We start from the raw sequence: 115343 nt of genomic DNA on the forward strand, positions 1-115343 counted from the left end.
TTGTCACGCTCACCCTGATCCAACAGCCCCATCATACAATGCAAGTTGCCACCATTTATTAGCCGAACAATACCTGTATCAAATGCGTTTTGAGGATTTTATAAAATTACATAATCCACGAGATACCAGTAGTTACGGATTACAGCTATGGGGTGCGTACAGCTTTTTGAGCGGCGAAAACCAGCAGGCACTCAGTTATTTTGAACAAGCTATTAAAGCCAAAAACAAGCTTACTAAACGTAAAAAACAATATTTAAATGAAGTGTTAGGGTGTTTTTACAAACTAGCATTAATGGTTGAGGCTAATCAAAACGATGCAAGTTATTTTGCAACAGCCATACAACAAGTCGAATTTGAAGAAAGTGACCGTAAAGTTAATAGTGATTTTTATGCAGTTGGGCGCGTTTATATTCGACCCATTAAAAGTTTATCTAATGCTGAGAAGTATTCTGTGCAAATCGAGTACAGTGCGGTTGATGAAGAAATTGACTTCTTTTGTCATCAGCTTTGCTACCTGACGTACTTCATAGGACAGGTGTGGTGTAACCAAGCGAAAGATAAGCAGCTTGCCAATTTAGCTCAGAAATACCAAATCCATTTTATTCAGCTTGGCTACCCCTTGTTTGCCGAGCTATGTGGACAAATAGTCGCCAATTTTGGCCAGACAGCTTATATTCCTACCGCCAATTCCTCTGACTCAAAGCTAGTGGATATATGTTCACTGGTTACCACCAAAGAACAATGGGACTTAGCCCTAGATAAACTGATTGCCTTAAATCCCAAAGCTCCAAACAACACGACAAATGACAAACCTAAAGTCGTCAAGCCTGTGCGGTTAATTTGGGAGCTTGAACAAGGATATGAAGATTGTTTAAAAGCCCGAGAACAAAAGTTAACTAAATCCGGTTGGAGCAAAGGACGCACTATTTCATTAAAACGCCTAAAAGAAGAAACAGAAACCTTTGAGTACTTGAGCGACAGCGACAAGTTACTATGTCGTACTATTAGAGTGTATCAATCTTGGGGATATTATGGAAAAACCGAATATGTGCTGCAAGGTTTATCAGCATTAAATGCGGCTGTGGGTATTGATAACTTATATTCGGTAGATGACTTAAGCCAAGCCATAGAAATAGTTAAGTGTGAACCAGAGTTGTTAGTCAGTGAACAAGGTAATCAACTTTGCTTGAGCATTGCTAACTTTGATAGTGGTCTCGAAGACTCAGAAGAACAAACAGTTTATGACCTGAGAGCTGTGTCTGAAAGTCGACTACAACTCACTGAGTTTTCAGCTGATCACGTTAAAGTGGCGCAAATTATTGGTGAAAGTGGTTTGTTAATTCCTATTAGTGCGAAACAAAAAGCGCTAGATGGTATCGCTGCTATCGCGCCATTTTTAAATATTCAGTCAGATATGTCTGAGCTGGATACTGGCTTAGACACAATAGAATGTGAGCATAATTTAGTCATTAATATTGAACCTGTGGAAACAGGTTTAGCTTTTACTTGTGTGGTGATGCCTTTTGGTGACCAAGGTCCGGCTTTTAAGCCTGGCATTGGCAATGCTAGTTTAACTAGCGATATAAAGGGTAAGCGCCTAGCCACCCAAAGAGACTTAGTGCGAGAAGAGGCTTTATTAGACGAACTGGATAAAGCATGCCCGGCTTTTTTAGCTATGTCTGACAACGTATTAATACAAGACGATTTACAAACTGCTTTAGCGACTCTAGAACAACTAGAAGTAGCTGCATCTCTAGCAAAATTTGAATTAATTTTACGCTGGCCAAAAGGCAAAAAAATAAGCTTAAGCAAAAAATTAGAAAGTCAGCACCTTCAGCTCAAAATGGGTAAAAAAAGCGAATGGTTTGATATAACTGGTGACTTGCAAGTAGACAACGAACAAGTAATTGAACTTCGCAAACTACTCGAATTAGTTAAAACCAGTAATGGTCGATTTGTGTCATTAGGTAGTGAACAAATACTCGCCCTGTCTGAAGATTTACGTCACAAGCTAGAGCAAATTAACCAAGTCACAGATGATGGTAAGTTTCACCCTTTAGCTAGCTTACAGCTTGAAGAAGCCACCACAGGTATGCGTATGAAAACCATACACGCTTGGGATGAGCAAACTAAAAGGATGCATCAAGCTAATGCCATAGAGCCGCAAATTCCGTCTACTTTTCAAGCTCAACTGAGAGATTACCAGCTAGTAGGTTTTGACTGGGCATCACGGTTAGCACATTGGGGCGCAGGCGCTTGTTTAGCCGATGATATGGGCTTAGGTAAAACCTTACAAGCCTTGGCTGTGTTGTTAGCCCGCGCAAGCGACGGCCCGAGTTTAGTGATTGCCCCCACATCTGTATGTTTTAACTGGCAACAAGAAGCCTTAAAATTTGCGCCAACATTAAATTTAAAATTATTTGCCGATTCTAGTAGTAGTTTGCAGCGCCAAGACTTGTTAAATGAGTTAAATCCTTTTGATTGCGTGATCATTAGTTATGGCTTGTTGCAAAGAGAAAGTGAATTACTCAAAAACGTACATTGGCACACGATTGTGGCTGACGAAGCCCAAGCATTAAAAAATCCGTTAGCCAAACGAACTAAAGCTGCTTTTGCTTTAAAAGGTGATTTTAAAATGATCACCACAGGCACACCCATAGAAAACGACTTAACTGAGTTGTGGAGCTTGTTCCGTTTTATCAATCCTGGATTATTGGGTAATGTTAAACGTTTTGCTGAGCGTTTCTCGTTACCTATTGAAAATGCAAAAGAAGATAAACTGGCTGCTCATAAAGCTAGGCAAGGCTTAAAAACCTTGATCCAACCTTTTATTTTACGGCGTATGAAAAATCAAGTGTTAACCGAGTTACCGCCCCGAACCGAGATTAATATTCAAGTAGAAATGAGCGCCAAAGAGCGTGATTTTTACGAAGCCCTTAGACTTAATGCTATAGACAATATCAGTCAAAGTGGTCAACAAGGCCATGTGGGTGAACAGCGGATAAAAATGCTGGCCGAGCTAGTCAAGCTTCGCCAAGCTTGTTGTCACCCCAAATTAGTCATGGCAGAAAGTGAGCTGCCCAGTGCTAAACTGACAGCTCTTGATGAACTATTAGAAGAACTTAAAGTAAATAATCATAAAGCGTTGATTTTTAGCCAGTTTGTAGGCCACTTACAAATCATCAAACAACATCTAGAAAACAAAGGTTTTAGCTATCAATACCTAGATGGTTCTACTCCACAAAAAGAACGACAAAAAAGAGTTAACGCCTTTCAAAGTGGTGAAGGTGATATCTTTTTAATCAGCTTAAAAGCTGGTGGCTCAGGACTAAATTTAACCGCCGCAGACTATGTAATTCACATGGATCCATGGTGGAACCCAGCAGTAGAAGAACAAGCTTCTGATCGCGCCCATCGCATAGGCCAAAAACGGCCAGTGACCATTTACCGCTTGATCACCCAAAACACCATAGAAGAAAAAATAGTGGCGTTACATCAACATAAACGAGACTTAGCCGACAAACTCTTATCCGGCAACGAAGCCGCCACTAAGCTTTCGGTAGAAGATATGTTGAATTTACTTAAAGAGAATTTTTGAGGTTAGAGAATATTGATAGAAAACTTTGTGTCCCGTCCTAGAATAAGTTGACGGGACATTGATGCGTTCGTAATTCGGTTGATACTTTGTATGATACAAAATAAATTTTTCAAAATTTAGGTTATTTGTTGATTTTTCATTATCGAAAATTGAATGCTTAGTAAAGAATAATTCAGTAATTTCATCAAATATTGAGTGCTAAATTAGTAAGGAGCAGCAATATCATTCATCTCTATAAAATTGTGTATTTAATAAACGTGATTTTTGATCTAACCTAGCATTTAAGTTTCAGCTGAAACACAGTTTGTGTGTCTTATTTGTAGGATAAACTTTAAAAGGAAATTAATTGAAAGGTTCAGATACACATTCATTATTTTCACAGAAAGAACGCTTTACGCTTATCGTGCTAGGCGGGCTTGCGTTTCTCTTTGGTGTTATTGGTTATCACCAGCACTTGTCTGCTATTAAGCAGGCCGCGACATTTAGTGATCTTGCATATTTATCGGTTAATCTTTTCTTTATGCAATTTACTGAAAAAGGTCCTTTACCTATTTCGTTGGATATTGCACGTTGGCTTGCACCCGCAACGCTAAGTTATACTTTGATCAAGACTGCGATGGGGTTAATGACAAGTCGCTTACAAAAACTAAAGTTCAGACACCTAAAAGATCATGCAGTTATTGTTGGCGTCGACGAGCACAGCGCTCAAGTGGCTTTATCATTTCGTGAGAAAGGTTTGGTAACATTAGCTGTAGATAAAAATGAACAAAACAAATATTGGGGTCACTTAAGAAAAAATGGTGTGTTTACATTTGTTGTAAACCCATCTGATCAATCACTGTTGCAAGCAGTGAATATAAAACAAGCCAAATACTTATTTGTGGCAACTCAGTCTGATGCAACAAACTTAAAAGTAACCTACGACACCCATCATATTAAGCAAAGTTCGAGCAGTAAAAGTTTATTAGAGACAGTTTGCCAAATTCACAACCGTTCTCTGCGTTACGCGCTATATAACAGGCCTCTATTTACAACCAATCACCCAAACCATAATACGCGCTTAGTAGATTACAACGCTATTGCCGCTAGATGGTTATTGAATGAGTATGGCCCTCATAAGCTTATCGATAGTTTTGCTACAGCAAGTTCGTTAAAAATCGTTATTCTAGGTTCGGATAAAATATACATTGACCTTATTATTAAACTTGCTTCCCTAGGTCTTTATCAATCAGCTGAACATTTACATGTAGCGCTTATACATAAAGATGCGCTTTCCTTACGCAAACTGTTAGTGAGTCAAGCTTCTGCTGTCAATGAGCTTATTACATTCGAAGCCATTGAAGTCGATGGTTACGAAGATTTATCTTATGCGGCAAGAGTGCAAAATATTTGCCCTGATCTTATCTATTTGTGTGAACAACAGACGGACCAAAAAGTGTTAGCTATTCAACAATTAATAGATAATTCTTTTCAAGGCCAAATCGTGGTGTGTGAGCTTGAAAACCAAAGCACGTTCAAATGGTTAGAAGATGAATTTAAACATCAGCAAAATATTAAATTTGCGAAAATAAATACCGCAACATGTGACTACAACAATGTATTTGAAAATAAGCTTGATGCCTTAGCAAAAGCCATTCATGACGATTACGTTCACCAGCAGTTAGCAAATGGTGATTCACCATCGCAAAACTCGTCTTTGGTAGATTGGTCCGCATTGCCCGAAATATTAAAAGACGCCAACCGAAATCAAGCCGATCACGTATTGATTAAATGCCAATATTTAACAAACTCAAGCTCCCCATCAGTTGAGGAGGTGCAGTCTGCTCTGACTCAAGATAAAAAATTAGTATTGGCTCAAATGGAGCATCGCCGCTGGCTGGCCGAGAAAAAACTTGCAGGTTGGCGCTATACCGAAGGGAGCAAAAACCCAGCTAAAAAGTTGTCACCTAGCTTAATAGAATGGGATGCACTATCCGAAGCAGAAAAACAAAAAGACATAGCAACAATAGACCAGTTGCCCGAGCTTATTAAGCTAATGTATTAGAACACGTAAAGGTTACGCAGATGACGACAATACTAGATGACACAACATTAGCCCTATACCAAGACATAGCGCAAAACCCTAAAGTACCGATGACTTTGCGAGTAGGGGTTGCTGGCCCACGATACCTTAGTTCAGACGACATAAATACAGCCACCCAAGCGCTAAGTAACATATCTACTGCTATTGCAAAAACACTCAAAGGCTATATTAACGAAAGCCCCATTGCTAAAGCATTTTATGACGTAGCCAATTACACCCAGCCCACCCTAAGATTTACCAGTTCATTGGCAATTGGTGCTGACCGCCTTAGCATGTCATCAGAGGTTTCAGATAGTTTAAAAAACACAGCGAATTGTGAATACGCTGGTATTCTGCCTTTTTTACTCGAGCAGTGTGAAATGGGGTTTAGCGACGAGCAAAGAAGTACCGAACAAAAGCAAAACGACTGGCAAGAATTAAACTCGCTGGCCAATCAAATCAAACAACAAGATAAAGCACGGCTAATAGAATTAGATGGTGATATAAGCACGCCTGAATCACGAGACCAAGCACATTACCGGTGTGCTGAGTACTTAGTTGAAAACATAGACTTACTCATTGTTATTACTAAAGATAAAACCGCAATAGCGCCTTTGCATCACAAAGCGGGCACTGCAACCACAATGCAATTGGCACATGACGCTGGCAGACCAGTCATTGAAATGGTTTTAAGACAAGACAATCAGTCCCCTGAAATACGCCTGCATCAAGCCAAACGATTTGGCCGTGACGAAGCACCAGAAAAAAATACCGACGAAAATCTAGAGCGCATGCTTTCTCGCATAGTACTATTTGGTAGTTTGTTTAAATTAGATGAATCTCGCGAGAGCAGTAATACAAATGCGCCAGCAAGCATTACAGACAAACAGAAACAGCTAACACTCATATCTGCTGGATTACAAACACATATATCCGACAAATCTAAATTAACTGTCACCAACACAAAAAGTGCCGAAGTAGATTTTGATTATCAAGGGCCCATTAGATCTGAATTTTCGATTACTGACCGATTACGGGGAGGCAGATTTTTTAAATCATTTACAAGTTTGATGTCAAACAAAAAGCAAATCAGTGATAACAAAGAAGAAATGCAAAAACTTGACGAATGTGAAGATTTTAAAAGTGATTCTTCAGCAAATAATGCCAAAGAGGCCCATACTTGGTTCAGCTATTTTCTTCGAGCAGACTCCCTGGCCATAAGGTATGCATCAATTCATCGTAGTACCTATTTATTGATATATTTATTTGCTGCTGCCGCTCTTATTACAGCGGCGAGTGCTATGAATTTTCAAAACTCAAAGGGGCTTGTATCTGTATTAATAGGAATTGAGTCTGTCATTCTTGCGCTTATTTTTATTTTGTATAAACAAGATCATCACAACCACCATAGATGGTTGCAAAATCGTTGTTTAGCAGAGGCGATTAGGCCCAACATATACTTAAGCCAATTTGGAAGATGTTTCTCGTTTTTTACTAATCGTAGTAGTGATGAATTCATGCATCGTGAGGTAATGGGGCACAACCAAAGCGGCGCTCAGTGGGTATGTATACAGGCTGAGTTGGTTAACCGTCACATAGGGTTTGGGCATTGCAGGTATTCTCAAGATGCCATTAAACAGTCAACTCAGTTTCTTAAATCAAAATGGTTAGAGGGGCAAATTGCTTATCACAGGTCTAATGCAGCTAGTATGCAGAGCATAGGTAAAAGATTTACAACAATCACCCACGTGCTATTTTGGCTAACCGTTGGTGCGTTAGCCATAAAAGCAATATTATTTATTACCGGTAATAAAGGCTTAGATGCAAATGACGAAGTAGCAATAACTTGGTTGAATAATCTGTATATGTTTTCCACATTAGGTACTGCTGTATTTCCAATATTAGGTACTGCTATTTTTGCCATACGTAATCATTCTGAATTTGATATCTCTTCTCAACGTTCGTTAACCATGCGGGCTTTTTTTAAGAGCATACGAAATGCAATTTTCGTAAAACAAGGCAAGCCGAGCCAACTGCTGGATAAAGAATTAAACAGGCTGACAGAAGTAAGTGCTAAAGAGGTATCAGACTGGCTAGAAATATACGAAGTTAAAGAATCAGAGCCGGGTTAAATAGATGGTTGATATCTCCCCAGTCAACAAGGCTACTTACTGTGCGATTGATAGATATTCTAAAAAGTTATTAATCACCGCGTCAGGAAAAGCCCGGATACAACATATGGTTTATGGCCAAAAATCAGTATTGATATAAATAGAAATCAAAGGCTTTATTGAGATTCCTTTTTTTATATGTTGCTAACGCTTAAGTGAACTAAAGTGCCCTAAGTCACGAACAAAGCAGACTTTCTTGATTTAATCACAATATTAGTCCTAGATTATCAACCTTTGGGGACTGGTAAATCAGGACATATGACTTGGTATGGGATATCGGGGGAGACCCATTCACTCCATTCACTCTGGCTTATATTCCGCGTCAGTTTATTACAAATTAAATCTGGCCAGGCTGCGGGGCCAGGCCAAAGTCGTAATGTGTTATCCTGACTACCTGAGATTACCTGTTTACCATCAGGGCTAAATGCCACACTCGTTACACCGTCAGTGTGACCACGCAGGGGCTCACCCATAGCTTTGCCCTTAGTGGCATCCCACAGTCGTAGTGTTTTATCCATACTACCTGATACTATCCGTTTACCATCAGGGCTAAATGCCACGCTACTTACCTGCCCAGTGTGGCCACGCAGCGGCTCACTGATAGGTTTTCCTATAGCGACATCCCATAGTCGTAGTGTTTTATCCATACTACCTGATACTATCCGTTTGCCATCAGGACTAAATGCCACACTAGCTACCATCGAAGTGTGACCACGCAGTGGCTCACCGATAGCTTTGCCCGTAGTGGTATCCCACAGTAGTAATGTTTTATCCCAACTACCTGAGGCTATTCGTTTGCCATCTGTGCTAAATGCCACACTCGTTACACCACCAATGTGACCACGCAGCGGCTTGCCAATAGCTTTTCCTGTAGTAGCGTCCCAGAGTTGCAGAGTGTTATCGTCACTAGCTGAGACTACCCGTTTGCCATTTGGGCTAAATGCTACACTCGTTACATCATCAATGTGACCACGCAGCGGCTCACCTATAGGTTTTCCTGAAGCGACATCCCACAGTCGTAGTGTTCTATCCAAACGACCTATGACTACTCGTTTGCCATCTGGGCTAAATGCCAAACTACCTACCGGCGTAGAGTTTCCGCGCAGCGACTCACCTATAGGTTTTCCTATAGCTGCATCCCACAGTTGGAGTGTGAAATCCAAACTACCTGATACTATCCGTTTGCCATCAGGGCTAAATGCCACACTAGCTACCATCGAAGTGTGACCACGCAGTGGCTCGCCAATAGGTTTTCCTGTGGTGGCATCCCACAGCCGTAGTGTGGCATCTCCACTACCGGAGACAATCCGTTTACCATCAGGGCTAAATGCCACACTATATACACTCTCAGTGTGACCACGCAGAGGCTCACCAATAGCTTGTCCTGTGGTGGCATCCCACAGTCGTAGTGTTTTATCCGAACTACCTGATACTATCCGTTTGCCATCAGGGCTAAATGCCACACTAACTACCAGGTTATTGTGGCCACGCAGCGGCTCACCGATAGGTTTTCCTGAAGTGGCATCCCACAGTCGTAGTGTTTTATCCAAACTACCGGATACTATCCGTTTGCCATCAGGGCTAAATGCCACACTAGCTACCATCGAAGTGTGACCACGCAGTGGCTCACCAATAGGTTTTCCTGATGCGGCATCCCAAAGTCGTAGTGTTTTATCCGAACTACCTGATACTATCCGTTTGCCATCAGGGCTAAATGCCACACTAGCTACCCGGTTATTATGGCCACGCAGGGGCTCACCTATAGATTTTCCTGAAGTGGCATCCCACAATCGGAGTGTGATATCCCAACTACCTGATACTACCCGTTTGCCATTAGGGCTAAATGCTACACTAGTTACCCGATTATTGTGGCCACGCAATGGTTCGCCAATTATTCTGATATGTCGAAGCTTCTGCACAGCAAAAAACAAAGCATCGTTCACCTCATATCCTGAATCTAGTTTATGTGCAGCCAGAGTTTTCATTAATCCTTGTAAAACATTGTAATCATTTTGCTTTACTGTAGCTTTCCCGTCCACGGCTAATTTAACCGCCGTTGCCTCAACAAATGCTCGCTGTGCCTTATCTTTTTCAGTATTTGCTTCTCGCTCTTTAATCTGTGCAATTTCTTGTTGCGCTATCGCTTCTTGCTGCTGGAACCATGAATAGATGGAAAGCATAGACAACAAAATAATGATCGCGCTAACTATGCCCACACGCTGCTGTGCTTGGCTTTTTGACTTTTCAATACTGGCATCAATGTAGGTCAATGTTTGGGGGCCTAAATCATCCTGTCTTTGCGTCAGCCAACTTTGCGCATCGGTAAGCGGTTTGCCTTTATTCAACAGTCGAGATTTAGCTTTACCCTCCTGAGTCCAAGTAGCCACATCTCTTTCAATACGCGCTTTAAACGTTTGAAACTCTTTATCCATTGCTAACCATTGTTGTATACGTTGCCAGTTATGGATAAGCGTTTCATGCGCTATGCGTAGCTTTTTGCCAGATACAATGAGTAAACGTGATTTGATTAACGCTTCAATAATGGGTTGTATAGCTTGGTTGTCGGCAAAGTGATCAGTATTTATATTACGAGCGGTGGCAGCTTCATGTTGATTGTCTGGATTCACTTTGACTAAGGCGTTAAACAGTGCTGGTAGGTGTTTATCAACATCTATTCCCTGCTGTTTAAGGCTGACAATAACAGATTCTGCCCTTTGGGTGATAGAGCCTGCAAGCCCTCCTAATACCTGAGTGTAAGCATGAAAAGTCAGTAAAGGTTGAGCGTTTTCTGTTGCTTCTGTTATGCGAAACAACTCATCTAAACAAAATTCAACCAGTGGTAGTGCGCCGGGTTGGGCTGCACTATCTTCTCTTATCACTGTTGCGAGTGAGGTACCGTCATTGTTTACTTCAAAGGTAAGGCCTGCCGCTTTGGCTGGTTTTTCAATGATTTGTTGATATTCGCTGATACTCGGTGGTTGCAGTTTATAGTCACCATCACCGCGCATTAATTCGTAAAGTTCAGAGCCTTGACCTTGGCCAACAAAATCACTGCGCATACTGCCCAAGCACCAAACAGACCCTGTATCTATTAATCTGCTAATGCCTAACCAAAATGCTTGCTGTTGCTTAATACTAAAGGCTTTAGTGGTAAACACTTCTTCTGCTTGGTCGATGACTATTTGTATTTTTGCTTCAACTTTTTCATGCAGGGACTGCTCTGACGCTAAAGACTGGCAAATTTGATTGAGAGTGGCTTTAAGGCTTTTAGGTGATTGGGCTATTTGTTCACATAATGTCTCTGCATCAATACCTAAATTCGCGAATGCAGGTACCTGATTAATTAACACATCACATAAGCCAGTTAGCGGGCCTAGAGCATGCTGAAACTGTTGGGGGCGAGTGTGAATGACTTCGATATGACCCACGCCATAGCTAATCACTCGTGGAGTACGAATCAAAGGTAAAACCCCTGCATTGACAAGCGAGGACTTGCCACAGCCGCTCATGCCCGTAACCATCACAAAACCTTTTTGCTGCACAACCTGCCTTTTATACTGAGTCATTAACTCGCCTAGGGCTTTGGTTCTGCCAAAAAAGATAGCGTGATGTTTTTCGTGAAAAGCTGATAACCCTAAAAACGGCGAACCTTCAAACCAAGTGGGGGTGTTTATTTCAGTTGCTGCATCTTGATTTAAGTGTTTTTCCAATAATGGAGCTAGATGGGTTTCAAGCAGTTGCTCGAATTCATTGGTGGCATCAAACGGGAAATAAGCACGTTTGAAGGTATTATCAGTATCTTGATTGTGAAAATGTGTTTGAAAAAACTGTTCAACCGAAAGTTTTTGCTCAATAGCTTTTTCTGCAGATGCCTTATCATCTAGTTTTATTTGGATATCAGTTGTTTTACGATAAACAAGCAGTTCGGGACTCCCTGACTTTTCAAACGCTTTTAACCCGTATTCAAATTCCCATTCACTCCCAGTGAGTCCAGACCTACCATCTACCCCAGTAAAGTTTTCAGGTAAGGGCGAGCCCAACCTTGACCAAAGCATACACACCATAATATCGGCAGTGCTGGGGTCAAGGGCATCTTGAAAATGCCCACTGGCTAATAATGGCTCACGCTCCCACAATACAGGCTTTAGTATTAAATGATTTTGATACTTGGATTCAAGCCTACGAATAACTTGTAAGGCTATTTGTCTTTCTACTTCCAAGTCACTTGGTGATGAAATAAAAATCCGTAGTGTTTTTTTCATAGAATCATTCCTTTATCTGTGAAACAAAATTCCACACCACAATAGTGACCTAAAGCTTTTAATCTTTGATCAACTGGTTGGTACTTGAACGACCTTTGACGCATTGCCATCTATGGTAATGAATTTAAAAAACAAATTATCAGTAGGCTTATCTGTAATTAGAAATGTTGGATTACTTTTGTCACTATCACCGTTAAAAACATCCCTATAATGCGGATTAAAATTCCTTTTATAACTTGTAACTTCTCTCGTTAGTTTGTCATTAATCTTACGTATACTATTGTACTCTTCTCGTTCATCTGAATTTTTGGAAGTTTTTTGTTTAAGAAATTCGAACCTATCTTTATCAAATTCTTTAAAAACCTTTTCTTCAAATCGAGCTATAAAATAATCTCTGTCCTTATTATTTAATTTTATACTTGTTAATTCTGTAGGTGAACTTCCCCACAATATATCCTTAAACAATAAACGAATTGGCTCTGAATTGTTAATAGAACAGGAGGTGCTTAATTCACTACTATATTTAGTAGAAATACGACAGTTTACTAAACGATCAAAATCAATATTATTTATAGCTGCTTTCATATTCCATTCCTTCCATTTTGGAAAATATGAATGAACTTCTTTAGCCCCATTCTTATATTGATACGTAAACTTGATTGACTTATATTTCTCATTATCAGAATTTATATTAAAGCCCAACAATTGTGACTCAGCTTCAATATACTTAAACCCCTGCCTAGAACTCTCCATATTTCTATTTTCGTTAGTAAATATTTTCCATGTTATGCTTTCAACTTCATTGCCAACAATTGGGACTAAACGCCACCTATTATTGCGAGTCAAATAACGCCTACCATTGTCCACAGTAACTAAAACTTTTGGCGCATCTGGAGTATTACTGGGTACTTCAAAAATGCTATCGGTTTTTTTATCATTTATTGGGGCTGGATAGACTGCGCTTTTTGATGAATCAGTGAAAACAATTTGAGAGTAGATAGAGCTAGGATTTATTCCTAAAAGTAAGTGCCAGTTATCATACTTACCTTTAATAACACCAACCGTTTTGGTGCTACTTAGTTTATCCATTTCAAGAACAATAGGTAAATTTGTTGATGTATTTCCAATTAAAAGTTGACTTACTGCTTGAGTGTATAAGTTCATATCCTCATGCGTACTAAAGTCACAAATAACAGGGCCAATTCTGAGGTCATGGCAGTTTAACGGGTGACGTTGTTGGATCCGTTCTCTAATTCTTATTATATCTCTAGACGTTTGCTCTTCATCTCGTTGCCTTTGAGTCTCTTTTAATTCTGAGCGATGTTTTTGCATATCGTTTACAAGATAAGAAAGGTCATATTCGAATGGGCCAGCTACCCCATCATCTTTAGTTTCATAACTAAAGGTTAGCGCTGTTGGTATTTCTGTCATTTTCAACACTTTATAAAAAGAAGACATGCTGGCATTAGGGTTTAATTCTGTCCCCTCACTAAACTTTAAATGATAGCTTGATCCGTTGAGATTATTTTTCATTGCAGTGTTGGGAGAGTTGCTCATTGAAATACCAAAACTAAATTCCTTCGTATCTAGTTCTCTGCCAGCAGGCTTCATAATAACGGTAAAATGTTTAAGTTCTAGATCTTCAACACTATCAGGCCCCATGTCAGGGATGTCAGGCATATCATTGCCACCAAACATTAATATACCGAGTACTACAACAACTGAAATAGTTATAACTGCGTTTAAATTTCTTTGTGCAAACCTGAGTAATTTGTCTACTAGCGGTAAATCTTTAATGTTGTGAACAAAAAGCTCATCACTCACTTGTTTCAGTTCTTCAACTAGCTTATCGATATGCTCAATCAAATTTCCTTGCCACGCTTCAATCCAATGCGCACTAGAAATAAAAAGCTCTAACGATAACGAAGGTTTAACGTCCTCTATTCTGAACGGATATATGGGTTTTCCATTGCTAACCGCCCTTTCAACTTCACGTTTAACAAATTTAGAGTTATTAGCTGATTCTGACAGTACGACTAACAAACTCTTCGAAACTTCTATTCCCTTAATTATTTCTTCAGAATATTCCTTACCTGCTCTGATGTTTCTTGGTGCAATCCAACATTTAAGACCACGCATTTCTATTGATTCACAAATTTCAAAAGCTTTATCTTTATCATTTGATGCATAGCTAATAAAAATATCAAATTGTGTTTTTTCATTATCGTTTGAATTAGATTGATTAGTCATCCATATCCCTTAGATTATTAGCTTTTAAATATGTAGTTGACACTTGAACAAATAAAACAGTGTATAACTGAAATAGTCCAAACACTTAATACATCACAGTTTTCACCTACATCGGTTAATTTCATAAACTAACTAAAAATTATTTAGTTGTATATTAAAAATTGTCTAAAAAACAGTCGCAACCAACTACGTTGGACATTAAATTGCAACTTAAAATATGCAGCCGGTGAAAATTGGGAAGCCGTGATCGAAGAAGTTGGCGGCTATGGTAAATTGTCAGCCAGTCAAAAAAGCAGCTATAACGATAATAGAAAAAGTATTAGCGCTTGCGTTGCAGAAGAAAATTATGAAAAGCAGCGAGGTACAGCTAAAAAGGAACAAGATAGGTTAGTCGAATTACAACAAGAAAATCAAAAAATTAAATTAGAATTGACTAAACAACAGATGTAAGTCAGCTCTTTGTTATTGGGAACACAGGTTCCGGATTTAACGTGCAGACTTAAATGTGCCCCTATAACAGAAAGTGTTATAGGGGATTTTTTAATCACCGCGGCTCGGATTCTTTAACCTCCAATCACTCCGAGAGCTCTTTGGCCACTTAAAAATGCCAACTTACGTTATACCAATTCATATTGATATGTGAACACTCAGAATGCTTCCAGCGGATTTTGCACAAGGCATTGGTGTGCAGTAATGGTTGCTTTCCTTTCAAATATCAAGAACCCACTCTTTTTAAAAAGAAATGGGCAAAACTCGCTGGGGCATTCCCCTTGGGCGAATTTTAAAAGGACTTACTCTACGTTAGTCGAACTTGAAAGAGCACCACTATTACTTCATTTAAGTGTCTTGATTAAGTCTTTTTAAATTTTCGTTGAGTCATTAATTATTTTCTGTAATCGGTATTTGAAAATATTGATAGAGCTCAAAAAAATAAGAAAGCATGGATATTGGCCTTGTAAATAAATCTGTATAACTATTTTTCTGGTTTAGAGCTAAACCAATCATCAAATGTCTCAGAAAAATACAAAGTATCCTTTTCAATTATCTGCAAATATTCACTTGCAGAAAGTTCTGAGCACCTATCTTTTCGCTCTTCTGCCATTAGTTGTTTTACAACATTTGCTTCATCCATGAACTCCACCATATAGCTGATGTGATCTTTAGCGCTTAGATATAAACGACTTCTTTGAGTTGGGTCTATTTTACTTGGAGCCCAGTCCTGTTCAGCATAAACAAGATCAGCAATAGAAAAAGGAGCTGGCAATTTTTTTCTGCTGTAATTATCGAGTGAAACTTCAAATACATCATCCTGTTTTGTGTACTCAATATTCTTAAAATATTCAGCTAACCCTTCGTTTAGCCATCTCGCATGAAACCCCAAAAGAGCGTGATTAATAGCATGCACAAGTTCATGCGCTACCGTTTTTCCTATTTGTTTTTCATCTCTATAAGCAACAAAAGAAAAATTACTATTACTAAGGTATTTTCCTTGGCTATCACTGCTATCAATCGACAAGCTAGCTAGTACATCATGATAACTTTCAATATCAGGCAGTATGACTAAGTAAATGACCAGAGCTTCAGTTAGTTTAAGGTCGAATAATTCATTGTAGACCGACAAAATAATGTTAACTTTCTCAAGCCACTTATCGATAGTCGCCTTTTTAAAGTTAGCTGAAATTACATTCACTTTTAGCTTGTTACCAAGCGTATGAGTCGAGGATTGTAACGCCATCTCTTGTGCAAAACTGCTTAGGGTATATCGAATATTGTTGATAACCTCTGCATCAACTTTGATTTCACATTGATGAATTTGACTTACCTGAAATTGGCCTTGAGGTGATAATAGTTTTTTTGGGAGGCCTTGCTTAGTTTTAGCTTTAGTCGATTCTTGAATTTCCTGAACTGGGGTTAATTTAACTAGATCGGGTGCTTCTATATCGCTATTTTCCTCAATGATATTTTCACCATCTAAGTTGAAGGTTAAAAATATAAACATCAGCAAACAAAGGCGCTTTTTTAGCTTCATTAGGTAAAACAAACTTAGGTGATAGTGAGCATATCTATGTTCTTAAAGTAACATGGCCTAATTTACATTCAAACAGGACTAAAGCTGGTTTACGTTAAAAAGTGATTGTTTCAAATTTTGAATTGTGAATAACCATGGAATAAATCAAAGGTTTTAGTTGGGTCATAAACGTCATCCAAAGGCAGCCAGTAGATAACTTTCTATTTGTCCGGCATTACAAAACTTGTAGCCTTTAATTCAGCTGTAAACCGCTTACGCATTTCAGAATTCAATAACATTTTAACTTTACTATATATAGTTGATAAGCAATTATGCTGATGTTTTGCTGAAAGTAATATGATCACAAACGGACTATTGAGTAGTAGATTTTTTAAGTTAAGCCTACGTCTTAGTATGTCAATTATTAACCCAGTATTTTCATCTGTAAAGTTAGCGCAAAGAGCTCTCAATAAGTTTTTGTTACAGTTATGCTCACGCAAACCTTCAACGATAAATTCTACAGATTGAATTGGCTTGTTTTGTGTTTGTAATGCTTTAGCACACAGTACATATAAATCGGGATGCTTTTGTACTTCAAGGGCTTTTTTACAAACACTTTCAACATGTTCATATTGTTGCTGTTGATACAATTTATTGGCGAAATATAGATAATTAGTATCTTCTAATACCTTCTTCTTTGTTTTCAAAATCGTTTGCACACATAAATCGTATTGTTGAGCTTCATAGTGTAATGAAAACCGTTCAGCGACTAAATATGCATCATCGTGTTTGCCATACTTGTTTAATATTTCATGGGCTCGTTCAAACTTTCGAAGATACCTCAATACTTTAGCGGTAATGGCAATGTGATGAGCAGTAGGGTTAAACTTTAAGCCTTCTTCACATAGGGCTTCAGCAATCTTCAATTTATTTCTGTTACAGAAGTGGTTAGCAATTACTGCATAAATACCGCTTTCAGGCACAATATTAGCTTTTGCTTCATCAAACACATCTAAAGCGAGTTGATCTTTTTTAAGCTTTAACAAGGTTTTTATCCAAGCCGTGTAGAGTTGGGTGTCGGGTTTACCGAGTGAACCTTGTTGAAAAACGGATAAGGCTTCTTCAGTTCTATTTTGGCTATAAAGTAGCATTGCATAAGAAGTAAAAATCCCGGGATCATCTGGAAATTCATTAATTGTTTTTTTGTATAATTTTATTGCTTTATTTATTGAGCCGACCTCAACTAATTGTCTGCAATATTCAGTAATAACAATGACATTAGTGCTTTTTTTTATGCAACTTTTTAAGTATTTAAGTGCTTTTTCTTCATCATTTTTCTCGAGTAAATAAAAGCGAGCTAACTGCATATAAAAGTGTTCCGATTCCACATTTTTTATGCCTAAGTGATAAATATCAATACCTTGTTTCTCTTTGCCATTTTTAATTAAAAAAGTAGCGACTGTATTGTAAAGCATTGCCCTAAAATCTCGGACATTAATAAATTTTTCTATTGTGTGAAAAATATCATTGATATATTCCACTACAATCTCTGCGTTTTCTGTATTTGCCATGAGTTTATAGGCAATTTCAGCTAACATCCGGCTCATGTGCGCTTTCGTATGATCGACTTTTACGTTTGCTAAGTTATGTTTTAAATAATCTCGTATAAAGCGAATTTCCTCCTCAACTAGTGTAAATATTTGAGAGGAAGATATTTGGGCAATAGATATATCTCTTACATACAAAGCATTTTTGGCGGAACATAATAATCCCGCAAGATCTTGGTTCACGACTTTTCGATACTCTAATACATCATAAATTGAGGTGTAAAATTCGTCACTTATCCAAATTCCAAACTTGCTAAGAAGCAGGGTAAATTGAAATATCTCTTTTGCCGTATCTGATCTGATATCACTAAATTCAGAGATTAGTTTTTGTGTAAGTAGTTTGCTGTTAGTTAACTCATAAGCCATGACCAAAGGTATTTTTACTTTTTTGCTGGTTAGCTGTTCCTTGTACTCTTCAATGGTTTGAGTTTCACTAAGTATGGGGATATCGAACATTTCTAATGAGATTAATTTTTCACAATATAAATCAAGCAAGCTTTCATCGTAATACCTCTCATCCATATGGTAAGTATAGGTATTAAGGTTTATGGAGTTGAAAGTTTGGTTTTCTGCGTTTTTTTCAGAATCGAAAATCGCTATCGTTAAATTATCAATATAGGTTTTGTTAACCTCATTTAACAAGGTATTTAATTCCGAGTAGTGTGTTTGGCTAGGTGAGTCGTAGAATAAAAACAGTCTTTGTTCACGAGCTTGTAAATTATGACACCATGCTGTGATGGTTTTAACGTTCAGTAAATCTTGCGACGAGTTTCTCAGTAAGCATGTTTCGCCTTTTTTACTCAATTCGTAGGACAACTCATAGGCGCGGGTAGTTTTTCCAGAGCCCGCAGGACCATATATTTTGAGTACTGTAGTGAGTTTTTCTTTTACTAACAAACGTATCTGGTTTTTTAATTTGAGAGCATAAGGATAATTGTGATAGCGCTCAATACTATATATGCTGGCTGGAATAGGGACTTTTGCTCGAATAGGTACCCAACTGCTTAACATTCCTTTGTAATATTGGGTAATGGCATGTTTATCACTTAGTGTTAACTCGTTTAAATATAGAGGCTCGCTAGGTGCTTTCTGAAAATACAGATTCAAGCTCTCTAATTCTTCAGCGTTTTCTTTTTCACATACTTCTGTGGGAAGAGGTGCTAGCTTGGCCGCTTGGCTGATTTCGTTTTGGCCGTACAAATTAATGTAAAATTTAACTTTTTTGTCGTCAAATCTAGTATCAGCCATTTCTTGACTCAGGCCTAAAACGAGTTCACTAATTGTTTGAGCTTTTAATATGGTATTTAGGGAAATTCCAAAGTTATCTTTTAATTTAACCTCATAATTATGAAGACGGGGACTATCTGCTTTTTGATTTGTCCAGCGATGAATTGACTTATAAGAGGTCCCTAAATCGTTACCTAAGAGTTCGTCTGAATAAACTAAATCCCCACTTTTATTAAGATCTTTAATAATTTTTAAAGTTACGGCCCACTTAAATGCTACATCTATATTCGACATTTAATTTCCTTTAAAAATTGAAAAACCTAATTAATTCAATATTTTGTCCTGTTTTTTAGATGTTTGTCCAGTAAATGTCTCATATTTTCTGCTCGGATTGTCCATTATGTCCAAATTGTCTCGTTATATTTACTCGGCGATTGAGTCAGTCTCTACAAACTGCTTAACGCATAATTTAATCCTATTAATGACAAGGTAAATACCATGAAAAAAATGACAATGAATGCACTGGCTATCGCTGTCGCGTTAGGAGTTGTAGGTGTTTGTGAAGCATCCAAGCTTGACGCTGCCAAAGGAGTATTAAAGTTTTCTAAAGAGTCGTTGAGTGTTGCTGCTGATTTAAAGGAAGTGTTCGGAGGAGACAACGAAGACGATAGTTCAGGCTCAGGAGGAAAAAAAGGGTCAAATTCTATTGTATTTTCAGTCGCTCAAGCTGCTGAATTGAATGGGGTAAGGTTCGTCGACTCTCTGGCAGAAATTAATACCGTGGCGGTTCAAGATACCACTGTGTTTGTGATGATAGCTGATCAAGTGGCGGTTATAAACGGTGCAGAAGTTAACGATTCAAACCTGCATGTGAACCAAATTGATCTTAACGACAATTTAATCGGTTTTCTTGGGGTTGACCAAAAGTTTACCGCTACCACGCTTAACATCTCAGAAGGCTCTACATTAGCTGCAAATCAGGTATTTATTGATGGCAGTAATCTAGGTTTTGCTGATATCACGCAAATGATCAGTGCATATAATTTGACACTGGAAAATAGCCAAATGTGTCTTAATTGTATTTCGTTTCAGTAATAGAATCTGAGTAAGTAAGTGAATATCTCACTCAAATCCATGTTGGCCCTACTTATTATTTCGAGTAGTGCTGACATTTTGGCTAAACCAAATTTTATATATTTGGACGCAACTAAAAAGAAATGGAAGGCCATACGTGCGTATCAAGATGCGATTCAAGATTACAGTGGGGCAAAACTTAGCTTACGAGTGTACCTAAAAGTTGACGCTAGAAAAGGTTTCGATGCGGGTTACCTCCGTTTAGATCCCAGTGTTAAAAAAGCAGATATTCAAATCACAATTCGTATTGTTGGTGGCCATCGTATGCGTAAACCCATTGTTGTTAATGCTATCGAGCTTGGCGATAGCTATGCACTGTATTCCATAAATCAACAAATTAATATTTTCTAGGAGTTAATTATGAAAGATCAGGTAATGAAAGCTTGGACTAAGAATGTTCTGCTCATACTACTCACTGCTATTTCATTTAATAGTTTGGCGGCAGAGCGTGCAAGAAGTGAGATTGTTGATCGCTATACAGGAAAGCCCAAGTTTGAATTAGGGTTCAAACAAGCTAATTTTCTTCCTAAAATGGCGGCAACTATAGCTGCTGATCCAGAATGGCGTAGTGACGGAAATGCCTCACTCGAGCTAGTTATAATGGATTCAGTTAACCTGGTAGACGGCAGAAATGCTATTTCTAAATTGTTTGGTGAGCCATCGCCACTTTTAAGACTAAAAGCATTGGATGTATTTCGTGGTACTAAGGTGCGAGTATTAACACCTATGCATGGTTCCATGGCTCGACTGTGTTCCGATCCAATGACTGGTAAGCCAGCTAAACGAAGAATGCTCCTCAGGGCTGCCGTAACCAACTTTGATCGAGCAATAGAAGTGAATCAAAAAGGATGGCAACCATTTTATGAAGGCACTAAGTCATTCTTGGGAGGAGATAGGGGCAGTGGTTACGTTAAAGATCAATTTCAATTATCTTTAGAATTAACCAACTGTTTAAATGGTCAAACATTAGTAGGAGCATCAGAGCTGATCCCATTAACTACAGTGAGTAGTGATAAGAGTTTTGACTTTTTTGCCTCGCATATTGGTATGTTTTACGCAAACTTCAAATCGCGTAGCATGGGGCTGAATTATGTGAAGGAGATGGGTTATGAGTTTCTTTTAACCGTAATGATAATGAAGCTATTAGATATACCTGAAGAGGAACAGCAAGACTTTTTTGCTGAAGAAAACGCACAAGTTGAACCCACGGAAGTGATAGAAATACGCGGTTCTTATAAACCTAGAAGAAAGCCTAAATACTATTTTTCCCGAGCGACTTTACGTAATTCAAAGTGTGTGGTTGAAGATTTCCTCAAGTGTAAAATCGAATTTAAGGGGCGAAATTTATATGACGTTAAGTACTACTTACAACGTGCTATAAGATTTGCGCTTCCGTCTCAAAACGCCAAAGTGACATGTAGTGTTAATAAAAGACGAGAAACAATAGCTTGTCAGGCATCTGGTGATTTAAATGGTTTTTCATCTGAGAAAATGTTTGAACATTTACGAGCTTAAATCTTTATAGAGTCATTTTTTCAGATTTTGAATAGGTAAAAAGCCCGAGTATTGCTACTCGGGCTTTTATATTCATCAGGGGGTACATGACCAAGATGGCTATGTAGTCTTGTTCTATTGTAAAACACTTCAATGTAATCAAACAAATCAGCTTTTGCATTACTTCGGCTTGCGTAGATTTTTTCGCTTTACCCGTTCAGCTTTGAGTGAGTTAAAAAAGCTTTCTGAAAAAGTAATATTCAGACAATGGCCTCTGAGGCTTATATTTAGGATCAAGTTATGGGTGGCTGAGAAATCTAGATAGTCACTACTGGCATATTAGCTACCTTAATCACTTGTCGTTTAATTTTGAGCTTTGAAAGGATAATCTTTATAAGGTTGTTTGAGGCTAAACCAAAAATTTACTACCTTCGAATCATTTTACTTCCAAGTTTGAACATTTAATAGGAAACTTAACGCATCGATAATGACGTCGTTTTGATGAGTAATTAAATTTTTGTATGGCCATGTCTGCGAATGTAAGTATCCACTCTTTGTTATTATTTTTAGCCGCAGGGCAAGGCATTGTTTTTGCTATTTTATTGTGTTTTCGAAGTCGGATAAACCGACTGGTTAACATGCATTTAGCTTTTATTCTGCTCGCTTTTAGTGTGGAAATATTACAAAAGTTTTTATTGGATACTGGATATATATTCCAGTTTCCTTATTTAGTTGGAATTAATCTACCTTTTGACGCGACAGTCGGTATTGCACTGTATTGGTATGTCAGGTCTATCACTTACCCAGAAAAAGACAACAGCCCTTACGATTTTTTGAAGCATTATAGTGTGCTTTTCGTTTGTATTGTTTTGTCGATACCGTATTGGTCACTGGATTTCGAAAGTAAACTTTTAATGATGGAAACAGGGGCTGTTCCCTCAGAATGGCCAGCTTATATATCCTATAGTATTGGAGGACAAGTTTTATTAAAGATAGTGAGTTTTAGCGCTTATTTATTTTTAAGTATTAAAATGTTGTTGGAGCATAAAAATAGAATTAAAGATATTTTTTCTTACCAAGAAAAAATAACCCTGATGTGGCTTACCAATATGTTGTGGTTGTTCCTATTTGGTTTACTACAAGGAATTTCTATTTTACTTTTTTTCCAAGAATACGAAGAGCTCACTCAGATAATGGGGTTTATGGAGTACTTTTCTATTATTGTCATTTTCTATATTGGCGTAATGGGGTTGTTGCAACCAGAAATTTATAGGCAAAGTGAGCAAGTATATATAACTGAATTAAAGCGAGCATTAAATAATCCTGCCGCTAGCCTACCCGAAGAAAAGAATGACGATAATATTAAATATCGTAAGTCTGCGTTAACAGATCAAGATATGCAGCGTATTGCTAATAAACTTAATACACTGATGCAAGAGCAACGTACTTTTTTAGAACCAGATTTGAGTATGCCTCAACTTGCTGCGCATCTAACAGTGTCACCTAATTATTTGTCACAAACTCTAAGCTCAAAATTTGATAGCAACTTTTTTGATTATATCAATAGACTACGAATCGACTATGCAAAAATTCAATTATTAGATCCGCAGCTAAGCAAAAAAAGTGTAGTGGATATAGCGATCGATTCGGCATTTAATTCTCGCTCAGCTTTCTATACTGCGTTTAAAAAACATGTAGGAATGACACCGTCTGAATTTAAAAAAAACGGTTAATCCCCCTTGATTAAAATAAACACCTAGTACCACTTTTTCACGTTTTATTGTCCTTCCCTGTTTACCTGTACACCTAAACATCCGGTTTTATTCATACTCCTGCCGTCTTCAAACGTTAAGCCCATTAAGGGCTTCGACTAATGTGAGGACATATTTACTCTAACTAAGGAAAGGACTATGAAACTTAAATCTCTGGCAACATCAATAGCTACAGCATTTTTATTAAGCGCCTGTGGCAGTTCAAACGACTCGACTGTAACCAGCCCTAGCGACGCTATCGCAGCTAAATATCAAGGTAATTGGCAAGCACCAGGCTATGCACTTAGTATGGAAATAGGTACTCACAGTGTCAATGTGTACCGGCATACCAGTGACTATTGCCTTCATATTACTGAAGAAATGGATGTAAACACGCAAGATCTTGAGCGACTCATTCGAGAAGCCGATGAAACGCAACAACTTGAATGGTACTCAGGCTTTGGCACAGCAGACAGCAAAGTACCAGGTATTCACTTTGATCAAGTAGTTGAGCTACCCGAGTCTTGCCAAAATAATGTGATATCGATGTTGGATGACACAGCTGCTTCATTAGACATACTTGAGTTATGGGATTTATACGGGCAAATATTTTCTGAATATTATGTCGACTTTGGCCTTAATAACGTAAATTGGAATCAAGTGCTCAATGATGCGGGTTCGGAATTACATAACGATTCTGACGCTTTCTCCTTGTTTTTAGCTATGGAACAAACGCTTGTGCCGTTATCTGATGGGCACAACTACATCCAAGCTCAACAAGGTTGGTCTGCCAAAACCTTAACTAAACCCACGTTAATTGAGCGTTTAGTTGAAGAGTTTGCTGATACAAACGGTTTACCTTTCCCTATTCCTGACCATTTAGTTACCCAAGATCTAGTCGATGACGCAAATGCGTACATAATGGCTCATTTAGAAAACCAATGGGAACTAGTTGCTGATTATGCCGAAGATCCTAGCGATATCCAAATAGCTGCAAATGGGTATATTCGCTGGTTTGAAAATCAAGGTTTAGGCTACTTATACATCGGTAGTATGGCAGGTTATGCGGATCCGGCCGATTTTGATGAGCTTGGTTATGCTGTGCAAACCATAAGCGTAGTTAATTCAGCACTTGATCAAGCTTTAAATGACTTACAGCATGTTAACGGTTTAATCATTGATGTACGTACAAACGATGGCGGACACGACTTCGTTAGCCTTGCTATTGCGAATCGCTTTACCGATTCGAACGTTCATGCTTATAGCAAGCAAGCTAGAAATGGTAATAGCCGTACGCCATTACTAGACGTTTATTTAGAGCCCCATTCTGGAATTCGCTTTACCGGACCAACTGTATTGCTTACTAGCTCAAGCACAGTATCAGCCGCAGAAGCTTTTTCACTCAGCATGGCGCAACTACCTCAAGTCACACTTGCAGGTGAAAGCAGCCATGGCGCGTTTTCTGATGTTATGGAATGGGACTTACCCAATGCATTTCGAATAGGTTTATCTAACGAATTTTATTTGAGTCCGCAAGGTGATTGGTTTGAAGGTCAAGGTGTGCCTGTGGATGTCTTTGTACCTTTCTACACGGTCTCTCAACGAGAAGCTGAAGTTGACTTAGGTATTGAAACCGCATTTGCAGTCTTAACGAACTAAGGAAAAATTCATGCCCTCTTTTTTTAATAAATTACAAAATAGAAAGTTAACTTTTTATTTAATACTTAATGCTTTGTTATTGATTTCGTTAATCCCAGGTGGGCCGATAGAAAATAGAGACTTTTCACATATACCGGCAATTTACCTTATCGCATTTAATGGTGTGTTAACTGCCTTAGGTATGAGTTCTTTGCTGGTGGCTCCTTTAGCAAGCCAAAATTATACCGTGGTCGCTAAAGTATCCAAGATTATTGCTTTAGCTTATCTGGCGGTATATGTATTGGATTTATTCGCAATTTTCCCACAAACCCCGTCTCCTATGCCGTGGCCGCTGTTATGTATCGAATTATTAGGCTGTCTTGCAGCTGGATTATTGTACATAGAAGGCTGTTGTTATGAAAAACGCATCATGGCGATGAGTGCGACTAAAAAGAAAACTCTTTTCAAAAGTTTATCACCATTATCTATTTTGTTGATGGTGTTAGTTGCCAACGGGATCGTCATATTTTCCACTTATTCGGCCATACATTCTGGCACATAATTTTTAAACTAATTTAATTATTTTGTAGGAACAAAAAATGAAATTTAACTCTGTTACAACACTTTTAATCATACTCTTTATTGCCAACTTTTTGGCAAACAAAAGCGCTTTAGCTAGCGAGGAGTGGCAGAATCGCGCGACTTTGTACTTTGGTCAAAAACACTTAGATAAAGACGATTTTGAAGATAAAACTCATGGGGCTTTTGGGATTTCTTTCGACCTTAAGCGTAAAGGCTGGCCGGTGAGCATTGCCATGGATCTTATGGCTGCTGGAAAAAAAATAGAAGGAGAACAAGTAAACATAGAAAGGGTGACTGGGGGATTTCATCTAGGGGTTAGAAAATACTGGATGTTAAATGAAAATTTAGAACCTTATTTAGGAGGAGGTATAAATTTTTCGGGAGCTGAGCGGGAAAAAATACAAGGCGCTACGACAGTGACGTTTTCTGATCGTGATACTGGGTATTGGTTAGCAACGGGGATCAATTGGAAATTTAAAAACCGCCTAACTCTTGGTGCTGAAATACGCTACAGCAAGGCTAATGTGAATTTAGATAACATAGACGTTAATATAGGTGGTGTATATTCTATTTTATCTGTTGGCTATCGTTTTTAAATAATCGTTTGAAACATAAAAAAGGCGCTTGTGATTAAACAAGCGCCTTTTTATGTTTAAAGTTAGGCCTTTTAAGCAGCAGAGAGTCTTGCGACTACATCATGCCGCCCATTCCGCCCATGCCACCCATACCGCCCATATCAGGCATGCCACCTGCTGGAGCTGCATCGTCTGCAGGTGCATCGGCAATCATAGCTTCGGTTGTGATCATCAAGCTTGCGATTGATGCAGCAAACTGAAGTGCTGAGCGAGTTACTTTAGTTGGGTCAAGAATACCCATTTCTAACATGTCGCCGTATGTGTCGTTACCGGCGTTGTAACCGTAGTTACCTTCACCGTTTTTCACTGCGTTAGTGACCACAGATGCTTCAGCACCGGCGTTAGCTGCGATTTGACGTAGCGGAGCTTCCATCGCACGTAGAGCTAATTTAATACCGTGAGTTTGGTCTTCATTTTCGCCAACTAGGTCAACGATTTTAGAAGCGGCGCGTACTAGAGCTACACCACCACCGGCAACTACGCCTTCTTCTACCGCTGCGCGAGTAGCGTGAAGTGCATCTTCAACACGGTCTTTTTTCTCTTTCATTTCAACTTCAGTGGCTGCGCCAACTTTGATTACTGCAACACCGCCAGCTAGTTTAGCTAGACGTTCTTGAAGTTTTTCTTTGTCGTAGTCAGAAGATGATTCTTCGATTTGAGCACGGATTTGAGCCACACGGCCTTGGATCATCTCTTCTTCACCAGCACCGTCAACTACAGTGGTGTTGTCTTTGTTGATCACAACACGTTTAGCTGTACCTAGGTCTTCTAGGGTTACTTTTTCAAGCTCAAGACCGATTTCTTCAGAAATCACAGTGCCGCCAGTTAGTGTAGCGATGTCTTGTAACATAGCTTTACGACGGTCACCAAAACCAGGTGCTTTAACCGCAGCAACTTTAACTATGCCACGCATGTTGTTCACTACTAATGTAGCTAGTGCTTCACCTTCAACGTCTTCAGCAATGATTAACAAAGGCTTAGAGGCTTTTGCTACTGCTTCTAGAGTAGAAAGTAATTCACGAATGTTTGATATTTTTTTGTCTACCAAAAGGATATAAGGACTTTCTAATTCAACTGTACCGTTTTCTTGGTTGTTCATGAAGTATGGAGATAGGTAACCACGGTCGAATTGCATACCTTCAACGACATCTAGTTCGTTTTGTAAAGATTGGCCTTCTTCAACAGTGATAACACCTTCTTTACCTACTTTGTCCATTGCTTCAGCGATTAAATCACCTACTTCTGAATCAGAGTTAGCAGAGATAGTACCTACTTGAGCAATTGCTTTGCTGTCTGCACAAGGTACAGATAAAGCTTTTAATTCTTCAACCGCAACAACAACCGCTTTGTCGATACCACGTTTAAGGTCCATTGGGTTCATGCCAGCAGCAACTGATTTTAAACCTTCAGTTACGATAGCTTGGGCTAAAACTGTAGCAGTTGTGGTTCCGTCACCGGCTTCGTCATTCGCTTTAGACGCCACTTCTTTAACCATTTGTGCGCCCATGTTTTCGAATTTATCTTCTAATTCGATTTCTTTGGCTACTGATACACCATCTTTAGTGATAGTCGGTGCACCAAATGATTTGTCTAAAACAACGTTACGTCCTTTAGGACCTAGGGTTACTTTTACTGCGTTAGCTAGGATATTTACACCCGCTAACATTTTTACGCGAGCGTCGTCAGAAAAACGTACTTCTTTAGCTGCCATGATAATTATTCCTCTAAAATTCTGTTAATGGGTTGGGTTTATTCAACTACTGCTAAGATGTCGCTTTCACTAAGGATAAGCACTTCTTCGCCGTCTAACTTTTCAGTTTTAACCCCATAACCGTCATTAAAAATAACGATGTCGCCGATTTTTACGTCAACAGCTTTTACGTCGCCATTGTCTAATACGCGGCCATTACCTACAGCGATAACTTCGCCGCGAGTTGATTTTTCTGCAGCTGAGCCAGTTAATACTATGCCGCCGGCTGATTTACTTTCTTGCTCTTGACGCTTAACGATAACGCGATCGTTTAAAGGACGAATTGCCATTTTCAAATCTCCTGAAAATTCCAATGTTAATATTATTTAGCCTAATACCCTTAGGCAACGAGTGGATTGCTGACCTAGCAGCCGTCCAGAATTCTGTTAATAGAACTTTGTTCTGCGTGCAGAGATGGGGTTGTCGCCATTGAACTCAAGGTTTTTTTTGCAAATTAGTCAAAAAAAGATCTTTTTGTAATTAAAACTCGTAAATCATGGAGATTTAATTATTGTTATCAGAACCTAAACTCAAGATAGGAAATGAAGTTTGCATAAAATTAGCCTTGTTTTTTTCAGCGCGATATTTAGTTTGCAGGTGTGTTCTCAAGAAGATATTCATTTAGAAAGCGATCTACGACCAGTATGGGAGGTAGGAGCCTTTGCCGCCGTATTTAATACTCCTGAATATCCAGCAGCTGACCAAAACAAAACCAATGTTATTGCTTCTCCATATGTGGTTTATCGTGGAGAGGTATTGCGAATTGGTGATGGTGCAATCGCTCGTGCTGTGGCTGTGGATAAAAGTTGGTATGAGTTAGATTTGTCTTTGGCCGCTTCTTTTGGAGCAAATTCTGAAGATAACCTAGCAAGAGAAAACATGCCTGACTTAGACTTTATGTTTGAAGTCGGGCCACAACTTAAGATGCGCATAGCTGAATTTGAGTTTGCGGCGCATGGTCGGTCAGAGTTGTTTTTAAATTTGCAGGCGAGAGCGGCATTTTCTACTGACTTTTCTGGACTAGAGCATAGAGGTTATGTTTTTCAACCCCAACTGGCATATCGTCAAAGAGGTTGGTTAAGTGAAAAAACAGCTTTGTCGATTCGGATCTCGCCATCTTGGGCAACAGAAGATTTGCAAGACTATTTTTATCAAGTGGATAACAATTTTGTTTCCCCTCAACGTGCTTATTTTGATGCTAAATCTGGATACATGGGCACTAATATTGGAATGAGTGTGTCTTTTGATGCCACACGAGATATTCGTATGTTTGTAGGTGGAAGTATGTCAATTCATTCTGGCGCAGCCAATATTGATAGCCCTTTATTTAAAGACAAAAGCACATACTCGTTAGGTGTCGGTATGGTTTGGCGACTATGGCAAAGTGAGCAAAAAGTTTCAGGTAGATAATTTATTGTTGCTAATAAATAAATAAATAAATAAATGATTAGTGCTTAGTGGAATTTAATAATTTGCCCATATATATTCATTAGGAAATTAGTCGACCTTTTTTAAAGTTAGAACTAATCTTAATTTAAGCCGTTAATTTTTTTAATTATAAGTTTGAGATAATTCAATTTATGCATTATTTAAGAGAATTTTTATCCATATCAAAAGCGCTATGCAGCGTTTTAATGATGTGTATGATTTTTCTTTTTTCGTCGCAAAGTGTTGCGAAAAGTGATTCTCAATCGAGCTTACTTGCTAGCAATGTAAATATTGAATTCAATAATACTGAACTCAAATTAGACGATGGCGATTCTTGTAACCCAGCTTTATTATGTAAAAATAATATTGAGTCTATCGTTATTACCCTGAATTCAGCTGTTCTAGCTTCTAGTTACATTCCAGTAGTAAACAGTTATTCCATATATGTGCGTGCCCCCCCTCTGATTTTTTAAATTAATATTTTTGTATTCAATTCAATTCAATTTAATTTAAAAAAGGCCTCATTATGTCTACCTATAAAAACTTACCTTTATGTGATTTAGAGGGGTATGAAATTAGCCGTCAATCTATGACAACTCCGTTACACTTGGATAGCCCTGCTATCGAAATTATGGCTAATTTTTCACGTCATACCGCTCTAATGTTAATGGATGATATGTCTATTGAACAAGCTACTAATTTGTTGATAAATGCCCATATGAGTAAAGCTCTAGTGCGAAACGAGCATGACCAATTTATTGGTATGGTGACGTTAGCGGATTTACAAAGTTCGAGGGTTTTAAGTATTGCTAATCAATTGGGGGTCAACCGCAGGGATTTAACCATTACAAATTTAATGAAACCGAAAGACCAGTGTACTGGGGTGCAATTGCAATTTGTATTAACTTCTACAATTGGAGATGTATTACAAACCTTGAAAACAGAAGGGGTGCAATATTTGTTGGTAGTTGCACAAAACAATATGGAAATTGTGGGGATGATTTCAGCGTTAGATATCGCTAAAAGTTTACATATTCCGATTCAGATATCACCAAAACCGAGAAACTTTCAAGAGGTTATGTTAGCGGTAGTACACCCTTAATTAATCTTAAATAAAGCGTTGTATTCGTTTGTTGGGTACAACGCTTTTTAATTGGTTATTTTCTAGTTTTGTTTCTAATCTCAAAATCTAATTCTGCAGCAGAGATGACTAAACCTTCTTGGTCTTCACTCGGAAAAACAGCAATAGCTACTTCGTCATCTTCTAAGCCACTGGTCCACTTGGCGTGCCAGGTTTTTAGATCAATTGCTTTGGGCTCACAGTCTGCCCATTCACCGGTCGCCCAGGCTTGGGCAAACTCTTGACTGGGCCAAACAGGAGCGCAATCTTCGTCCTCAGTATTTAACATCACGCAGCCGTGTTGGTCAGTTAAAATCCAAATTTGTTGCTGTTCAATGACTTGATTGACTAAATAATTAAGGCGTTGCTCTGGAGTGAATTGAGCAATTTGTTTTAAGTGGCTTTGATCGACTGAGTCTGTCATTTGGTTTCCAAGGGTAGAATATAGCAATGACGGTCAGCATAAAACAAAGTGCAGACTAGGTAAATAAACCTCTATGGTTTATTGCTAGAAGTATTATGCCGCCATACAAAATAAATTATTAGATAATGTCTTTTCGCTGTATACCTAGCTTTATCTGCAATACGAAGATATTCAACAATTTGTACTCAGTTTGAACTAAATGACTATACATTTGGTAATTGCTTGGGTTTAATTTAATTGCTAAGCCTATTTTTGGAGAAAAACTTGTCACAAATTGAATTTTCACTTGAGCAAAAATCACTAATGCTCGAAAAACTACAAAAATATATGGCTGCTGAATTGGATGTGGAATTAGCTCAGTTTGATGCCGATTTTATGTTGGATTTTATTTCTAAGGAAATGGGAAAATTTTACTATAATCAAGGTTTATACGATGCCCAAGCGGTATTGACCGACAAACTTGACTCTTTGACAGATGCTATCTATCAATTAGAAAAATTTTAATTTGTTGGTACTAACTCATTTAAACTTACCAAGGAAGATCCATGCATAACTCGCAAGCTGAGTCACCTACCGCCTTGTTACAGCAATTGTTTGGGTTTGAACAGTTTCGAGATGGCCAGTTACAAGTTGTCGAGCAATTGTTAAATCAGCAGTCAAGCTTAGCTATATTTCCTACCGGTTCAGGTAAATCTTTGTGTTACCAATTTGTCGCCACACAATTGTCAAATTTAACTTTGGTAGTATCACCATTGCTCGCGTTGATGAAAGATCAATTAGAGTTTTTGCACTCTAAAAATATCGCCGCGGCTAGCATTGATTCGTCACTTACTCCCGAGCAAAACCAGCAAGTGATGCAAGATGTACGCTCTGGACAATGTAAAATTTTAATGGTGTCGGTTGAACGGTTTAAAAATGAACGTTTTAGACAGTTTATAGAGTCTGTGAAGTTGTCTATGTTGGTGGTGGATGAAGCTCACTGTATTTCAGAATGGGGCCATAATTTTAGGCCAGATTATTTAAAGCTACCTTCATATCAACAAGATTTGAAAATTCCACTGGTGTTGTTGCTCACTGCTACCGCGACAAAAAAAGTCAAGCAGGATATGGCCCAGCGTTTTTCAATTGCACCTACCGATATTGTACAAACAGGCTTTTATCGCTCTAACCTTAATCTAAACGTATTACCTATAGTTGAATCAAAACGGGATCAACAGCTATTACAATTGCTCAAACAACAAAATGCTGCAGGGACTATTAACGCAGGAATTGTGTATGTCACTTTGCAACAAACCGCCGAACAAGTGGCCAGCTTTTTACAACAGCAAGGCCTCAATGCTAAAGCCTATCATGCAGGATTAGATGATGAGATCAGGCAAGGAATTCAACAGGACTTCATGCAGCAAAAGCTACAGATTGTGGTGGCTACCATTGCCTTTGGTATGGGCATAGATAAGTCTGATATTCGATTTGTGGTGCATTATGACTTACCTAAATCCATTGAAAATTACAGTCAAGAAATAGGCCGTGGTGGGCGAGACGGCCAAGTCGCTAGTTGCACTGTGTTAGCTAACCTAGATGGTTTGGTGACAATCGAAAATTTTGTATACGGTGATACGCCAGATTTGCAGTCTATTCAAAGGGTGATCGATGACATCGCCTCTCAAGGCCATGATTGTGCGGTAAATGGTCAATATCAATGGGAGACACAAATTAATACCTTGTCTACCCAAAGTAATATTCGTCAATTAGCCCTAAAAACATTGTTGGTACAACTAGAATTAGCCGCTGTTATTAAACCTTTGTATGCTTATTTTGCTGAATTTAAATACAAATTTCTCTCGGAAAAAAGCCACATACTCAGCCAGTTTAATCAAGAAAGAGCAGACTTTTTAAATACTGTGTTTGAGCACACAAACATGAAAAAGATCTGGGGAGTAGTGGACTTTGATGAAATTTATCAAGCCTATGGTGCTGATCGACATAGAGTGATTGCAGCCCTTGATTATTTACATGAACAAAATCAAATTCAATTAGAGTCTCGGTTAATTACAGATGTATACCAAGTTAATAAAGCCCCTTTGTTAGCCGATGATTTAGCCAAAAAACTAGCTAGTTACTTTGCCGAAAATGAACAAAAAGAAGTCAAACGAATAGCAACACTAGTACGATTTTTTGAGTTAGACAAATGTTTAAATCATAACTTGTCACGGTATTTTGATGACCAACAAGCCCCAGAACATTGCGGCCATTGCAGTGTCTGCCAAGGCCGAGTCGCTAAACTCGAATATTCACAACCGATAGAAGTCCCTCTGCAAACTGCAGTGGCTGAAGCCATGCAAAATTTACAAAACCACTTAGTAGGCAAAGTGGATATTGAGATAACAGAATCCATTTACTGCCGCTTTTTAACAGCTATGACTATGCCAATGTTTAGTCGATTAAAAATACGGCAAGTAAATGGTTTTGGTTGCTGTGAGGCTTGTCGTTATGCAGATGTGAAAGCGGTTGTTGCTTCAATATTGGATTGAAGATACAAGCATAAAGGGTATTTGCTGCGCACATAGGGCATTGGTTTGCGACAAAGAGTTAAGAGATAACAGCATTCGCTCTGCTCACCGTCATCCTGACGTATTTTCAAGCCGCGTCTCTGCGGCTCGATTTACTTTTGTTATGAAATACATCCCTATATTTCACCCTACGGGCCAGCTAAATCTGTTCCCTTTTTATCCCGTAAAAATTGGTCAACAGCAGCAAAAAGTAAACAAAAAAGCGCCGCACTCCAACCAAGTTCTAATGCCTGTGCGACTTGTCAAATAGAAGTCGCAATGATCTGTTCCCTACAGGCATTGCTCAAATTACGTCCTGTAATTTGTCCTCTATTCGCCTGCGTTGCTCAGCGAAATTGGATTCGCGGGGGAAATCAAAAGCATCGGTGTTGTTAGTTTTTATGTGACAGTTACATTGGGTATTTTATTTTTATATAGAATATATTTTACGTATATTCTTTAATCGCGTAGATAATTTATGAATTGGTTTAAATGAATGTTTGAAGTGACCTACAAGTTAAGTAGCTGTATTAATAGAAAAAAATATAAAACTGAGAATGGTGCATTAAGGGCCATTTGGCGCTGGCTTATCAAGAACGAGCATGAATCTTATAAGTTAGCGCTTTTGTATGCTCCACATGAAGATGTCAGAGATTACCAAACTGCCGAAGAGCTTCCCTTTGAAAAGGTAGAAGATAAAGTTGTTGATTTTTATGCAAGCAATGATTGGCTGAAACTTAGGTATTTAGCTTTTGAAAAGTTCGGTAATCAGTGTTCATGTTGCGGTAATTCACCAGTCAATGGGGCTGTTTTACATGTTGATCATATTAAGCCTAGATCGCAATTTCCTGAGCTTGCGTTCGATATCAATAACCTTCAAGTTTTATGTGGTTTTTGTAATCTTGGAAAATCTAATAAGTTCGATACACAGTGGCGATAGGTTAGCCATAATTTTTTTACATGAACTTTTCTTTACAAAAAATGGTGTCGTTTGTAGTCAGGCAAGCTTGTATGGCTGACATTAAGTTGAATTTTTACTAAATAACTGTTCAAGCAACTCTGCTGCTTTTGCCGCTCCTTCTTCGGTAAACACTATGGACTTGTTTTTATTGACGGGATTTTGAATGTAACCTTTTTCATACAGACTATTGGTGATACTCCAATCCAGTTGTTTTCAAGCACTATTGTATTTGTCCATAGTCATTGAAAGTAAAGCAAGGGAGGCATCGTCAATTTTATCTTGATCAATGTCCATAATTATTCCTGATGTTAAATTGAAGTCTTAATGAATAATGTAGGAAAAAGGCTCTGATATTCAAGTGTTTAACATCTATAGTGAAATAAACCAATCACTTGTTGTGTCTACATTTACCTTGTTATTAAAAATTGTTTAAAGGAATTTTATGAAAGGTTACTGGGTAGTACGTGCGGATGTGAGCGATATGGAAAAATTTAAACAATATGCTGCTATAGCTCCAACGATTATAGACAATTTTTCAGGGCGGTATTTAGCCAGAGCAGGAGAATTTTCTGCGGTTGAAGGTAGCGCTCGTTCGCGCAATACAATTATTGAATTTCCTTCTTACCAACAGGCTTTAGATTGCTGGCATTCTGTCGAATATCAAGGGGCCAGAAAGATTCGATTAGGCGTTGCAGAACTAGACATATTGATAGTACAAGGACTACTCTAATTCAGCCTTTATTAAGTTAATTCACAGTTTTCTTATTTCGTAACATTTATGCACAGTTAAGGTGCTATTTTTCCAACTAAATTTAAGTATTATAGTGAGGCTAACTTCTCTAAGGAACCTCAATGCCGTCTCTTATTAATAAATTAAGACAACAACCTGCTTGGATTGCTTTAATTATATTTACCTTGCTGTGCCTGTGGGTTGCATCGGGTATGTCTCAAGCCAAAGATACTAAAGCACCTAAATCTTCTCAGACTAAATCTGCTCCTTTGGTTAAAGTGACGGTACAGAATGTAAAAGCTGATCAAGTTACTCGAGAAATCACTCTTTATGGGCGTACTGAGCCGGACCGTGTGGCCACTATCCGTGCTGAAGTGAAGGGTTTAGTGACTGCCATTCATGCCCAAGAAGGCCAAAGAGTGAGTAAAGGTCAAAAGTTAATTAGTTTAGAAAAAAACGATTATGTTAGCCGCTTAGCTTCAGCTAAGGCCACCTTGAAACAAAGAGAAGTCGAGTTAAAAGGGGCTGAGTCTTTAGGCCAACAAGGTTATCAATCGCAAACTGCTTTAGCTCAAGCTAAAGCCTATTTGGAAGCAGCTAAAGCTGACGTTGTGGCAATGCAATTAGCCATTAAACGTTCCGAAATTACCGCCCCATTCGATGGCATAGTGAATAAACGGTATGTCGAAGAAGGGGATTTACTAAAAGACGGCGATACTATCGCAATGCTGGTGGATCTAGACCCTCTAGTGATCACCGCCAATGTGACGGAATCTAACGTTAAATATTTACAAAACGGGCAACAGGCCAGTGGCCGTTTAGTGTCAGGTGACGTGTTGAGTGGCAATATTCGATATATATCGAGTGTATCTGAAGTAGGCACCAATACTTTTATGATTGAAGTGGCTGTACCAAATCCAGATTTTAAAAAAGCCGCAGGCATGAGCACTGAACTATCCTTACCGTTAGAGCAAGCATGGGCCGTACGCATTACTCCTTCTGTAATGGCCCTTGATGAACAAGGCAATCTTGGGGTGAAAACTGTAGTGAATGAACATGTAAAATTTACTCCCATAGACATAGTCAAAAGTGATAGCCAAGGCGTGTGGTTATCAGGTTTGGGTAAAGAAGCTGATGTGATTACCTTAGGTCACGGGTTTGTGCGAGATGGCGATAAAGTACAAGTAGTGCGCGACACCAGCTCGTCAGCTTTGTAGGGCTATAAATAATGAACAATTTAATCTTTGCCGCCTTAAGCCGAACCCGTACAGCGTTAATGATATTTTTCTTGTTAATCGTGACAGGGGCTGTGACCTATTCGAATATTCCCAAGGAATCGAATCCAGATGTCCCCATCCCGTTTATCTACGTGTCGATTATTCATGATGGGATTTCGCCAGAAGATGCCGAACGTATGTTGGTTAAACCTATGGAGCGTGAATTACGTTCAATCGACGGTTTAAAAGAAATGCGCGCCACGGCCGGTGAAGGTTACGCCAATATCAATTTAGAATTTATTGCTGGTTTTGATTCAAGTGACGCCTTGGCTGATGTGCGCGACAAAGTGACAGTTGCTAGAGCAAAACTCCCTTCAGAAACTGAAGAACCGACTATTCACGAAGTGACCATGGCTGGGCAACAAGCAGCCATTACGGCTGTTTTGTCTGGACCTGTGTCTGAGCGGGCTTTGATAACAGTAGCTCGCGAATTAAAAAATAGACTCGAAGGCCTTAGCGAAGTATTAGAAGTATCAGTAGGTGGCGATAGAGAAGACATAGTCGAAATCATAGTGGATCCTCTGTTGATGGAATCTTACGGTTTAGATCAAGGTGATATTTTCAATTTGTTAGATCGTAACAACCGGCTGGTACCGGCCGGAACTATGGATAATGGCAAAGGCAGTTTTGCGATAAAAGTACCGTCTGTATTTGAGTCAGTCAAAGATGTAATGGAACAGCCGGTAAAAGTCCAAGGTGACAGTGTAATTACCTTCCAAGATGTCGCTCAAGTTAGGCGTTCATATAAAGACCCTAGTAGTTTTGCTCGCTTAAATGGTGAGACTTCAGTTTCGTTAGAGGTGAAGAAACGCCCTGGCGAAAACATGATCGAATCTGTGGATAAGGTCAAAGCATTAATCGGTGCGGCGCAAGAGTCAGCAATTTGGCCAGACAGTGTATCTGTGACCTATACCGGTGACCAAACTAAAGAAGTCAACATGATGCTTAATGATCTACAAAATAACGTATCTAGTGCGATTATTTTGGTAGCCATTGTCATAGTGGCGATTTTAGGTGTGCGCACTGCCTTTTTAGTTGGGGTGTCAATTCCGGGCTCGTTTTTAACCGGAATTTTGGTATTGGCGATGTTTGGGTACACCTTAAATTCGGTGGTGTTGTTTTCCTTAATTATGGCTGTGGGTATGCTGGTGGATGGTGCCATAGTGGTCACTGAATATGCCGACCGATGTATGAGTGAAGGATTAGATAAAAAACAAGCTTACGGAAAAGCCGCCCAACGTATGGCTTGGCCAATTATCGCCTCTACGGCTACTACCCTTGCTGCTTTTGCACCGTTAATATTTTGGCCGGGCATTATGGGTGAATTTATGAAATATTTACCTTTCACCTTAATCGCCGTTTTATCATCGTCTTTGGTCATGGCATTGATTTTTGTGCCTGTATTAGGAGGAGTGATAGGTAAACCAAGGTATATAACTGAACAAGCCAAACAACAGATGATTCAAGCTGAAGACGGTGACATTTTAAGTTTACAAGGCTTTGCCGGTAAGTATGTGAATGTGTTGGCTAAAGCAATTCAGCATCCGTGGAAAATTTTGTTAGGTGCCATAGTGATAGCTATTTTGTCGATTATGGCTTATGCCAGTTCTGGTTTAGGCTCGCAGTTTTTTCCAATCGTCGATAGTTCAGGGGTCAATATTACCGTGCGCTCAGTGGGTGATATGTCCATTTATGAAAAAGACACAGTAATACGTAAAGTAGAAAGTAAGCTGCTAGATATGGAAGAGGTAGAAACCCTTTACGTGAGAACCGGTGGCCAAGACCAAATTGGATACTTACGGTTAAACTTGGTGGATTGGCAATACCGACCACATTCAGATGAAGTGTTAAAAGAAACCAAGATGCGTTTAAAAGACTTGGCTGGAGTCGATCTAGAAATAGCGCCTGATCAAAACAACCCACAATCGGGTAAAGATTTACAAATTCAGCTTTCATCTCGGTTTCCTGAGTTATTAGATGAGGCAGCACATAAAATACGTCATGTATTAGATGCTAACGAGCAATTTACCTCGGTGAGTGACACAGCCTCTAAACCTGGTATTGAATGGCAATTAAAAGTCAATCGTAGCGATGCTGCGAGATTTGGTGCTGATGCCAGTTTAGTGGGTAGCACAGTTCAGTTTGTGACGAATGGTTTGAAAATTGGTGAATACCGCCCTGATGATGTCGATGATGAGTTAGATATTCGCGTACGTTACCCAGTGGAATCACGGTTTATCGGTAAGTTAGATGAGTTGCGTATGAAAACAGCCAACGGCATGGTGCCCATTTCAAATTTTGTAGAACGTACGGCCCAACCTAAAACAGATTTAATTCGTCATATAGATAGTGAACGTGTGTTAACAGTAGAAGCCAATATGGTGCCTGGTGCGTTACTCAGTTTGGAGTTGCCAAAGTTACAAGAGCAATTACCAGATTTGAATTTAGACCCAAGAGTGAACATAACAGTCAAAGGTCAAAATGAACAACAGGCTGAGTCTGAAGACTTCTTAGTGAATTCTTTTATGATTGCCCTGTTTGTAATGGCGATTATTTTGGTCACTCAGTTCAACAGTTTTTACCAAGCATTTTTAATTCTGAGCGCAGTATTGTTTTCTACAGTAGGGGTGTTTTTAGGTTTACTGATTTTCCAAAAACCTTTTGGCATTGTGATGTCAGGCATAGGGGTCATTGCCCTAGCTGGCATAGTGGTAAACAATAATATTGTACTCATCGACACCTATAATATTTTACGTAAAGAAGGTGTGCCGGCCATGGACGCAATCTTGCGTACTGGTGCACAAAGGTTACGCCCGGTACTTATGACTACGGTGACTACAATCTTAGGGTTACTACCAATGGTAATGGAGGTGAATATAGACTTCATAGGCCGTTTGGTTGAAGTAGGCGCACCCTCTACCCAATGGTGGTCACAATTAGCCACAGCCATTGCTGGCGGATTAGCTTTTGCTACAGTATTAACCTTAGTACTCACACCTTGTATGCTGGCTTTAAAAGCTAGACGAGATGAAAGAAAAGCCGCACGTATGACGACTAACAAGGTGATTACAGCAAACTAAACTTTTGATTGATATTACTAACCAAGTTCTACTCTTGGTCAGCGGTTTTAGAAGTGTTTTGTATTGTCCATATTTTTGTGGAGTACTCTGATCACAGTAATATTTCCTGCGTTTATAACGTAATATATAATATGGCTGGCATAGGGAAAGCTTAATAAGCCGTCATAAAAGGCGTTGCGCTGTTTACCTATAGTAGGCGTTTGAACTAACCGATTTAGCAGGATATTGAGGCCAGTTACATAGTTTTTAGCTTGGGACTTTCCCCATTGCTCAACAGTGTATAAAACAATGTTATTAAGATCGTCTTGCGCCTCTGGGGTTAATCTAAAATTAGCCATTATCTATGGTTTGCATCAGGCTATTAATCGCTTCTTGGCCATCAATAACCCGTCCTGCTTTTAGGCTGTCTAAGCCTTTATTCAATTCCAGCTGTAATACTTTTTCTCTTAACGCCTGGATTTCTTGAAACTCTTTAGCCGACATAACCACAGCAACAGGTTTGTCATGACGAGTGATCCAAACCGGTGCCTGTTGAACTTTTAAAACCACATCACTAAATGACTTTTTAGCATCAGTTGAATTAATAGAATCCATAAAAACCTCATTTTTCAAAATGTACGTTAAGTACATAATAGCCGTTTTATACATTTTAACTATATTATTTTAATAATGGTTCGATATAAAGTCTGCGTAAATAAAAAGCATCGGCTGTGCCGATAACTAGGTTAAAATTACCTTCCCCTCATTACCTTTCTTATGTTGTAATAATTGATACACACATGTAAGTGCTTAAGGCACCAACTGCTCGTTTCATTGAGTAGACAAAGTTTAATAAGTATCTTTAGGAATGAAATATGGATGTTGTTTTACTTGTATTCTTAATCTTTTTTGTATTGATTCTACTTTATGTCATTTATCAAAAATATCAGGCAAACCAACGCATAAAATTTATAGCGAACTATGAATTTCCAATCTCACTAAAAAATAAAGTCGCAAAGGTGTATCCACACATTAGCTCTAAAGATCTAGAACGGGTTATTCGAGGATTAAGAGACTACTTCTATATTATTAATTTGTCTCAAAACCAAATAGTTGCCATGCCATCTCAAGTGGTAGATGTTGCATGGCATGAGTTTATTCTTTTTACTCGAGAATACGCTCAGTTTTGCTCAAAAGGTTTAGGGCGATTTCTACATCACACTCCAGCAGAAGCAATGAAGTCTAAAGACCGTGCCCAATCAGGCATAAAAAGGGCTTGGAGAATTGCTTGCCATAAAGAACAAATAAATCCCCATAAACCTAAACGCTTACCCATTATTTTTGCTCTAGATGCCAGTCTTAATATTGAAGACGGTTTTCACTATGAACTAAATTGTATGAAATCAAACTCTACGACTTCAGGAGGTGGAAATATAAGCGGAGGTCATTGTGGTAGTCATATTGGCTGCTCTTCTGGTTGCGCAGGATCTGCAGGTGACGGAGGCTGCGCTGGTGATAGCGGAGGAGGCGGAGGTTGTGGTGGCGATTAACTTACCCATGAATCAAAAGCTTCAGAGTAGCCACCGCAAAAATTTGAATGCCTTGGCGAAGTCCTATATTTCAACGAACCCGACCTCGCAGACATTTGTTTGACACTCCACGAATGCATTATTAGGACTTCATGAAAAACGCAATTAACCTTTTATATATAGCGGTATTAATGAGCATATTTATGGGAATGGCTTTCTATTACTATGAAGTTCACCGATATGATGAAAAATGTAAAACCTATGAAGGGGCATTCGTAAATGGATTTGAGTACGTAATGTTCGTTTCGTGCGTCGAAATTGAAGAAATAGACAATACCGTAAAAGATAAATATACAACGGACATCTATGTTGATGGTATTGCTGGTTTTAGCGAACGATATAGTAAATATTTTCTAAATGAATACTAACCAGTGTATTTAAAAGTAAGAGCTGAAATATCTAAAAATGATGGTCACACCTGGATGGGTTTTAGTCATAATTTAATTGTAAAAGAAGTCATCGACATACAACTATACGATAAAAGAAAATGCGAGCCGCCTTATAAACCTGGAGTTACAAAAATTAAATCTGAATACTCGCGCTAGCTTTTTCTCTTCATTTCAGTGGCGAAGCCATGCTTTTAATTTACCCGCGACTACAAATTTCCCATCAATGAATTGGCTTGTCGAATGTCCGAACATGGACGTTCGGACAAGGCAATCTTTTATAGCTGGGAGCGGCTTATTGCCGTTTCGATATTAAAGACAATTATTTGATGGATTAGGAATTTGTCTGGAGCAGAGACTTTCATGGTTACTTATTTTGTCGTTTGAAAAGAAGTAACTGGTGCGGCATGGATGCCGTATCAAAAACGCAATGGATTGCGGTGAACGAAGTGAATGCTTGGTGTGCGAAGCACATGCTCTTATCCAACAAAAACCAACTACTCATCTTCATTAAATCGCCCAACAATTAAACTTTCAACCGCTTCCATGGCTTCGATGGCATCTGGCCCTTCACTCACTACTCTCACTTCTTTGCCTTGGTGACTTTCAAGCATCATTAAACCTAATACACTATTGGCTGAGGCTTGTTTATCACCTTGATACAAAGTGATCTCGGCATCGAATTTATTGGTCAGTTGAACAAGTTGTGTAGCCGCCCGAGCATGTAAACCGAGCTTATTAACAATAAGTAATGTTTTTTCGATAGATGCCATAACTTACCTATTTAGTTCGCGATGGCGGATCTGTACATCTGGGTGAGAATCACTGAATGCCTTAGCTAGTGTTTCTACTGCATAAACCGACCTATGCTGACCGCCAGTACATCCAATGGCAATAGTGACGTAACTGCGGTTGTTTCTTTCTAAGTGAGGCAACCAGGTAGAAATGAGATTTTGAATTTGCCAGATAAATTTGGTGACTATGGGCTGTGAACCTAAAAATATTTGTACTGGACTGTCTAACCCTGTGAGGGGTTTTAAGTCTGGTTCCCAATGTGGGTTAGGTAAAAAGCGGCCATCAAATACATAGTCTGCATCTTTGGGAATACCGTGTTTAAAACCGAAAGATTCAAATACTAAAACTAGTCTAGAGCTTTTTTTACCTAAGATCCTTTCACGTACTATCTCTGCTAATTGATGGACTGATAATTGGTCGGTATCTAAATATAAGTCTGCACGTTCGGCAATAGGTGCTAACAATTCACCTTCAGCTTGGATAGCAGCGGATAAGGATTTATTTTGTTTGGATAGGGGGTGTAAACGCCTTGTTTCGCTAAAACGTTTAATCAGTATGTCGTCACTGGCATCTAAATACAAAATAGTTAGATTCCAAGTCGAAGGCAAATAATCTAAAATTTCGACTAACTCATTGGTGTCTTTAGGTAAGTTTCGAACGTCTATACTTACAGCCACTTGGTCATATTCGTCTACTACAGTATGAGTTAAAGTCGGCAATAAATTGACTGGGATGTTATCTACACAGTAATAACCTAGATCTTCTAAGGACCTCAGCACAACTGACTTACCTGAGCCTGATCTTCCACTGATTATGATAAGTTTCATTTAGTTGACGGCCTCAAATAATTCCTGGTTAGTTTTAGCATTACGTATACGAATAAGTGTCGCTTTGTCATTTAATTTTTGCGCTATGGCCGACAAGGTACCTAGGTGCTCAGAGGCTTTTTCTTCTGGTACTAAAATGGCAAAAAATATATCTACTGGGGCATTATCTATAGCTTCAAATTGGATCGGTGTTTCGCTGGTAATCAACAATGCCATAACGTTTTCTAGCGATTGAATTCTACCATGAGGTAGTGCTATGCCGCCGCCTATTCCAGTACTGCCCATTTTTTCACGACACATTAAACTACTGAGAATAGTCGCTTGGTCTATATCGGTTAATTGTTGCGTAGCTGTGTGACTAATGAGTTCAAGTATTTTCTTTTTACTTGTGCCCTGAACTGCACATAAAGTGCAGTCAGGGTGAAGAATGTCTTTGATTTCCATTCTAGTTGCTGGGCCTTTTATTTAATGGCGTTTAACTTTTTCTTTATGCTTAATCACTTGTCGATCAAGTTTGTCGATAAGTGAATCTATAGCTGCGTACATATCTGAATGTTCTGATGTAGCAAACACCTCGGTACCGCTAAGGTGTAATGTGGCTTCGGCTTTTTGATTCAGCTTTTCCACATTTAGAATAACATGCACATTATTAATGTGATCGTAATGTCGTTCTAACTTGGTGAACTTTGTATCTACGTAGTCTCGTAACGAATCTGTAATGTCTACATGATGACCGGTTAAGTTTATTTGCATATCGCCTTCCTTCTTTAATTCGCCTATAACAGGCTCTTACGTTGGTTCGACGGGGGTATCATTAATGATTCCCGATATTTTGCTATTGTCCGCCGCGCCACCTGAATACCTTGGTCGGCCAACAATTGAGCAATCTTGCTATCGCTTAGCGGTTTACTGGGCATTTCTGCCGCTACTAACTTTTTAATCAAGGCCCTAATGGCCGTGGACGAACACTCTCCGCCTGCGTCTGTGGCTACATGGCTAGAGAAGAAATATTTAAGTTCAAATATGCCTCTTGGTGTATGCATATATTTTTGTGTCGTGACTCGAGAAATAGTGGATTCGTGCATATCTACCATTTCGGCCACATCATTTAGAACCATAGGTTTCATCATTTCTGGGCCATGTTCAAAAAAGCCCATTTGTTGCTGAACAATACAGTTAGATACTTTTAATAAGGTTTCGTTCCGGCTTTCAACACTTTTTATAAACCATTTAGCTTCTTGCATATGTGAACGAATAAATTGGCTGTCTGCAGTATTTTTGACACTTTTACTCATAGCTGCATATTGCTGGTTTACATTCAGTTTAGGCAAACTGTCTGGATTAAGCTCTACTGTCCAACGTCCGTTCTTTTTGGCTACTGACACATCTGGGATCACGTATTCAGGTTCCCCTGTCACTATGGCTGTACCCGGACGAGGATTTAAGGTTTGTAACAAACGCATGGCCTCGCGCAACTCTTCTTCTTTTAAGCGAGTTTTGCGCATTAAGGTGCGGTAGTCTTTACTGCCAATTAAATCACAATAATCGGTTATCAATAATTTAGCTTCAGTTAACCAAGGGGTTTCAGGTGCAAACTGTTTGAGTTGGATGAGTAAACATTCTTGTGCGCTTCTTGCGCCCGAACCAATTGGGTCAAACATTTGAATGCGTTTAAGCACCACTTCCACTTCATCTAATTCAATTTCTTCGTCATCCATGCTTTCCATGACTTCTTCGGTGCTTATGGTTAGATAACCGGCATCGTCGATGGAGTCAATAATTGCGATAGCGATAGCTTGGTCAGTATCACTGAAGTGAGTTAGGCGTACTTGCCATAATAAATGGTCTTGAATGTTATCTGTGGTTTCACCTTGGAAAATTTGGTCATCGTCTTGTGATCCTCCTGAGCTACTTACTGGAGAAGGAGCAGGCGCTGATGAGGCGCTTAAATATTCATCCCAAGTACTGTCTAATGGTAAGTCTTCTGGAATGTCATTGTTTTGTAAGGCATCGCCAGATTCAACGTTATCGACGTTAACCTCGTGATTTTCATTTGAACCATCAGCGCTGTGATTGGTTTCTAATGCTTTGTCGCCACCACTATTGTCAATTTGCTCGTCGACTTCAAGTAAAGGATTAGAATCGAGCGCCTCTTGGATTTCAGTTTGTAAATCCAAGGTCGACAGCTGAAGCAATTTAATTGCTTGCTGCAACTGTGGGGTCATTGTTAGTTGTTGGCTAAATTTTAGCTGTAAAGAGGGTTTCATTTACTTCTTTTGTCTAATCCGTAGTTTATTATTTGCAAAGCTCTCTTGGGTATAACTATAGCTTGAATTGCTCACCTAGGTATACATCTCTTACACGTTGATCACTTAAAACTTCTTCAGCAGTGCCAGATGCGATTAATTCACCATGACTTACAATATAAGCTTTCTCGCAAACATCTAAAGTTTCACGTACGTTATGGTCGGTAATTAATACACCTATTCCGCGATCACGTAAATGTTGAATTATCTTTTTTATGTCATTTACTGAAATAGGGTCAACACCGGCAAAGGGTTCATCTAATAAAATAAACTCTGGATCTGCCGCCAAAGCTCGAGCAATCTCTACTCGTCTACGTTCTCCGCCCGAAAGACTCATGCCTAAGCTGTTGCGAATATGGTTAATGCTAAATTCATCCAGCAATGAGTCAGCTTGTTGTTCTTTTTGCTCTTTTGATAACTCTTTTCGAGTTTGCAAAATAGCCATTAAATTTTGATATACAGTTAATTTTCTGAATATAGAGGCTTCTTGGGGCAAATAGCCAATGCCTTGCCTGGCGCGAACATGCATAGGTTGTAAGGTTAAGGCTTGCTGATCTATGTAAATTTCACCTTTATCGAGAGGCACTAAGCCCACTATCATATAAAATGTGGTGGTTTTACCTGCGCCGTTTGGACCTAATAAGCCAACAATTTGCCCAGTGGAGACTTCAAGACTTACATCCCTAACAACCTGTCTAGACTTATAAGACTTGGCTAAATGTGTAGCTTTTAATAGGGCCATTAAGGATTTTCATCCTGTGTGACTGGCGCTTTTTTTGGGGTGTTTTGAGTTTTAGCCTCTGGTTGGAATATGGTGATAACACGACCACTTTCCTGATTATTACCTTGGGCAATAATTTGTTCAAGCTCCATATTAAACATAATAGAGTTACCTTTTACACTACTGGCATTTTGTTCAATTTCAGCATTGCCATCCAATGATAATGAGCGAGTGTTTCTTTGATATAAGATCCGATTCGCTTTAGCTGTTACCATGCTGCCATCTTCTTGTTGTTGTGAATATTCGGCTGGATTACCTGTTGCAGTAAACACTTCGTTACCTTCGCCTTGACTGGCATCCACTTCTAACTCGTCTGCTTTGACCACTAAAGTACCTTGGCTAATTTGTACATTGCCTCGGTATAGAGCTTTCTTATTAATGCCATCACCTTCTTGATAATTAGAAGCGACTTTTATGGTTTTAGTAAAATCTTCTTTTCCGGCAATAACCGGAGTCGAAGCCAACACACCTAAAACTAAACTAGTTTTGAGTAGCTGGGTGGTAAACAGTTTTAACATGGTCTAATAACTCATATCGTTGCGTTTCAAGGCTGGCGGTAAATCCGTTACTATTAATAACATAATTTGGGCCAATAATTTCTACTGCTTGATCGGATGACATTGTTTTATTCGCTAAGTTTACTTCTACATAACTAGTACGAATAGTTTGTACGTAGCCATTAGAACTTAAGCTAGTAATCTCGACATCTGTTTCAAATTGTAAACGTTGATCTTCATACAAAGTACCTTCTAAGGCATTCACTTTCCATGGATGTGGTGTTTGAGCAAATAATAAATATTCAGGTTGTTTGAATAAAGTAAATCCTAATAAATCATAGTTTTCCATATGTTCGGCATAAACCTGATGATTTACTTTGCCAGTTTTATCATGCAGTGTGCTGCGCATTTTTTTAGCTTGATAATTAGGGATCCAAGCTTCTTCGGTTTTTGCAATCGGAATGACTTCTTCTTTGCTTAACCAACCAGGTAGGCTTAAGCCTAAAGCTAATAAAAATAGGAAGCTAATGCAGGCGGTAACGCGATTCATACACTCGCGCCGTGGATCAAGCTCAACTTATTATTAGCTAACAAAATTAAATCACATAATTCCCGTACGGCTCCATAACCACCGTTTATATGGGTAATATAGTCAGCTTTTTGTTGTACAATTGGATGTCCGTCAGCCACACACACTTTTATATTTGAGGCTTGAAACATACCTAAGTCGGGCATATCGTCACCAATTGAGGCGGTAGAATTAGCTGAAATACCTAATTGAGTTTGTAAGGCTTGAAGTGCAGGTTGTTTGTTTTCACAACCTTGTAAAACATATTTAACCCCCAAGGAGGTCATTCTTTTCTCAACCATATTTGAGCTACGGCCGGTAATAACTGCTACCTGAACGCCTATGTTTTGCAGGGCTTTAATGCCGTATCCATCGCGAGTATGAAAGGCCTTTAATTCTTCGCCGTCTTGTCCCATATAGATGCGACCATCTGAAAATACACCGTCTACATCACAGGCGAGTAATTTAATTTTGGCTAATTTTTGTAAAAACGTGGCGCTAATTGGGCCATATGGTGTATTAATGTCAGGCATTAAATAATTCCTGCTTGAAGTAGAATGTGCATATTAATTGCGCCTACCGGGCGTTCGTTTTCATCTACCACAAATAACGAGTTGATCTTATGCTGTTGCATAATTTTAAGTACTTCTGCGGCTAACATATGACTTTTTGCGGTGATCCCTTGTTTGGTCATTATATGCTGAATTTCGGTGAGATGAACATCAATTCTATCGTCTAATACTCGACGTAAATCACCATCAGTAAATATACCTATTAAGGTACCTTGTTCGTTTACCACTCCTGTCATGCCTAATGCCTTATGAGACATCTCGACTAATGCCTGTCTTAAGGTATGGGTGGGTGAAATAAGCGGTAATGCTGAATCTTTAACCATGATATCTTGTAGCGATAACAGTAGCTTTTTACCTAAAGAACCACCTGGGTGAGATAAGGCAAAATCTTCTGAAGTGAACCCTCGCGCGTCTAATAAAGCCACAGCTAAGGCATCACCCATTACCAAAGTAGCAGTGGTACTTGAAGTGGGGGCTAAGCCTAAAGAACAGGCTTCTTTCTCTACTTTTATACAAATATTAATATCGGCAAATTTACCTAAGGTCGAATTACTATCTGAGGTCATGGCAATAAGGGGGACACCCAAACGTTTTACCACAGGAATTAAGGCTAATAATTCTGCGGTTTCACCTGAGTTTGAAATGGCTAATAATATATCTTGATCGGTCAACATACCCAAGTCACCGTGATTCGCTTCTGCAGGATGCATAAAAAAAGCGGGTGTGCCTGTGCTGGCTAAGGTTGCAGATATTTTGTTACCTATGTGCCCTGATTTTCCCATACCAGAAACTATCACCTTGCCTTTACAAGACAGTAATAACTCGCAGGTTTTTTCAAAGGATTCATCAACATATTGAGCCAATTGCTCAATAGCTTGTCTTTCAATTTCAAGTACTTTTAGTGCCGATTGTTTAAACATATTAATTATCGCCTAGGCAAACAATAAAAATTGATAGCCAATAAAGCAGCTAAATAAACAAAATGCTTCATAGCGATTAATACGCCTTGTCCCTCTAAAATTGAAACAAAATACAATGAGCAAGACAGTTAATCCTAACATTACATAACCATCACGATTGGCTGCATTAATATCTATTTCGCCTGGGGCAATTAAACCAGGCATGGCTAATACAGCTAAAATATTAAATATGTTAGAACCAATAATATTACCTAAAGCTAAATCATCTTCATTTTTTAATACACCTGCAATACAGGCTGCTAGCTCAGGTAAACTAGTACCTATGGCTATTATGGTTAAACCAATAACTAACTCACTCATACCAAAATGTCGGGCGATGATTTCTGCGGAATTCACCATAAAGTGAGCGCTAAGTGGTAAAACTATTATGCCCACGATTAACCACAAAATAGCTTTGGAGGTAGGCACACCAGAAGGGATTTCGTCTTCAGTCTCGGATTTTAATGGGTCGCCTTTTTCCATATGCAACGACATCCAAGTCAGGCCACCAATAACAGAGAAGAACAAAATGATCAGAATTATGCCTTCTGTTTTGCCTAATGTCTGATCAGATAAAAAGTAGACGGCTAAAGCAGATACCAATAATAAAATAGGCATTTCTTTTTTTAGGGTGCTAGATGCCACGGTTAATGGCTTGAGCAAAGCAGTAATGCCTAAAACCAAAGCAATATTGGTAATGTTGGAGCCCAATGCGTTACCGACTGCTGTGTCTGTACTACCATTCAATGAGGCTGTGGCGGCCACCATGATCTCAGGTGCAGAGGACCCCATAGCCACTATGGTTAACCCAATAATCATAGGGGATACACCAATATTTTTGGCGAGTGCTGAGGCGCCAAACACAAATCTGTCTGCGGCCCAACTTAAAATGACTAACCACACCAGAAAATAACCAGCTTCTAAAATCACAAACGTTCACTTCTATTATTCATAAGAACCTAAGGGTAATTGTCGCAAAAAGTGGCGAGATTGCATATGCATGACAGATAAAATATCGAGAATATGTTTGAAACTTTTTTATTGCCGCTGCGGTCAATTTACTGCATTCATGCACATAGGCTGAGAATATATGCACCAAGACTATAAAAACAAGGGTGTATAATGACATCAAATTATCTTGATTAAATATTGTTACAGTATGAATTGAGCACAAAACGTACATTAAGTTTGTATTCAGCTAAAATTGGTTTTAATTGAATATACCTTGTTACTTTTTCCTTTTGTTATTTAGTCGCGAAAACGAATACAATGTGCAACATATCAAAGGCGTATTTTTTTAACCTTTCAGTTAACTTTTTTTTGGAACAATCCAGACTTAAATGGAAAATTTGATAGAAATAGACAATTTAACCTTTAGCCGCAGTGGCCGAATTATCTACGACGATATTTCACTGCGGATCCAAAAAGGTAAGACAACCGCGATTATGGGACCCAGTGGCATAGGAAAAACCACTATGCTGCGCTTAATGGGTGGTCAACTCACCCCTGATTCAGGCGAAATTAAATATAAAGGTGAATCTATTCCTAAAATGAGGCGGAATAGATTATTTGAAGTACGCCGGCAAATGAGTATGTTGTTTCAAAGTGGTGCGCTTTTTACCGACATGACGGTATTTGACAATGTAGCATTCCCGTTGCGTGAACATACAAAATTACCTGAATCAGTTATTCACACAGTGGTAATGTTGAAATTACAGGCTGTTGGGTTGAGAGGCGCTGCTGAACTAATGCCTGCAGAATTATCTGGCGGCATGGCCCGCCGAGCTGCTTTGGCCAGAGCGATTGCCTTAGATCCTGAATTAATCATGTACGACGAACCATTTGCTGGACAGGATCCAATCTCAATGGGGGTGTTAGTTAAGTTAATTAAAGCGCTAAATGATGCGCTCCAGTTAACTAGTGTTGTGGTCACTCATGATGTCACTGAGGTGTTAACAATAGCTGACTATATTTATATTTTGGCTGAGAAAAAAGTGATTGGCAGTGGTACCCCAGAACAAATAAAAAATAGTGATTCGGAGTTAGTCCAACAGTTTTTACAAGGTAAGGCTGATGGGCCGGTGCCTTTTCATTTTCCTGCATCAAGCACAGCACAAGCTTTCTTGGGTGGTGACTTATGAACTGGTTAGCGAATATTGGGGCAAGTACTATTGAAAGAGTGGTGATGTTTGGTCGCGCTACTTTGATGTTATTTGGTGCGCTTGTGGCTAAACCTCAACCATTAAAAATGCTGCCACTAACTATCAAGCAATTATATGTAGTGGGTGTGCAGTCATTATTAATTATTGTGGTGTCAGGCTTGTTTATTGGCATGGTGATGGCGTTACAAGGCTACACAATATTAGTGGGATACGGTGCTGAAGGCAGTTTAGGGCCTATGGTTGCACTGTCATTATTGCGTGAATTAGGCCCAGTGGTGACAGCTTTACTTTTTGCAGGACGAGCAGGCTCAGCACTAACGGCTGAAATTGGTTTAATGAAAGCGACCGAGCAATTAAGTAGTTTAGAAATGATGGCGGTTGACCCATTACGCAGAGTTATAGCACCTCGATTATGGGCTGGCGTTATATCTATGCCTATGTTGGCTATAATCTTTAGTGCGGTTGGCATTATTGGTGGACATTTAGTTGGCGTAGATTGGCTAGGTGTGGACGAAGGCAGTTATTGGTCTATCATGCAAGCAACCGTTGAGTGGGATAAAGACGTGATGAACGGTGTGATTAAAAGTATTGTTTTTGCTTTTGTCATTACCTGGATTGCGACGTTTAAAGGGTATGATTCAATACCCACATCTGAAGGTATCAGTAAAGCTACGACAGAAACCGTAGTGTTTTCTTCGCTAGCTGTTTTAGGGTTAGATTTTATTTTAACTGCATTAATGTTTGGAATTGAGTAAAGGAAATGGGAATGAAATCCAGAAAGGCGGAATTGTTAGTAGGTTTATTTGTGGTGTTAACCATAGCAGCCGGTTTGATATTGGCTTTAAAAGTAGCGAATCAAAGTATCTCAAGCTCAGCAGACACTTATACTTTATACGCTAAGTTTGACAATATTGGCGGCTTAAAAGCTCGCTCGGCTGTTAAGGTGGGGGGAGTAACAGTGGGCAGAGTAGATAGTATTACGTTAGATAATGAAGACTTTACCCCTATAGTGGCCATGAGTATTTCAAAAGAATTTCAAAAGTTTCCAGAGACAAGTTCAGTTGCCATTCTAACTTCTGGACTATTAGGCGAGCAATATATTGGATTTCAACCAGGTTTTGCCATTGATGGTATTGAAAACTTGGTTGACGGTAACTACATACAGGACACTAAATCAGCATTGGTGTTGGAAGATCTTATTGGCCAATTTTTATTTGGCAATAACGACTAAGTTATAGTGGAGAATTTAAACGTGTTAAAACAATTTACTCAAATTATGGTTAGCGGTTTGTTATTGCTTTCCTCAAATCTGCTTCAGGCAGAAGAAGTCAATCCTTATGTGATGATCCAAGATGTAGCAAATAAAACCTTTGAGCGGATGAAAAAGCAACGTCCTGAAATTGAAAAAAATCCAGAAATTCTGCGGGATATTATGGAAACAGAGTTGTTACCTTATATTGATTACAATTTTTCAGCGTTAAAGGTTTTGGGCAAATATTATAAAAAAGTGCCTAAAGAGTTGATCCCTGAGTATATCGGCGTATTTCGTTCTTATTTGATTACCACTTATTCCATTGCCTTGTCTTATTATAAAGATCAAGAAGTAGAGTTTCAGCCCACTAAAGAGTTGGATGATGATGAATCAGCTATTACGGTTCGAACCATAATTAAAGATCAAAACCGTCCTGACATTAATCTTTCTTTTAAATTGCGTAAAAACAAAAGAACTAATGAATGGAAAGCTTATGACATGGTAGCGGAGGGCATTAGTATGTTGTCTAGCAAACAAAGTGAGTTTGAATCGATATTACGTAAAGACGGTCTGCAAGAAGTGATCGATTTAATGAAAAGCGCGATTGAAAAACCACTGGTTTTAGAATCAAAATAAAGGATTGTAGATGGAAGCCTTAACACTGGTTACGCAAAAGCCAGGACACTTTGTTTTGCAAGGCGATTTAAATCGTGATTCAGTGCCTTTGTGTAAACAACAAACATTTCTAGCTTTAAAGAAGTTTGGTCAAACATCTAAAACTGAAAGTGCAATATTGGATATGTCTGGTATTGCCCATGCTGATACCGCGGGGTTAGCTTGGTTAATTAATCTGCTAAAGAACTGCAAGCAGCAGAATATATTGTTAGAACTAAAAAATATTCCAGAAACCCTAGTGAATCTGGCAAAAATTAGCGACGTTGACGGCTTTTTATCGGTACAATAGCAGATTAATTTCAAAACATTGGGCTTGTTATGGAACACCAACAAATAGAAATATTATTAAAAGATAAACTTGGTTTAGCTGAAGTGCATGTGAGTGGTGAAGGCTCTCATTTTCAAGTTATTGCTGTGAGCGACCAATTCGCTGATATGAGCAGAGTAAAAAAACAACAATTTGTGTATGCTCCCTTAGCTGAAAAAATAGCTGAAGGCGTGATGCATGCAGTCTCGATTAAAACCTTTACTGAATCTCAATGGCAACGAGAGAAATTATTTAATCTGCCTCAATAAGTCTTATTTCTTTATACCCCCTGCTTAAATTATCAAACTAGAGTACTCACATGGAAAAATTAATTATTGAGGCTTGTCCCCCTCTAAAAGGTAGTGTCACTATTTCAGGCGCCAAAAACGCAGCCTTACCCATTTTGATGACCAGTATATTAGCCGACTCAACTTGTACTTTTGATAATGTGCCAGAGCTTAGAGATATCCGCACCACTTTAGCCTTGCTAAGTGAACTAGGTGCTCATGCCATTCGCTTAGATGCTCAATCGGTTGAAATAGATCCTAGACAGATTAATAATTTTAACGCTTCTTATGAGTTAGTTAAAACCATGCGCGCTTCCATTTTAGTGCTTGGACCGCTGCTGGCTAAGTTTGGTCAAGCGTCAGTATCTTTGCCTGGAGGGTGTGCGATTGGTGCTAGACCGGTTGATTTGCACTTGCAAGGGTTAGAGCAAATGGGAGCCATCATAGATGTTGATGCTGGTTACATACAGGCAAAAGTAAATGGTCGATTACAAGGCGCGCACATATTCATGGACGTAGTGAGTGTGGGAGCCACTGAAAACCTAATGATGGCAGCATGTTTGGCAGAGGGAGAAACTATTCTAGAAAATGCAGCTAGAGAGCCTGAAATTGTTGATTTAGCTAACTGTTTAAATGCCATGGGCGCTAAAGTCGAACATGCTGGTACAGACAAAATAGTGATCCAAGGCGTTAAAGCGCTTAATGGTTGTCGTTACAAAGTATTGCCCGACAGAATTGAAACTGGCACCTTCTTGATAGCAGCTGCTGTTACAGGCGGTAAAATTCGTTGTGAAAACGCGGCGCCTGAAACCTTGAAAGTGGTGTTAGATAAATTAATAAAAGCAGGAGCCAAGCTTGATATAGGTGAGGATTGGATTGAGTTAGATATGACAGATCGCACCTTAACCAGTGTTGATATTCAAACTGCGCCGCACCCTGGTTTTCCAACCGACATGCAAGCTCAGTTTGTGGCCTTAAATTGTTTAGCAGTGGGCACAGGCGTGGTAACAGAAAATATTTTTGAAAATCGTTTTATGCATGTTCCTGAATTACAACGTATGGGTGCTGAAATATCACTGCAAGGCAATAGTGCTGTGTGTGATGGAGTCTCCAAGTTAAAAGGCGCACAAGTTATGGCCACAGACTTGCGTGCTTCAGCTAGTTTGGTTATTGCAGGCTTGGTTGCGCAAGGGCAAACAAAAGTGGATCGAATTTATCATTTAGATCGTGGTTACGAACATATAGAGAAGAAGCTAAATGGCTTAGGCGCCAACATTAAACGCATTAATGAATAGGCAAGTTTACTAATAGTCAGATTGAGCTAGCTTGGTTTAATTAGGCTGAATTTAACTCAGATTAAGCTAGCCCCTAGTTTAATTCAGCTACTTCCATAGTCAGTTCAATATTTTGGCTGTTCCGAGTTACTTCTAGTTTCACCGAAGTTCCTGGAGCTGTGTTGGTGATATAGTTTAATGTGTCACGTATGCTAGTAGTAGCAAGGCCGTCCACTGACAAAATAATATCATTCACCTGTAAGCCACCTAATTCAGCGGGTTTTCCTCTTACTACCCCAGTCACCAGAATGCCACTACCGACTTGCCCTCCGGCAATTTGTTCCCCATTAAAACCTAAGGCGCCACGGGTAACCTTGCCACTAGCAATAATTTCATCCATGACTTTTTTAGCAAGTGAATAAGGGATGGCAAATGAAAGGCCTTCAACGTTTTCAATTCTGTTACCAATTCTGGTTTTAAAGTTAGCACTGGCTATGCCAATTAAATATCCTTCACTGTCCACTATGGCACCACCTGAGTTGCCTTCATATAATTCAGCGTCTGTTTGAATATAATCGAAGTAGTAATTCAAACCGTTGTTATTAATACGACTGACAATACCTTGGGTCACGGTTTGGCCCAAATTGTAGGGATTGCCTATGGCTAACACTACATCGCCCACTAGGTTGCTGGCTTGTTCTTTTTGTGGAACGACATGTAGGTTATCTTGAGAAATACTTAATACGGCTAAATCGGTTACTGGGTCAAATCCAACAATTTGTGCTTCTGCTAGCCGACCATCTTGTAAACCCACCACTATAATATTATTTTTTGTAGTGACTGCATTTTCAATCACATGCAAGCAGGTCAATACGTACCCTTCGGCACTCATTATTACCCCTGAACCAAGGTTGCTTCTGGTTAAAGGCTGGCGACGGTAACTATTGGCTGAGTCTAAACTTTGGCTATAAACATTAACTATGGCCGGCCCTGCTAAATTGACGGCTTGGCTGTAAGTTAATTTTTTACCCGTTTTATCTTGTGATTGGAAAAAAGTTAAGGGTAATCCACTACCTTGGCGTAAATCAGGAACTAGAATAAGAATAATGGATGAAATTATTATCCCAATTAGAATGGATTTAAGTATAGATGTTAATAGTCTTGGCACGTGTGAGTAGGCAGGTAGCTATATCAATTGTTAAAGATAATAGCATTCAAATCAGTAAGTTGATAGCGGCTAAAGCGTTAAGCAAAAGCCGCTATTTTGGTGAAACTAACGGATCACTAAATACAATGAGGTTAATCCACGTTTGATATTTAGCGCTATTACCCCTTTAGCATCATCTAACTCACTACGTAATTGCACAACAGTATCAATCTTTTTACGATTAACACCGATAATCACATCACCGTCTTGTAAACCAATACGGGCTGCGGGTGAACGACTTTCTAGTTCCGAAATAACTATCCCATCATCACCTTGTTTAGTTTTACCATTAGTTAAGGTTGCCCCTTCCAACGCAGGGTGGATTTCTTTAGCTACAACCGTTACTTGGGTCGCGTCACCTAATGTAACTTCAATAGTTTTACGCTTTCCTTTTCGCAATAAGGTTAATTCTACTTCGCTACCTGCGCCGATACTCCCGATTTTCGCTCTAAGTTCTTGGAAACTATCGATTTCTTTACCATTCATTTCTGTAATGATATCGCCGGCTTGAATGCCGCTTTTTTCAGCAGCTGAATCAGCAGAGACTTCGAGTACAAACGCGCCTTTGCTAACTTTTAAATTCATTGCTTCAGATAAACCAGAATCAATGTCTTGGCCAGTCACACCAAGTAACCCTCGACGCACTTCACCAAACTCAATGATTTGATCCACTAAACTTTTCATCATGTTTGAAGGAATAGCAAAACCAATACCTACGTTGCCGCCATTCGGGCCAAAAATAGCAGTGTTGATACCTACCAGTTCACCTCTAAGGCTAACTAAGGCTCCGCCAGAATTTCCGCGGTTAATGGCTGCATCAGTTTGAATAAAGTCTTCATAACCTCCAATATTTAAACCAGAACGTCCTAGGGCGCTGACGATGCCAGACGTCACGGTTTGACTTAGGCCAAAAGGATTACCAATAGCCACTACAAAATCCCCCACTCTTAACGCATCAGAATCAGCAAGGGGCACTGCGGTTAAGTTTTCAGGCTCGATTTTTAATAGAGCTATATCACTCTGTGCGTCTGCACCCAGTTTTTTAGCTTTTAACTCACGACCATCAGTTAAGGTAACTGTTATTTCGTCAGCATTATCGACTACATGGTTATTAGTTACTACATAACCTTTTTTAGCATCTATTATGACTCCTGAGCCTAAACCTTTAAAAGGCCGTTCTTGCACTTGTTCATTCGGGCCACCAAAAAAGTGTTTAAACATCTCTGGTACTTTTTGGCGAGAAACTTGGGTTCCCTCAACAGAAATACTGACTATGGCTGGTGTTGCTTTATCCAACATAGGCGCCAAGCTTGGCACTTCGTTTTTATCTGTTGAAAAGAAAGGCAAAGCAGCGTTTGACGACACACTTATCGACATACTCGCTGCAACAACACAACAGGCTACGGCAAAACGATTCACTATTTTATTCATCGAATATTATCTCCAAAAATTTATATTAATAAACAATAGAATGACTATATGTATTTACAGAAAGTTCCTTACTTCACTTCTTTGCTTTCTGGCTCCGCCGAACCAGAAAAAAGCCCAGAGCCCTCAGCGGAAAAGTCCAAAGGCTGAATATCAGCAGTATCTTTTTCACGAGTTGGACTGTCACTTTTGTTGCGTAGGTATGCTGTAGCGTGTTCACCAAAATAGTTTAGTTGATTATCTTCAGCCCCCGAGTTCTGCCTGATCACGGTTTGTTCATAGTGTGATATTTGCTGAGTCAATGCTTCAGCTTGTTGGCTTAATTGTTGTGCAATTTTTTTAGTTTCAAGTAAGTGAACTGAGGCTTGCTGTGCCATTAGTTCTTTCACTGTCTGTTCGCTTTCTGCTCTATTTTGTTGGTTTTCATCTTCTTTACTGAAATGTTTTGCAACAAAGTAACCAATAATTCCACCTACAATTAATAACAATAAGCCAATAATCCAATCCATAAATACTCCTAATATTTCATTTTTTGCTTCTGTAAACGCTAATTAGAGTTGAATTAAGTAGCTGAGCAGAAGCACAATACTGTTATTATACGCCTAGCATTTTTAATGCGGTCATTTTATTTGTATTCAAGTGGCTATTTATTTTCTTAAGACAGCATTACACGATAAACGGTAGGAAAAATTTAAATTTATGACAGGGCAAACTCCATGGCAGAAATATCAAGCCGATTTACAAACGCCTGAATTTCAATATGATGCTGCGCAAGAAAATGCAGTGAAAGAATTGCAACGTTTATACGATGAATTAACCCAGCCACAAAAAAAGTTAACTTGGCGAATTAAACTGCAAAAAACTTTTGGTAAAGGTATGCATAAACCTACCATCCAGGGTATTTATTTTTGGGGCGGTGTGGGTCGCGGTAAAACCTATTTAGTTGATACTTTTTACGAATGTTTGCCATTTGACAAAAAAATGCGTATTCACTTTCATCGATTTATGCATAGAGTGCATCAAGAACTTAAAACCTTAGGTGGCCGATCTGATCCACTAAAAATTATCGCACAAACCTTTGCCAACGAAACAAGAGTTATATGTTTTGATGAGTTTTTTGTATCGGATATTACCGATGCCATGATCTTAGGTACCTTGATGCAAGAGTTGTTTGCCCATGGCATAGTATTGGTCGCTACCTCTAATATTATTCCAGATGACTTATATAAAAATGGCTTACAAAGAGCTCGCTTTTTACCGGCTATTGAATTAATTAATCTTAACACGCGCATAGTTAATGTGGACAGTGGAGTGGATTATCGCTTACGTACTTTAGAGCAAGCTGAAATATTTCATTACCCACTTGATGAAAGAGCCAATAAAAATTTACATACCTATTTCAGTCAGTTGGCACCTGAGGTGGGCACTGAGAATCAAAGCATAGAAATTGAAGGTCGCTTGATCCCGTCTTTGCATTACGCTGATGGAGTGGTGATGTTTGAGTTTAGGGCGGTATGCGACGGTCCAAGAAGTCAAACAGATTACATGGAAATTAGCCGTTTATACCATTCAGTACTTATAGCAAACGTTGAACAAATGGGCCAAGCCAATGACGATATTGCACGACGTTTTATTGCCATGATTGATGAGTTTTATGAGCGTAATGTAAAGTTGATTATGTCAGCTGAAGTCGCGATGGAAGATTTGTATACACAAGGGCAACTAAGCTTTGAATTTAAACGCTGTTTAAGCCGATTGAAAGAAATGCAGTCTCACGACTATTTGGCTTCTGAACATATACCTTAGATGTGGATAAGCTAGAAGGTTTTTGCTTTTGTACTTCTATGGCATACGCGGTAAAATCGCAGATATTAAGCCTAATCGTTAAACTGCTAATGATTCACTAAAAAGCAGCTAGATAAAAAAGAGAACAGTAAATGGGAAGAAAATTCGAAGTTCGCAAAGTCTCCATGGCAAAAACAGCCGGAGCTAAAACCAAGGTATATTCTAAATACGGTAAAGAAATTTATGTTGTGGCTAAAAATGGCGGGACTGATCCCCAAGCCAATTTATCTTTACGCCGTTTAATCGAAAAAGCTAAAAAAGACCAAGTGCCAAGTCACGTGATTGACAAAGCCATCGACAAAGCCGCCGGTGGTGCAGGTGAAGACTATGTACCAGCTCGCTACGAAGGTTTTGGCCCTGGTGGTTGTATGGTGATTGTGGATTGTTTAACTGACAACAATAATCGGACCATTACAGACGTACGTAATTGTTTCACTAAAACCAGTTCAAAATTGGGTGTAGAAGGCACAGTGGGCCATATGTTCGATCATCAAGCGGTATTTGAATTTCCCGGTGAAGACGAAGATGCTGTGTTAGAAGTATTGATGGAAGCTGACGTAGATGTAACTGAAGTGGAAGCTGAAGACGGTATGATTACAGTTTACGCTCCGCACACGGAATTCAATAACACGCGAACAGCGCTAACAGAAGATGATCCAGAGATTAAATTTGATTCTGAAGAGATAACCTTTATCCCGCAAACAGAAGCAGAAGTCTCTGGCGATGATGTAGCCACATTCGACAAGTTTATGGATATGTTAGAAGACTGTGACGATGTACAGCATGTGTATCATAATGCAGTGGTTAATCGAGATTAGGTTTTAGCTTTAAAAAACTTAAGATGATTTAGAAGCCGAACTTAGCGTTCGGCTTTTTTGTTTATGCACTGCGTGCATGGGCTGCGCACACGAAGTATAGCTATGCTACTAAGAGCGAGAGTTTAAAGCATTCACTTCGTTCACCAAGCATGCGCTTTGCTTACCGTCATCCTGACGTATTTTCAAACGACATCCCTGTCGTCCAACTGACTTATGTTATGAAATACATCCATATATTTCACCCTTCGGGCCGCACTAAAGTACGTTCTAAATTTATCCATTAAATTTTGGGTCAACAGCCAAGAAAAGTAAGCAAAAGAGGCCGCTCGACGGGTATGTTCTTCATCCAACTATCAACTCACTTTTGCAGGTCGTGCTGATTCGTTCCCGACGAAACACCACTCAATCGCCTATCCATGGCTCTTGACCCACAAAAGTAAGCAGATAATTGGCGAACATAGAGTCGAAGGTAAATCAAAAGCATCGGCTTTGCCGACAAAGATTGTAATCGCTCATAATTAGTTCAAAACAGTCATTGGCGTTTACTTAGGTTTAGGACAGCTGATCCGACAAAGCAGACATTAGGTGTTTGTTGAACCTTATGGCAACAGCTAACCAATAACTCTCTTCAAATATCCTAAAGGATGGGTAAATATAGTGTACTTATTGCTTTGCAACTCATTGATTATTAGTTAGATTAGAGTAATTAATTGTCGTAGAACGTTCGGAGTTACTGAGCTTCCGATATATTAAGCTGTTAGGCTACTTTAAGCGAATTACAATGCAAGGAAATAAAATGCTAAAAGTTGGAGATTTAAATCTAGGATTCAGTGATGCAGAAAACTACAAGCGAAGAGAGAACAAAGAACTTCTAAATCATGTGTTTCTTAGGACATCTTCTTTGGATAAATTGTGCTCGCCATCCACCACATTTTTGGTGGGCGATAAGGGAACTGGTAAAACAGCATATGCAGTCTATATGTCCAATAACTCGCACGAAGATAACGTTTCATCTTTACGATACATAAGGGAAACGGAATATCAAAAATTTATAACCCTAAAAAATGAAAAGCATTTAGATCTTTCAGACTACAGTTCCATTTGGAAAGTAATTATATATTTACTTTTGTCAGAACAAATATACAAGCTTGAAGGAAAAGATGGACTATTCAAGCGGTTTAGTAAATTTCAAGCACTTCATGATGCCATTCAAGAATACTATCTCCATGCATTTTCCCCGGAAATTATTCACGCTTTGCAATTTATTCGAGAATCTAAGATTGTTGCAGAGTTACTTTCAAAACATGCAAAGGCCAAGGGAGAACAAACAGAAAATTTAACCTTTAGTGAATCTAGGTTTCAAACCAATTTACTATATATTCAGAAAAATTTTGAACAGGCTATTAGTTCACTAAAACTTGATAAAAGCCATATTCTTTTTATAGATGGGATAGATATAAGGCCATCTGCTATACCATTTGATGATTATCTCGAATGCATTAAGGGATTAGCTAATGCAGTATGGGAGATAAATAATGACTTTTTCCCGAGCATAAGAGATTCAAGAGGAAGGCTGAGGGCTGTTCTGTTGGTGCGTCCTGATATCTTTGCGTTATTGGGTCTTCAGAATCAAAACACTAAGATACGGGATAACTCTGTTTTGCTGGACTGGAGTACAGCATATAAAGATCATCGTTCTAGTGATTTATTTTCAGCATCAGATCAAATATTGAGACATCAGCAAGAAGAGGCGAAGGTATTGAGTGTTGGTGATTCATGGGATTACTATTTTCCGTTTGATACGCCAAGTTTGAAGACCCAATTTGAAAAGCCATCGTCCTTTGTAAGCTTTTTGAGGTTTGCCCTTTATCGACCTAGAGATATAGTCACAATGCTTTCAATGTTACAAGAAAACTTCGTGAAGACATCAAACGATAAGAATAGGTCATTTTCGAAAGATGACTTTGAGGAGAGTACTTTCAGGCGGAATTATGCTGATTATTTACTCGGAGAAGTAAAGGATCAGTTAGCCTTTTATTATGGTGATGATGAATACGAAAATTTCCTTAAATTTTTTGAATTTCTAGATGGAAAAAATAAATTTACCTACAATGAGTTCACTAAAGCATTCAAAGATCTTCAAGAATATTTAAGCGAAATTAATAGTAAAACGCCACGCTTTATGTCTACAGCTCCAGATTTCCTCCAGTTCCTCTATGACCTAAACGTAGTATGTTTTATAGAAAGAACAGAAGAAGGAAAGCCTCATATTCATTGGTGCTTTAGAGACCGTACCTATTCAAACATTTCGCCAAAAGTAAAGCTTGGTGAAACTTATGAGATTTTTTACGGCATGTCAAAAGCATTAAATACTGGAAAGAAGATTTCTCGTGGCAAAGCCTAACAAAGCCATCAAAATTCGTTCCGGCAAAAAAAAAGGCTTTCACTGGACGCGCTAACGTGCGCCATTTATAGCGGCGTTAATGTCCGCATTCGCGTAAAAATTCAATCAAAATTAAAGATCATCAGCAACTTCAATTCTGATGGTTCTGTTTGAAATCTCAAATTTGCCAATGACGGCTTTAGGTCGTTTTCTGTCCTTAAAAACTAGTAATCAATGTCCTAAGTTGGCACTTTTGAGACGTTATTTATTAACCTAAATTTAAACCTTCTTTAGTTTTGTGGCGAAGCCATGCTTTTGATTTTGCTCCCACATTCAAAACTTCCCAAATAACGCTAAGATTAATTGGGGCAATTGGCAGGACGCCAATTGAGCTTAGCCTTGTCGGGAACAAATCTAAGCGACCTAATTAATCTCAGTTATTTGGATTAGAAGTTTTGTTGGTGGGCGGTCTCTTTTGCTTACTTTTCTTGGCTGTTGACCCAAAATTTAATGGATAAATTTAGAACGTACTTTAGTGCGGCCCGAAGGGTGAAATATATGGATGTATTTCATAACATAAGTCAGTTGGACGACATGGATGTCGTTTGAAAAAAGGCACGGATGCCAAGTGCGAAGCATAAAAATAAGCGCAGCGCATAATCCTTTGCTTTAGCTTTTTGATAGGGAAACTATTTCCCTATCAAACGTAAAAACTCATTGCGTGTAGCATCCGACGAGCGCATTGAGCCTAACATCACTGATGTGATCATAGATGAATTTTGTTTTTGTACACCGCGCATCATCATACACATGTGTTTGCCTTCCATGATCACGCCCACACCTGAGGCGCCTGTGACTTCTTGCACTGCATCGGCAATTTGTTTGGTTAAACCTTCTTGGATTTGCAAACGTCTGGCGTACATGTCGACTATGCGAGCAAACTTAGATAAACCTAACACTTTACCTTGTGGTAAATAGGCGATAGAGCAGCTACCTATAAAAGGCAACATATGGTGTTCGCACAAAGAGTAAAATTCAATATCTTGCACGATAACCATTTCATCGGTATCGGCTTCAAATATGGCGCCATTTACCACTTCATCTAAGGTTTTCTCATATCCGTCAGTTAAAAACTGCATGGCTTTAGCCGCGCGTTTCGGGGTATCGACTAGTCCGCCACGTGTTACGTCTTCTCCTAATATGCTGAGAATTTGTGTGTAGTGTGCGGCTAATTTATCTGACATGTAATTTAACTCTTTGGTGTGTAATGAGATTTGAATATGTATTGGTAATACAGGGCAATAGGCAATGATAACATTGAATAAGTGCAGGATTAAACACTAGGGAGATATGAATGTCACTTTTCTGTCATAAAATGGACTTATTTGGGATGACTACTTGATTGGCGTATGGCTGCTAAATATTCATTTAATTCGATTTTGGCATGTTCGTAAGCCAGAGCATAATCTTTGGAGTCTGGGTGTTGTTTATATTGTTCAAAGGTTTTGTCTGTGTTTTTCATCAGTGTTTTTAATCTTCCTTGATTTAAATCCATGCCTATTCCTTTTCATTATCCTTTTGGGGTTAAGTCGTACATTTTTAGTGTGGCTTTTATTACAAGTATTTGACCACAGCTAAACTAATTATAAGAAACAAAATTAAAACGGGAGCTTCATTTAAAAAACGATAAAAACGCGCTGAATGCTTGTTTTTATTATCGGCAAATTGTTTAAGTAACTTGAATAAATAAAAGTGATAACTGTAAATTGCCAATACTAGTACTAATTTTAAGTGTAGCCACTTTGAGGCAATGAACCAGTCCATACCGTATAAAAATATTAGCCAAATACCAAACACTAAGGTTAATAAAGCGAATGGTGTGACAAAAAACCACAAGCGCCTTTCCATTATTTTAAATTGTTCTTTCACAGCTAAGTTGGTGGTTGAGGCGTGATAGACAAATAATCTGGGGAGATAAAAAATGCCAGCCATCCAAGCTACCATAAAAAATATATGTAAGGCTTTAATCCAAAGTATGGTCATAAATTTTCCAAGCTTGATTATAGGTTAAGTTAATAATGGGCTGCATGTAGCGAGTTACGTAGGGTGGACCAAGTGATTACGCCGATTATATTTTCTGGATCATTTGAGTAAATGTAAACCGCTCCCGCCCTGTTTTTTTCTAATATGGCGTATACCTCGGCAAGTGTTGCTTGGTGTTTGACGCCCTGCATCACGGTTTTAATCAAGCGAGCTGTATCTTCATTTTTGCCTTGATCTAAACTTATTAAATGGAACAGTATATTTTGTGCTGCTTGTTGTTCATTGTGTTGCTCTAACTTTTTTTGCACTACTAAAGTCTCAGAGTTAGGATTTAAATGAGATAAAATTTGTGCGTCATTTTCCTCTAATAAAGTGAACTTATTGTCCATCACAGCAAGTACCCCAGTTTTTTGCAATGATTCAGTCACAGAAGAAGTGGCATAGGGGAGTTTTTGAAAATCTAATTGCCGAGTAAATATAGAACTGTTGCCTAAAAACTGCGTAGAGGTAACGTAGGCAGGTACCACCACCAGAATTGCAGGTAAAATCAACTCAGTACTGTACGACAATTCCATTACAGCAGACAAGGCTGCCAGAGGCGCGTGCACTACTGCAGTCATTAATCCTGCCATGCCTAACAAAGAAAAACTGGCATGTAATTCACTGGTATCGTTAATAAACATACCTAGTGGTGATGCGAGTAATACACCAGATAACATGCCGATTACAAATACGGGTCCCATTACTCCACCTGGAATACCTAGGCCAATGGCTATAATAGTGAGCAAAAACTTGGCACATAACACGCCAAATAGTAATGACAGGTTGAAATCTTGATCAAATAACTGATGTGCAGAGTCGAAATGTGCACCTAAAGACTCTGGTAATATATAGCCAATTATACCCGTTAAGACCCCTGCTAATAATAGCCGGTTGATCATATTAATTTTGCTAAATTGTTGCATCACAAACATTAAACTATTGTTAAATACAGATGCTAAGTAACCTAAGGCTATGCCTAAAATAATGAGATATAAATAAATCCAACGACTAAATTCATTAAAATGAATAAAGGACAACTCTTGAGCTTCTCCAAATACAATCCGGGTCAACACGCTGCCACAGGCCGCAGCTAACATAATCGGAATAAAAATGTGGATTTTGTACTCACGAAATACCACTTCCATCACAAAAATAACCGCCGCAAAAGGGGTATTAAATGAAGCTGAAATACCTGCCGCAATGCCACACCCTGATAAAATCCGGATGCTGTTTTCTGGCAGTTGTAGCCACTGCCCAAAAAAGGTACTGCTAGATGCACCTAAATGCACAGAGGGGCCTTCTCTGCCTACAGAGAAACCTGAAGCAAGCGCTATAGCTCCGCCAAAAAATTGATTGATAGTGGTGCGAAATGGAATGCGTCCAAAAAAGTGTTTTACCCTATGAATGACGAAAGGAATGCCCATACGATAGTGTTTAAAGCCAGTGACATAGGCTACGGCTAAAATACAGCCAGCCCCAACTATGGGTAGTATCAGGCGATATAAGGGAGATAGGTCACTAAAATCATTTTGTTCACCGACAAAAAGTACTTGTAGCCAATCAATGGTTAAACGAAATAATATGATTAACAAGGCGGCACAAATTCCACTCACTATGCCCATCAAACATAACTGAATTGAGGTTCTTGGGGTCGCCAGTTCTTGTCTAAATGAGTCGAGTTTCATTGAAATCCAATGATATTTGCTAAGTGCAATTCAGCTTATCACAAGCTATTGTAATTTAAAGAGTAATTCTAACGGGGCGAGAGATATTATTGACTGTGCGTGTGAATAAACCGATTTTAGAATAAAAGTCCAAATGGATATCTCAGTCGATTATTGGCATAGGTTATTAATTTCGCTGGTGGTAGACTGGTTGAATAGTTTAATTAATTGAGATATTACGTTGAATTTATCTGATTTGAAGCAGCGCTTTGGTGCTTTTCAGTTGTACCTAGTGTTAGCCGTCATCTTAGGCTTATGTTTGTATGGCGGATTTCATATGGGAAATTTTCACTATGCCGTTCAACAAGATGTTTTAGCAACACACGAGCAAACTATAAATAATTTAACCACTGAAAATAATAAATTAACTAAAAATTTGAATATTTTGGGGGTGGAATTAGAAGTAGCTAAACTGGCGCAAAAAAAAGCCTTTGTTGAAATTGAGCAAGGCATACAGCGAGAAACACAATTACGTGAACAGATAGGTTTTTTTCAACAAGTCATGGCGCCTGAATTAAATCATGAAGGCTTTTTGATTGATGGATTTAATATAACACCTGCGGCCAGTGATCATTCTTATCGTTTTGAGTTGGTATTAATTCAGCAAGAAAAAATTAAGCAAGCTTTAAAAGGTTCTTTACAGATCACTTTAATAGGCAGTGAGAATGGCCAAGCTAAAAAGTATGAACTCAAATCACTGCTAATTGATGCAGAAAACTCTCTTAAGTTTAGCTTTAAATATTTTCAAGTAGTGCAAGGTGAAATCAAACTGCCCTCTGAATTTGTGGCTGAGAAGGTGTCGGTTCACGCTGAGGTTTATCAACATAGACGTAAAAAAGGTGAGCTTACTACTGTTTTTGAGTGGCTAGTTACAGATTAAATGCGTTAAATTTTTACAGTTTGCTCTATATTTCAATTATTCATTCTAAGCAAATACCCTGCAGAATACTTGACCATATTAGTCAAGTACTGGATAATTGGTTCAATTGAAATAGGTTTTTGTGAATTGAGGTTTTTGTTATGACGGTGCAAACCGCGTTACCCATAGAGTTTTCTGATGCTGCCGCTAAAAAAGTTCGTACATTAGTGGAAGAAGAAGAAAATCCAAATTTGAAATTAAGGGTATATGTCACTGGTGGAGGCTGTTCTGGTTTTCAGTATGGTTTTACTTTTGATGAAAAAGTTAACGAAGGCGATACCACTATTGATAAAAACGAAGTCACCTTAGTAGTCGACCCAATGAGTCTACAGTATTTGGTCGGCGGTGAAGTGGATTATACTGAAGGGCTAGAAGGTTCGCGTTTTATGGTGAACAACCCTAATGCAACTACCACTTGCGGCTGTGGGTCTTCATTTACGGTCTAGGTAATCATTATAATAAATTGAATAAAGGGCTGGTGTTTACCAGCCCTTTTTGATCCTAGTTCTGATTTGTACTTTCAAAAATTTTATCTGCGGATGCCGCTACAAAACCTTGGTACAATTCACCATTATCCATTGGGTATCTTTGAGCAAACTCATAAAAGCAACTAGGTACGGCTTGTTGTGCATCTGCAAATGTTACCGTTATTTTATCGGCCATAGTGGAGGACTGAGCCAGTAATACCTCTTCACCGCCTTTAATTTCACCACCTGCGCTGTTTAAAATAAATCCTGCTTGTTTAAGGTGTGAGTTCATTTGCTCTACAGACTTTATTTTTCGCATGTGATTAATGCTAATAGTGAAGTGGTTAGCTCTGAAACCCCATACCGACATCCAGGCGGCGTATTCAGAATGTGCGGCCAAGGTTTCATAATCAGCACTAGACACTTGCCAGTGAGCGCCTGAATACAAAAAGTTGTCTTGTAGAGCTAATTGTTCATCTACGTTTTCCAACATCTTGTAAATAATATCTTGGATTGCTTGGGGCATTTCTTCAACTAACAATTCACTAATAAAGACCTTGGGTTGATTGGTATCAGGATGTTCAAAATGTTTTGCCTTTAGCTTTTTTTGCGCAAAATCATATTGGCCTTTTTCCACATATCCTAGAGCTATAAAGTGCTCAGCGAGTTTGTCTAAATTAATTTTTTCAATGTTAAAAGTACGTAAGGCAATATGGTCATTGATTAACTGGCCTTGGGTTTCTACATCCGAAAACTCTAACTGATTTAATAGGGCATGAATTTTCTGTGCTGACGGCGTAATAGCTAAATAATCTTGCCATAGGTGGCTAAATAATTCGTTGATTTGAGTGTGCATGTTAGGGCCTCTCGAATATTACAGCGTTAACCCAGGGCTTAAGGTGCCGGGTAAAGTCACTGTATCTAGCTCCACTGAAGCTACTGGATAAGCGCAATAATCAGCTGCGTAATATGCACTGGCTCTATGGTTACCACTGTCACCAATACCGCCAAAAGGAGCAGCGCCGCTAGCGCCTGTAATCGGACGATTCCAATTCACTATGCCAGCTCGAATGCGCTGGTAAAAGTGTTGATAGTCCTCTTGGTTATCGCATAACAAACCTGCCGACAAACCAAAGCTGGTATTGTTGGCTTCGTCAATTGCACTATCAAAATCCGTATAGCGAACAACCTTTAATAATGGTCCAAAGTGTTCTTCATCTGGTAAATTAGCCAAAATTGGTGTCACGTCAATAATCCCTGGACTGACAAAACCAGACTCAGTGTCTAAGTGTTCTAATGTTAATAGTGGTTTTGCGCCTAAATTGATTAGTTGCGCTTGGGCTTGTGTCATTAAAGTGGCGGCATGTTGGGAGATCATAGCACCCATAAAAGGTTGCTCGTCAGCGTCATATTTACCCACTTTAATTTTTGCTGTGGCTTCAATTAGTTGCTTTAACAACTCGTCACCTTCTTGGCCTTGTTGAATAAACAAGCGTCGAGCACAGGTGCACCTTTGTCCCGAGGTAACAAATGCAGATTGGATAATGTCATGTATGACAGCTTTAGTATCTTTTGCATCTTTAACGATGAGCGGATTGTTACCGCCCATTTCTAGAGCTAATATTTTTCCAGGGTGACCGGCAAATTGTTCATGTAATAGTTTACCTGTACGAGAACTTCCGGTAAAAAATAACCCGTCTAGCCCTGAGTGTGCAGCTAAGGCTTTGCCGGTTTCTACTTCTCCTTGGATCATATTTAACACGCCTGCTGGAAGTCCGGCCTCTTGCCATAATTGAATGACTTTTTCAGCAACCAAAGGTGTTAGATCACTTGGCTTAAATACTATGGTATTACCGGCTAACAAAGCAGGTACTATATGGCCGTTAGGTAAGTGCCCAGGAAAATTATACGGGCCAAATATAGCCACTACACCATGAGGTTTGTGTCTGATAAAGGCTTGACCGACGGGCATAGGATTTTCTACTGTACCTGTGCGTTCATGGTAGGCTTTTTCTGATAAACCTATTTTGCCAATCATAGCCGCGACTTCTGTGGCGGTTTCCCACAAAGGTTTGCCTGTTTCTTGGGCGATAGTGAATGCTAACTCTTGCTTATTGCTAGACAATAAATCGCCGAATTTTTTTACAAAGCTAAGGCGAGTTTCAAAACTAAGATTACTCCAATCTAGAAAAGCATTGCGCGCTGCTTTAATGGCTAGATCAACTTGTTGGGCAGAAGCTGAATTGGCCTGCCAAATGACTTGGTTTTTAGCTGGATCGATTGATTGGATAGCATGACCATCGCCAGTGTGCCAGTCACCTGCGATAAAGTGGGTATTGTTGCTCATAATTATGTCCTGAAGTGAGTGGGAACAAAGCGGATGAAGTCGTCATCCTTTACATTGAGTGCGTCAGCTGCTTGTTGGCTAATATAAGCAAAACTATTGTCTGGGCTGACTTGGAGGTGAGTATTAACTCCTCTGAAGTTTTCTACTTTAGTGTTGATCACAAAATAACTGGTTTGTGCTTGCTCAACCTCTGATTTAACTCTTATCGGCAATCGACGACTAGTGTGAGCGCTACGGATATGTTGTAAATTGGCTTCTACCGTGGGACCTGCATCAAAAATATCGACATAACCACGACAGCTAAACCCTTCTTGCTCTAAAAGTTGTAGGGCGGGTTTAGTTTTTTCATGTACTTTGCCAATAACAGCTTGGGCTTGTTTGCTTAATAAACTGACATAAACTGGGTACTTAGGCATCAACTCGGCGATAAAACGTTTTTGGCCTATACCGGTTAAATAATCGGCAGTGGGAAAGTCCATGGAAAAAAAGTGTTCTTCGAGCCATTGCCAAAAAGGAGATTGCCCATCTTCATTACTGATGCCACGCATTTCTGCAATGATGGTTTCGGCAAACCTATGCTGATGCTCCATCATAAATAAAAAACGAAACTTAGATAATAAGCGACCATTCACTCCACTGCGAGCTTCAGGCATTAAAAACAAAGTACAAATTTCTGATACACCTGTGTAATCGTTGCACAGAGTTAGAATGTCGACTGTGTTGTATATGTCTAATTCGCGAGATGCATGTACCACTTTGCTTTGATGATAATGATAAAAAGGATCGTCTAAACCAACACTTGAGACGATACCACTGGTGCCGACTACTTGATTTGTTAGGGTATCTTCCATCACAAACAAATAACTTTCGTCGCCAGGTTGAGTCACAGCTTGTTTAAATGACGCAACGGACTTATCGATTTTGCTAATCAATAACTCTTTATTGACCGGCAATGAGGTAAAGCCAACACCTGAAGCATGGGCGATACCATAAAGCGAGTCATAATCGTTTGGTTGAATTGGGCGAATAATATTCATGGCCAAAGCTCTTTAAATTAACCGTTCACAACTTTGGCTACGGCGTGTTCGAAACGCACTAAACCTTGTTGAATATCTTCATCGGGAATGAGTAAAGATGGGGCAAAACGGATAACACTTGCACCAGCCACTAAACACATTAGTTGTTCGTTAGCCGAGGCGACTAAGAAGTCACGAGCCCGCCCTTTAAACTGTTCATTTAACACCGCGCCAATTAATAAACCTTTTCCGCGAATTTCGGAAAAACAGTTATATTTTTGATTGATGGCTTCTAACCCTTGACGGAATAGTTGCTCTTTTTGTTTTACACCTGATAATACTTCTGGGGTATTGATTATATCCAGTACAGTTTCGGCTACCGCGCAGGCTAGTGGATTACCACCGTAGGTGCTACCGTGAGTACCCACTTTAAGATGAGCAGCAATAGCCGTTGTGGTTAACATTGCACCAATGGGAAAACCACCACCTAAAGCTTTAGCTGAAGTTAAGATATCTGGAACTACGTCTAGGCCCATATAGGCATATAAGTCACCGGTACGGCCTACACCTGTTTGTACTTCATCAAAAATAAGTAATGCATTATGTTTATCACAAAGTGCACGAACACCAACTGCAAATTCTTTAGTAGGGCTAACAACCCCACCTTCACCTTGTAAAGGTTCCATCATTACAGCGCAGGTTTTATCTGAAATGAGTGCTTCAAGTGCGGCTAAATCATTAAATTCTATGTGATCAATATTGCCCGGTTTTGGACCAAATCCATCAGAATAGTCGGGTTGACCACCAACAGTGACAGTAAAAAATGTACGACCATGGAAACCTTGTTTGAAAGCTATTATTTGATTCTTTTGTGCGCCATATTGTTCTAAAGCAAAACGTCTTGCGAGCTTTAATGCTGCTTCGTTGGCCTCAGCCCCAGAGTTTGCAAAAAACACTTTTTCTGCGAATGTGGCATCTACTAGTTTTTTAGCTAAACGTAATGCTGGCTCATTGGTTAACACATTACTTAGATGCCATAAGGTTTCACCTTGAGTTTTAAGAGTATTAACCAAGTCTGGATGACAATGACCTAGTGCATTTACTGCAATACCGCCAGCGAAATCAATGTATTCTGTGCCCGCTTGATCCCATAAGCGGCTACCTAATCCCTTTACTGGTATGACTGCTGATGGGTTGTAATTAGGGACCATTACATCATTAAATAAGTCGCGGGTAACATTCATGGTATTGCCTTAGTATATTGCTTAGAACAGGGTTAAATCTGACTATGTTTGCTCGAAAAAGAAACAGTATTATGGCAGGTAGTTTTTAGTTTGTCTGTATAAAAAATGGCTGAAAGGTGCATTTATAAAGGGGTTGGCTTTATATTGCATAAATAGTGAATAATTATTTATTTAGATAAAGATGATTAATATTTTAAGAACACAGTAAGTGTAGCGTGTTGCGCTTAGGTACCTTAAGTTACCTGAGTGAAAAACAAGCTGCATGAGTATGCTTAAATAAATTGTTACTTTTCTTTGTTATTCAAAGAATCGGGTTAATCTTCTTCGATAGCCAGATTTAGGGCTCGTACATCAGTGATTTTTAACAACTCTAAAGCGCCTTTGGGCATTTTCATCGAGCGTACAAATTCTCTGGCTTGTTGCATATCGATTAATTTATGACTTTTCAAAATGCGATATTTGGCGTACGCGTTGCCTTGCTTAAGCACTACAGCTAATGGAGATAAATCAGCGTCAGCTAGATTCTGTTGTACTTCTTGAATTGCATTATTGATAAACACTCGTTTCATTGCCATTTTATCAATCAGCTTAGCGCTTATATTAAAGGCATATTTTTCAATTAATATATTTAGAAAGTCGCCATTTGGTTTGGTTTTTAATAGTGCTTTATGTTCTTCATGCTTTCTGAATTTTTCTGTTTCAATCAGCGCTTCTCTTTGCACTTCTTCAAATAAACGGAAATACATTCTAGTCACTACTATTTTGCCCGTAGTTTGCAACATACCTAGGCAAAACGCGTGATGAGGATCGAGTTTACTAACCGTAGCGATTTGTTTACATGAATTAGCCGTGGCTAATGCCTCTTCCCAAATTCTGTGCTTAATTTGCGGATAAGGGTCAGTAATTTGTGGCAACCAACGTCTAAAAGCGAGGGAAGTAATCACTATGCTTAGATTTTCTAAGCCAAAAAAGCTCAATCCAACTTTTAAGCTATCAACTAATACCGGGCGACCTTTACTGTCTATTCTTCTATACTTGGGCTGATTGATAAGCTTCATTAAATCAGTGTAAAACCAAGGAAGCTCTGTGGCTAAAGGTTCAATTTTTGAGATGGTCGCCGCTTTTATGCTTACCGCGTCCAACAACTCAGCCATTGCTTGGTCTATGCCCACAATTTTATTGAATATATTATCTATATCATCCAACTGGGGCAGCATCCGAGATTCTATTTCATTGTCTATTTGTTCACTGATGGAATGTAAAAAGTTGAGTTCAACTTTATGATTTAGGTCTTTTTCGCGAATAGCTTGTTTTTCAACTTGTAGAAGTTGCCTGGCTCTTTTGCTTTGTTCTTGGTCAACAACACTGACTTTGGCTTTTCCTTCATTTAGCATGTTTTCTTTAGCTAATTTAGGATCTAAAAATAAGTCATTAAAGCGGTTTTTAAGGCGTTGTTCCATTTTTTAGCAAAGGCTCAATTGGGAGGTGAAAAAGTAAAGTTAAGTATATCAAGTAACTAATAAACGTATTACTGATTATTCAAGGTTTTAATTCAACTTTAGTCCTGTATTTAGGAAGTTTTTTAAAATTTTGTGGCCAAATTCAGTTAATAAAGATTCAGGATGAAACTGTACGCCATAAATTTGCATGAATTTATGCTCTATGGCCATGACCTCAGATTGCTTGCCTAATTCCTCAATTTCCGACTGATTACACCAGGCTGTAATATTAAAACAATCCGGAATAGTATTTATATCCAAAAGCAAAGAGTGATAACGCGTCGCTTGAAATGGGCTAGCCACTTGTTCAAACAAATCACTGAGTTGATGAAACACCTTGGAGGTTTTTCCATGTCTAACTTGTTGGGCATTGATAACTGATGCACCAAAAACTTGGCCTATTGCTTGATGGCCCAAACACACACCTAATATTGGTATTTTTCCAGCGAACTGTTTAATTGCTTGTAAGGTAATACCAGCTTGATTAGGCGTACAAGGGCCAGGAGAAAGAACTAAATATTCAGGGTTTATGTTTTCAATATCCGTACAACTTATTTCGTCATTACGTACCACCTGCACTTCTTGGCCCAGTTCAATAAAGTAGTGGGCCAAGTTATGGGTAAATGAATCGTAATTATCGATCAATAACAGCATTATTGATTAACACTTAAAAAGGTTTAGGGATGAAGCCCACTGCTTTATATACTTTGTCTAAGGTAACAGAGGCGCGTTCTGATGCTTTATCGGCACCGATTTTCATAATGCGATCTAACTCGGCTCTATCATTGCGTAATGCGCTAAAACGCGTTTGTAATGGTTCTAGTAGCGCAACTACAGCGTCGGCCACATCACCTTTTAAGTGACCATACATTTTATCTTCGTATTGAGGAACTAAGTCGTTGATACTTGAACCTGTGACGCTTGATAATATTGTGAGTAAATTAGATACACCGGGTTTTTCTTTCGGATCAAAATAAATTCGAGCTTTTTCATCTGAATCGGTCATGGCTCGTTTGATTTTTTTAGCTACTTTTTTAGGATCTTCTAACAAGCCAATAAAATTATTGGCATTATCGTCAGACTTAGACATTTTTTTAGTGGGTTCTTGCAAGCTCATGATGCGAGCACCAAATTCAGGAATATAAGGCTCTGGAACAGTAAATGTTTTTCCATGTGTATTATTGAAACGGGCAGCTATGTCGCGAGTCAATTCTAAATGTTGCTTTTGATCATCGCCTACAGGTACTTGATCGGCTTGGTAGGCTAAAATATCAGCTGCCATTAATGTTGGATATGTGAACAAACCTGCATTTATATTTGTTACATTACGTGCCGACTTGTCTTTAAACTGGGTCATACGATTTAGCTCGCCCATTTGGGTGTAACAGTTCATTATCCAGCCCAACTGAGCGTGTTCAGGCACATGCGATTGCATAAAAATAGTACTTTTCTGTGGATCAATTCCACAAGCTAAATAAAGCGCAAGTCCATCTAAACATACTTCATACAAGGCTTTTGGATCTTGACGAACGGTAATTGAATGTAAGTCAACCAACATATACAAACAATCATGGGTGGTTTGCATATCAACCCATTGACGAAGAGCGCCAATATAGTTGCCAATGGTAAGTTGTCCTGATGGCTGACAGCCGCTTAATACAATAGGTTTGCTCATAAATTTTGGTGTCTAATTATTTAATTTTCAAAAAATTAACGACTGACTTTTGCAAGTTCTGCTCGCATTTCATCAATCACTTGGGAGTAATTGGGCTGATTAAAAATAGCAGATCCTGCCACAAACATGTCTGCTCCTGCTTCAGCAATGGCGCGAATATTATCGACTTTTACGCCACCGTCAATTTCTAATCGAATATCAAAGCCAGAATTATCAATTAAAGTGCGTATTTTTTGTAATTTAGTCAAACTTTGTGGAATAAAGCTTTGACCGCCAAACCCTGGATTAACCGACATTAATAAAATATGGTGCAGTTTGTGAAGTGTATCGTCTAAATAATGCAACGGTGTAGCAGGGTTAAACACTAAACCAGGCTTACAGCCTGAATCAATGATGAGTTGCAAACTGCGGTCAAGGTGTTGAGAGGCTTCTGGATGAAAACTAATATAACTGGCGCCAGCATCTGCAAACTGTTTGATTAAGTCATCAACTGGCTGAACCATCAAGTGCACGTCAATATCTGCCGTTACCCCATGTTTGCGCAGCGCTTCACAAACCAAAGGTCCAACGGTTAGATTGGGTACGTAGTGGTTATCCATTACATCGAAATGCACAATATCTGCCCCAGCCGCTAAGACTGAATCGACTTCTTCACCCAACTTGGCAAAGTTTGCTGACAAAATTGAAGGTGCAATTAAATAGGGTTTCATAACGATAAGCTTCTAGCAAGTGTACAAATGCCAACACTTTACAGAAAAACCTCCACTGACAAAAGGGTTTGGGGCACAAATAGTTGTGCCAGAGATTAATTATCACTAAGTAATTATGAGTAGTTCATTAGTTAATTATGCGTATTGTAAACTGCACCAAATAGATCTATGTGTAGCACTGAGTTGGTGCAAGTGGTTGACCTGCCGGTAACTCCTGGAAAATGCGCTGGTTTGAGGATGGTAATTAAATTTCTTTTATATCAATGCTTTACGATTGTTTTTTTGGGCTGATTTTACTTTTGATTTTTAGGCATTAGTTTTGCCTTATACATATCAGTAAAAAATAAAAGTCATACTTTAAGTATGATTATTAAATATTATAAATAAAGTTGGAGAACACATATGAAAACATTAAAAATTACCTCTATAGCTGCTGCAGTTTTAGCCGCTTCAAGTTTTAGTCAAGTTGCAAACGCTGAAGTAAGTGTAAATGTTAGCGCTACAAGTAACTACTTGTGGCGTGGTCTAGAGCAAACTGGTGGTGCTGCTGCTGTTTCTGGCGGAATCGATTATGCTTCAGATTCAGGTTTTTATGCTGGTACTTGGGCTTCAAACGCGTCCTGGGGTGACATGAAAACTGAGCTAGATTTCTACTTTGGTTTTGGTGGCGATATCAGTGACAGTGTTTCATACGATGTGGGTTATGTTTATTTTGCTTACCCAGATTCTGTAGCTGATGAAAATGACTTTTCTGAAGTATACGCAAATATTTCTACTGGCGGTTTCACTTTTGGTGTGGCTGTATTAGCTGATTCAGAAGCCGGCGGTGACGGTGGTGAGTTTGGTGATTCAGTTTATGCTACTATTGATTACGGAATTGCTTTAGATAGCGGTGCTGAAATTGGTTTACATCTTGGTGATTACAGCGGTGATTTCTCAACTGAATCAACAGATTTCGGTATTTCTGTAAGTAAAGATAGCATTACAGTTGGTGTGTCAAAAACTGACTTCGATGATGGCGCCGATAGTGACGATTTGAAATTCTACGTTTCTTACTCTGTAGACTTCGCTCTATAATTTAGTTACATAAACAAGTTATATTGTTACTAAGCCAACGAATGAAAGTTCGTTGGCTTTTTTGTTATTTCTAGCTCTAGGTTTATTTATCATGATTGGAACTTTTCATCATCAACACGACGAATTGCTGAACAATCAGGCTAAAGTGCAGTTGTTCAATTAATGTACGCGAGTATAATACTCTCCATTATTTAATAACAGATGACAAATATGAATAGGAAGTCTAAGTCGTTTTTAAGTTTAACAGGTGTAGCTTTTGCTGCGGTGTTGAGCTTTTCTTACGCATCACCAGAACAAGGTCGATTATTTTGTCAATGTGAAGAAAATATAGCATTTGATCATAATTTACCGCTCAGTCATCCGGTTAACCGATGTGCTTCAACCCAATCAGATGCTGTGAGTTGGGGCGCTTGGATTAGTGGTAAATCAAGTTCTTATCAATTCCACTTTATTAATTTGCTGGAGTTATTGTCTCGAACTAAAGACTACACGCAAAACGCTAGTAGCAACGCCACCCAGTCAAAATAACCTACATTTGGCTGACATCTTTACCTAGATATTCGTGGTACTCGTTGAATATAGGGCGAGTAACTCGGCTACTTTTTTTCTATTATTTGCATTTTGACTGATAAATCGGCTGACTTGTAGTTGGGTAAGTTCAGCGTCTTGGTAAATTTCTCGGGTAAATTCGGTGTCATGATTACTAATGAGTACCGGGATCTGTCTTTTAATTCCTGTTCTATTAGCGATGGCCGCAAGTTTTACTTGGTTATCTAAAGTAAACCCACCAGTAGCATAACTATTAAACATGGCCGTTTTGCTAATTGGCGCGTAGGGTGGATCACAATATATAACTGAGCCTTTACGTGCTTTAGAAAATACTTTTTCAAATGGGGTACAAGTAAACTCAGCTAGTTGGGATTTTTCGGCAAAAAAGTTTAATTCATTTTCGGGAAAATAAGGCTGTTTGTATTTACCAAATGGTACATTGAACCCGCCACTATTGTTGTATCGACATAATCCATTGTAGCCATGTCTATTTAAATACAGAAAAAACACCGCCCGCTCATAAATGTCTGCACTGGCATTAAACTCTTGTCTAATTTGATAATAGCGCTGCTCTTGGTTATTTTTTGAGTTGAATAAACTACTACTGTCTTTGATATAATTATCTGATTGCTGTTTGATGATCTGGTATAAATTAATCAGGTCTGGATTGATATCGTTTAATAAATACTTAGGGTAATCAGTATTTAAAAATACCGAACCTGCGCCAACAAAAGGTTCTACTAACTTTTTGCCGGGTGGCAGTTGAGCACTAATTGCTTCAATCAGATTATATTTTCCGCCGGCCCATTTCAAAAAGGCTCTGGTTTTCTTATTTTTCATTATGTGTTGTTTTGCACTACTTACAAACTTACGGAAATTAACTATTTATTGCACGCCAGTTTATCGCGTTTTACAACAACAGTAGTATATTTGAATTGTAACGGCCTAAGCGGCAAACAACAAATAGCTTGTGTCTACAAATTAGGTATTTCTTGCTGAACTTGGTTCACAGATTTAGCGAAAGGAGTATTATCCAAGAAATCGGCCGGTAATTGTTCTATTTTTAGGCGTGCTTTTTCGATACTGGTAAAACTTTGATTGTAAATTAACACGTACCAATCACCACCGTAACGCTGGGTTTTATATAACCATAAGTGTTCGCTGAGTTTTTTGTCGGTTACGTATTCTAGTAGCAAATCAAAATTACTCATAGCTGCAATTTGGATCACAAAACGACCCTTGTCTAAAGCCATTAAAATAGAAGAACTGTCTGTTAGTTCTTGGCTATTAATTTTAACTTGGTTCGAGTCAATTGCTTGATTACTTGCTAGTGAAGACGAAGGTAAACTTGAAGGTGAGCTAGTAGATGAAAGTGAAGATGAAATGGGATTATTTTTAATAGTACTTTCAGTCTTATTTTCAACAAGAGGCGCTAATTCAACTACAGGGATATCCGTTACAGGATAGTCATTTAGTTGTTCTTTAGCTTGAGTATCTTCATTGCTTGACTGTGCTGAAGTGGTGATCTCTTTAACCCCTTGGGCAGCTGGTTGAAGTGATAGTTCTTCAATAGGTTGAGTCGAATCAAAGCTTTGATTATTCTTTAGAGTAAGTTTATTGCTAGCCGTTTGCCAATCGGTCACTAACACCTCAGAACCCACCCTTAGCTCAGTACTAGAAGAACTATCTTGTGAGTTTACCAACTCATCTATTGGTGTTTGAGGTGTGGTTTTTGTTAGTTCTAAGTTTGGGGATGTAATTTCAAGTGAGGTAATGGGTTCTAGATTGTTATTAGGTTCATGTTTGGTGATTACGTCCTCATTGAAAAGCTGTTCAACTTGGTTTACTGAGTTTGTGAATATCTGTTTGATTTGGTCGGAATATAACCCATAAAGCAGTCCCGCGAATGAAACCAAAAATATTAAACTGATTAAACTGACAGCCGCCCATTTTTTAAATGATATTCTATGGGCTGGCGTGTTTGTATGATCAGTATTTAAGGGCTCATAAAACCCTGGTTTAGAGTTTGAAAGATGGCTTATGTTGGAAACGTTTGTATCTGAGCTGGCTGAATTAGCACTCTGTCCATTTAAAATAATAGGCTTTTCTTTAGAACGAGCGCCGAGTCCATTCTTCATTTTTTCAGCCCAGCCAGACTGGCCCATTAATAATATGTTTAAATGCTGTTTATTTTTGGCAAAGCGACTTTGTAAAACCAGTTCCCAGATCTCTTTAACTAATTTTATGGGCAGCTTATCGGCTTGAAACACACTGATCAGAACTGGGCCATCATGCTTATTTAAACTGGCTAACAGTTGGTTTAACGGTAGGTTAAAGTCTACTGACTGTTCATTGTTAATCAGTTGTCTAAACAAGGTTTCTCGGTAACTGACTAATGGAGTTAATTCGTTAGCGGTTATTAAAGCTAGGTTAGTGTCTTCATTTTGATTGCCAATGAAGCTTTCTACAACTTGTGATTGTTGTTTAACTTTGTCAGAGCAGACAAACACCAGTTGCGATGAAAAGCTGGTTAAACATTCTAGCCTGTTACTAAGTTCAGATGTCGCCATGAGTCCTATACCTAATTCATTAGGCCTGTTACTTGGGGAAACAGGCCTGATTTAATGAGCTAAGATAGAACGGTTCGTAACACTTCTTCAGGAATATCTTTAGTGATCACTGATTTACCGATCCCTTGAGGGATAACAAATACGAGATCGCCAGCCTGCACTTTTTTATCATGACGCATGTGTTTAACAAATTCGTCAAAAAACATATCAGTTGGCGCTTTGATAGGTAAATCAAAAGCACTTAGCAAGGATTCAATGCGACTAAATTCTGACGCTTCGAGCCAATTCATCTTAGTAGCTACTGCAGAAGCAAGAACAATGCCTGCTGAGACAGCCTCTCCATGTAACCAGTTGCCATAACCTTGCTCTGCTTCGATAGCATGACCAAAAGTATGGCCTAAATTGAGTATGGCGCGCAGACCTGATTCTCTTTCATCAATGGCCACCACTTCAGCTTTAATCTCGCAACAACGGGCAACCATGTACTGTAAGGCTTGTTGATCTTGCTGTTTAATTGCTTGTTGATTCTGTTCCAACCATTCAAAAAACGGATAATCGTAAATAATTCCATATTTGATGACTTCAGCCATGCCCGCAGAAAATTCACGAGCTGGTAATGACGATAAACTTTTGGTGTCGATAATCACCGCTTTAGGTTGATAAAACGCACCAATCATATTTTTACCTAACGGATGATTGACCGCCGTTTTGCCACCCACTGATGAATCAACTTGAGATAACAAAGTAGTAGGTATTTGAATAAATGGAATGCCCCGTTGGAAACTTGCCGCTACAAAACCGGTTAAGTCACCAATGACTCCACCACCTAATGCAACTAAGGTGGTATCTCTACCAGCCGACATAGCCAGTAATTGGGATATCACTGATTCAAAAGTTTGCAGGTTTTTATATTGCTCGCCGTCTGGTACTACGATTTTACTGACTTCGTAACCTTCTAAAGCTTGTAATACTTGAGGATAGAATAAAGATTCAATAACATCGTTGGTGACCACCACCACTTTTTTAGTGGTTAAGTGTGCAGAAAGTACGTCTTTTTGCGTTAATAAATTAGCTTGAATAGAGATAGGGTAGCTACGCGCTCCCAACTCAACTTTTAATGTTGTCATTTGCAAGCGCAGCCCTATTTGGTGTGGTTAAATTAAGATCACAGACCTATTTTTTCAATGATTTGATTTGCTACCGCGCGTGCGCTTTGATCATCAGTATCTACAATATAATCAGCAGCTTCTTCATACATAGGATTACGTTCTTCAGCTAATTTACGCAATACTAACTCAGGATCGTCTTTTTGTAGCAATGGACGACGTTTGTCACGCTGTGTTCTAGCAACTTGTTTATCAATAGTCGTTTGTAGATAAACTACTATGCCACGAGCTGATAATCTGTTGCGCACATTTTTGTTAATCACTGAACCACCGCCAGTTGCTAACACTATGCCTTGTTTATCGGTAAGATCATTGATCACATTTTCTTCACGATCACGGAAACCGTCTTCACCTTCAAGATCAAATATCCAAGCGATATCTGCTCCTGAGCGTTTTTCTATTTCATGATCGGAGTCAAAGAATTCAAGATGAAGTTCATCTGCAAGGTGCCTTCCAATAGTGCTTTTACCAGCACCCATGGGGCCTATAAGGAATATATTACGTTTTTCAGCCATTTTTGCTTATTTCACAATTATTTTATTTAAGGGGTAGAGTGTGTTGTTCGGCTACCCTTTTATGGATTAACCAGACCTCGTCAAAATTTCGAGGCGGGGATTATCTCAGTTTTAACCTGAATTTTGCAAGCTTTGTAATTTTAAACTTGGATGATTCCGTTAAATAATTACAAAAAAAGGCAAATATAACCATTTCCCTTACCTTTTTACGTAAAATTAAACGATTTAATTGGCGATTTGTAATTTATCCGTCAAGATCTTCGGTGTAACAAAGATTAATAATTCTCTTTTCTCTAACCTTTCTGCGGTATTTTTAAACAAATTACCCACAACGGGTAAGTCACCTAAAAGCGGAACCTTTGATGTATCATCGGTAGACGCTTGCTGGAATATGCCTCCTAACACTATGGTTTCACCATTTTCGACTAGCACTTGAGTGCTGATCTCTTGGGTATCAATTGCCACAGCAGGGCCTGTCGAAGTAGAAACTGTGTCTCCACGAGTATCTTGGGTAACGACTAAATCAAGAATAATTCTATTGTCTGGGGTGATGTGGGGTATCACCTTCATGCTTAGCACCGCTTTTTTAAACTCTACTGAAGTTGCACCACTAGAGGTTGATTGTACGTATGGAATTTCAGTACCTTGCTCTATGTAGGCTTCATGCTGATTAGCTACTGTGATCCGTGGACTAGCAATAATTTCACCTTTATTTTCAGATTCTAAAGCTGAAAGTTCTAAGTCAATTATGGTGCCGTCAATTAATCGGGCAATTTGAACACCGATTCTACCTGCTGGATTAGCTACAGGTAGAGCCACATTTAATCTGTCAGATATAGAAGGAACGACCCCTGAAGCTATGGCATCTGCACCCACTATCGAACCTGAAGTACCACCATTACTAGTGCGATTACTTGCTCCCCACTGTACCCCTAATTCTTCACTAGCGTTATCTCTAACTGTCACCATACGTGATTCAATCAATACTTGTTTGATTGGAATGTCTAGTGCATCAACTAGCGCTTTTGCCTCGTCAATTGAAGCCTGTGTATCTCGTAATAAAAGTGTGTTAGTACGTTCATCAACTGAAACACTGCCTCTAGGGGTTAAAATGCTATTTTCGGTGCCTTTCAATATACTGGCTAATTCTAGGGCTTTAGCGTAATTAATTTGAATGTTTGTAGATACTAATGGCGCTAATTCAGCCACTTGTTGTTTTGATTGAAGCTGTTGGGTTTCGCGAGCAGTTAATTCTTCTGTTGGAGCGATAAGTAATATATTGCCTTCTAACCTTTTATCTAATCCTTTGATTTTTAGAATCATATCCAAGGCTTGATCCCAAGGTACACCAGATAAACTAATAGTCACATTGCCCGACACTGTGTCTGTGGTAACTAGATTGAACCCATTAACCTGAGCGATTATTTGTAATACTTGGCGTACCGGTACATCTTGGAAGTCTAGTGAAATAGGCTCCCCAGCAAAATCAGTTTGTGCCTCTACAGGTGTATCTTTAGTTTTTTTATTAATATTGACAATTAAACTATTGGAAGACTTTTCGTGTTTAAAGGTGACTTTATCTTGTAATGAGAACTGGACTCGAGTTTGCTCTTCATCTTGAAAGGTTTCAATTGTGTTAATCGGGGTAGCAAAATCAACTACATCCAAGGTGAATAGTTGGTCTTCAGCTAATTTGGTTTTAGGTAAAGTTAATAACAAGCTGTTGGATTTTTGACTTAACTGCAATTGAAATTGGTCATTGTCAAAAGTAAAAGTAGCTTGTGCTTCACCATTTGCCGTGCGACTAAATTGAATATCTTGTAATTCAGACTCAAATATGGACTCCTCCACTGGTTTAGGATCAACTAATACAGCGGATGACTCTTGGCTAAAAGATTCAAATGTCATAAAGGCAATAAAGCCGGCCAATAACCAAATCCATTTAGAATGATTTTGGTTCAGTTTTTTGTTAAATATAAAACGTTCAGACATTATTTTCTCCTGCCTTAGAAAGCATGGTGAGTGTAGCTTGTTTTTTCTGCCAACAGCCAGCACCATCGGGCAACATTTCAGTAAAAGATACTGTACCATCTTGAATTGAATCAATTTTTCCAAAAAATAACCCTAGATAATCACCTATAGTCGCTTTAAATAAACCACCAGAGCTAGATTGGATTAGAGCCCATTTTTTACCATTAGAAAAAAACTCACCTGTGACCGATAAAGCGTCTACACCAAATTTTTCTAATGGTTGTTTGGTACGTTTAAAGTCCGGTTGCGCGCAATTGGGTTGAGAGGCTACTTCCTTGACTTCTGCACCGGTATTTCTTGGGTGTTGAAAAGGACTGCGTAGATCTACAGCAGAATAAACAAATCTAGGTTTGCTTTCGAACTGAGGATAAGGTTCTATATTTACTGGTGTGGTTTGCTTCACTTCGGCAATAAAAACCTGCAAGTCATCTACTTTAGCTTCACAGCCTAAAAGTAATGAAGCCGTCAGTACAACTAGAGATTTTTTCATTATTTCTGCCCCTTAGCTGTATTGCTGCCAGTAGCTTGTTCACCCATAGAAGTACGGTAGGTTTTAGCCTGTACTTTTAATTTCAAGGTATTGGCTTCTTGAGTCACTTCAAAATCATGTACTGTGACGATCCGAGGTAAACCTGCTATTTCAGAAGCGAATTGACCAAAGTTATGGTACCCACCTGTCACTTCCATTTCTATTGGTAACTCAGCATAAAACTCTTTAGGTATTTCTCTTTGCCAATTTAGTAACTTAAAGGTTAATCCAGCCGAAGTACCAACTAGCGTGATATCGTCTAATAAGCCAGGCGTTTCATTACTCGTTGGTAGCGACTTAAGCATAGAAGAAAAGTCTTTGTGTAATCGGGCTAATTGTTCTTCATAGGCTTCAAGATTCACCGCTATTCTATATTTAGCACGATAGCTTTGTTTTAATTCCAATTCTTTGTTTTGTGCGAATTCTAGAATAGGTAGCTTTGATTTAACTAATCCGTAATACCCACCGAATAAACTAAGTACAGCGACAAATACAGCGACCACAGTTTTAACTTCAAAGGGCCATACTGCAATTTGTTCGGGGTCAAGATCATTAATCTCTTTTAACTTGTTAAAATCAAATTTCATTTTTTAGGTTCCTCAGTGGTCGCTGAGAAATCTGGAGCAACACTAGGATTAATAGTGAAGGTCAATTTGAAGTCACTTACCGCTTCGAGTGCTGATGTATCTGCAACAATAGAGGATAATTTACCGCTACTAAATACACTAGAGTCTTCAAGTCGGCGCATAAAGTCAGCTAAGCGATTGTTTGACTCACTCACACCTAAAATCTCAATGTGGTTGCCTTGGCGAGAAAAGCTTCTAAATGATAAACCTGGTGGAACTAATTTAACCAACTCGTCTAACACTATTGGCACCGCATTTCTGCTCGCTTCGAGCTGTTCAATTAAAGCCATTCTTTGTTCAATGGCTTGTTTATCTTTCTTAATATTTTTAATTTGTTCTATTTGTTTGTCTAGTAAGGCAGTTTGTTGCTCAACAAATTGATTTCGAATATTTTGGTTTTTAGTTAATTGGTCAATGATATTTGCAATACCAAACATAAAACCAAAACTCAGTAAGGCGATAACCGCCAATAATGTTAAATAGTTCTTTTTCTGTTCAGCTCGGCGGCTTTCTCGCCAGGGCAATAAATTTATATGTGCCATGGTTGAAAGCTCCTATTTGCCAATCCAGCTGCAATAACAAGTTGTGGTGAAACTAGGTCTAATGCATCTTGCGATATTTTTTCGTTAATGCTCATTGATTCGAAAGGATTAAAAGCAGATACCGAAATATTTAGGTCTGTCGACAAGTCTTCAGTTAACTCACTTAAGTGCCCTGCACCACCACAAATTAATATAGCTTTCGGGCGGGCTGCACTGGTTGCACTGATGTACAATTGTATAGCGCGATTAATATTCTGTTGTAAGTTGGCTAAAAACATTGGGTAGGAATCTTGTTTCCAAGATTCAGGTAAAGTGTTTTCATTAAGCTGTTGTTCAATCTGCGAACGCTCTTGGCTAAACAACATACTTAAGTCTTTAATAAGGGTATCCATTCCAAAGCTATGATCTTTTGTGTAAATAACTTGACCATTTTTGACTACGCAAAATTGTAACTGGGTGGCGCCAATATTAATGCAGCAAGTACTCTGATCTGCTTCATTAGGATGGAACTGAGCAACAGCTGAACCTAAGGCGTAACTTTCTACGTCAACTATTTTAGTCTCGTAACCAACTTCGCCTAATAAAGTATTTCTTCTATCAACTATGTCTTTATGCACCGCACTCAATAACACTTCTACTTTATTATTTTTAGTGTTACTTATTTCTAATTCTTCGAAGTCTATATAAACTTCGTTAAGAGGGTAGGGAATAAGACTATCTGCTTCGAGTTCAATTTGACTCTCTAGTTCGTGGTCAGATTGACCGGGATCCATATAAACCACTTTATTTAGCACGGTTGAGCCTGAAACGGCAATGGCCACTAACTTGCTTTTGTTTTTTAAGGCTAACTTTACTTTCTTTAGTGCATGACTGACTGCTTCAAAGTCTTTAATTTCCCGTTCAGCAAAAGCATTGCCCATAATGGGTTCGCAGGCATAAGCTTGCAGTGTAAAATTGTCAGCAGATTTTTCCAGCACAACAGCTTTAACAAACCGGGTACCTATGTCTAGGCCGATCATTTGCTGTGCTTTTGGTCTGAATAAGTTCATCAATTTTTCTACTTTTGGTTGAAAATAATTAAATTCACTGGGCTATTATTAACTAATTTTTTGCTTTTAATGGTTCTAATAAGCGTACATAGGTATAAAATGTAGATCATTTATTTAAATTTGCCTTGGTATTAATCATTTGTGAAGTATCTTAAACCCGCGTTAATCACCGCTTTAGTCGTGTTTATTTTAAGTGTAGCTGCAATATTAGGTACATATTTTTATATCAAATCTGACCTACCTAGTGTCGACATTCTTAAAGATGTTCGACTACAGACACCTATGCGCATCTATTCTCAAGATGGCAAACTTATTTCTCAGTATGGCGTAAAAAGACGGATCCCCCTAACTTTAGAGCAAATTCCTGACATGTTAGAGCATGCAGTGATAGCCACAGAAGACAGTCGATTCTACGATCATCCTGGTATAGATCCTATCGGCATGATGCGGGCTTTTATTAGTTTAGTTACTACTGGTGAAAAAGCTCAAGGTGGTAGTACGTTAACAATGCAGTTAGCTCGAGGTTTTTTCCTTACCCGTGAAAAGAAATTTATTCGTAAAATTCGAGAGATCATTATTGCTTGGCACATGGAACAATTACTTACAAAGCAAGAAATTTTAGAGTTGTACTTAAATAAAGTTGAATTGGGTCATAGGGCATTTGGTTTTGGTGCCGCAGCTCAGGTTTACTACGGTAAGGATATTAACGATCTTACGCTGGCACAAATAGCCACTATTGCTGGTTTGCCTCAAGCTCCTTCGGTATTAAATCCTATTAGCCGTCCAGATCGATCTATTGCTCGAAGACGAATTGTATTATTACGTATGTTAGACGAAGGCTATATTAGCCAGCAACAATTTGACGAAGCAGCAGAATCACCAGTTACAGCAGCAAAATATGGTGCTGAAATTGAGTTAGATGCCCCTTATTTAGCTGACATTATCTATAACGAAATGATTGAATTGTACGGTAAAGAGGAAGCTGAAACGGGAGGTTATAAAGTCGTTGCTACTGTAAGCTCAGACATGCAACAAGCTGCACAAGACGCTGTGCGTCGAAATTTACATGACTATGATGAACGACATGGCTACCACGGGCCAGAAAAGTTAGTTTGGGGTGCAGATGGGGATCATGATGCTCTCCCCTTGTCTGAACAAGAGATGTTAAACATACTCGAAAATCATCAAACCTTTAAACCTCTAGAGCCCGCCATAGTGGTAAAAGTGAATGAAAAAGACATTGTGATTTTTAACCAACAAGGTAAATACAGTGTAATTGATTGGGATGGGTTAGATTGGGCTAGGCCTTTTATTAATGATGCTAAACAAGGTGCGGCACCCAAAGTCGCGGCAGATATTTTACAAGCAGGGGCGCTTATTTTAATTCGCAAACGTCCAGAAGACGATCATTGGCAATTGGCTCAATTTCCTCAAGCTACTAGTGCGTTTGTGGCTCTTAACCCGCAAAACGGCGCTGTTCAGGCGGTGATTGGAGGATATAGTTTTTATCAAAGTCAGTTTAATCGAGCAACACAAGCCAAAAGACAAGTGGGCTCAAATATAAAACCCTTTATTTATTCAGCGGCTTTAGATAATGGTTATACCCTAGCCAGTGTGATTAATGATGCGCCTATTACCCAGTGGCAAGCTGGTTCAGGTAATGCTTGGCGACCAGAAAACTCTCCTGCTGAATATGATGGGCCAATTAGAATGAGGGTGGCGTTAAGTAAGTCTAAAAACGTAGTATCTGTTAGATTATTGCGGGCCGTAGGCTTAGAAAATGTAGTGGAGTATTTACCTAGATTCGGTTTTGACAAAGACGAAATTCCAAGAGATGAAACCCTTTCTTTAGGTTCAGGTTCACACACACCACTTGAAGTAGCTACGGCTATGGCAGTTATAGCCAATGGTGGTTTTTTGATTGAACCACACTTTATTCAAAGAATAGAAGATGAGTACGGTAAACCAATTTGGGTATCTAACCCTCCTCAAGCTTGTGACCCATGTATTGCCGAAGTAGAAAAACCTCAAGCGATTAATCCTGACGATATTGAAGCACTTTTAGCGGCCGAGTTTGCCACTCAAAACTCCGAGACTGCTCCTATAAAAGATATTCCCCAAGCACCAAGGGTGATCAGTGCCGAAAATGCTTTTTTAGTGGCTGAAATGATGCGTTCAGCAGTGCAAATTAATGGCCATTGGGACAATCGAGGTACGGGTTGGCGTACCGCATTGTTACTTAAACGAGATGATGTAGCGGGTAAAACAGGTACCACTAATGATGTCCGTGATACTTGGTTTAGTGGGTATACCCCTGATTTAGTCGCTACTGCGTGGGTAGGTTTTGATGATAATAATCGCCGCTTAGGCCGAACCACACCAAATCAAAACCTTGTTAATAAAAATCCGAAGAGATTCAATTATATAGGTAACGCTTTGATTGGCAGCGAAGCAGGAGCTTTAGCTGCGCAACCAGCTTGGATAAGATTTATGCAAAAAGCTTTGGCTGGTAAGCCTGAACATCTTTTGCCCATGCCAACTAACGTAGTTAAAGTGCGGATTGATAAAAGTTCAGGTAAATTAACTGATAGAACTGATAACACTTCTATGTTTGAATACTTTATAGATGGCACGCAACCTATAGTGTATGCAAGCGATGCAGAAATGATTGAATCCAGCGAAAAAGGCGAGTTAAATAGCCAACAGCTAGAAGATATATTTTAACGCTTTCTGGTGCGAGTTAGACAATTGATATTAGTAACAGGATAAGTATTACGATGAGCAAAAGTGCGACGAAAAGTACTGCGAAAAGCGCGTTATATATTCCCCATTCAGGGCCTTCTTTACTAGAGACTCCTTTACTCAATAAAGGCAGTGCTTTTAGTGCGCAAGAGCGAGTCGCGTTTAACTTGACAGGTCTTATCCCTCCTAGGTACGAGTCAATCGAAGAACAAGTAGAACGTGCCTACATGCAGTATTCAAGCTTTGATGAACCGATTAATAAACACATATATTTACGCGCCATTCAAGACAATAACGAGACCTTATTTTATCGATTAATTAACTCACACATTAATGAAATGATGCCCATCATTTATACCCCAACGGTAGGGGATGCTTGTGAACAATTTTCTGATATTTATCGCAGTTCTCGCGGGTTGTTTATTTCGTATTCTGAACGACATCAAATGGACGACATCATCAGGAATGCCACCAAACGTAAAGTGAAAGTAATAGTGGTAACTGATGGGGAGCGAATTTTAGGCCTAGGAGACCAAGGTATTGGTGGTATGGGGATCCCTATTGGTAAATTATCTCTGTACACAGCATGTGGTGGGATAAGCCCAGCTTATACCTTGCCTGTGATGTTAGATGTGGGCACCAATAACGAAAAACTATTAGCCGATCCTATGTACATGGGCGCTAGGCACAAACGTATTGGCCAAGCCGAATATGACGAATTTGTGGATATGTTTATTCAAGCTGTTTATCGTCGCTGGCCTGATTTGATGTTGCAGTTTGAAGACTTTGCGCAGCCGAATGCCATGCCTTTATTGGAACGTTACCGCAATCAAATATGTTGTTTTAACGATGATATTCAAGGCACTGCAGCGGTGGCTGTTGGTACGCTATTAGCGGCTTGTAAAAGTAAAGGTTGTAAATTATCTGAGCAAAAAGTGGCCTTTGTTGGCGCTGGATCTGCGGGATGTGGTATTGCGGAACAAATTATTTTGCAAATGTGCAGCGAAGGTATTTCCGATGAACAAGCCCGTAAACAAGTGTTTATGGTCGATCGTTTGGGGCTTCTATCAGAAAAATCTACTGGACTTCGTGATTTTCAACAAAAGTTAGTACAGTCTAATGAATCACTCAAAGACTGGTCTTTTGATGGGGAGTTTGCCTCATTATTGGATTTAGTAAATAACGCTAAACCAGATATTCTTATTGGTGTTTCTGGACAAGCAGGCTTGTTTACTGAAGAGGTTATTCGCAATATGAAACAGCATTGTGAATTGCCGATTATTTTCCCCCTTAGTAATCCATCACGCCAAGTTGAAGCAAGACCAGAACAAGTGATTGAATGGTGTGACGGAGAAGTAATAATCGCTACAGGTAGCCCTTTTAAACCTGTGGAATACAAAGGTAAAACCTTTCCAATCGCGCAGTGTAATAATAGTTATATTTTCCCTGGTATTGGTTTAGGTGTGTTGGCTGCTAAAGCTAAGTTAATCAGTGATGAAATGTTAATGGCCACCAGTGCCGCCTTAGCTGAAGTATCACCTTTGGCAAATAATGGCGAAGGTGCTTTATTACCTTCACTGGGTGAAATTGCTAATTTGAGCAAAAAAATAGCCTTTGATGTTGGAAAAGTAGCTATGCAACAAGGTTTAGCACTGGAAGTTTCAGACGAAGTATTACAACAACGAATAGAGCAAAATTTTTGGACTGCCGAATATCGCCCCTATAAAAGAGTCAGTATTTAGTTTTTATGCCAAACTGAGGTAGTTGTAGTTTTGGAGGTGGATTAATGATTCTTAGAGTCGTTTGGGAGCGAAATAAATATTTACTCTTTTTGGGCAGCTTGTTATCGAGTTGCTTTTTTGGTGTTTTGCATGCAAAGCAAGATATTTCCCTAACTGATTTTAGTTATTACACTGAACATTACCCTCCCTCAAACTATATAGAAAATAATGAGCTAACGGGTATGTCTGTGGAACTCATTAAATTAATTTGGCAAGAGCTAGATATTCCTGAACAAACAATTCAGCTGGTACCTTGGGCTAGAGGATACCGAATTACTCAAAGTCAAAAACATAGTGTTCTATTTACTATGGCCAGAGCAAAAGAACGGGAACATCTATTCAAATGGGTGGGGCCAATCTATACGGCTAGACATATCCTATTAGCTAGGGCAGATTTTAAACACCCAATTCGCTCTATTGAAGACGCCTATGAATTTCCTATTGCAGCTATTCGAAACGACATTTCAGAAGTGGCTCTATTAGAAGTTGGTTTTCCTAAAAACAATATTGCGCCATTAACTAACTTAAAACAGTCGATATTAATGTTAGAGAATGGCCGATTAGATCTGATTATTATTTCTCAAGCCAGTATCAAAAATTTGATAGAATCCAATAATCTCGAATTAGATGATTTTAAAATGGTATATCAGGTTAATGAAGTTAAAAATTATTATGCGTTTAGCAAAGATACGCCTGATCCTGTCATTACCTTATTTCAACATGCATTAGATAATATTGATGCGCAACGTATTAAACTACTTAAGAAGTATTCTTTGGAACTAGATTTTCAAATTTCAAAAGATTTTTAAATTGTATCCCTTGCTTAAGGTGGGTAGAATCCGCCTCGGAGTTGGCCTGGTAATCGCCGTTTAGTTTTCACTTGTGAATTTCTAGAGGGAGGAAAGTCCGGGCTCCACAGGGCAGGGTGCCAGGTAACGCCTGGGCGGTGTAAACCGACGACAAGTGCAGCAGAGAGAAGACCGCCTTTTTATTACTTGTAGTAAATCGGTAAGGGTGAAAGGGTGTGGTAAGAGCGCACCGCGTTGCTGGTAACAGTATACGGCAAGGTAAACTCCACCCGGAGCAAGACCAAATAGGATCTCTTATGGCGTGGCCCACGTTGAGATCGGGTGTGTTGCTTGAGCCAGTGAGCGATTGCTGGCCTAGATGAATGATTACCCACGACAGAACCCGGCTTATGGCCAACTCCACTATTCTTTACCCCGTTCAGGGGTATTTCCTATAAAAACGCTTAAATGTGACAAAAAAGTGATCACAAGTCTTGGTTTTTGTGTTTGTATTGATATTAATCAGCATTTCAATTTTTCAACATTAAACATATGAAAGATAAACAAGCCGTAATTTGGACGCCTCTATTTAGAAAGATATTTCTGCTAGTGGTAAGTCTTTTTAGTTTGGTATTTGTATTAACTTTATTGAGTATTTATCAAGCGGCATATAATCAGGCTGAACGAGAGTTTGTGGCACGTTTGAATGTAGGTAAAAACGTGTTTATGAACGAAATAGTGATTGCTAAACAACACTTAGATTCAAGTGTAGAAACCATAGCTAAAGATTGGGCATTGCGCAGTGCCATAGGCCAAGGCGAAGATACTCAATCGATTAAAAGTGTGCTATCCAATCATGGTAAACGGATCAATGCTGATATCGCCATAGCGCTGGACAAAAAGTTTATGTTGATTGCCCAATTTGGTGGTGAAGACATGGAGATTGTTCGTTCACTAGCAAATGTTTTAGATAATAAACAACAGGAGCGAGCTTGGATTGCTATGGTTGCTGATGAACCTTATATTGTTTCTGCAGAGCCGATTAACGCACCGGCTACAATTGGTTGGTTGTTAATGGGCAAAAAATTAAATAAGCAATTTTTCCAACGTATCAAACTACTGATTTCTCTAGATATCAATTTAATTATCACTCGCCAAAATAGTCATAACCTAGTTTTATCTACTATTAATAACCCGTCTGCGCTTGCTCAAGAAATAGAAAATCTTGCTTCTACTTATCTGAAAAATAAAGAATCAGTTGATATGTATATTACTCAAGCTAATGATTCTGTGATGATGCCTTTTGACTTGTTTACTAATAATCAACAGCAATTTGTGATCTTATTACAAGACTCTATGAGTGCTTGGTTAAAAAGTCGCAATTTATTTATGTTAGAACTCGTGCCATTTTTTATTGTTGGGATTTTATTGGCTTTGCTTGGGTCATTCTTAATCGCTCGCAGCATTAGCCGACCGGTTAGTCGCTTACTCACCGCTGCAAAATTAGTCGCCAGTGGCAGTTATACCGAACATATTAAAGTGTCTGAAAGAAGTGAACTAGGTGAATTAGCCAGTGAATTTAACAATATGCAACTTGCGGTAATGGAACGAGAACAGAAGATTAAAGCCCAAGCAGAAGAAATTAGGCAAATCAATGCAATAAAATATCAAGTAGACATAGCGCAGAAAGAACAACAACTTGCGGCAAATGCGACTGAAGCAAAAAGCCGTTTTTTGGCCAATGTCAGTCATGAAATTCGTACCCCGCTAAATTCAATTATTGGATATTCCGAATTATTGAGTGACGTTACAGTTAGCAAAGATGACAAAATTAAGGCCACGGCAGCCATTCATAATGGTGGTCAATATTTATTGAACTTGGTTAACGACGTGCTGGATTTATCAAAAATTGAAGCAGGTAAAATTCAATTAAATAAAACTGACGTAAGCATAGTTGCGTTAGTCGATGAAGTGCGCTCTCATATGGATGGTTTTGCTCTTGAAAAAAATCTTAAATTTAATTTGCAGCTGCATTATCCTTTACCTTATGAGTTCAATACCGACGCAACGCGTTTAAAACAAATTTTGTTAAACTTGTGCAACAACGCAATTAAATTTACTGAACAAGGACAGGTAGACTTACAAGTACATTTAGACACCTTTAGAAAGCGATTTATATTTGTAGTATCTGATACTGGGCCTGGTATGACGGATGAACAGCAAATGCGTTTGTTCACGGCTTTTTCACAAGGTAATCAATCCAGCAGTCGCAAATACGGGGGAACAGGATTAGGTCTGTATATTAGTAAACAACTAACAGAAATATTGGGTGGGCATATAAAGGTAACTAGCCAAAAAGGCCAGGGTAGCCAGTTTGCCGTGTATATGCCTTGGGTGCAGGCAAATAACCAAAAAATGATGACTTCTGAGGCTGAAGCGCAAAATCTACTTAAACAAAATATACCAACTAAGGTAGAAGTTCCTGACTTAGATGCTCATATATTGTGTGTGGATGACAATGAAGATAACCGCCAGCTGGTGGCTTATCTAGTCAATAAGACTGGGGCTAAATTGAGTTTGGCCGAAAGTGGTAAACAGGCAATTGAGTTAGTACAAAATCATCAATTTGATTTGGTCTTAATGGATATGCAAATGCCTGAAATGGACGGGATACAAACGACGAAATTATTACTAGAACAAGGGCTCAGTGCACCTATCGTAATGTTGACAGCCAACGTTGATACTAAAAGTAAAAATACTATGTTAGCTGCGGGCGTCAAACAGCATTTTGCCAAGCCCATTCATACTCAAAGTTTTTATCATTTATTGGATAGTTACTTAGGCCACGCTGCTCAGCGTGAAGAAGTAGTTGATGAAGTTGAAGAAGATGTTAATGAAGCTGAATTCGAGCAAGGTGCAGTAACAAACTCTTCAGAATTCGACCAATTAATCGAAAATTACCGGAATAGTTTCGCTGATAAGTTATCCTTAATTCAACAGGCCCTTCAACAAGAAGACTGGTCTGAAATTAGCCGAATGATGCATAATTTAAAAGGTTCAGCAGGTAGTTATGGCTTTCAGGTATTAAGTAATTTAGCTAAGCGAGTAGAAGATAGAATAGAGCAAGAAAAAATAGCTGAAGCGAAAAAGTATTTAGCGGATCTGATCTTATGTATGCAGCAATTACATCAAGTGGATGAGTAATACCATTAGACGTAATTACAGTTTATTTAATAGACTCTAGGAGTCACAGTAGCACCCTTTAGCTTCGGTTACCAAAACAGCATGTTCTACACTGTTAGTAAGGACTTTTTCTACTACCTTATCAACCAAACTTGTGCCGGTAATACAGCCATATCCTTCAGCATATGGGCCAAGATAAATAAGTTCATTTTGACTACCAATAATGGCAATAGAAGGTGTGGACGGAATGATTGCTTTTAGCTGAGGATGTTTGTTTACATCTATGTACAGATTTTCAAATCCTTGTTCAGCAAGTTGCTTGGATAGATTTTGGATATGATTACCAGCTACAAATTGGCAAAAACAACCTTCAGAGGTAAAATGTATTGCGGACTTAGCTGACAGCGGCTGAGACTGTTTGATGATAGTTAATAATTGCTTCTCAAAAGTGACATCGCTAATCGCACTGGATAACTTTAAGTTAGGATCATACTCCACGAGTTGTTGCATAGACATATATAGCATTATGGCCAAACATACGCCCAGCCATATAAATAAAATTAAGTTAGTTGACCTTAAGGTCATACAGAAAATTGTTTCAACTGCAATTCTAACTTTTTACATAACTCACTAAGCTCGTTTGCTTCAGAGTTAACTTTTCTTACATTGCTCAGTTCATTTTTAGAAAAACCGCTAAGTAACTTGGTTGAATCAGAAATTGATGCCACATTGTTTGCTTGTTTTTTAGCTGAGGTAGCGACATTGGTAATATTTTCAGAAACCGCTTGAAAGTTATCTACTACACTATCCATTTTTAGTAATGCAGAATCAGAGGATATTACGGCGCTGTCGACTAGCTCAACACATTCATTCATTTGAGAGACAGAAGCATCCGCGCTGGTAATAAGTTCAGTTGTGATTAGTTCAATTTCTTCAGCGCTTTCTTTTGACTTAATAGCTAAGTTTCGCACTTCATCAGCGACTACGGCGAACCCTCGACCATGCTCTCCAGCCCTGGCAGATTCAATTGCCGCATTCAGTGCTAATAAGTTAGTTTGTTCCGCAACTGATTTGATGGATTGCATGACTTCAGAAATATTATTACATCTGGTACTTAAGTTTTGGATAACAACAGATGCATCACTGAGTGTTTCCCGCAATCTAGTAATGTTTTCGCTCGAACTGGTGATGGTTTTCTTTGTATCAAGAGTGCTGTTTTTAGCCGTTTCTGCGTATTTGTTAGATTCTTCTGATAATTCTGCAACATTGTGAATGTTATCACTAATTTCTGGGATTGAAGATGCAATTGAAGTCACTTGCTCGGAGCTTGAGCTTACTGATTGTTCCAATATTTCTGATGATTGGCTGACCGTTTCTGCTGCGCTTGAAACTCGCTTACTTAGACTGTTGGCTTCAATAATCAAGGCTTTAAAAGCGCTAATTAGAGATTTAAATTCTTCTGTGCCTACACTGTCTGGTAACTCAATTTTTAAATCTAAACTGCCTTTGGTGCGCATTATCTCAGATACTGCGTTACTTAATATTAAAGCCGAATTAGCTTGTACAAAGCTATGTTTAGCCATAAAACCTAACAAAATACCTTCTCCGAGGGCAAATAGGGCATGTATGACTAGAATATAAAAGCTAACTCTACCTTCTTCAAAAATAAATATTGCACCACCATTAAACTGAATTATGTAGAATAGAATATGGTGTAAAGCGACAGTAGTCGTACTGATTGCGATGACTTTCCAATCTCTAAAGTAAGATAAGAAAGCTAGCATTACAAAGATTTCAAAGTGTAACTCAGTCATCCCATATGCTTGCTGTATATGTAATGCCGCAAATAATTGCACTGCGATGGCATAGGCATATCGAGAGATTGGCTGGCTACTATGGGTAAAGCTGAGGATGATTGGCAGAGCGAGTATTGGTATTCCGATTAAAAATGGCTCTAACCAACTTGAGGTTATAAAAGCAATCAGAAGCGAGATAAGCCATTGAACGATGATTACAATTCGGAATATTTTATTTGCGCTATCTAACCAGGGGTATTTCATTACACTGCCCTTTTTCTAAGTTAATACAATGATTATTATAGGTATTCCCATATAATCAAATTTAATAAACTGAATGTTTTTTACTCAAGTCAAGTTTTTCAAAATTCCGAGAATATAATTGCGGACATTTTAAATTAAGGATATTGGTAATAGTGCGTTAATTGCTGAATAGATCAAAAATTATGCGTGAAAGTAAATTATGCAGCAATTAACCTTTAGTATGATAATGGCCCATTGGTTTACTCTGATTCGAAAATTCTCAGATATATGAACTAAATTTTAAAAAGGAATTAAATTATGTACAGAATCTTGTGTTGCTTTTTTGTAATATTTTCTGCTGGATGCACCTCGACTGAAGAAAATAAAATTGAACCAGCGGTTGGGCAAATATCCATACAAGAATTATTTATTGATTACCCAGTATTTAAACAAAGTTATCAATCATACCAGCCTAGTCAAAGAGAATTGTCATTGGCTAAACACCTTACTGGTAAGTCTTTAGTTGTGTTGTTTGGCACTTGGTGTCACGACAGTGAGCGGGAAATCCCAAGGTTGTTAAAACTATTAGATGAGGCTGAAATAGAGCTAAGTTCTTTAACCTTAAGAGCTCTAAATTATAGTAAACAAGACCCAGCAGGCATGCATCATAAGTATAACTTGGAGTTTACCCCAACCATTATTTTGTTAGATGGGGAAAAAGAACTGGGTCGAATTGTCGAAGTTCCTAGACTTAGTTTGGGAGAAGATCTTGCTGCTTTTGTTAGAACTACTAAAAATGAACCTTCTAAGTGATTAAGATAACTTATTTTTAAAATCTTCGTAGTTAAATTTACGCACTAATTCAAAGCTACCGTCTTTACGTAAAATTCCAATAGAAGGGTGTTCTACGCCATTAAAAAAGGTAGTTTTGACCATAGTGTAATGGATCATATCTTCAAAAATAATACGTTCGCCGATTTGTAATTCGTGATCAAAACTATACAGATCTATTGCATCACCGGTTAAGCATGAATTTCCGCCAAATCGGTAGGTAAAAGCTTTTTCGCCTGGTTTACCTGCACCTCGCACATCTGGACGATAAGGCATTTCTAATACATCTGGCATATGCGCGGTTGCAGACATATCAACTATGGCAATTTTGTCTCGGTTTTCAACAATGTCAATCACTTCACAAATTAATGGACCAGTTTGCCAAGCGACAGCTGAGCCCGGCTCCAAAATAACGTTTAGGTGTGGGTAACGAGTTTTGAAGTCTTTTAACGTGCGGATCAGATGCTCTACATCGTAACCCTGTTTAGTCATTAAATGGCCACCACCAAAGTTGATCCATTTTAATTGACCAAAATACTGACTGAATTTCTGTTCTGCGGCGAGTATGGTGCGCTCTGTGGCATAGGAGTCACATTCACAAAGGTTGTGAATATGAAAACCTTCAATACCCGTTAAATCGGCATTGACTAAGTCTTTGGCTAAAATACCAAACCGCGAACCCGGTGCGCTTGGGTCGTATAATTCTGTTTCAGCTTCTCTGTGTTCCACATTTAGGCGAATACCCGGTGATACCTTTGAGTTTAAAATTTGCTCTTTGTAACGCTGCCACTGGCCTAAACTATTAAAGGATATATGGTCAACTAAATCTACCAGTTGGTCTATGTCATTGGGTTTGTAGGCTGGTGAAAAAGCATGCACCTGTTTGCCAATGGTTTCTTTTCCTAAACGAGCTTCCCATACGGCACTGGCAGTGGAACCTTGTAAGTACTTGCTCACTAAGTCAAAGGTTGACCACATAGAAAAGCCTTTTAAGGCCAAAATGATCTCCACTCCGCTTTCATCCTGCACTCGTTTCATAAGCTGCAGATTGGCTTCAAGTTTAGCCTCTTCACATACATAACAAGGTGAAGGGATCTCAGGATTTAGCATAGGGTTTGTCATAGTTGATCTAATCTAATTAAGGTAGATGAATAAAAGCTAAAAGCAGATTAACCACAGAGGACACAGAGCGCTGCACTACACAGAGGAGCAGATGGTTAAAATCAAAATTTTTATTGCTCTGTGCTCTTTGTGTCCTCTGTGGTTCAATTTCTTTGCTTCTAACTTGGCTTGTGGTTATCTCTTAAAAGGACTCTCGTCACATTCAACTACATGCCAAGGAAGGCCATGTTTATTAAGCATATCCATGAATGGATCAGGATCGAACTGCTCCATATTCCATACACCAGGTTTTTTCCAAGTACCATCTAACATCAAGCTCGCACCTATCATGGCAGGTACACCTGTGGTGTATGAAACAGCTTGTGCGCCTACTTCTTCATGGCACATTGCATGATCACAATTGTTGTAGATAAAGATGGTTTTTTCTTTGCCATCTTTTACACCAGTAATGTAGGTACCAATACAAGTTTTACCCGTGTAGCCGTCGGCTAAGGAGCCTGGATCAGGCAACACTGCTTTTAAAAACTCTAAAGGTACAATTTGTTGTCCTTGGAAGTTAATTGGCTCGATGCTAGTCATACCTATACCTTCTAGCACTTTTAAGTGAGTTAGATAAGCATCACCAAAAGTCATCCAAAAACGCGCTCGTTTAATAGTTGGGAAGTGTTTAACGATTGACTCTAATTCCTCGTGATACATCAGGTAAGAAGCCCGTACACCAATATTTTGATAATCTAAATCTTCTCGCACACTTAATGGTTCAGTTTCTTTCCATTCACCATTTTCGAAAAAACGCCCTCTTTGGGTGATTTCACGAATATTGATTTCAGGGTTAAAGTTGGTTGCAAATGCTTGGCCGTGGTCTCCACCGTTACAATCTACTATGTCTAGGTAATGAATTTCATCAAAATAATGTTTAGCCGCATAAGCGGTATAAACATTGGTTACACCGGGATCAAAACCACTGCCTAATAATGCCATTAAACCGGCTTTTTCGAATTTATCTTGATAAGCCCACTGCCAAGAATATTCAAATTTAGCCACATCTTTGGGTTCGTAGTTGGCTGTGTCTAGGTAATCAACGCCGGTTTCTAAACAAGCGTCCATGATAGCTAAGTCTTGGTATGGTAATGCCAAGTTAATCACTAAGTCAGGGTTAACTTGATTAATCACTTTCACTACTTCACTTGCGTGATCGGCATCTACCGCAAACGTGCCCTTAACTCGGTCTAGACCTACTTCTTGTTGTAAGGCTTCACATTTGGATACCGTACGACTGGCAAGATAAATTTCCTCAAAAAGCTCAGGTAAGCGAGCACATTTTTTTATGGTTACAGCAGCTACACCGCCAGCACCAATAATTAAAACACGAGACATAGGATTTCCTTCTATGAGTGGGGAATTCGGATGAAATTAAACTGCTGCATGCTATCAGTATTTTTTTCAACTGAAAATAAGATAAATCAATAAACTTCATCTCGTCATTTTTTTACAAATAGCCCTATAAATAAGGCAATAGTAAAACTGCCAATAAAGGCTTCAATTGCGGCGATTGCTCGGGATGTACCAACTGGGATGAAATCTCCATAACTTAGTGTGGTAAAAGTCACCATAGAATAATATAAATAGGGAAAAACAATTGAATGTTTTGAGCAATATGAGCGCTCGATTCAAATTTTTGTATTTTTCCTGTATAGTTTAGTCCATAAAAATACTATATGTCTGCGGTACTTTTGTCTTTTTGAAGCTTTGATACCACTGCCATTGACCGATAAAAGCCATGATTAAAAAACAAAAATGTAAGACTGATGTGGGATATAAACCTTTTTGTCAGTAGATAAAAATAGCCACTAGGTCTACAACTATCCAAAAGCTCCAATTTAATAAGTTTTTATGAGACTACAACCATTGAGCCACAATACTGGCGCAAGTGGTAAATGCATCTGGATACGCAAAATCTGTATCAGTTTGGTTTGCCATAAAAGTGTTACACTAAAGTAACTAGAACAATTACCAATAACCAAATTGCGTATTTTTTAACTGATCCCGACTGCACATGTATGTGTCCTGAAGGATTTTGTGAGCCATGTCAAATCCACCAACCATAAATTTGAAAACCAGTATAAAAGATGTGCTAAACCATATCAGAATAGAGTTTTACAGCGTAAAAAGGTCCAGCTATAAATACTGACTTGTACTAGGCCAAAGGCAAAACACCAAATGCTGCGTTGTATTAGTAGGTATACACATAAAAATCCGGCTAAGGTTGCAATCCATTCAAGAGGAGAGGCCTCTGAAAAGCCTTATACCATTTGATTAAAATCACTTTAGTAAAGAAAACTGCTGGATTGAGTCTAAGAATGGCCCACTTGGACTTGTCGTGCCTCCAATCACATAAATTACATTATTGAGCTCAGTAGCTGCATTATGTCGTGATGCATTAAGTTTAAATGATGACTGCTTCCATTTTCTTGTACTTAAGTCATACACGTAGCTAGCTTTTAAATCTCTGTAATCTCCAAAAGTATAAATTTTATCGTTAACTGCTACAGCGGAATGAGCACTTATATTTTGTGGAATTGCAGCTAGACTTGTCCACTGGTCGTTTGATATATCATATTGAGAAAAATGGTCAGAAGAGCTGGTATTGTTGTAGCCACCAATGGCGTATATATGGTTTTTAATTATTACTGTTCTAGTGTCTTCAGCAAAGGGCAAACTAGCTGCTTTTTTCCATTGTTTTAATGCAATATCAAAAATGGCCACAGTATTGGTAGGAATTAACTTTTCTCCAGGTATACGTGGGAATATACTTCCTCCACAGACAATAATTTTTCCATCAAAATATACGGCACTGCCGAAACGTCTGGGAACTGGCATTTCGCCAATTATTTTTACTTGTTTAGAGGGGATGTCATAGACCTCAATTAATGGTTGTAGCTTGCTGTAACGATCCCAAATTGTCACACCACCCAAAATGTAAATAGAGTTTTTACCATCCCAAACCGCTGAGTGATATCGCCTAGGTAACAGCTTATTTTCTAATGTTGTCACTTTTTTAGTTTGCGGGTTAATAATGTGAATGTCTCTTGACAGCCCGCCTTTTTGACTACCTGCTAACACAAATATTTTATCGCTGTTGTTAACAACAGCGTGGCCATACAAACCATTTGGTAGGGAAAAGCCAGTTGAATTTTTTTGAGATGGGGCATTTGAGCAACCACTAACAAGTAATGCTAAAAGCGTTAGTTGCAATAAGTTTTTTATTAAACAGGTCATTTGAATCCGTCCTTGATAGTCCATAAATTTGAGCACAATTTAGGAAACAATTTAAAGCAAATACTCTTTTTAGTCCAAAGGTTATACTTGAGATTGACTGCTTTTATCTTGTTCCTTGTAAGCCCCCTGTGTGCAAGGCTAAGATCCGGCTGCTTTTTGGAAAGTAGGTATTTTGTATTAGGAGCTCTATTGCATAAAATAACTTGCCACTGTAAATCGGTTCTATTTCAATTTTGTGTTGTTGATAAAATTTGTCACAGTATTGAATAAGTTCCGCATTCTTTTTAGCGTAACCACCAAAATGAAAGTCATGCATAATTTGCCAATTTGAACTGGCGTGCTCCTTGGGCAGTAAGTCATTAACTAAGTCTTCGAGATACCCTTGACCTTTAAGTACTCCTATCCCCAGCACCTTGGTTTTAAGTGATTGTTTACTCACCTCTTGTATTAGCCCAGCCAGTGTGCCGCCACTAGCCACAGGAGCAATAATATAATCATATTCTTGGCTAAGCTCGCTAATTAGTTCGCCTACACCTTGCAAAGCAAAATGGCTAGAGCCACCTTCAGGGATAATTAACGCTTGGGGGAACTCAGTTTGCAATGTGTTTAAATAACTATCGGTTCGTGCCTGATAAGTTAGTTTATTGACATAACGAATATCACTTTTCCAAGCGATTAAGTCTTGCAACATAGGGCTAAGGTTTTGCGAATAATCGCCACGAACAATAGCGGTAAGTTTAATATTGAGTTGTCGACAATAATAACCTAAGGCATGTAAATGATTAGAAAAACCACCACCAAAACTGATGATATGCTTAGTGTTATTTTCTAGCGCATCTAAAAGTTGAAACTTAACTTTTCGCCATTTGTTACCTGAAATAATCGAGTGTATCGAGTCGTCCCGTTTCACTGTGATTTGGGTATCATCAAGCAGTATTGTTTGTTCTTTAGATGGCAAATTTATATTGAGTAAAGATTCTAGTTGTTGGATTGTCACTTTGGAACCTAATGTAATTTGGTGAGTATGCATACAGATCTAAATCTAATGGTACATCAAAGTGTTTAAACTAAAACTGACAAGTTAATACAAAAAGATCCTTTACCCATATATTGATTAGGTTAATATAGTTACCTGATGGTGAGGGGCATAAATGAAATTAATTAAATTAAGTATTTTGAGCATTTGTTTTGTTGTTTTTAACGGCTGCACTGTATTAGGGTTTGCCACAGATATGGCTTTGATTAGTGCGATTGAAGACGATACTTGCAAAAATAGTAGTAGTCGAGCTAATTGTAGAGCAAACAATAAAACAGCATTAGGCGATTTACTGTTTACTGAATTGGGGCTTGAACAAGACGTTAAGATTGTCAAAAAGGTTATGGAACAAATTGATGAGACTAAAAATGAAGAATTAGTCGAGCCTGAGAATGTAATACCTACACCAGAAAAACCTCCAGTTGTTGCTTGTAAAAAAGTGACAAACGGTCAACAGCAATGTTATTCAGCTGATTATTATAAAGATATGTATATTACTGAAGAATAAGGTGTTAATACACAATCAGCACACTAGCTGATTGTGTATTTACCAATTAATATTTGACTAAGCGGCGTTGGGCAGCAATAAAAAATATACTGAGTAACAATAAACCTACACTTGTAGGTGCTGAAACATTAAGATAATTGTTATCTATCCACTCTAGGTAAGGGGCGTATAAATTGCCACCAAATATCTCGCCAAATGCGCCGTCAACTCCAAATGGCCCTCTGCCACTTGTTCCAAAAGTATTATTGGCTGCTAATACAAATGTACTGCTCAGTGCGTCATAAATAAATGAAGGGCCACCTGAGTCACCACCGCCGATTGCAGCTTCGAACAACCCGCTAAAATTATCTCCCAAACCATTTCCACACCCCACATTGTAATCTGAACAGAAAGTATCGATAAAACCATCTTGACCGGGTATGCCTAACCCAGCTAAAAACGCATCATATCCATCAAAATCGGCGTACCATACTTCAGCCTCATTGCCATGAAAAAGTTCGCAGGCTATTGAGTTAGAATACCCTCCACTTGCAACTGTAGAGGTACCATCATCACAATCAAAAAATTCAGTTAGGTTGAAGCCAAACCGTTTGTTGAAAAAATCAGCTGAATTTGGAGTGGCTCCATCATAACCATTGCCAGTAGTGCCATGACCCACCATGGTTAGTAGAGTGCCATTATTAATCGGCATATCACCACGGTAAAAATCGTAAATCTCTACACCATTTGGAATATCATCATCTAAAGTGATGACAGCTATATCATCATTTAGACAGGCGCCAAAGAACCCACTCACGTCGTCAATTCCACATTGCGCAAAGCCTTGGTAATCAGGATGAATATCTACCGCTTGTGAGCCTCTTACCGCATTTAAAAAACCGCCATCTGTAAAAACTGTTGTGACATTAAAATTAGGATCATTAATATCAATAACTTTACCAGTCGTTGTGGAGTCTTCCACACAATGAGCTGCAGTGATTATATGGCGTTTGCTTATAGCTGAGCCTGTACAAATAAATAAACCCTCATTTGTGTTTATTTGAATGCTGACTACGCCCGTAAAGGCTCCTGCTGGCACTAGAGGTGCGCCGCTATCGTCAAATTCATTACCAGCAATAATTGCAGGGGAAATATCTCCCTTGGTATTCATGAGTCCAGCTAGGCTATGAGTAAAAGGCGTTAAAGTGAGAAAAGAAGTTAAAAGTAGGCTGTAAATTTTTCTTAAGTGGAGAGTCATATGTTTCCTTCGTTAATATTTATTTTTATATCCGTGTGTAAAGCAATTTAGCTTTAATTGAAATAAGCAATAAATAAACCGAAATTCAAAGGGTTATAGTTAGTTACTGAATTTTATGGGAAAGTATATTTACCGGTATGCTAATAATGTTTTAGAGTGAAAAAATACACTTAAATTGTAAAAAATACTGACAGTGTTTTTGGGCGCAGAATAAAGTCTATTTGACCTGAGTTCTATCGAGGGCAACCTCTAGATAACGTCCTTTTTTCGCCTTAGTAGCGTCGGAGTACCTAACAATTGTCATCTTTTATATACGGCAATTCGCCTTGTTAGACACGAAAAGTTTCGTCACCGAGTGCGCTATACCGTAAGCTATTTGGGCGTGTATGAGTAAGTTATAGAATTAATTTTAACCGACACTTCTTATTCAAAACATAGGTTATTCAAAACTTAGGTTAATCAAAAATAGTGAGCTCAATTAAGCATACTTTTCGATCATAGAATACAAAGTTTCTTGTTTCAGTGGTTTAGTTAAATAGTCATTCATGCCACTGGCTAAACACTTTTCTTTGTCACCTTTCATCGAATTTGCGGTGAGCGCTATGATTGGCACATTCGCTGCTAGGGAGTTGAGTTTGCGGATATTTTCAGTGGTTTGATAACCATCCATATTAGGCATTTGGCAATCCATTAAAATTAAATCGTAATATCGCCCAAGTTTGGCTTCACTTTCGATTTGAGCTAAGGCTTCCAATCCATCAGCTGCTATATCATTAGAAATACGGCGCAAGTTTAACATTTCACTGACTACTATTTGGTTGATGTCGTTATCTTCAACAATTAAGACTTTTAGTTGGCTTAAATCTTTATTGCTAATTTCAGTTGGTGCGTGGATTTTTTGCTTAATATTACCTTGTTGTATTTCTAGCTCTAACTCAACCGAGAATATGCTGCCTTCACCTTCTTGACTTTGAACCGTTACTTTACCACCCATTAATTTAGCTAGGCTTTGACTGATAGATAGGCCTAAACCAGTGCCACCAAACTTTCGAGTCGTAGATATGTCTGCTTGCCTAAAAGGCAAAAACAACTTTTGTGTTTGTTGTTCTGACATGCCAATTCCGCTGTCTGATACGTCTAATTTTAGTATTGCTCTATTATTCTCTGTCAGTTTAATCGAGCTGATTATTTCTATTTTCCCGTGTAGGGTAAACTTGATCGCATTACTGATTAAATTAGTGTAAATCTGCCTTATCCTTGTTTGGTCAGCAATGACAGTAATATTTTCAGTGCTGGCAAAATTTGAGATGAGTTGAATCGATTTTTTTTGTGCTGCAATTGCATAAACTTGTACACATTTATTCAATAGTTCATTAATTGCAAAAGGTGTATTTTCTAATTCCACTTGGTTGGAATCAATTTTAGCAAAATCTAGTACGTCATTGATTTGTGCAAGTAAGGAATCGGCACTATCTTGCGCTAGGTTAATAAAGTGTTGTTGTTTTTCATTTAGCCCTGATTTATCCATAACTTGTAACGACCCAATCACACCATTAATTGGGGTACGAATTTCATGACTCATATTGGCTAAAAAGGTACTCCTCGCTTCCAAGGCAGAAGTCAGTTCTTGGTGTCTTTTTTCAAGTTGTTCTCGATAAAACACTTGTTCGGTTATATCCTGGAAAGCGCCATATAATCTAACGCACTTCCCATCTTCAAGTTCGGCTCGTCCTTGCGCTGCTACCCATTTAGATTTTCCGGTATAAGTGATTATTTCGAACACATCGGAGAAATCACTTCCGTCTAACATAGCTTTCTCAACGATTGCTTGGATCCTCAGCCTATTGTCTCCCGGCTTGTAAAAGTTAATTGCCGTGTCTAATTGGGGAGTATAATTCTCATCTACGTCATGTATTAATCTCGTGGATTCAGACCAATGTAATTTTTGATTAACCAGATCCATTTCCCAAGCCCCGACACCCGCCAGCTTTCCAATTTCGTTAAGAATATTTTGCTGGTCGATTAGGCGCTTTTTTTGTTTTCTTAGCTGAGAAATATGCTTGTTTCTAGCGATTTCATTACCTATCCAATGAGACAATAAATCAATAAATTCATGCTCTTCTAGGCTAAATGGCTTTTCTTTAGGCTCAGCTGAAGAGAAATTTAAGGTGCCGTACTTCTGGCCTTCTACTTCTAACGGTGCGCCAATATAACTTTCTAAGCCAAAATCTAAATAACAAGGATGTTGAGCAATTTCACTTTTCCCTGCATGATGAAATGATTTGGGTTCATTGGCTTTTAGGGTGTGAATACAATAAGTACTGTTAACGTTAAATGTAGTGCCTGCTTCAAGCGCGTTTTCTGGTGATATTGCATATTTGATGGTGTAACAATCATCATTTATTTGACTGATAATCCCCAACTGTAAACCGAAAAACTCAGCCCCAAATGTTAATAATAGGGATATTTTTTGTTCGAAAGACAAGGTGTTGTCAGATGTGATTTTATACAGTTTATTTAAATGCAGCATATCAACCTAAATACAAAGACGACTAGTAAGTTACCCTATCGCTAATATAGCTTTTTTCCTACTTATTTGTAAGTTTTGCTAAATTACCTAAACCGGTTAACAATACTTAAAACACCTAGGGGCTGTTTTGATAAGTACACAATTTTCTCCTCTGCCTTCTATACAAACAATCGTCATTACGCTTAACTACGCTTTTTTGTTCGTTGCTATTAATTTAATAGGTAAAGCTATAGTGACAAGCGCAATGCTTAATTATTGGAAAGTCGAACGACTCTAGTTCACTGAGGATTTCATCGATTTATTATTGTGCTGCTTGCTGTAGGGAATTTGGCATATCAAATAACAAAACACCTGCACTTGTTAGTTGACATCTTTAGCACTATGCGGCAAATTGCACCTCATGAAAATGAATTCGATTCGCATCACCGGCATGATTATTACCACCCTAGATAAGGTGGTCGCTGGCTAGTGCATACGCATAACACATTAAAAGCCCGCAACCTAAGCGGGCTTTTTTGTTATTTGGCTGTATGAAAAACGATTTGAAAATAACTAGAAATACAAGAAGTTGAGGAGCAGTAAAATGAAGGTGTTGAAATTTGGTGGGTCGTCTCTCGCCGATGCAGAGCGTTACTTGAGAGTAAAAGATATTACTATGGCATGTCATACCGAGTCAGGTGCTGCGATTGTATTATCTGCTCCAAAGGGCGTAACCAATGCCTTGTCTTTATTGTGTGACGAAGCCGCTTCAGGTAAAGATTATGGTGAATTGTTTGCCAAATTAAATATGGTACTGTTTGGAATTCTTGATGATTTACAAACCAATTTACCTAACTTTAAATCTGCTAACTTAGCTGAGTTTATCCAAAATACCCTCAACGAGTTAAATCAACATTTAGAAGGTTTTGCGCTATTACGCTGCGCACCAGAGCAGGTTGTAGCTAAAATATTAAGTATTGGTGAATATGTCAGTGTGAATATCTTCAGCGAGATATTAAATGCTGTCGGTCAGGAAAACAGCATTATTGATCCTGTCGGGCACATCATTGCCGAGGGGGAGTACCTAGACAGTATTTGCGATGTGTCTGCCAGTAAAGCCCGATTCGAAGATGTAGATAGCTCTGGTAAACAAGTGTTAATCATGCCTGGTTTTGTGGCAGTAAACGAAGCAGGCGAAAAAGTGACCCTTGGTCGAAATGGATCTGACTACTCTGCCGCGATTTTAGCTGCTTGTATTGACGCAGAATGTTGTGAGATATGGACTGATGTAGATGGTGTATATAACGCTGACCCTAATCAAGTAGAAGGTGCTGTATTATTAGATAAGTTAACTTATCAAGAAGCCATGGAGTTATCTTACTTTGGGGCTAAAGTTTTACATCCTAAAACTATCGGACCCATTGCTCAGCACCATATTCCTTGTTTGATCCGCAACACTTTAAATCCAGCTGCGCCAGGCACTTTAATTAGCAATGAAGCCAGCACTAAATGGACAAGTGTAAAAGGTATTTCACACCTAGATGATATGACCATGTTTAATGTTGCCGGGCCAGGTATGAAAGGCATGGTGGGTATGGCAAGTCGTGTATTTGAAGTCATGTCTAATGCCAATATCTCTATTAGCTTAATTACCCAGTCATCTTCAGAATACAGTATTAGTTTCTGTATCCATAGTAAAGATGCCGGCCGTGCCCAAGACTTGTTAGAAGATTCATTTGCATTAGAGTTAAGCAATCATTTGTTGGATCCTATTGAAGTGCGTCATGACCTAGCCATAGTGACCTTAGTAGGAGACGGTATGCGTCACTCTAAAGGTTTAGCGGCTAAATTCTTTAGCTCACTGTCGCAAGCCAGAGTAAATAACGTAGCTATCGCACAAGGTTCTTCAGAACGTTCGATTTCAACTGTAATTGAAGCTAATAAAGCTAAAAAAGCAGTAAAAATTGTGCATCAAAATTTCTTCTCTAGTTTGCATTCAATCGATGCATTTTTGGTGGGTTGTGGCACAGTAGGTAAAGAGTTTTTAGGTCAAGTGGCTCGTCAACAAGCTGCGCTCTTAGAACGTAATATCAAGTTAAACGTATACGGCATCGCTAACAGTAAAAAATTACTTTTAGATCAAAATGGTATTGATTTAAATAATGGCTGGGATCAGGCATTACAACAAAGCGATAAAACATTGAGCGTTGAAACTTTAAAAGATTTTGTTCATGCCAATAGTTTAGTCAACCCAGTATTGATTGATTGTACTAGTAGCACAGTCATTGCTGAGCAATATCCTGATATGATGGAAAACGGTTTTCATGTTGTTACGCCAAACAAGAAGGCGAATACGGCAAGTACTGAATTTTATCAGTTGTTACGTGACACAGTACAAACCACAAACCGTCAGTTTTTGTATGAAACCACAGTGGGTGCTGGTTTACCTGTTATTGAAAATTTACAAAAATTATTTTATGCCGGAGATGAATTAACCAAGTTTGAAGGTATTCTGTCTGGATCATTATCTTTTGTATTCGGTAAGTTAGATGAAGGTTTGAGTTTATCTGAAGCCACTAACATAGCGAAACAAAATGGTTTTACTGAACCCGATCCTCGAGATGATTTAAGTGGTATGGATGTCGCTAGAAAGTTGTTGATCATGGCCCGTGAAGCAGGTTTAACCTTAGAATTAGACGATATTCAAATAGAATCGGTGTTACCAGGCTCTTTCGACGCTTCTGGTTCAATCGATGAATTTATGGCTAAGCTGCCTGAATTAGATAGCTTAGTTGCCCAAAGAATTGAAGCTGCCAAACAAGAAGGCAAAGTACTGCGTTATGTGGGCTCAATCAACCAAGGGAAGTGTGTGGTCAATATTCAAGCGGTGAATGATAAACACCCTTTGTATCCGGTTAAAGATGGTGAAAATGCCTTAGCAATCCACAGTCATTATTATCAACCCATTCCTTATGTTATTCGCGGTTATGGTGCAGGAGCAGCAGTAACTGCTGCTGGTGTATTTGCCGATGTGATGCGCACCATGCCATGGAAACAGTCATAAACATGAAACAAGAATCAAACATGCAAAATAAAGTCATCACAGCTTACGCGCCAGCTTCAATTGGTAATGTAAGTTTAGGTTTTGATTTATTAGGCGCGGCGTTAAAGCCAATTGATGGCAGTTTACTGGGTGATGAAGTCGACCTTAGCATTGCAGAGCAATTTAGCTTGCAAGTTAAAGGTCGCTTTGCTGACAAGTTACCAGCTGATCCAGCTAGCAACATAGTTACTCGTTGTTACCAGCATTTTGTTAAAGTGTTAGAGCAACAAGGCAATGCTAAAGCTGACATACCAGCGTTAAGTATGACCTTGTACAAACATTTGCCTATAGGCAGTGGCTTGGGCTCTAGTGCAAGTTCGATAGTGGCAGCACTGCATGGCCTTAATCAGTTTTATGCTGGACATTTTGGTAAGGCTCCATTTTCTGATAACGAACTTTTATTAGTCATGGGTGAGCTTGAAGGACAAATCAGCGGAAGTATTCACTATGATAATGTAGCGCCATGCTTTTTAGGTGGATTAACCTTGATGGCTGAATACAAAGAGCAAATCGCATTACAATTGCCTGTTTTCAAAAATTGGTACTGGGTGTCTTGTTATTCGGGTATTAGTGTATCAACCGCTGCTGCTCGTGAAATTCTACCAAAACACGTGTCTATGCCTGATGCAATTCAGTTTGGTCGTCAATTAGCCGTATTCACCGATGCCTTGTATCGACAAGATGAACAGTTGGCTGCGGCTATGATGCGTGATGTTATAGCTGAGCCTTATCGCAAGTCTCTATTACCTAAGTTTGATGAGTCTCGTGCTTATGCCGAGCAAAATGGTGCATTGGCATTCGGTATTTCAGGTTCTGGCCCAACAGTGTTTGCTGTATGCGATAATTTGCAAAATGCGCAAGATATTAATCAATGGTTAACTGACAATTACATTCAAAATGACACAGGTTTTAGTCATGTTTGTCAATTAGACCAAAATGGCGCAACTACGCGCCAATCTTAAGCTTGTGTTGAGCTAGGTGATCCCCATATCAACACAATGGTTTATCACGGTTTGCTCGTGATAAAAATAGAAATGAAAAGGTAACAAAATTGGAACTCGAAAATTTAAAAGATGCCTCAGAAGTTGTCACTTTCGCACAGGCTGTTAAACAAGGTTTAGGTAAAAATCAAGGATTGTTTTTCCCAAAAAAATTACCAAAGTTTGATGATATAGATGCAATTTTAGCTATGCCATTTGTAGAGCGTAGTGTTGAAATAGTTAGTCAGATCATTGGCGATGAGTTATCTCGCGAAACAGTGACTGGCATAGTAGAAAGAGCCTTTGCTTTTGACGCGCCGCTGGCCAAAGTCACTGATAACATTTATAGCTTAGAGTTATTCCACGGGCCTACTTTGGCCTTTAAAGATTTTGGCGGCCGTTTTATGGCTCAGTGTTTAACCGAGATTTCAAACGGCGAACCTATTACTATTTTGACTGCTACATCGGGTGATACTGGTGCGGCAGTAGCCCATGCTTTCCACGGTATTGATAACATCAATGTAGTGATTTTATTCCCTAAAGATAAAATCAGTCAGCTGCAAGAAAAGTTATTTACTACCTTAGGTGACAATATTCATACAGTGGCCATCGAAGGTGACTTTGATGACTGCCAACAGTTAGTTAAAACTGCATTTGATGATGTAGACGTACGTGAAGGTTTACACCTTAATTCTGCTAACTCTATCAATATTAGTCGTTTAACGGCTCAAATTTGTTACTACTTTGAGGCTGTATCGCAATTATCTGCACAAGAACGTGAAGATTTAGTTATCTCAGTGCCTAGTGGTAATTTTGGTAACTTAACGGCAGGTTTAATTGCCAAAGTTATGGGATTACCGGTTAAACATTTTGTTGCAGCCACTAACATGAACGATACCGTCCCCCGTTATTTAAAAACAGGCGAATGGGATCCAAAAGATACTGTAGCTACATTGTCGAATGCGATGGATGTGAGTAATCCAAATAACTGGCCACGTATCGAAGCTATTATCGAGCAAGGTTATGTGGACAAATCTGTGATTTCGGGTGACCGAGTTGATGAAGAGTACACTCAAGTTGCTATGCGCCAATTAGCGCAATTAGGTTACATAAGTGAACCTCACGCAGCCATCGCTTATAAGGCGTTAGTTAGGAAATTAGAAGAAGGTCAAACTGGTATATTTTTAGGCACAGCACACCCGGCTAAGTTTAGAGAGACAGTTGAAACCGTATTGGGTCAGCCTATTAGTTTGCCTCAACCTTTAGCTGACTGTGCAGGAAAAGAAGGGCTAGATGTTGATTTACCTAATGATTATGCGGCGCTTAAAGCGCATATGTTTAAGTTGTTAGGTTAATACTCATATCCTAAGTTGAGGTTTATAAAGTGAAAACTTGGGCGGATATATTAGAGTTAGAAAAGCAGCAAGTTTACTTTCAACAATTATCATCTGTTGTTGAACAGCAAAGAGCCGCTGGAAAAGTAATATATCCGCCCGAGCAAGATGTTTTCAACGCTTTCACCTTGACCGAGCTGGCTAAGGTCAAAGTGGTCATTTTAGGACAAGATCCCTATCACGGCCCAAATCAGGCCCATGGATTAAGTTTTTCAGTTTTACCTGGTATCAAACCCCCACCTTCACTGGTCAATATTTATAAAGAGCTGGTATCTGACATCCCAGAATTTTCTATTCCACAACATGGTTGTTTAACCAAGTGGGCTGAACAAGGCGTGTTACTGCTGAATACGGTATTAACTGTTGAACAAGGTAAAGCCCACTCACATGCAAAATTGGGCTGGGAAACCTTCACCGGAAATATCATTAATACTCTCAATAAAGAATGTGATGGCTTGGTATTTATGTTGTGGGGCGGTCATGCACAAAAAAAGGGTAAAAACATAGACCAAAATAAACACCATGTTTTAGCCGGCCCACACCCTTCACCATTATCTGTGTATCGCGGATTTTTTGGCTGTAAACATTTCTCAAAAACTAATCAAATATTGCTACAACAAGGCAAAGCATTGATTAACTGGCAAGTTTAGTTTTTCTTGTAGTCTAGGTTCTATTTTCTAAAAAACGTAAAAATTACGTTGAAACATGCACTTAGCTATGTTTTTCTTGACCGTGTTGTTAAAACTTTAATAAAGGTAATAAGTATGAGAGCGTTGTTTGTAAGAGTCATTACCATTACCTGGCTGGTTATACTTGGATTAAGCATAAATTGGCCAGCAATATTGTGGTTAGGCTTGTTGGTGGTGCCTCTTACTTTTGTTGGTTTTTACGATATGTATCAAACCAAACATGCATTATGGCGAACCTTTCCTTTGGTGGGGCGTGGTCGCTGGGTAATGGAAGCTCTGCGTCCTTTTGTCCGCCAATACTTCTTTGAGTCTGAGACTGATGGTGTACCGATTAATCGTATGTATCGCTCGGTAATCTACCAAAGAGCAAAAGGTCAACGAGATACCATTCCTTACGGTACTAAGGTCGATACCCAGCGCGTGGGTTATGAATGGATTGGCCATTCCATGGCGGCAATTCACTTAGATGACAATGCCTTAGAGCCTAAAGTTAAGATTGGCGGAGAAGCGTGCACACACCCCTATGATGCCAGTATTTTTAATATTTCAGCAATGAGCTTTGGCTCGTTAAGTGCTAATGCAATTTTGGCATTGAACAAAGGGGCTAAGTTAGGTGGTTTCTACCATAATACAGGTGAGGGCAGTGTTAGCCCTTATCATTTACAACATGGAGGGGATTTGGTGTGGCAAATTGGTACGGGGTATTTTGGCTGTCGCAATGAGAAAGGCAAATTTAGTCCAGAACGCTTTGCTCAGACAGCCACGAAAGAAAGTATTAAAATGATTGAGATTAAGTTATCTCAAGGAGCTAAACCTGGCCATGGTGGTATTTTACCTGCGGATAAAAACACCATAGAAATTGCGCATATTCGTCACGTAGAACCGGGTACACGTGTTGACTCTCCACCTGCCCATAGTGCTTTTAAAACCCCTCTTGAAATGATGGACTTTATCCAACAGTTACGCGAGTTATCAGGTGGTAAACCGGTTGGGTTTAAACTAGCTGTTGGTCGAAAGAGTGAGTTTATTGCCCTATGTAAAGCTATGATTGAAACTAATATTAAACCTGACTTTATTACCGTAGACGGCGGCGAAGGTGGTACAGGGGCTGCACCATTAGAATATTCGAACTCAGTGGGTATGCCGC

Annotated in this window: 102 protein-coding genes, 1 other RNA gene and 1 pseudogene (2 of these 104 only partly in view); 48 read left to right on the forward strand and 56 right to left on the reverse strand. The window is 38.9% G+C overall.

Annotated features, from left to right (window positions below):
- From L0668_RS05505 to L0668_RS05515, 3 genes are all read left to right on the forward strand, one after another.
- Positions 1-3598, forward strand: partial view of a DEAD/DEAH box helicase gene (locus tag L0668_RS05505; protein ID WP_235311076.1) — the 3' portion only. Its footprint begins 707 nt before the window's first position; the window shows 3598 of its 4305 coding nt (coding positions 708-4305); its start codon lies off the left edge, out of view; its stop codon occupies positions 3596-3598.
- 346 nt (positions 3599-3944) lie between these two features.
- Positions 3945-5642, forward strand: a complete 1698-nt coding sequence (locus L0668_RS05510; protein WP_235311077.1) for a RyR domain-containing protein — start codon at positions 3945-3947, stop codon at positions 5640-5642.
- Positions 5643-5662: 20 nt separating this feature from the next.
- Positions 5663-7792, forward strand: a complete 2130-nt coding sequence (locus L0668_RS05515; RefSeq protein ID WP_235311078.1) for a hypothetical protein — start codon at positions 5663-5665, stop codon at positions 7790-7792.
- 266 nt (positions 7793-8058) lie between these two features.
- Here the strand turns inward: L0668_RS05515 and L0668_RS05520 are convergent, their stop codons facing one another.
- Together L0668_RS05520 and L0668_RS05525 are read right to left on the reverse strand one after the other, a co-directional pair.
- Positions 8059-12093 (reverse strand): nSTAND1 domain-containing NTPase, encoded by a 4035-nt coding sequence (locus tag L0668_RS05520; RefSeq protein ID WP_235311079.1) that lies wholly within the window; start codon positions 12091-12093, stop codon positions 8059-8061.
- A 69-nt stretch (positions 12094-12162) separates the two neighbouring features.
- Positions 12163-14343, reverse strand: a complete 2181-nt coding sequence (locus L0668_RS05525; protein WP_235311080.1) for a toll/interleukin-1 receptor domain-containing protein — start codon at positions 14341-14343, stop codon at positions 12163-12165.
- Positions 14344-14586: 243 nt separating this feature from the next.
- Between L0668_RS05525 and L0668_RS05530 the strand changes: the two genes are divergently transcribed.
- Positions 14587-14793, forward strand: a complete 207-nt coding sequence (locus L0668_RS05530; RefSeq protein ID WP_235311081.1) for a hypothetical protein — start codon at positions 14587-14589, stop codon at positions 14791-14793.
- 523 nt (positions 14794-15316) lie between these two features.
- Here the strand turns inward: L0668_RS05530 and L0668_RS05535 are convergent.
- Together L0668_RS05535 and L0668_RS05540 are read right to left on the reverse strand one after the other, a co-directional pair.
- Positions 15317-16348 carry a hypothetical protein gene (locus tag L0668_RS05535; RefSeq protein ID WP_235311082.1) on the reverse strand — a complete coding sequence of 344 codons (1032 nt, stop codon included), beginning with the start codon at positions 16346-16348 and terminating at the stop codon, positions 15317-15319.
- Positions 16349-16572: 224 nt separating this feature from the next.
- Positions 16573-19479 (reverse strand): tetratricopeptide repeat protein, encoded by a 2907-nt coding sequence (locus tag L0668_RS05540; RefSeq protein ID WP_235311083.1) that lies wholly within the window; start codon positions 19477-19479, stop codon positions 16573-16575.
- Between the two features lie 204 nt (positions 19480-19683).
- Between L0668_RS05540 and L0668_RS05545 the strand changes: the two genes are divergently transcribed.
- Genes L0668_RS05545 through L0668_RS05555 form a run of 3 tightly spaced genes read left to right on the forward strand, consistent with a single transcriptional unit; the run spans position 19684 to position 21834 of the window.
- Positions 19684-20280 (forward strand): hypothetical protein, encoded by a 597-nt coding sequence (locus tag L0668_RS05545; protein WP_235311084.1) that lies wholly within the window; start codon positions 19684-19686, stop codon positions 20278-20280.
- Positions 20281-20298: 18 nt separating this feature from the next.
- Positions 20299-20670, forward strand: coding sequence for a hypothetical protein (locus tag L0668_RS05550; protein ID WP_235311085.1), 372 nt, complete (start codon positions 20299-20301; stop codon positions 20668-20670).
- Between the two features lie 9 nt (positions 20671-20679).
- Positions 20680-21834 carry a hypothetical protein gene (locus tag L0668_RS05555; protein WP_235311086.1) on the forward strand — a complete coding sequence of 385 codons (1155 nt, stop codon included), beginning with the start codon at positions 20680-20682 and terminating at the stop codon, positions 21832-21834.
- 20 nt (positions 21835-21854) lie between these two features.
- On the opposite strand, the gene L0668_RS20860 is transcribed toward L0668_RS05555, so the two are convergent.
- Positions 21855-22013 (reverse strand): IS3 family transposase, encoded by a 159-nt coding sequence (locus L0668_RS20860; RefSeq protein WP_349815628.1) that lies wholly within the window; start codon positions 22011-22013, stop codon positions 21855-21857.
- A 471-nt stretch (positions 22014-22484) separates the two neighbouring features.
- On the opposite strand from L0668_RS20860, the gene L0668_RS20865 reads away from it, so the two are divergent.
- The 4 genes from L0668_RS20865 to L0668_RS05575 all read left to right on the forward strand — a co-directional run bounded on the left by L0668_RS20865 (position 22485) and on the right by L0668_RS05575 (position 26380).
- On the forward strand, positions 22485-23546 hold the full coding sequence (locus L0668_RS20865; RefSeq protein ID WP_235311087.1) for a helix-turn-helix domain-containing protein: 1062 nt from the start codon (positions 22485-22487) through the stop codon (positions 23544-23546).
- A 177-nt stretch (positions 23547-23723) separates the two neighbouring features.
- Positions 23724-25223, forward strand: a complete 1500-nt coding sequence (locus L0668_RS05565; RefSeq protein ID WP_235311088.1) for a S41 family peptidase — start codon at positions 23724-23726, stop codon at positions 25221-25223.
- A gap of 10 nt (positions 25224-25233) precedes the next feature.
- Entirely contained in the window at positions 25234-25764 is a 531-nt protein-coding gene (locus L0668_RS05570) for a DUF8051 family protein (protein ID WP_235311089.1), read from the forward strand.
- A gap of 37 nt (positions 25765-25801) precedes the next feature.
- Positions 25802-26380, forward strand: coding sequence for an outer membrane beta-barrel protein (locus tag L0668_RS05575; protein WP_235311090.1), 579 nt, complete (start codon positions 25802-25804; stop codon positions 26378-26380).
- 94 nt (positions 26381-26474) lie between these two features.
- Here L0668_RS05575 and groL read toward each other — a convergent pair whose 3' ends face one another.
- Positions 26475-28130 carry a chaperonin GroEL gene (groL, locus tag L0668_RS05580; RefSeq protein WP_235311091.1) on the reverse strand — a complete coding sequence of 552 codons (1656 nt, stop codon included), beginning with the start codon at positions 28128-28130 and terminating at the stop codon, positions 26475-26477.
- A 38-nt stretch (positions 28131-28168) separates the two neighbouring features.
- Positions 28169-28459 carry a co-chaperone GroES gene (locus L0668_RS05585; RefSeq protein WP_235311092.1) on the reverse strand — a complete coding sequence of 97 codons (291 nt, stop codon included), beginning with the start codon at positions 28457-28459 and terminating at the stop codon, positions 28169-28171.
- A gap of 259 nt (positions 28460-28718) precedes the next feature.
- Here L0668_RS05585 and L0668_RS05590 point away from each other — a divergent pair, with 259 nt between their 5' ends.
- The 3 genes from L0668_RS05590 (at position 28719) to L0668_RS05600 (ending at position 30699) form a co-directional block, all read left to right on the forward strand.
- Entirely contained in the window at positions 28719-29579 is an 861-nt protein-coding gene (locus L0668_RS05590) for a MipA/OmpV family protein (RefSeq protein WP_235311093.1), read from the forward strand.
- A gap of 233 nt (positions 29580-29812) precedes the next feature.
- Positions 29813-30070 (forward strand): hypothetical protein, encoded by a 258-nt coding sequence (locus tag L0668_RS05595; RefSeq protein ID WP_235311094.1) that lies wholly within the window; start codon positions 29813-29815, stop codon positions 30068-30070.
- A gap of 53 nt (positions 30071-30123) precedes the next feature.
- Positions 30124-30699, forward strand: coding sequence for a CBS domain-containing protein (locus tag L0668_RS05600; RefSeq protein ID WP_235311095.1), 576 nt, complete (start codon positions 30124-30126; stop codon positions 30697-30699).
- A gap of 55 nt (positions 30700-30754) precedes the next feature.
- On the opposite strand, the gene L0668_RS05605 is transcribed toward L0668_RS05600, so the two are convergent.
- Positions 30755-31141, reverse strand: coding sequence for a DUF2750 domain-containing protein (locus L0668_RS05605; RefSeq protein ID WP_235311096.1), 387 nt, complete (start codon positions 31139-31141; stop codon positions 30755-30757).
- Between the two features lie 264 nt (positions 31142-31405).
- Here L0668_RS05605 and L0668_RS05610 point away from each other — a divergent pair, with 264 nt between their 5' ends.
- From L0668_RS05610 to L0668_RS05620, 3 genes are all read left to right on the forward strand, one after another.
- Positions 31406-31645, forward strand: coding sequence for a DUF2164 domain-containing protein (locus L0668_RS05610; RefSeq protein WP_235311097.1), 240 nt, complete (start codon positions 31406-31408; stop codon positions 31643-31645).
- Positions 31646-31686: 41 nt separating this feature from the next.
- The gene (locus tag L0668_RS05615) at positions 31687-33672 is read left to right on the forward strand and encodes a RecQ family ATP-dependent DNA helicase (protein WP_235311098.1); all 1986 of its coding nucleotides are present in this window, start codon (positions 31687-31689) and stop codon (positions 33670-33672) included.
- Positions 33673-34186: 514 nt separating this feature from the next.
- Positions 34187-34630, forward strand: a complete 444-nt coding sequence (locus L0668_RS05620) for an HNH endonuclease (protein WP_235311099.1) — start codon at positions 34187-34189, stop codon at positions 34628-34630.
- An 81-nt stretch (positions 34631-34711) separates the two neighbouring features.
- On the opposite strand, the gene L0668_RS05625 is transcribed toward L0668_RS05620, so the two are convergent.
- A complete protein-coding gene (locus L0668_RS05625; RefSeq protein ID WP_268820219.1) occupies positions 34712-34858 on the reverse strand; it encodes a DUF6429 family protein in 147 nt (48 codons plus the stop codon).
- A gap of 235 nt (positions 34859-35093) precedes the next feature.
- On the opposite strand from L0668_RS05625, the gene L0668_RS05630 reads away from it, so the two are divergent.
- From L0668_RS05630 to L0668_RS05640, 3 genes are all read left to right on the forward strand, one after another.
- Positions 35094-35381, forward strand: a complete 288-nt coding sequence (locus L0668_RS05630; RefSeq protein WP_235311101.1) for a DUF1330 domain-containing protein — start codon at positions 35094-35096, stop codon at positions 35379-35381.
- A 122-nt stretch (positions 35382-35503) separates the two neighbouring features.
- Complete coding sequence (locus L0668_RS05635; protein WP_235311102.1) at positions 35504-36598, forward strand: efflux RND transporter periplasmic adaptor subunit; 1095 nt, start codon at positions 35504-35506, stop codon at positions 36596-36598.
- Positions 36599-36609: 11 nt separating this feature from the next.
- Positions 36610-39738, forward strand: coding sequence for an efflux RND transporter permease subunit (locus L0668_RS05640; RefSeq protein WP_235311103.1), 3129 nt, complete (start codon positions 36610-36612; stop codon positions 39736-39738).
- A gap of 47 nt (positions 39739-39785) precedes the next feature.
- On the opposite strand, the gene L0668_RS05645 is transcribed toward L0668_RS05640, so the two are convergent.
- Positions 39786-40076, reverse strand: a complete 291-nt coding sequence (locus L0668_RS05645; RefSeq protein WP_235311104.1) for a type II toxin-antitoxin system RelE/ParE family toxin — start codon at positions 40074-40076, stop codon at positions 39786-39788.
- Positions 40069-40332, reverse strand: coding sequence for a type II toxin-antitoxin system Phd/YefM family antitoxin (locus tag L0668_RS05650; protein ID WP_235311105.1), 264 nt, complete (start codon positions 40330-40332; stop codon positions 40069-40071). The genes L0668_RS05645 and L0668_RS05650 overlap by 8 nt, the downstream gene beginning before the upstream one ends.
- 260 nt (positions 40333-40592) lie before the next feature.
- On the opposite strand from L0668_RS05650, the gene L0668_RS05655 reads away from it, so the two are divergent.
- Positions 40593-41267 (forward strand): glycine-rich domain-containing protein, encoded by a 675-nt coding sequence (locus L0668_RS05655; protein WP_235311106.1) that lies wholly within the window; start codon positions 40593-40595, stop codon positions 41265-41267.
- Positions 41268-41449: 182 nt separating this feature from the next.
- On the forward strand, positions 41450-41674 hold the full coding sequence (locus tag L0668_RS05660) for a hypothetical protein (RefSeq protein WP_235311107.1): 225 nt from the start codon (positions 41450-41452) through the stop codon (positions 41672-41674).
- Between the two features lie 515 nt (positions 41675-42189).
- On the opposite strand, the gene L0668_RS05665 is transcribed toward L0668_RS05660, so the two are convergent.
- Genes L0668_RS05665 through L0668_RS05715 form a run of 11 tightly spaced genes read right to left on the reverse strand, consistent with a single transcriptional unit; the run spans position 42190 to position 49927 of the window.
- Positions 42190-42465, reverse strand: coding sequence for an HPr family phosphocarrier protein (locus tag L0668_RS05665; protein ID WP_235311108.1), 276 nt, complete (start codon positions 42463-42465; stop codon positions 42190-42192).
- Positions 42466-42468: 3 nt separating this feature from the next.
- The gene (rapZ, locus tag L0668_RS05670; RefSeq protein ID WP_235311109.1) at positions 42469-43314 is read right to left on the reverse strand and encodes an RNase adapter RapZ; all 846 of its coding nucleotides are present in this window, start codon (positions 43312-43314) and stop codon (positions 42469-42471) included.
- Positions 43315-43758 carry a PTS IIA-like nitrogen regulatory protein PtsN gene (gene ptsN / locus L0668_RS05675; RefSeq protein ID WP_235311110.1) on the reverse strand — a complete coding sequence of 148 codons (444 nt, stop codon included), beginning with the start codon at positions 43756-43758 and terminating at the stop codon, positions 43315-43317.
- 21 nt (positions 43759-43779) lie between these two features.
- Positions 43780-44067 (reverse strand): ribosome hibernation promoting factor, encoded by a 288-nt coding sequence (gene hpf, locus L0668_RS05680; RefSeq protein ID WP_235311111.1) that lies wholly within the window; start codon positions 44065-44067, stop codon positions 43780-43782.
- 23 nt (positions 44068-44090) lie between these two features.
- Positions 44091-45581, reverse strand: coding sequence for an RNA polymerase factor sigma-54 (locus tag L0668_RS05685; protein WP_235311112.1), 1491 nt, complete (start codon positions 45579-45581; stop codon positions 44091-44093).
- Positions 45582-45636: 55 nt separating this feature from the next.
- A complete protein-coding gene (lptB, locus tag L0668_RS05690) occupies positions 45637-46362 on the reverse strand; it encodes an LPS export ABC transporter ATP-binding protein (protein ID WP_235311113.1) in 726 nt (241 codons plus the stop codon).
- Positions 46362-46919: a lipopolysaccharide transport periplasmic protein LptA gene (gene lptA / locus L0668_RS05695; protein ID WP_235311114.1), complete on the reverse strand. Its 558-nt coding sequence runs from the start codon at positions 46917-46919 to the stop codon at positions 46362-46364. Before lptA ends, lptB begins: the two co-directional genes overlap by 1 nt.
- On the reverse strand, positions 46882-47448 hold the full coding sequence (gene lptC / locus L0668_RS05700) for an LPS export ABC transporter periplasmic protein LptC (RefSeq protein WP_235311115.1): 567 nt from the start codon (positions 47446-47448) through the stop codon (positions 46882-46884). The genes lptA and lptC overlap by 38 nt, the downstream gene beginning before the upstream one ends.
- Positions 47445-47999, reverse strand: a complete 555-nt coding sequence (kdsC, locus tag L0668_RS05705) for a 3-deoxy-manno-octulosonate-8-phosphatase KdsC (RefSeq protein ID WP_235311116.1) — start codon at positions 47997-47999, stop codon at positions 47445-47447. Before kdsC ends, lptC begins: the two co-directional genes overlap by 4 nt.
- Positions 47999-48958 (reverse strand): KpsF/GutQ family sugar-phosphate isomerase, encoded by a 960-nt coding sequence (locus L0668_RS05710; protein WP_235311117.1) that lies wholly within the window; start codon positions 48956-48958, stop codon positions 47999-48001. The genes kdsC and L0668_RS05710 overlap by 1 nt, the downstream gene beginning before the upstream one ends.
- Positions 48959-48970: 12 nt before the next feature.
- On the reverse strand, positions 48971-49927 hold the full coding sequence (locus L0668_RS05715; protein WP_235311118.1) for a calcium/sodium antiporter: 957 nt from the start codon (positions 49925-49927) through the stop codon (positions 48971-48973).
- A gap of 410 nt (positions 49928-50337) precedes the next feature.
- Here L0668_RS05715 and L0668_RS05720 point away from each other — a divergent pair, with 410 nt between their 5' ends.
- Genes L0668_RS05720 through murA form a run of 7 tightly spaced genes read left to right on the forward strand, consistent with a single transcriptional unit; the run spans position 50338 to position 54975 of the window.
- Positions 50338-51138 carry an ATP-binding cassette domain-containing protein gene (locus tag L0668_RS05720; protein WP_235311119.1) on the forward strand — a complete coding sequence of 267 codons (801 nt, stop codon included), beginning with the start codon at positions 50338-50340 and terminating at the stop codon, positions 51136-51138.
- Positions 51135-51914, forward strand: coding sequence for a lipid asymmetry maintenance ABC transporter permease subunit MlaE (gene mlaE, locus L0668_RS05725; protein WP_235311120.1), 780 nt, complete (start codon positions 51135-51137; stop codon positions 51912-51914). Before L0668_RS05720 ends, mlaE begins: the two co-directional genes overlap by 4 nt.
- Before the next feature lie 11 nt (positions 51915-51925).
- A complete protein-coding gene (gene mlaD / locus L0668_RS05730) occupies positions 51926-52390 on the forward strand; it encodes an outer membrane lipid asymmetry maintenance protein MlaD (protein WP_235311121.1) in 465 nt (154 codons plus the stop codon).
- Positions 52391-52435: 45 nt separating this feature from the next.
- Complete coding sequence (locus L0668_RS05735) at positions 52436-53047, forward strand: MlaC/ttg2D family ABC transporter substrate-binding protein (protein ID WP_235311227.1); 612 nt, start codon at positions 52436-52438, stop codon at positions 53045-53047.
- 10 nt (positions 53048-53057) lie between these two features.
- Positions 53058-53375, forward strand: coding sequence for an STAS domain-containing protein (locus tag L0668_RS05740; RefSeq protein ID WP_235311122.1), 318 nt, complete (start codon positions 53058-53060; stop codon positions 53373-53375).
- A gap of 29 nt (positions 53376-53404) precedes the next feature.
- Positions 53405-53662, forward strand: a complete 258-nt coding sequence (locus L0668_RS05745; RefSeq protein ID WP_235311123.1) for a BolA family protein — start codon at positions 53405-53407, stop codon at positions 53660-53662.
- A 50-nt stretch (positions 53663-53712) separates the two neighbouring features.
- Positions 53713-54975 (forward strand): UDP-N-acetylglucosamine 1-carboxyvinyltransferase, encoded by a 1263-nt coding sequence (gene murA, locus L0668_RS05750; RefSeq protein ID WP_235311124.1) that lies wholly within the window; start codon positions 53713-53715, stop codon positions 54973-54975.
- Between the two features lie 73 nt (positions 54976-55048).
- Here the strand turns inward: murA and L0668_RS05755 are convergent, their stop codons facing one another.
- From L0668_RS05755 to L0668_RS05765, 3 genes are all read right to left on the reverse strand, one after another.
- Positions 55049-56122 carry a trypsin-like peptidase domain-containing protein gene (locus tag L0668_RS05755; protein WP_235311125.1) on the reverse strand — a complete coding sequence of 358 codons (1074 nt, stop codon included), beginning with the start codon at positions 56120-56122 and terminating at the stop codon, positions 55049-55051.
- Positions 56123-56227: 105 nt separating this feature from the next.
- Entirely contained in the window at positions 56228-57592 is a 1365-nt protein-coding gene (locus tag L0668_RS05760; RefSeq protein ID WP_235311126.1) for a DegQ family serine endoprotease, read from the reverse strand.
- Positions 57593-57660: 68 nt separating this feature from the next.
- A complete protein-coding gene (locus tag L0668_RS05765; RefSeq protein WP_235311127.1) occupies positions 57661-58098 on the reverse strand; it encodes a ZapG family protein in 438 nt (145 codons plus the stop codon).
- 190 nt (positions 58099-58288) lie between these two features.
- On the opposite strand from L0668_RS05765, the gene zapE reads away from it, so the two are divergent.
- The 3 genes from zapE to L0668_RS05780 all read left to right on the forward strand — a co-directional run bounded on the left by zapE (position 58289) and on the right by L0668_RS05780 (position 62656).
- Positions 58289-59395, forward strand: coding sequence for a cell division protein ZapE (zapE, locus tag L0668_RS05770; RefSeq protein WP_235311128.1), 1107 nt, complete (start codon positions 58289-58291; stop codon positions 59393-59395).
- A 131-nt stretch (positions 59396-59526) separates the two neighbouring features.
- Positions 59527-60252: a YebC/PmpR family DNA-binding transcriptional regulator gene (locus L0668_RS05775; RefSeq protein WP_235311129.1), complete on the forward strand. Its 726-nt coding sequence runs from the start codon at positions 59527-59529 to the stop codon at positions 60250-60252.
- A 781-nt stretch (positions 60253-61033) separates the two neighbouring features.
- Positions 61034-62656 (forward strand): P-loop ATPase, Sll1717 family, encoded by a 1623-nt coding sequence (locus L0668_RS05780; protein ID WP_235311130.1) that lies wholly within the window; start codon positions 61034-61036, stop codon positions 62654-62656.
- 668 nt (positions 62657-63324) lie between these two features.
- Here the strand turns inward: L0668_RS05780 and folE are convergent.
- The 4 genes from folE to L0668_RS05800 form a co-directional block, all read right to left on the reverse strand.
- A complete protein-coding gene (gene folE, locus L0668_RS05785) occupies positions 63325-63879 on the reverse strand; it encodes a GTP cyclohydrolase I FolE (RefSeq protein ID WP_235311131.1) in 555 nt (184 codons plus the stop codon).
- A 137-nt stretch (positions 63880-64016) separates the two neighbouring features.
- Positions 64017-64190: a hypothetical protein gene (locus L0668_RS05790; protein WP_235311132.1), complete on the reverse strand. Its 174-nt coding sequence runs from the start codon at positions 64188-64190 to the stop codon at positions 64017-64019.
- A gap of 59 nt (positions 64191-64249) precedes the next feature.
- A complete protein-coding gene (locus L0668_RS05795; RefSeq protein ID WP_235311133.1) occupies positions 64250-64678 on the reverse strand; it encodes a CopD family protein in 429 nt (142 codons plus the stop codon).
- 29 nt (positions 64679-64707) lie between these two features.
- The gene (locus tag L0668_RS05800) at positions 64708-66405 is read right to left on the reverse strand and encodes a chloride channel protein (RefSeq protein WP_235311134.1); all 1698 of its coding nucleotides are present in this window, start codon (positions 66403-66405) and stop codon (positions 64708-64710) included.
- Positions 66406-66625: 220 nt separating this feature from the next.
- Here L0668_RS05800 and L0668_RS05805 point away from each other — a divergent pair, with 220 nt between their 5' ends.
- A complete protein-coding gene (locus tag L0668_RS05805) occupies positions 66626-67324 on the forward strand; it encodes a DUF6776 family protein (protein WP_235311135.1) in 699 nt (232 codons plus the stop codon).
- A 140-nt stretch (positions 67325-67464) separates the two neighbouring features.
- Positions 67465-67809, forward strand: coding sequence for an iron-sulfur cluster insertion protein ErpA (gene erpA, locus L0668_RS05810; protein WP_235311136.1), 345 nt, complete (start codon positions 67465-67467; stop codon positions 67807-67809).
- Positions 67810-67864: 55 nt separating this feature from the next.
- Here erpA and L0668_RS05815 read toward each other — a convergent pair whose 3' ends face one another.
- The 8 genes from L0668_RS05815 to rpe form a co-directional block, all read right to left on the reverse strand.
- A complete protein-coding gene (locus L0668_RS05815) occupies positions 67865-68686 on the reverse strand; it encodes a DUF1338 domain-containing protein (RefSeq protein WP_235311137.1) in 822 nt (273 codons plus the stop codon).
- Positions 68687-68704: 18 nt separating this feature from the next.
- On the reverse strand, positions 68705-70177 hold the full coding sequence (gene astD / locus L0668_RS05820) for a succinylglutamate-semialdehyde dehydrogenase (RefSeq protein WP_235311138.1): 1473 nt from the start codon (positions 70175-70177) through the stop codon (positions 68705-68707).
- Positions 70178-70179: 2 nt separating this feature from the next.
- Complete coding sequence (astA, locus tag L0668_RS05825) at positions 70180-71214, reverse strand: arginine N-succinyltransferase (protein WP_235311139.1); 1035 nt, start codon at positions 71212-71214, stop codon at positions 70180-70182.
- A gap of 17 nt (positions 71215-71231) precedes the next feature.
- A complete protein-coding gene (locus L0668_RS05830) occupies positions 71232-72437 on the reverse strand; it encodes an aspartate aminotransferase family protein (RefSeq protein WP_235311140.1) in 1206 nt (401 codons plus the stop codon).
- Positions 72438-72751: 314 nt separating this feature from the next.
- A complete protein-coding gene (locus L0668_RS05835) occupies positions 72752-73897 on the reverse strand; it encodes an HDOD domain-containing protein (RefSeq protein WP_235311141.1) in 1146 nt (381 codons plus the stop codon).
- Between the two features lie 87 nt (positions 73898-73984).
- A complete protein-coding gene (locus L0668_RS05840; protein WP_235311142.1) occupies positions 73985-74590 on the reverse strand; it encodes an anthranilate synthase component II in 606 nt (201 codons plus the stop codon).
- Positions 74591-74603: 13 nt separating this feature from the next.
- Positions 74604-75611, reverse strand: coding sequence for a tryptophan--tRNA ligase (gene trpS, locus L0668_RS05845; RefSeq protein ID WP_235311143.1), 1008 nt, complete (start codon positions 75609-75611; stop codon positions 74604-74606).
- A gap of 35 nt (positions 75612-75646) precedes the next feature.
- Positions 75647-76321 carry a ribulose-phosphate 3-epimerase gene (gene rpe, locus L0668_RS05850; protein ID WP_235311144.1) on the reverse strand — a complete coding sequence of 225 codons (675 nt, stop codon included), beginning with the start codon at positions 76319-76321 and terminating at the stop codon, positions 75647-75649.
- Between the two features lie 402 nt (positions 76322-76723).
- Between rpe and L0668_RS05855 the strand changes: the two genes are divergently transcribed.
- Both L0668_RS05855 and L0668_RS05860 read left to right on the forward strand, forming a co-directional pair.
- On the forward strand, positions 76724-77398 hold the full coding sequence (locus L0668_RS05855) for a TorF family putative porin (protein WP_235311145.1): 675 nt from the start codon (positions 76724-76726) through the stop codon (positions 77396-77398).
- 210 nt (positions 77399-77608) lie between these two features.
- Positions 77609-77926 carry a hypothetical protein gene (locus L0668_RS05860; RefSeq protein WP_235311146.1) on the forward strand — a complete coding sequence of 106 codons (318 nt, stop codon included), beginning with the start codon at positions 77609-77611 and terminating at the stop codon, positions 77924-77926.
- A 24-nt stretch (positions 77927-77950) separates the two neighbouring features.
- On the opposite strand, the gene L0668_RS05865 is transcribed toward L0668_RS05860, so the two are convergent.
- The 9 genes from L0668_RS05865 to pilM form a co-directional block, all read right to left on the reverse strand.
- Positions 77951-78787, reverse strand: a complete 837-nt coding sequence (locus L0668_RS05865; RefSeq protein WP_235311147.1) for a Dam family site-specific DNA-(adenine-N6)-methyltransferase — start codon at positions 78785-78787, stop codon at positions 77951-77953.
- Between the two features lie 134 nt (positions 78788-78921).
- Complete coding sequence (locus tag L0668_RS05870; RefSeq protein WP_235311148.1) at positions 78922-80517, reverse strand: SPOR domain-containing protein; 1596 nt, start codon at positions 80515-80517, stop codon at positions 78922-78924.
- A gap of 59 nt (positions 80518-80576) precedes the next feature.
- A complete protein-coding gene (aroB, locus tag L0668_RS05875) occupies positions 80577-81644 on the reverse strand; it encodes a 3-dehydroquinate synthase (RefSeq protein WP_235311149.1) in 1068 nt (355 codons plus the stop codon).
- Between the two features lie 38 nt (positions 81645-81682).
- Positions 81683-82198, reverse strand: a complete 516-nt coding sequence (aroK, locus tag L0668_RS05880; RefSeq protein ID WP_235311150.1) for a shikimate kinase AroK — start codon at positions 82196-82198, stop codon at positions 81683-81685.
- Between the two features lie 225 nt (positions 82199-82423).
- A complete protein-coding gene (locus tag L0668_RS05885; protein WP_235311151.1) occupies positions 82424-84190 on the reverse strand; it encodes a type IV pilus secretin PilQ in 1767 nt (588 codons plus the stop codon).
- Positions 84183-84719: a pilus assembly protein PilP gene (locus L0668_RS05890; protein ID WP_235311152.1), complete on the reverse strand. Its 537-nt coding sequence runs from the start codon at positions 84717-84719 to the stop codon at positions 84183-84185. The genes L0668_RS05885 and L0668_RS05890 overlap by 8 nt, the downstream gene beginning before the upstream one ends.
- Positions 84719-85345 carry a type IV pilus inner membrane component PilO gene (locus L0668_RS05895; protein WP_235311153.1) on the reverse strand — a complete coding sequence of 209 codons (627 nt, stop codon included), beginning with the start codon at positions 85343-85345 and terminating at the stop codon, positions 84719-84721. The genes L0668_RS05890 and L0668_RS05895 overlap by 1 nt, the downstream gene beginning before the upstream one ends.
- Entirely contained in the window at positions 85342-85926 is a 585-nt protein-coding gene (locus L0668_RS05900; protein WP_235311154.1) for a PilN domain-containing protein, read from the reverse strand. Before L0668_RS05900 ends, L0668_RS05895 begins: the two co-directional genes overlap by 4 nt.
- Positions 85914-86978: a type IV pilus biogenesis protein PilM gene (gene pilM, locus L0668_RS05905; protein WP_235311155.1), complete on the reverse strand. Its 1065-nt coding sequence runs from the start codon at positions 86976-86978 to the stop codon at positions 85914-85916. Before pilM ends, L0668_RS05900 begins: the two co-directional genes overlap by 13 nt.
- A 138-nt stretch (positions 86979-87116) precedes the next feature.
- On the opposite strand from pilM, the gene L0668_RS05910 reads away from it, so the two are divergent.
- The 5 genes from L0668_RS05910 (at position 87117) to L0668_RS05930 (ending at position 95490) form a co-directional block, all read left to right on the forward strand.
- Positions 87117-89699, forward strand: a complete 2583-nt coding sequence (locus tag L0668_RS05910) for a penicillin-binding protein 1A (protein ID WP_235311156.1) — start codon at positions 87117-87119, stop codon at positions 89697-89699.
- A 53-nt stretch (positions 89700-89752) separates the two neighbouring features.
- Entirely contained in the window at positions 89753-91459 is a 1707-nt protein-coding gene (locus L0668_RS05915) for an NAD-dependent malic enzyme (protein ID WP_235311157.1), read from the forward strand.
- Between the two features lie 44 nt (positions 91460-91503).
- Positions 91504-92307, forward strand: coding sequence for a substrate-binding periplasmic protein (locus L0668_RS05920; RefSeq protein WP_235311158.1), 804 nt, complete (start codon positions 91504-91506; stop codon positions 92305-92307).
- A 37-nt stretch (positions 92308-92344) separates the two neighbouring features.
- An RNA gene (gene rnpB, locus L0668_RS05925) (RNase P RNA component class A) lies at positions 92345-92712 on the forward strand.
- 126 nt (positions 92713-92838) lie between these two features.
- A complete protein-coding gene (locus L0668_RS05930) occupies positions 92839-95490 on the forward strand; it encodes an ATP-binding protein (RefSeq protein WP_235311159.1) in 2652 nt (883 codons plus the stop codon).
- Between the two features lie 36 nt (positions 95491-95526).
- Here L0668_RS05930 and L0668_RS05935 read toward each other — a convergent pair whose 3' ends face one another.
- A complete protein-coding gene (locus L0668_RS05935) occupies positions 95527-95994 on the reverse strand; it encodes a DUF6436 domain-containing protein (RefSeq protein WP_235311228.1) in 468 nt (155 codons plus the stop codon).
- A 56-nt stretch (positions 95995-96050) separates the two neighbouring features.
- Positions 96051-97529 (reverse strand): methyl-accepting chemotaxis protein, encoded by a 1479-nt coding sequence (locus L0668_RS05940; RefSeq protein ID WP_235311160.1) that lies wholly within the window; start codon positions 97527-97529, stop codon positions 96051-96053.
- A 297-nt stretch (positions 97530-97826) separates the two neighbouring features.
- Between L0668_RS05940 and L0668_RS05945 the strand changes: the two genes are divergently transcribed.
- Positions 97827-98321 carry a TlpA family protein disulfide reductase gene (locus tag L0668_RS05945; RefSeq protein ID WP_235311161.1) on the forward strand — a complete coding sequence of 165 codons (495 nt, stop codon included), beginning with the start codon at positions 97827-97829 and terminating at the stop codon, positions 98319-98321.
- Here the strand turns inward: L0668_RS05945 and nspC are convergent, their stop codons facing one another.
- The 6 genes and pseudogenes from nspC to L0668_RS05975 all read right to left on the reverse strand — a co-directional run bounded on the left by nspC (position 98322) and on the right by L0668_RS05975 (position 103737).
- On the reverse strand, positions 98322-99461 hold the full coding sequence (gene nspC / locus L0668_RS05950; protein ID WP_235311162.1) for a carboxynorspermidine decarboxylase: 1140 nt from the start codon (positions 99459-99461) through the stop codon (positions 98322-98324).
- Positions 99462-99635: 174 nt separating this feature from the next.
- Complete coding sequence (locus L0668_RS05955) at positions 99636-100838, reverse strand: saccharopine dehydrogenase family protein (RefSeq protein ID WP_235311163.1); 1203 nt, start codon at positions 100836-100838, stop codon at positions 99636-99638.
- Positions 100839-100942: 104 nt separating this feature from the next.
- Positions 100943-101074, reverse strand: coding sequence for an ion channel (locus tag L0668_RS05960; protein WP_370659884.1), 132 nt, complete (start codon positions 101072-101074; stop codon positions 100943-100945).
- Positions 101075-101159: 85 nt separating this feature from the next.
- Positions 101160-101734, reverse strand: a pseudogene (gene pnuC, locus L0668_RS20985) (nicotinamide riboside transporter PnuC).
- 49 nt (positions 101735-101783) lie between these two features.
- Complete coding sequence (locus tag L0668_RS05970; protein ID WP_235311164.1) at positions 101784-102740, reverse strand: Kelch repeat-containing protein; 957 nt, start codon at positions 102738-102740, stop codon at positions 101784-101786.
- Between the two features lie 103 nt (positions 102741-102843).
- Positions 102844-103737, reverse strand: a complete 894-nt coding sequence (locus L0668_RS05975; protein ID WP_235311165.1) for a 1-aminocyclopropane-1-carboxylate deaminase/D-cysteine desulfhydrase — start codon at positions 103735-103737, stop codon at positions 102844-102846.
- A gap of 154 nt (positions 103738-103891) precedes the next feature.
- Here L0668_RS05975 and L0668_RS05980 point away from each other — a divergent pair, with 154 nt between their 5' ends.
- Positions 103892-104284 (forward strand): hypothetical protein, encoded by a 393-nt coding sequence (locus tag L0668_RS05980; RefSeq protein WP_235311166.1) that lies wholly within the window; start codon positions 103892-103894, stop codon positions 104282-104284.
- 46 nt (positions 104285-104330) lie between these two features.
- Here the strand turns inward: L0668_RS05980 and L0668_RS05985 are convergent, their stop codons facing one another.
- Together L0668_RS05985 and L0668_RS05990 are read right to left on the reverse strand one after the other, a co-directional pair.
- Positions 104331-105434: a trypsin-like serine protease gene (locus L0668_RS05985; protein WP_235311167.1), complete on the reverse strand. Its 1104-nt coding sequence runs from the start codon at positions 105432-105434 to the stop codon at positions 104331-104333.
- A gap of 565 nt (positions 105435-105999) precedes the next feature.
- Positions 106000-108051, reverse strand: coding sequence for a GAF domain-containing hybrid sensor histidine kinase/response regulator (locus L0668_RS05990; protein WP_235311168.1), 2052 nt, complete (start codon positions 108049-108051; stop codon positions 106000-106002).
- Between the two features lie 583 nt (positions 108052-108634).
- Between L0668_RS05990 and thrA the strand changes: the two genes are divergently transcribed.
- The 5 genes from thrA to L0668_RS06015 form a co-directional block, all read left to right on the forward strand.
- A complete protein-coding gene (gene thrA, locus L0668_RS05995) occupies positions 108635-111094 on the forward strand; it encodes a bifunctional aspartate kinase/homoserine dehydrogenase I (protein WP_235311169.1) in 2460 nt (819 codons plus the stop codon).
- 2 nt (positions 111095-111096) lie between these two features.
- On the forward strand, positions 111097-112095 hold the full coding sequence (gene thrB, locus L0668_RS06000) for a homoserine kinase (protein ID WP_235311170.1): 999 nt from the start codon (positions 111097-111099) through the stop codon (positions 112093-112095).
- Between the two features lie 89 nt (positions 112096-112184).
- A complete protein-coding gene (thrC, locus tag L0668_RS06005) occupies positions 112185-113468 on the forward strand; it encodes a threonine synthase (protein WP_235311171.1) in 1284 nt (427 codons plus the stop codon).
- A gap of 29 nt (positions 113469-113497) precedes the next feature.
- Positions 113498-114157 carry a uracil-DNA glycosylase gene (ung, locus tag L0668_RS06010; protein ID WP_235311172.1) on the forward strand — a complete coding sequence of 220 codons (660 nt, stop codon included), beginning with the start codon at positions 113498-113500 and terminating at the stop codon, positions 114155-114157.
- A gap of 114 nt (positions 114158-114271) precedes the next feature.
- Positions 114272-115343: the 5' portion of an FMN-binding glutamate synthase family protein gene (locus L0668_RS06015; RefSeq protein ID WP_235311173.1), read on the forward strand. 560 nt of this gene lie beyond the right edge of the window; the window shows 1072 of its 1632 coding nt (coding positions 1-1072); the start codon lies at positions 114272-114274; the stop codon falls past the right edge of the window.

This window comes from Paraglaciecola algarum, from assembly GCF_021532655.1.
In the GTDB taxonomy this organism is placed as follows: domain Bacteria; phylum Pseudomonadota; class Gammaproteobacteria; order Enterobacterales; family Alteromonadaceae; genus Paraglaciecola; species Paraglaciecola algarum.

Coding starts and splice junctions, on each gene's coding strand:
- L0668_RS05515 (WP_235311078.1), top strand. CDS start 5,663: ATGACGACAATACTAGATGACACAACATTAGCCCTATACCAAGACATA.
- L0668_RS05520 (WP_235311079.1), bottom strand. CDS start 12,093: ATGAAAAAAACACTACGGATTTTTATTTCATCACCAAGTGACTTGGAA.
- L0668_RS05525 (WP_235311080.1), bottom strand. CDS start 14,343: ATGACTAATCAATCTAATTCAAACGATAATGAAAAAACACAATTTGAT.
- L0668_RS05540 (WP_235311083.1), bottom strand. CDS start 19,479: ATGTCGAATATAGATGTAGCATTTAAGTGGGCCGTAACTTTAAAAATT.
- L0668_RS05545 (WP_235311084.1), top strand. CDS start 19,684: ATGAAAAAAATGACAATGAATGCACTGGCTATCGCTGTCGCGTTAGGA.
- L0668_RS05555 (WP_235311086.1), top strand. CDS start 20,680: ATGAAAGATCAGGTAATGAAAGCTTGGACTAAGAATGTTCTGCTCATA.
- L0668_RS05565 (WP_235311088.1), top strand. CDS start 23,724: ATGAAACTTAAATCTCTGGCAACATCAATAGCTACAGCATTTTTATTA.
- L0668_RS05570 (WP_235311089.1), top strand. CDS start 25,234: ATGCCCTCTTTTTTTAATAAATTACAAAATAGAAAGTTAACTTTTTAT.
- L0668_RS05575 (WP_235311090.1), top strand. CDS start 25,802: ATGAAATTTAACTCTGTTACAACACTTTTAATCATACTCTTTATTGCC.
- groL (WP_235311091.1), bottom strand. CDS start 28,130: ATGGCAGCTAAAGAAGTACGTTTTTCTGACGACGCTCGCGTAAAAATG.
- L0668_RS05585 (WP_235311092.1), bottom strand. CDS start 28,459: ATGGCAATTCGTCCTTTAAACGATCGCGTTATCGTTAAGCGTCAAGAG.
- L0668_RS05595 (WP_235311094.1), top strand. CDS start 29,813: ATGATTTTTCTTTTTTCGTCGCAAAGTGTTGCGAAAAGTGATTCTCAA.
- L0668_RS05600 (WP_235311095.1), top strand. CDS start 30,124: ATGTCTACCTATAAAAACTTACCTTTATGTGATTTAGAGGGGTATGAA.
- L0668_RS05605 (WP_235311096.1), bottom strand. CDS start 31,141: ATGACAGACTCAGTCGATCAAAGCCACTTAAAACAAATTGCTCAATTC.
- L0668_RS05615 (WP_235311098.1), top strand. CDS start 31,687: ATGCATAACTCGCAAGCTGAGTCACCTACCGCCTTGTTACAGCAATTG.
- L0668_RS05620 (WP_235311099.1), top strand. CDS start 34,187: ATGTTTGAAGTGACCTACAAGTTAAGTAGCTGTATTAATAGAAAAAAA.
- L0668_RS05630 (WP_235311101.1), top strand. CDS start 35,094: ATGAAAGGTTACTGGGTAGTACGTGCGGATGTGAGCGATATGGAAAAA.
- L0668_RS05635 (WP_235311102.1), top strand. CDS start 35,504: ATGCCGTCTCTTATTAATAAATTAAGACAACAACCTGCTTGGATTGCT.
- L0668_RS05640 (WP_235311103.1), top strand. CDS start 36,610: ATGAACAATTTAATCTTTGCCGCCTTAAGCCGAACCCGTACAGCGTTA.
- L0668_RS05645 (WP_235311104.1), bottom strand. CDS start 40,076: ATGGCTAATTTTAGATTAACCCCAGAGGCGCAAGACGATCTTAATAAC.
- L0668_RS05650 (WP_235311105.1), bottom strand. CDS start 40,332: ATGGATTCTATTAATTCAACTGATGCTAAAAAGTCATTTAGTGATGTG.
- L0668_RS05655 (WP_235311106.1), top strand. CDS start 40,593: ATGGATGTTGTTTTACTTGTATTCTTAATCTTTTTTGTATTGATTCTA.
- L0668_RS05660 (WP_235311107.1), top strand. CDS start 41,450: ATGGGAATGGCTTTCTATTACTATGAAGTTCACCGATATGATGAAAAA.
- L0668_RS05665 (WP_235311108.1), bottom strand. CDS start 42,465: ATGGCATCTATCGAAAAAACATTACTTATTGTTAATAAGCTCGGTTTA.
- rapZ (WP_235311109.1), bottom strand. CDS start 43,314: ATGAAACTTATCATAATCAGTGGAAGATCAGGCTCAGGTAAGTCAGTT.
- ptsN (WP_235311110.1), bottom strand. CDS start 43,758: ATGGAAATCAAAGACATTCTTCACCCTGACTGCACTTTATGTGCAGTT.
- hpf (WP_235311111.1), bottom strand. CDS start 44,067: ATGCAAATAAACTTAACCGGTCATCATGTAGACATTACAGATTCGTTA.
- L0668_RS05685 (WP_235311112.1), bottom strand. CDS start 45,581: ATGAAACCCTCTTTACAGCTAAAATTTAGCCAACAACTAACAATGACC.
- lptB (WP_235311113.1), bottom strand. CDS start 46,362: ATGGCCCTATTAAAAGCTACACATTTAGCCAAGTCTTATAAGTCTAGA.
- lptA (WP_235311114.1), bottom strand. CDS start 46,919: ATGTTAAAACTGTTTACCACCCAGCTACTCAAAACTAGTTTAGTTTTA.
- lptC (WP_235311115.1), bottom strand. CDS start 47,448: ATGAATCGCGTTACCGCCTGCATTAGCTTCCTATTTTTATTAGCTTTA.
- kdsC (WP_235311116.1), bottom strand. CDS start 47,999: ATGCCTGACATTAATACACCATATGGCCCAATTAGCGCCACGTTTTTA.
- L0668_RS05710 (WP_235311117.1), bottom strand. CDS start 48,958: ATGTTTAAACAATCGGCACTAAAAGTACTTGAAATTGAAAGACAAGCT.
- L0668_RS05720 (WP_235311119.1), top strand. CDS start 50,338: ATGGAAAATTTGATAGAAATAGACAATTTAACCTTTAGCCGCAGTGGC.
- mlaE (WP_235311120.1), top strand. CDS start 51,135: ATGAACTGGTTAGCGAATATTGGGGCAAGTACTATTGAAAGAGTGGTG.
- mlaD (WP_235311121.1), top strand. CDS start 51,926: ATGAAATCCAGAAAGGCGGAATTGTTAGTAGGTTTATTTGTGGTGTTA.
- L0668_RS05735 (WP_235311227.1), top strand. CDS start 52,436: ATGGTTAGCGGTTTGTTATTGCTTTCCTCAAATCTGCTTCAGGCAGAA.
- L0668_RS05740 (WP_235311122.1), top strand. CDS start 53,058: ATGGAAGCCTTAACACTGGTTACGCAAAAGCCAGGACACTTTGTTTTG.
- L0668_RS05745 (WP_235311123.1), top strand. CDS start 53,405: ATGGAACACCAACAAATAGAAATATTATTAAAAGATAAACTTGGTTTA.
- murA (WP_235311124.1), top strand. CDS start 53,713: ATGGAAAAATTAATTATTGAGGCTTGTCCCCCTCTAAAAGGTAGTGTC.
- L0668_RS05760 (WP_235311126.1), bottom strand. CDS start 57,592: ATGAATAAAATAGTGAATCGTTTTGCCGTAGCCTGTTGTGTTGTTGCA.
- L0668_RS05765 (WP_235311127.1), bottom strand. CDS start 58,098: ATGGATTGGATTATTGGCTTATTGTTATTAATTGTAGGTGGAATTATT.
- zapE (WP_235311128.1), top strand. CDS start 58,289: ATGACAGGGCAAACTCCATGGCAGAAATATCAAGCCGATTTACAAACG.
- L0668_RS05775 (WP_235311129.1), top strand. CDS start 59,527: ATGGGAAGAAAATTCGAAGTTCGCAAAGTCTCCATGGCAAAAACAGCC.
- L0668_RS05780 (WP_235311130.1), top strand. CDS start 61,034: ATGCAAGGAAATAAAATGCTAAAAGTTGGAGATTTAAATCTAGGATTC.
- folE (WP_235311131.1), bottom strand. CDS start 63,879: ATGTCAGATAAATTAGCCGCACACTACACACAAATTCTCAGCATATTA.
- L0668_RS05790 (WP_235311132.1), bottom strand. CDS start 64,190: ATGGATTTAAATCAAGGAAGATTAAAAACACTGATGAAAAACACAGAC.
- L0668_RS05795 (WP_235311133.1), bottom strand. CDS start 64,678: ATGACCATACTTTGGATTAAAGCCTTACATATATTTTTTATGGTAGCT.
- L0668_RS05800 (WP_235311134.1), bottom strand. CDS start 66,405: ATGAAACTCGACTCATTTAGACAAGAACTGGCGACCCCAAGAACCTCA.
- erpA (WP_235311136.1), top strand. CDS start 67,465: ATGACGGTGCAAACCGCGTTACCCATAGAGTTTTCTGATGCTGCCGCT.
- L0668_RS05815 (WP_235311137.1), bottom strand. CDS start 68,686: ATGCACACTCAAATCAACGAATTATTTAGCCACCTATGGCAAGATTAT.
- astD (WP_235311138.1), bottom strand. CDS start 70,177: ATGAGCAACAATACCCACTTTATCGCAGGTGACTGGCACACTGGCGAT.
- astA (WP_235311139.1), bottom strand. CDS start 71,214: ATGAATATTATTCGCCCAATTCAACCAAACGATTATGACTCGCTTTAT.
- L0668_RS05830 (WP_235311140.1), bottom strand. CDS start 72,437: ATGAATGTTACCCGCGACTTATTTAATGATGTAATGGTCCCTAATTAC.
- L0668_RS05835 (WP_235311141.1), bottom strand. CDS start 73,897: ATGGAACAACGCCTTAAAAACCGCTTTAATGACTTATTTTTAGATCCT.
- L0668_RS05840 (WP_235311142.1), bottom strand. CDS start 74,590: ATGCTGTTATTGATCGATAATTACGATTCATTTACCCATAACTTGGCC.
- trpS (WP_235311143.1), bottom strand. CDS start 75,611: ATGAGCAAACCTATTGTATTAAGCGGCTGTCAGCCATCAGGACAACTT.
- rpe (WP_235311144.1), bottom strand. CDS start 76,321: ATGAAACCCTATTTAATTGCACCTTCAATTTTGTCAGCAAACTTTGCC.
- L0668_RS05855 (WP_235311145.1), top strand. CDS start 76,724: ATGAAAACATTAAAAATTACCTCTATAGCTGCTGCAGTTTTAGCCGCT.
- L0668_RS05860 (WP_235311146.1), top strand. CDS start 77,609: ATGAATAGGAAGTCTAAGTCGTTTTTAAGTTTAACAGGTGTAGCTTTT.
- L0668_RS05865 (WP_235311147.1), bottom strand. CDS start 78,787: ATGAAAAATAAGAAAACCAGAGCCTTTTTGAAATGGGCCGGCGGAAAA.
- L0668_RS05870 (WP_235311148.1), bottom strand. CDS start 80,517: ATGGCGACATCTGAACTTAGTAACAGGCTAGAATGTTTAACCAGCTTT.
- aroB (WP_235311149.1), bottom strand. CDS start 81,644: ATGACAACATTAAAAGTTGAGTTGGGAGCGCGTAGCTACCCTATCTCT.
- aroK (WP_235311150.1), bottom strand. CDS start 82,198: ATGGCTGAAAAACGTAATATATTCCTTATAGGCCCCATGGGTGCTGGT.
- L0668_RS05885 (WP_235311151.1), bottom strand. CDS start 84,190: ATGTCTGAACGTTTTATATTTAACAAAAAACTGAACCAAAATCATTCT.
- L0668_RS05890 (WP_235311152.1), bottom strand. CDS start 84,719: ATGAAAAAATCTCTAGTTGTACTGACGGCTTCATTACTTTTAGGCTGT.
- L0668_RS05895 (WP_235311153.1), bottom strand. CDS start 85,345: ATGAAATTTGATTTTAACAAGTTAAAAGAGATTAATGATCTTGACCCC.
- L0668_RS05900 (WP_235311154.1), bottom strand. CDS start 85,926: ATGGCACATATAAATTTATTGCCCTGGCGAGAAAGCCGCCGAGCTGAA.
- L0668_RS05915 (WP_235311157.1), top strand. CDS start 89,753: ATGAGCAAAAGTGCGACGAAAAGTACTGCGAAAAGCGCGTTATATATT.
- L0668_RS05920 (WP_235311158.1), top strand. CDS start 91,504: ATGATTCTTAGAGTCGTTTGGGAGCGAAATAAATATTTACTCTTTTTG.
- L0668_RS05930 (WP_235311159.1), top strand. CDS start 92,839: ATGAAAGATAAACAAGCCGTAATTTGGACGCCTCTATTTAGAAAGATA.
- L0668_RS05935 (WP_235311228.1), bottom strand. CDS start 95,994: ATGCTATATATGTCTATGCAACAACTCGTGGAGTATGATCCTAACTTA.
- L0668_RS05940 (WP_235311160.1), bottom strand. CDS start 97,529: ATGAAATACCCCTGGTTAGATAGCGCAAATAAAATATTCCGAATTGTA.
- L0668_RS05945 (WP_235311161.1), top strand. CDS start 97,827: ATGTACAGAATCTTGTGTTGCTTTTTTGTAATATTTTCTGCTGGATGC.
- nspC (WP_235311162.1), bottom strand. CDS start 99,461: ATGACAAACCCTATGCTAAATCCTGAGATCCCTTCACCTTGTTATGTA.
- L0668_RS05955 (WP_235311163.1), bottom strand. CDS start 100,838: ATGTCTCGTGTTTTAATTATTGGTGCTGGCGGTGTAGCTGCTGTAACC.
- L0668_RS05960 (WP_370659884.1), bottom strand. CDS start 101,074: ATGGTGACTTTTACCACACTAAGTTATGGAGATTTCATCCCAGTTGGT.
- L0668_RS05970 (WP_235311164.1), bottom strand. CDS start 102,740: ATGACCTGTTTAATAAAAAACTTATTGCAACTAACGCTTTTAGCATTA.
- L0668_RS05980 (WP_235311166.1), top strand. CDS start 103,892: ATGAAATTAATTAAATTAAGTATTTTGAGCATTTGTTTTGTTGTTTTT.
- L0668_RS05985 (WP_235311167.1), bottom strand. CDS start 105,434: ATGAATACCAAGGGAGATATTTCCCCTGCAATTATTGCTGGTAATGAA.
- L0668_RS05990 (WP_235311168.1), bottom strand. CDS start 108,051: ATGCTGCATTTAAATAAACTGTATAAAATCACATCTGACAACACCTTG.
- thrA (WP_235311169.1), top strand. CDS start 108,635: ATGAAGGTGTTGAAATTTGGTGGGTCGTCTCTCGCCGATGCAGAGCGT.
- thrB (WP_235311170.1), top strand. CDS start 111,097: ATGAAACAAGAATCAAACATGCAAAATAAAGTCATCACAGCTTACGCG.